Raw genomic sequence first — 113216 nt, 5'->3', positions numbered from 1 at the left:
CGAGTGGGGCAAGGACGGCCGCGACGGCAAGCTGTACATCCTGCAGGCGCGTCCGGAGACGGTCAAGTCGCAGCAGAAGTCGACCGACGCGCAGCAGCGCTTCAAACTGAAATCGAGCGGCACCGTGCTGACCTCGGGCCGCGCCATCGGCCAGAAAATCGGCGCCGGTCCGGTGCGCGTCATCACCGACCCGGCCGACATGGAACGCGTGCAGCCGGGCGACGTGCTGGTGGCCGACATGACCGACCCTAACTGGGAACCGGTCATGAAGCGCGCCGCCGCCATCGTCACCAACCGTGGCGGCCGTACCTGCCACGCGGCGATCATCGCGCGCGAGCTGGGCGTGCCGGCGGTTGTGGGTTGCGGCAACGCCACCGACATCCTGAAGGACGGCACCTTCGTCACCGTGTCCTGCGCCGAAGGCGACGAGGGCAAGATCTACGACGGCCTGCTGGAAACCGAGGTGTCCGAAGTGGCGCGCGGCGAACTGCCGCCGCTGCCGGTCAAAATCATGCTCAACGTCGGCAATCCGCAGCTGGCCTTCGACTTCCAGTCGGTGCCGAACGGCGGCGTCGGCCTGGCCCGTCTCGAGTTCATCATCAACAACAACATCGGCGTGCATCCGAAGGCGATTCTGGAATACCCGAACATCGACGCCGACCTGAAAAAAGCGGTCGAGTCGGTGGCCCGTGGCCACGCCTCGCCGAAGGCCTTCTACATCGACAAGCTGGCCGAGGGCATCGCCACCATCGCTGCGGCCTTCTGGCCCAAGCCGGTGATCGTGCGCTTGTCCGACTTCAAGTCGAACGAGTACAAGAAGCTGATCGGCGGTTCGCGCTACGAGCCGGACGAGGAAAACCCGATGTTGGGCTTCCGTGGCGCGGCGCGCTACCTGTCGCCGGACTTCGCCGAGTCTTTCGAGATGGAATGCCTGGCCATGAAGCGCGTGCGCAACGACATGGGCTTGACCAACGTCGAGATCATGGTGCCGTTCGTGCGTACCCTGGGCCAGGCTGAGAAAGTGGTCGACCTGCTGGCCAAGAACGGCCTGAGGCGCGGCGAAAACGGCCTGCGCCTGATCATGATGTGCGAAGTGCCATCGAACGCGATCCTGGCCGACCAGTTCCTGCAATACTTCGACGGCTTCTCGATCGGTTCCAACGACCTGACCCAGCTGACCCTGGGCCTGGACCGCGATTCCGGCATGGCGCTGTTGGCGGCCGACTTCGACGAGCGCGACCCTGCGGTCAAGGCGCTGCTGTCGATGGCGATCAAGGCCTGCCGCGCACAGGGCAAGTACATCGGCATCTGCGGCCAGGGCCCTTCGGACCACCCTGACTTCGCCGAATGGCTGATGGGTGAGGGCATCGAGTCGATGTCCTTGAACCCGGACTCGGTCATCGACACTTGGCAGAAACTGGCCTCGCTGCAACAGAAGTAAGGCTACGCAAAGATATTGTTAAGTAGGAAATGGTGAAGATCGAACAAGAAGAAGTTGACGCGGGCTGGATATGCGTTAGACTGCTTACATAGTGTCGACCAATACAAACACCATTAATACTTACCGAATCGCAGTAAAAACCCTCGTCGCCCGTTGCGGGCAGCGGGGGTTTTTGTTTTTCAAAAGCGCAAGTCCTTGCGCATCGAAGGAGGCATCATGGCGGACTGGATGACATGGCTGGTGGCGGCGGGCGTGATCGTGATTTTCGAGCTGTTCACCGGCACCTTTTATTTGCTGATGATTTCCATCGGTGTGGCCTGCGGCGGTGTGGCTGCTCTGGCCGGGCTGCAACCGCCGGGCCAGATGCTGGTAGCGGCGGTGGTCGGCGTTGCGGCCACCGGCCTGCTGTGGCGCAGCAAGTACGGCCGGCCCGAGCGCGGCGACCCGGCGCGCGACCCCAACGTCAACATGGACATCGGCCAGACCGTGCACGTGGCCCACTGGCACGAGGGCTCGGCGCGGGTGATGTACCGCGGCGCCATGTGGGACGTCGACCTGGCGCCCGGCGGCCAACCGGCGCCCGGCCAGTTCACCATCCGCGAGGTGCGCGGCAGCCGTTTGGTGGTGGCCGCCTGAGGGCACCGGCAGCAGCACCAGCATTAGCAGCAGTAGCAGCAGCACCGCCGCAGCCGTCGTCGCGCGACAGCGGCAAAACCGTTTTCAACCTGGAGAGTACGCAATGGAATTTAGCTTCGGTAACGTCACATTCATCCTGTTCATCCTCGCCCTGGTGTTCGTGTTCAAGACCATCAACGTGGTACCGCAGCAGCACGCCTGGGTGGTCGAGCGGCTGGGCAAGTACCACGCCACGCTGGGCCCCGGCCTGAACATCGTGGTGCCCTTCGTCGACCGCATCGCCTACAAGCACGTGCTCAAGGAGATCCCGCTCGACGTGCCGCCGCAGGTCTGCATCACGAAGGACAACACGCAACTGCAGGTCGACGGCATCCTGTATTTCCAGATCACCGACCCGATGCGCGCCTCCTACGGCTCGTCGAACTACATCGCCGCCATCACCCAGCTGGCGCAGACCACGCTGCGTTCGGTGATCGGCCGCATGGAGCTGGACAAGACCTTCGAGGAACGCGACCACATCAACACCGCCATCGTCAACGCGATCGACGAGTCGGCCGCCAACTGGGGCGTCAAGGTGTTGCGCTACGAGATCAAGGACCTGACGCCGCCGAAGGAGATCCTGCACGCGATGCAGGCGCAGATCACCGCCGAGCGCGAGAAGCGCGCGCTGATCGCCGCCTCGGAAGGCCGCAAGCAGGAGCAGATCAACATCGCCAGCGGCGAGCGCGAGGCCTCGATCGCCCGCTCCGAGGGCGAGAAGCAGGCCGCCATCAACCGCGCCGAGGGGCAGGCCGCCGCCATCGTCGCGCTGGCCGACGCCACCGCCGCCGCGCTGCGCGAGGTGGGGGCGGCGATCCAGTCGCCGGGCGGCGCCGACGCGGTCAACCTGAAGGTGGCCGAGCAGTACGTGGGCGCCTTCGCCAATTTGGCCAAGACCAACAACTCGATCATCATCCCGGCCAACCTGGGCGAGATGAGCGGCCTGATCGCCACGGCGATGCAGGTGGTCAAGGCGCAAAAATAGGCGGCCGGTCCGGCGCAAAAACAAAGGCGGCAAGGCCGCCTTCGACAAGGAGTGGAATATGGGAACTTGGGCAGTGGACGCCTTCGGCAACGACTACGCGCTGGACTGGGCGGAGGACCTGCAGGAGACGAGAAACCTGGAGGCGGTGGAGAACACCCTCGACAACGTGCTCGACAACGGTGGCGCCTATCTGGAGGCGCCGTTCGCCGCCGAGGCGCTGGTGGCGATCGAAGTGATCGCCCGCCTGCAGGGCCATTGGGGCCTGCGCAACGAGGAAAGCGAGGCGGTCGACGCCTGGGTCGAGCAGCGCCCGCAGAAGGCGCGGCCGGACTTGGCGGCCAAGGCGCACCAGGTGATCGAGCGCATCCTGGCCGAGCAGTCCGAGCTGCGCGAGTTGTGGGCCGACAGCGAACACTACGCCGACTGGACCGCCTCGGTGGCCGAGTTGAAGGGCCGAGTCAATGTCGGCTGAGTTCAGCTTCGCCGTCGCGACGGGCCGCTGAGGCAGCGCCGCCGCGCCGAGCGCAGCGAACGCCGCCTTCCCTTGGCCGGGAAGGCGGCGTTTTTGCTTTGGCCGGCGGTTTGGCTCAGCCCATGGCGGCCAGATAGCGCAGGCCGCTGATGCTGGGGAAGAAGCAGTAGACGCTGCCGCGCGTGACGATGGTGCGGCCGAAGCCGTTGATCACGGTGTTGCCCTCGTGCTTGGGACCCTTGCCGGCGAAGGTGAAGGAGCTGGTGGCCGGATCGTTGACGCCGCTGAAGACGTCCTGGCCGCTGATGTTGTAGACGGCGTTGCCGTCGGCCGAGCCGCCCGGCCCGGTGGCGGCCTTGACGAACTCCGACTGGTTGTTCCACTGGCTGGTGAGGAACTCGAACTGGTTGCCGACGTTGGCGTTGATGAAGTAGCCGATCAGGCCGCGCGGCGTGTGGTCGGGCTTGGCCGCGTCGTAGGCCGGGCCGTAGGGCATGGCGCGGCGCACGATGCGGTGGTGGGCGGCGTCGGTGCCGTTGACCTTGCCGTCGCGCGGGTTGTTGCGGCGGATGTGCGAGCCGATCGGGCACTTCAGGCCCAGCGTGTCGTCGGTGGCGATGTCGGGCGTGACATAGTGGAAGTTGTTGAGCTGCTCGTCGGGCAGCACCGGCCCCGCGACCTCGGGGGCCAGCTCCAGCGGGTTGCCGTTGCGCCAGCGGCCGCAGAACTTGGCGGCGACCATTTCGCTCGACAGGCCGGTCTCGCCGGCGTACTGCGCCAGCATGGCGTCGAAGGCGGCGACGTCCTGCTCGAGGATGCGGAAGGCGGCGTAGCTGCTGTTGGTCGACAACTGGGCCGGCGTGACGCTGTAGACGCCGCCGCTCTGGTTGGCATAGCCGAGCAGGAACTCGCCGGTGGCCACCTCCGGCTGGTCGTCCGGCGCCATGCGCTTGCTGTCCGGCGCGCCCTTGACGTTGGGCTGGGCGATGCTGTCGCGGTAGCCGAAGTGGACCTGGTTGTCGGGCAGGGCGGTGGCGTCCTGCGTGTACAGCTCGCGCAGGCAGCCGGCCCAGGCGGCGCGCAGCTTGGCACTGACCGAATCGAGCACCTCGCGCGATTCGGTGACCCAGACGCTGAGCAGCATGTGCACCTGGGCGCCGTCGCCCAGTCCGCCGAGCCAGAATTGCGGCGCGCTGCTGCCGGTGTCGCCGATGCTTTGGGCGGTGGCGGCGCTGGCCGCGCCGCGCTGGAAGGCGGGGTCGAAGGTGGCCAGCTCGGCCGGGGTCAGGCCCAGCGCGGCCAGGCCGGCGCAGCTGAAGCTGAGGTTGAGGAAGCAGGGCGGCTTGGGTTCGACGCGCAGCGCGGTGGTGACGGCGGGCAGGCCGCCGCTGCCGTCGACCAGCGTGGCGATCAGCGCGCGGGCGCCGGCCGGGTCGCTGATGGCGAGGACGAAGTGGCGCGCCAGGTCGACGCGGTAGCCGCGCAGGATGGTGCCCTGGACGTCGGCGAAGTCAATGTCGGGATCGGCCATGGTGGCTCTCCGGTGGCGATGGCTGGAAGGGGGCGGGCGCCAGGGGACATCGGCTGCGCCGGTGCGGCGCCCGCGGGACGAACGGCGCGCCTCAGACGGCGGCGAGGATCTGCTGCACCGTCTGCGGGTAGGCGGCGTACAGGCTGTTGTTGGGGATGTGCTGCGAGGCGTCGTTGACGGTGATGTAGGCCTGGAAGGCCGGCACGTTGTTGATCACCGGGGTCAGCGCGGCGCCGCCGACGACGAACTTGAGCAGCGCGTCGAAGACGTCGCCCAGCTGCGTGACGAAGTCCTGGATGTAGGCGTTGAAGTCGCCGTCGTATTCGGTGACGACGCCGATGATCAGGCTGTCCGAGGTGCCCGCGCTCTTCAGTTGCGGCTGCAGGTTGGCCTGCGAGCGGTCGAGCATCAGGAAGCGGGCGAAGTGGACGGTGCCGATGTCCTCCAGGGCGGCGTCGATCTGTTTCTGCGCCTCCACCAAAGTGGCGGCGACGGCTACCAGGCTGGTGCCGGGCAGGCAGGGCATCATCAGGCTGAGCGGGCTAGTCATGATTTTCCTCAAGGGTTGATCCATCGGATCACCGACGCTACGCCTGCCGGCCGGTCCTGTCAAAACGACATTTTCTATCGTTGTGGAAAAGACACTAATTCTATTGTGCAAGTGACCTTGGGGCGTAGCAAGGGGAAAGTCGCTGGCGCCAAGCCGGGCGGCACCGAGGCGCGGCGGGCGCCTTGGTGCCGGGCGTGGCCTTGTTTTGCCTTGTGCCGCCGCCGCCCGTGCGCCGCCGCCGTTTGCCGGCGGGCATGTGCCGTGGCTTGACGGCACGCCGTAGGCATGCAGGACGCTAGCCGCCGTGAGGCGAATTCTCATCGCTATTTCATGTCGATGCGGCCGTGCTGGCCGTGCGTCTCGTCGCCCGGGCCGGCGGTGAAGGGCGGGGTGTTGCTCGATCTGCCGCTGAACCGCCGTCCCGGCACCGGCCCGCCCGGCGCGACGTTCAACCGCCTCGCTTGGTGTTAGCATGAAGACCTATGAGCAACATCGACCGTATCGACCATCTGGCGCCGCTGGCCGCCTTCCTGCAAGCGCATTCCCGCGTGCTGGCGCTGACTGGCGCCGGCATGAGCACGGCCTCCGGCATCCCCGACTATCGCGACCAGGACGGCGTGCGGCGCGGCCGTTTGCCGGTGCAGGGGCCGGAGTTCCGCCGCTCCGAGGCGGTGCGCCGGCGCTACTGGGCGCGCAGCATGGTCGGCTGGGCGACGCTGGCGCGGGCGGCGCCGAACGCCGGCCACCTGGCGCTGGCGGCGCTGGAGCGGGGCGGGGCGCTGGGCGGCCTGATCACGCAGAACGTCGACGGCCTGCACCAGCGCGCCGGCAGCCGGCGGTTGATCGAGCTGCACGGCAACATCCACGGCGTGGTCTGCCTCGACTGCCGCGCCGAGCATCCGCGCGCGGCGATCCAGGCGGCGCTGGTCGGGGCCAACCCGGCCCTGGCGCAGGCGCTGGCGCAGCCCTTGCCGGACGGCGACGCGCAGATCGAGCCGGACGCGCTGGACGACTTCCAGCCGCCATACTGCCGCCACTGCGGCGGCACGCTGCAGCCGGACGTGGTCTTCTTCGGCGACAACGTGCCGCCGCCGCGCACCGCCGCCGCGCTGGCCATGCTGGAAGAAGCCGACGCGCTGTTGGTGGTGGGCTCCTCGCTGATGGTGTTCTCCGGTTTCCGCTTCTGCAAGCTGGCGGCCGAGTCAGGCAAGCCCATCGTCGCCATCAACGTCGGCAGGACGCGGGCCGACGAATTGCTGGCGTTGAAGGTGCAGCTGTCGGCCGAATCCGTTCTGCCGGGCCTGGTTCAACTGCTGGGGCTGGCGCCGGTCGCGGGCGAATAGCGCCGAAAAGCCGCGCCGCTTTGGCTTTTGTCTAAGTTCGCCGTCCCGTTTGCGCTATACCTGTGCTGACACGGGAGGCCCTATGGACATCAACAATTTGAACGAAGCGTTTGCCGGCGGGCAGTTCCACTTCGTCGTCAGCGACGGCGCGCGGCCCATCCACATCGAGGTCTACGTCGACGGCGCGCCGCTGATGCACGAGGACTGCGACGATCCTCCCTGCCACGAGATGGTGTTCATTCCGTCCGGCGCGCGCGGCGCCGAGCTGTGGGTGGTGGCGCGCGACGCCGACGGCGCCCTGGCGCAACGCACCTTCCGTGTCGGCACCCCCGACCCCAGCGCGGGCGGCGTGCTGGTGGGCGCCACCCGCTGACTGCGCCACCTCATGGAGCACAGCGCATGCAAAATTTTCTCGCCGAACTGGCCAAGCTGACGCCGGGCGTGCTGGCGGCGCTGGCCGCGCTGGCCGGCGCCAGCGGCGCGGTGCTCGCCGCGCTGATCGGCAAGCTGCTGGTCACGCCCATGCTGGGCGCGCGCGACCGCCAGGACCGCGAGGCGGAGTGGCGCAAGCACGCGCTGGAACTGACCAAGCTGGATCTGGAGCGCAAGCTCAAGTCGGGGCGCGACCTGCGGGCCCAGCCGCTACGGCCGAGCATCCTGGACTTTCTGGCCAACTATCGGGATTTGCAGGAACTGGGCAAGCGCTCGCCCAAGGATTTGTACAACACCATTCTGTCGAAACGGCTGGCGGGGCTGCCTGCGCCGCCGCCGCCGGTGGACTGCGACGAGGCCGACTAGCCGCACGGGTGCCGGCCGCGTCCGTCGGCGCTAATCAGTTGCGCAGCAGCATGGAGCGCACGATGCCCTCCTTGGCCAGCACGTAGTCGTGTCCGGCCAGCACGAAGTTGGTGTTGGGCTGGATCACCTTGATGTTGATGAACACCATGTCGCTGGTTTCGGCGTAGGAGCCGACCACGATGGCCTGGGCGTGGTGGGTCTGCGCCACGTCGCCGATTTCGCGGGTGAGCATCAGCTCGCCCTGGTTGCGCTTCATGTAGACGCTGTTGCGCAGCTTCATCTCCAACATGTTCAGGCCGCCCTGCGACAGCCGGGTGGAGATTTCCTCCGACACCAGGCGGCCCAGCGTGGTGGTCTGCTCGAGCGCGTCGATGTTGACCACGGTGGCCATGATCAGCGGCTTGTCGGCGGTCAGCTTGCCGCTCAGCTGCTGCAGCAGGGTGTCGGCCGCCTTGTAGTTCGAGGCGATAAATTGGTTCGACGAGATGGTCGAATAATTCGGTTCGTCCTTCGGCGTGGTCGAGCAGGCCGCCAGCAGCAGCGGCAGGGCCAGTACGGACAGGGAGGCCAGTTTTTTCGTCATTTAGCGTTCTCCGCGCAGCTGGTAGGTCTTGCTCAATTGGGGCAGCTCGGGTTCCTTGTCGATGATGCCGTACAGCACGCGGTCGCTGTCGGTCACATAGTAGGCCGAGGTGTTGCGCGCGAAGTAGCGGTACTGGTCCGACACGGACACTGTGATGATGAGCTCGGTGCGCGGCGTGGCGCCGGGCGCGAACTGGTCGTTGAACCAGGAATAGGCGTCTTGGGCGCCGACGCCGGCGGCTGCGGCCAGCAGCAGCGGCGGCTCGATCTCGCTCAGCACGAAGACGCCGGCGGCCAGCGCGCCGTGTTCGCCATGGTAGCGGTATTGCGGCCGGTCGGCGCTGAAGGTGACGGCCTGCACGTCGAGGTCGATCTTCAGCGAGCCGGCGGCCGATTTGGACACCGTGTAGCCGTCGTTGACCAGCGAGGTGATCAGCTGGGTGTTCAGCGCGCGCTGGAAGGGGCTGGGGTTGGGCGCCTCGTTGATGAACAGCGGACGCGGCGGATTCTTCTTCAGCTCGGCCAGCATGTTTTTCTCGATATGCCCGGCGATCGTGCCCCAGTGGCTGGCCGCCTGCAGCTTGACCTGCTGGCTGGCGGGGAAGTTGGTCGCCTGCGGCACAGGCGAGAAGCGCGCCGCACATCCGGCCAAGATCAGGCCGGCCACTATCGCTGCTCCGGTTTTCAGCACCATCATGCCCTCGTCAAAGTCTAAAGTGAACAGCCCATTCTACCCCCGGCTTGCCGGGGCGAAAAAGGGTAATTTCCTCCGGCCAGTGTAGCACGGATGTTTCTATTTGGAAATTCACAACAGAACAAAAGCTTGCGTTTTGTGCGCTCCGGACAGACTAAATACACCGCCCGGCCAGGCCGGCGGCGCGCCGCGGCGGCGCCGCCGCGCGCCGCGCCCGGCGCCGAGTGCCTTAGCGGCGGTTTTGTTTCATCGCCGCGGCGACTTCGCGGGCGCCGTCGCGGTCGCGCTCGGTGGCGCGCTTGTCGTGCATCTTCTTGCCCTTGGCCAGGCCGATCTCGCATTTGACGCGGCCGCCCTTGTAGTGCAGGTTGAGCGGCACCAGGGTGTAGCCGGAACGCTCGACCTTGCTGATCAGCTTGTCCATTTCGGTGCGGTGCAGCAGCAGCTTGCGGGTGCGCACGGCCTCCGGATGGATGTGGGTGGAGGCGGTCGGCAGGGCGCTGATGTGGGCGCCGAACAGGAACAGCTCGTCGCCACGGATGGTGACGTAAGCTTCCTTGATCTGCACGCGGGCGTCGCGGATGGCCTTGACTTCCCACCCCTCCAGCACGATGCCCGCTTCGTAGCGGTCCTCGATGAAGTAGTCGTGGAAGGCTTTTTTGTTATCAGCTATGGTCATGAGATGGTAAATAGTAGGCGCGGGTCGGTTAAACTACTGTTTCGCGCCAAAAGTCGCGAATAATTCAACATCATAGCAAACGGTTACACAATGGCAGTAGTACATAAATCGGTTTTCCTGGGATACAGCGCGGAACAAATGTTCGATCTGGTGGCCAAGGTCGAGGATTACCCCAAATTTCTGCCATGGTGCGGCGGTGTCGAGGTCAAGGAGCGGGGCGAGAACACGGTGGTGGCCAGCCTGGGCATCCATTACCACGGCATACGCCAGAGTTTTACCACATTCAACGTCAACACGCCCTCGACCAGCATCAAGATGCGGCTGGTGGACGGTCCTTTCAAGACCCTCGACGGCACCTGGACCTTCAAGGCGCTGCGCGAGGACGCCTGCAAGATCGAGCTGGACCTGCACTACGAGTTTTCCAGCATCATACTGGAGCAACTGATCGGCCCGGTGTTCGGCATGATCGCCAACAGCATGGTCGATTGCTTCTGCAAACGGGCGGAGACGGTGTATGGCTGAGCTAATCCAGGTGCAGGTGTGTTTCGCCGGCGCCACCGCGCAATGGCTGCGCGACTTGACGGTCGAGGCCGGCACCACGCTGGAGCAGGCCGTCGCCGCAAGCGGCCTGCTGCGCGAGGCGCCGGAGATCGACCTAGCGACCATGCCGGTCGGCATCTTCAGCAAGAAGAAGACGCTCGACACGGTGCTGCGCGAACACGACCGGGTGGAAATCTACCGCCCGCTGGTCGCCGACCCGAAACACGCCCGCCGCCGGCGCAAGGCCGGCGCGGCCTGAGTTCGCCGGCCGCAAGGAACAAATAGTAGGGCGCGCCACCGGTCGACGGTGGCGCGCCCTTCTGGTTTTCCACTAGCTGCGGTTTAGAAGCGGTGGCGCAGGCCGGCGGTGAACTGCTTGTTGCCGGTGCCCGGCTCCTCGCTGTTGCCCTCGGTGTAGGCGGCGCCGTTCTGGTTGCGGATCAGCGCGTAGGAGGTGTAGACGTCGGTGCGCTTCGACAGCGCGTACATATACGCCAGCGCGAACTGCTGGGCGTCCTGGTTCAGCGCGCCCTTGTCGTTCTTGCGCACATAACTTGCCACCACGGTGCTGGCGCCCAGCGGCACGGACAAGCCCAGCAGTAGGGAGTTGCTGTCGGTCGAGGCCGTTGGCGCCTTGCCGCCGAAGGTGGCCGCCGCGTTGTTCAAGGTCGAGCTGTTCAGGCCCTTGTCGACGCCGAAGCCGAAGTAGGCCTTGGCTGCGCCGAAGTCGTAGTTGGCGCCGAGCAGGGTGTTGCGCGCCGACTCGGTGTTGAGCAGGCTGGCCGTGTCGTTGTTGCGGTGGTGGTAGGCCAGGCGCACCGTCAGCGGGCCGTTGCTGTAGCCGACCGAGCCACCCATGGCGCGGCCGGCGGCGTTGTCGCCGGCCACCTCGCCGGCCACAAGCATGGCGTCGGCGCTGAAGCCGTTGACGGCGTTGCTGCGGTAGAGGATGGAGTTGCTGGCGCGGAAGGCGGTCGCCGCCATCAGGTTGTTCGAGCGGGCGATGCCGTTGCGCAAGGGGTCGACCACGGTGTTGAGGGTGGTGAACAGCGGCGTGTCCTGCAGGCCCAGCGAGACGGCGCCGAAGTTGCCGCGCAGGCCGACGGCGCTGTTGCGGCCGAACAGGGTGTTGTTCTGCGTCGAGCTGCCGTTGTCGGCGTGGATGCCGCCCTCGAGCACGAAGAAGGCCGCCATGCCGCCGCCCAGGTCCTCGCTGCCGCGCCAGCCCCAGCGGCTCTGCGTGGCCATGCCGCTGGTCAGCCGGGTGGCGCTGCCGGCGAGGCCGCCACGGTCTTGCGAGATGCCGACGTCCATCACGCCATAAAAGGCGACATTGCTTTGGGCTGCGGCCGGGCCGCAGAAAATCAGGGCGAGCGCTGCCGCCGCAGGGATGCGTGGTGTCATACGAATGTCTCTGAAAAGGAAGGGAAGGGCGGGCGCCGGCCCGGCCCATAGACGGCTGTGATCGCCGCTTGGTGCCGGGCTTTCGCCGTTGGGGAAAATCAGCGCGCCGGTACGGGCGCCGGTGCGGCCGGTGCGGGATCGGGGATCGGTTCGATCTTGCCGAGCACGAAGACGAAGGAGATGATGCCGATCACCAGGATCACGCCGGCCACCAGGAAGGCGTTGGTGAAGGAGTTGGTGGCGCCGACGATCACGCCGGTGACGATCGGCGCGGCCGCGCCCATCAGGTTGTTGGCGAAGTTCATGATGCCGCCGATGGTGCCGGCGCCGCCCTTGGGGGCGATCAGCGAGGGCAGCGACCAGCCGACCGGCGCGGCCGAGGCCAGGCCGCCCAGGGCGATCGAGATCCAGACGATGGCCCAGACCGGGTCGGTGGTCTGGGTGGCGCCGAACACGGCCAGGCCGAACAGCATGCCGATGATCAGTACGCTTTTACGCACGACGGACTCGTCCTTGCCCTTGGCGATCAGATGGTCGATCAGCCAGCCGCCAACGAACAGGTCGGTGGCGGTGGCCACGGCCCAGGGGATGGCGGCGAAGCCGGCCGATTTCAGTATGCTCATGTGCATGGTCTGCACCAGGTAGCCGGGCAGCCAGGTGAGGAACAGGTAGAAGGAGTAGCCGTAGGCGGCGAAGCCGATGGTCAGGCCCCAGACCTTGGACTTGGTCAACAGATAGCCGAGCATGTTGACGGCGCCCGCCTCGGACGGGCCTTCCGGCGAGGCGCCGCCGGACTGGATGTAGTGCAGCTCCTCCTTCGACAGCTTGGGGTCGGCGCTCGGGTCGCGGTACAGCACGAAGAAGGCGATGAAGTAGCTGAAGCTGAGCAGGGCGGTCAGACCGAAGCCCCAGCGCCAGCCGAAGGTGACGATGGTGACGGCGATCAGCGGCACGCCGATGACGTTGGAGAACTTGGCGGCGGCGTCGAAGATCGCCGTGGCCATGCCGCGCTCGCCGCGCGGGAACCAGTAGCCGGTGGCCTTGGCGCTGACCGGGAAGGCGGGCGCCTCGGCCACGCCGAGCAGGATGCGGGCGAAGAAGATGCCGGCGAAGCCGCTGGAGAAGGCGGTGATGACCGAGGCCACGCCCCACAGGAAGGCGCCCCAGCGGCCGACGCGGGTCGGGCCGAAGCGGTCGATCACCATGCCGACCGGAATTTGCAGCAGCGAGTAGGACCAGGCGAAGGCGCTGAACAGCAGGCCCAGCTCGACCGGCGTCAGGTCGAACATCTCCTTGATCTGCGGCGCGGCGACGGACAGGCCGATGCGGTCGATGTAGTTGATCAGCACACCCATGCCGAGCAGGGCGCCGATGCCCCAGCGGCGTTTGGGGATTTTTTTCTTCTGTGTGACGGTGTTCATGGTGTCTCCTTCTGGATTATAGGATGGCTGGCTGGGCGGCCGAGTGCAGGATGTCGGCGACCAGCTGTTGCGGCGTGCGGGTCAGGTCGAGCAACACGCCGGCCTCGTCGGCCTGCAATGGTTCGAGGTCGCGCAACTGGCTGTCGAGCAGCGACGGCGGCATGTAGTGGCCGACCCGGGCCTGCATGCGCTCGGCGATGACCGCGCGCGCTCCGCTCAGGTGGGCGAAGCGCAGGCCGGGATCGCCGGCCCGCAACAGGTCGCGGTAGCGCCGCTTCAGCGCCGAGCAGGACAGCACCAGGCCGCGTTGCTGCTGCGCCGCCTGGGCGATGCGTTGTTGCAGGGTCAGCAGCCAGTCGGCGCGGTCGCTGTCGGTCAGCGGCGTGCCGGCCGCCATCTTGGCGACGTTGGCGGCGCTGTGCAGGCTGTCGCCTTCGAGGAAGTCGACGCCCAGCGCGGTGGACAGGCCCTGTCCGATTTCGCTCTTGCCGCAGCCGCTGACGCCCATGACGACCCAGCGTGCTTGTCTCGTTGTTGTGCTCATGTCTCGTGGCTATCGTGGTGTGGTTGCTGTTGTGTTGCCGGATATTGCTGTTACGACGAAATGTTAGCGCTAACATCGAGATCGGAGTGTAGTCCCTGCCCTGGATTTGTAAAGAAGATTCGATGCTGCGGCGCAGCAAGCCGGCGCCCGGAAACACGCCTGCGGCGAGGCGCCGTTTTGCGCCCAGCCATGGAGGAATTGGCGCCTGTGGCGGTAGGTGGGAAGAACCGCCGGGGTGGCCGGCGGCTTGGGCGATATCAATCCTGCTGTTGTGCTTTCGCCACGAAGATCAGGCGCTCTCGCGCGCCATCAGCGTGAAGCCCAGGTCGATCTGCGTCGCCGCCGGCGTTTCGCCCTTGATGACGGCGCGCAGCAGCGTGGCCGCCTCGAAGCCGATCTGGTAGCGCGGCGTGGCCACCGTGGTCACCGATGGGTTGATCCAGGCGGAGGCGGGTAGATCGTTGAAGCCGCAGATGGCCAGTTGGCCCGGCACGGCGATGCCGAGGCGCTGGCATTGGTAGATGGCGCCGTGGGCCAAGTCGTCGTTGCAGCAGAACACGGCGTCGCAGTCGGGCGCCTGCGCCAGCATGCGCTCGACCAGCTCGGCGCCGAGCGCGATGGTGGACGGATCGGGCACCATCAGCTCCAGTCGCGGGTCGGCCAGGCCGGCCTCGCGCATCGCCTGGCGGTAGCCGTCGGCGCGCTTCAAGGTACGCTCGTCGAGCTGGGCGCCGATGAAGCCGATGCGGCGGTGGCCCTTGTCGATCAGGTAGCGGGTCATCGCCTGGCCGGCCTGCACCTGCGAAAAGCCGACCGACAACTGGGCCGGGTCGGTCGACATGTCCATCATCGAGACGATGGGCACGCGCGACGAGGTCAGCATCTGTTGCACGCGCGGGCTGTGGTTCAGGCCGGACAACAGGATGCCGTCCGGATTCGACTGCAGGTAGATGCCGAGCAGCTTCTCCTCCTCGGCGTCGGAGTAGCGCGTGTTGCCGATCAGGATCTGGTAGTTGTCGGCGTCGAGGGCGTCCTGGATGCCGGCCAGCACCTCGGTGAACACCGCGTTCGACAGCGACGGCACCAGCACGGCGATGACCTTGGACTCGGCGGAGGCGAGGGCGCGGGCGGCGCGGTTGGGCACATAGCCGAGCTCGGCCACGGCCTGTTCGACGCGGGTGCGCAGCGTTTCCGACACCAGGTCGGGCTGGGTGATGGCGCGCGAGGCCGTCATCGTCGCCACGCCGGCCAGCTGGGCCACGGCGGCGAGGGTCACGCGGCCGCTGGCGCGGCTCTTGGTTTGCTGAGTCTTGGTCATGCCTGGAATGAATTGTTGGTCGATTGCCATATCATAGAGGCAATCGGCGCGCGCCGCAGCAGTAAAGCGCGATACCGCGCCTGCTGCCTATTGGCACTGCGCCAGCACCTGCTTGTTTTTCTTCGCCGACTCGGCCCGTTCGGCCTCGCTCATGAAGCCGCGTACGCCGTTCTTGTCGTAGGTGCTCATGCGCACGCCTTGATCGAGGGCGCGCTGGTTGTTGCGGGCGTTCTCGCAGTTGGCGGCGATCTCGGCCTTGCGGGCGCTGTCCTCGCCGGCCTGTTGCGCCGCCAGCGCCGCCTCCGCCTTGCGCTTGTTGTAGGCGGCGTTGCGTTCGCCCAGCGTCGGCGCCGGTTTGGCGGCGGGCGCCTCGGCGGCGCCGGCCGGGTTGTCGCCGTCGGCGCCGTTCTCGCCGGCTGTGTCGGCGGCAGGATTGAGCTTGTCCTTGCCGGGCGCCTTCAGGATGCGCTTCTGCGGCACCGACGGCGGCGGCGGACGGTCCGACAGTTGCTTGACCCCCTTGTCGTCGATCCACACATACTGCGCCGCCGCTTGGCCGCAGGCCGCCAGCAGCAGGGCGCCGGCCAGCCACGCCGCCGCGCGCGGCCGGGCCAATGGCGTCGGCGTCGGCGTGGCCGTCGCGGCCGTCGCGGCCGTCGTTGCCGGCGTCGCCCGCGTCGCCCGCGCCGAAGCCGCCGCTGCGGGCGCCGCCTTTGCCGCTGCGCTCGCCGCCGCCGGGCCTGCTGCTCTGTCTGGTTTCATGCTGTGCTTTCCGTGAGGAAGGGGGCGTTGCCTGTCTGCGATTTCGCCATGATTCGCAGCGAGTGTCAATCGCCATGCGGCCTGCGGGGCAGATTTTTCCAAGATGCAAGGACGGCGCCCTAGATTTTCTGTATAATCTGCTTTTGCGCCAATAGGAAATGCTATGCGTCTACTTCAAAAAGCACTCACGTTCGATGACGTGCTCCTCGTCCCAGCGTACTCGAATGTTCTGCCTGTCGATACGTCCCTCAAAACTCGCCTGACCCGCAACATTTCGTTGAACATCCCCCTGCTGTCCGCAGCGATGGATACCGTCACCGAAGCCCGTCTGGCGATCGCCATGGCGCAAGAGGGTGGCATCGGCATCATCCACAAGAATCTGAACCCGAAAGACCAGGCCCGTGAAGTAGCGCGCGTCAAACGTTTCGAGGCCGGCGTGCTGCGCGACCCGATCACCATCCCGCCAGAGATGAAGATCCGCGACGTCATCAAGCTGACCGAACAGTACGGCATCTCCGGCTTCCCCGTGGTCGAAGGCAAGGTTGTGGTCGGCATCATCACCAACCGCGACCTGCGTTTCGAACAGGAACTCGACGCCGAGGCCCGCGCCAAGATGACCCCGCGCGAGAAGCTGGTCTACGTGATGGAGGGCGCCGACACGGTCGAAGCCAAGCGTTTGATGAACAAGCACCGCCTCGAGCGCGTGCTGGTGGTCAACGAGGCCTTCGAGCTGCGCGGCCTGATCACCGTCAAGGACATCCAGAAGTCGACCGAGCACCCGCTGGCGTCGAAGGATTCGCAGGGCAAGCTGCTGGTCGGCGCCGCCGTCGGCGTCGGTGTCAAGGATGAAGAGCGCATCGAGCTGCTGGTCGCCGCCGGCGTCGACGTGCTGGTGGTCGACACCGCCCACGGCCACTCGCAGGGCATCCTCGACCGCGTCAAATGGATCAAGACCAAGTTCCCCCACGTTGACGTCATCGGCGGCAACATCGCCACCGCCGCCGCCGCCTTGGCGCTGGTCGAGCACGGCGCCGACGCGGTCAAGGTCGGCATCGGCCCCGGCTCGATCTGCACCACCCGCATCGTCGCCGGTGTCGGCGTGCCGCAGATCACCGCCATCTCCAACGTCGCCGAGGCGCTGGCCGGCACCGGCGTGCCCTGCATCGCCGACGGCGGCATCCGCTTCTCGGGCGACATCTCCAAGGCCCTGGCCGCTGGCGCCTCGAGCGTGATGATGGGTTCGATGTTCGCCGGCACCGAAGAGGCGCCGGGCGAGGTCATCCTGTACCAGGGCCGCAGCTACAAGTCCTACCGCGGCATGGGCTCGCTGGGCGCGATGTCGGACGGCTCGGCCGACCGCTACTTCCAGGACGCCACCATGAAGGCCGACAAGTTCGTGCCCGAGGGTATCGAAGGCCGCGTCGCCTACAAGGGCAGCGTGCTGGCGATCATCTTCCAACTGGTCGGCGGCGTGCGCCAATCGATGGGCTACTGCGGTTGCGCCACCATCGACGAGCTGCGCGAAAAAGCCGAGTTCGTCGAGATCACCTCGGCCGGCATGCGCGAATCGCACGTCCACGACGTGCAAATCACCAAGGAAGCGCCGAACTACCGTTCCGGCGACTAAGCCTTGGCAGCACGCCGGCGGCGCCTTCGCGCCGCCGGCGTGGCCAGTTTTGCGGCGCGGACCGTTGCGGTCCCGCCAACAGCGCGGTCCGCGCCATGTCTGCGGCGGGCCGGCTATTCCGCAGCGATATCATCATTTTTAAAGCATCCAACCCATGCACTCTAAAATCCTCATCCTCGATTTCGGCTCCCAAGTCACCCAGCTGATTGCCCGCCGCGTGCGCGACTCCGGCGTGTTCTCCGAAGTGTTCCCCTACGACGTCAGCGACGAGTTCGTGCGCAACTACGGCGCCGCCGGCGTGATCCTGTCGGGCAGCCACAGCTCGACCTTGGAAGGCGACGCGCCGCGCGCGCCGCAGGCCGTGTTCGAGCTGGGTGTGCCGGTGCTGGGCATTTGCTACGGCATGCAGACCATGGCGGCCCAGCTGGGCGGCAAGACCGAAAACGGCCTGGTGCGCGAATTCGGCTACGCCGAGATGCGCGCCCGCAGCCACACCAAGCTGCTCGACGGCATCAACGACTTCGTCACCGACGAGGGCCACGGCATGCTCAAGGTATGGATGAGCCACGGCGACAAGGTCACCGAGCTGCCGCCCGGCTTCGTGCTGATGGGCGACACGCCGAGCTGCCCGATCGCCGCCATGGCCGACGAGGCGCGCCGCTTCTACGCCCTGCAGTTCCATCCGGAAGTGACCCACACCCAGCAGGGCAAGGCCATGCTGGGCCGCTTCGTGCACGAGATCTGCGGTTGCAAGTCGGACTGGAACATGCCCGACTACATCTCCGAGGCGGTCGAGAAGATCCGCGCCCAGGTCGGCAGCGACGACGTCATCCTCGGCCTGTCCGGCGGTGTCGACTCGTCGGTGGCCGCCGCGCTGATCCACCGCGCCATCGGCGACCAGCTGACCTGCGTCTTCGTCGACCACGGCCTGCTGCGCCTGGACGAGGGCAAGATGGTGATGGACATGTTCGCCAAAAACCTCGGCGTCAAGGTCATCCGCGTCGACGCGGAAGAGCAGTTCATGGGCCACCTGGCCGGCGTCAGCGATCCCGAGCAGAAGCGCAAGATCATCGGCCGCGAGTTCGTCGAAGTGTTCCAGGTCGAATCGGGCAAGCTGGTCAACGCCAAGTGGCTGGCCCAGGGCACCATCTACCCGGACGTGATCGAGTCGGCCGGCAAGGGCAAGAAGGGCCAGACCATCAAGAGCCACCACAACGTCGGCGGCCTGCCCGAGACGATGAAGCTGAAGCTGCTCGAGCCGCTGCGCGAGCTGTTCAAGGACGAGGTGCGCAAGCTGGGCGTGGCCCTGGGCCTGCCGCACGACATGGTCTACCGCCATCCGTTCCCCGGCCCGGGCCTGGGCGTGCGCATCCTCGGCGAGGTGAAGAAGGACTTCGCCGACCTGCTGCGCCGCGCCGACGCGATCTTCATCGAAGAGCTGCGCAACACCCCCTACGAGTTCGTCGCCGGCCAGGCCGTCGACCACGAGCAGATTCCGCTCAACTGGTACGAGGCGACCAGCCAAGCCTTCGCCGTGTTCCTGCCGGTCAAGTCGGTCGGCGTGATGGGCGACGGCCGCACCTACGAGTACGTGGTGGCGCTGCGCGCCGTGCAAACCCAGGACTTCATGACGGCGCACTGGGCGCACCTGCCGCACGCGCTGCTGGGCAAGGTGTCGAATCGCATCATCAACGAGGTGCGCGGCATCAACCGGGTGGTCTACGACATCAGCGGCAAGCCGCCGGCGACCATCGAGTGGGAGTGAGGTTGTTTACTCATTGATTCTATTGAATTAAATGAATGCCATTGATGACCTTAACCGCGTCGTCAATGGCATTTTTTATGGTGCTTGGAGCGCCTGGCCATGAAGGCGTAAACGATGCCATGTCATCGCCTGCCGGGGGGCGTGGTGTCTAGTCCTTCGCATTTCTTTTGCCTGGGCTAGACATGGGCAGCAATTCTTCTAGGCTCAGCACGTAATCCGGGTTGTTGACAAGGCGTTGAACCGCCAAATCAATAAATGCGCGTGCCCGTGCCGGCTGCGAGGTTTTGCTCCCAAAGTAGACGAAGTAGCTGGCGATGTCGGGCATGTGATCGACCAGGATCGGAACCAGTTGCCCTGCGCGGATAAATGGCGCTGCCGTCACTCCGGCAAGCTGCCCAAGTGCCTTGCCCGCGAGCACGGCGTGAAGTTCGAACAACTCGTCGTTGCTACAGATTGCAGGGACGACCGGTTGGTCTACTGTCTGATCGCCAAGCTTTATATGCCAAGGTACTACCTTTCCTGTCGCCGGATGCCGGAAAGCGCTGCAGCGATGCGTTGCGAGCGCTCCCAATGTTTCCGGCACACCATGCTGTTCGAAGTAGGCTGGCGACCCACAAATCACCATCTGCAGCGGGAACAGTCGACGTGCGATGACCCCTTCGTGAGGCGATGCCCCCAAGCGGAACCCAACGTCGACGCGATCTTCCACCCAGTTGCCAACCCGATCTTCCAGTAGCACGTCGGGCTGAATGCCGGGATGGATCTCACAGAACTCCTCGACCAGCCGCCAGAGGATCGGCTGGAATGTGGTTCGGGGCCCTGCAATTCGCAAGGGGCCGGCGAACTCATCCTTTGCCGCACGGGCGTTCAACAATGCGCGCTGCATGCCGAGGACGGCCGGCTGCACGTCTTCGAGCAGTCGCTGACCTGCATCAGTTAATGACATCACACGCGTCGTGCGGTGGAACAGCCGGGCGTCCAGGTGAGACTCCAGCTGGGCTAATGCTTTGCTCGCCGCTTGTGGGCTGATTCCCAGGTCCTGCGCCGCCTTGCGCAGGCTGCCCAGTTCCGCTGCCTTGATGAAGGTCGTGATGGACCGAAGTTCATTGATTGCCATAGGGACATCCTCCTTCGATGATTATCATCAATTTGATGCGTATAAATCAACCGGTTTATCACTATTCAGATGTCAGTCCTTTGTCTAAAGTGAATCCTAACAAATCATCGAAAGGATTGGCCCATGCAGCACGTCACCCTGAACAACAAAATTCAGATGCCCCTCGTCGGTTACGGCGTCTTCCAGATTGCGGACGCCAATGAATGCCTGCGCAGCGTCGTCGACGCCATCGAAACCGGCTACAGGCTCATCGATACCGCCGCGTCGTATATGAATGAGGAGGCCGTCGGTAAAGGCCTTCGTGCGAGTGGTGTCCCTCGTGGCGACCTTTTCGTGACCAGCAAGCTCTGGGTGCAGGAGACCGGCTACCAACGCACGCAGCAGGCCATCGAGAAGTCGCTACGTCGGCTGCAACTCGACTATCTGGACCTCTACCTGATCCATCAACCGTTTGGCGATGTCCATGGATCGTGGCGCGCAATGGAGGCGGCCCACCGTGCCGGCAAGGTTCGCGCCATCGGCGTCAGCAACTTCCAGTCCGACCGCTTGATGGACATCATGACGTTTAACGAGATCGCGCCCGCAGTCAACCAGGTCGAGGTCAATCCCTTCCAGCAGCAGTTGGAGAGCGCCACCTTCATGAAGGAGGTTGGGGTACAGGCCGAAGCCTGGGCGCCGTTCGCGGAAGGACGCAACGGCCTATTCCAGAACCAAGCGCTGTTGGCCATCGCCGGGCGCCATGGCAAAACGGTCGGCCAAGTGGTGCTGCGATGGCTGCTGCAGCGTGGCATCGTGTCGTTGGCAAAGTCGGTGCGCAAGCAGCGCATGGTCGAGAACATCTCGATCTTTGACTTTGAACTGGATGATGCCGACATGGTGGGCATCCAGGCACTGGACACCAACACGAGCAGCTTTTTCTCGCATCGCGATCCGGCTATCGTCAAGTGGATGTCCGAGCGCAAGCTTGACATCTGAGCGCCGGCCATGAGCGACGCCATGTCCCTTCCGCCGGCGCAAAACCCCAACACAGTGTTGGCTATCATCGTAGCCAGCTACCTGATGGTTGTGGTCGACATTTCCATTGTCATCACTGGCCTGCCGCGCATTCAGGCCAGTCTTGGTTTTAGTGCCGCACAGCTCTCGTGGGTAAGCAACGCCTATACGCTGACGTTTGGCGGGTTGCTGTTGCTGGGCGCGCGTGCTGGCGATATCCTGGGCCGGCGTCGCATGTTCATCGTGGGCCTCTCCTTGTTCACATTGGCCTCGATGGCGATTGGCGTAGCGCAGTCGGCTGCCTGGCTGCTCACCGCCCGTGCCATCCAGGGGGCTGGAGCGGCTGTGCTGGCCCCATCCACGCTGGCTTTGTTGTCTACCCACTTTGCTGAAGGACCTGAGCGCAATCGTGCATTGTCGATGTATGCCGCAGCGGCAGGCGTGGGGGCTACGCTGGGCCTGGTATTGGGCGGTCTGTTCGCCGATCTGCTCACGTGGCGTGCGGGGTTCTTCATCAACCTCCCCATTGGCGTGCTGCTGATTGTCGCTGCCAGACGGCACATCGTCGAGACGCCAATGCGTCCCGGCCGCTTCGACGCGGGCGGAGCTATTTGCTCAACCATCGGAATGACAGCACTGGTCTTTGGACTCGTGGGAGCCGCAGAGGCCGGCTGGCATGACACCTTCGCGCTGGCGGCACTTCTCAGTGGCGTCGTCTGGATAGCGGTATTCGTCTTGGTCGAGCGCCGCATTCGTCAGCCCATCCTGCCGTTGCGCTTGCTGGCCAGCCGCGAACGTGCGGGTGCCTATCTGGCGCGTATGCTTTTTCTCGGCGGCGCCGTGGGCTTCTGGTTCTTCTCCACGCAGTTCCTGCAAGGCGTACTGCATATGCGGCCATTACAGGCGGGCCTCGCCTTCCTGCCGGTAACACTACCCAACTTCGCCTCGGCACTGGCGGTACCCGGATTGGCGCGACGTTTCGGCAACGGTTCACTCATCCTCTCAGGCTTGTCATTGGACGTTGGCGGCCTGCTCTGGTTGGGACAGGCCGATGCCGGAGCGAGCTACTGGACGAGTGTCGCGCCACCGATGCTACTTGTCGGCCTGGGCCAAGGTTTGCTGCTAGGTCCGTTGACAGCCGCCGGAGTGGCCGGTGTTGCTCGCGACGATGCCGGCGCCGCAGCTGGCCTGGTTAACGTTGCCCATCAGCTTGGCGGGGCATTGGGACTAGGTTTGTTGGTACTCGTCTTTGCCAGTGCAGCACCTGCCGGCGCTCACGATAGCCAGGCGCTGGCTCTTCGGATTTCAGCGGTCATGGACGCCGCCGGCCTGTTGCTTGCCCTGGCGCTGATAGTGTCGTGGGCTCTTATCGTCCTACCGCGTCGCAAAGCGAAACCCAAGCACCTGGAGGCACTATCATGAAATCGTTGATCTGCATGGCGCTGGGTGGCGTGGTGGCCATCACAAGTGCGCAGGCCTCACAGCCACAAGCCGTTCCGCACACTGTGGCGGTACAAGCAGTCGCGGCCCTGCCAATGGCCACCGGATCGGCGGCAACCTTTACCGGCACTGTCCATATCAGCACGCCGTTCCAGGCGGCACCACCTGGGCGTGCTGGGGGCGCCACAGTGACCTTCGAGGCGCAGGCCCGGACGGCGTGGCACACTCATCCGCTTGGCCAGACCTTGATTGTCACGGCCGGCCTCGGCCTGGTTCAGCAGGAAGGACAGCCCGCTCAACTGATCCACCCCGGCGATGTTGTCACTATTCCCGCCAACGTGCGCCACTGGCATGGTGCTGGGCCCGCAGGTTCAATGACGCACATCGCTGTCGCGGAAAAGTTAGATGGCAATGCCGTGACATGGCGAAGCAAGGTCACCGACCAGGAGTATCAGGCCGTCCTGACCGGAACAGGTCTTGCTCTCGCGGTTCCAGGCGCGATGCCGGCCGGTGCCGTTGAGCGGACTGTCAAGGGGCCGCGAGCCGGGGCAAATGCGAGGTCCGTGTCCGATACCCTGTCGGCCAAGCAGTTGGCCATTCCACTGATTGCGTCCTTCATGGCCATCGGCGATATGGCCAGACTGAATGCCGCCTTGAACCAAGGGCTCGATAGCGGAATGAGCGTGAGCGAGGCGAAGGAAATTCTGGTGCAGCTCTATGCCTACACTGGTTTTCCAAAAAGCCTGAACGCACTGGGGGAACTCCTAAAAGTTGTCGAAGCACGCAAACAACGCGGCATTCATGACGCGCCGGGCCTCGAACCGAGTAGAGCCGTCGCGGTTGGAAGCGAGCTGCTCGCGATCGGGAAAGCGAATCAAACAGAGATTTCCGGTGGCCCGGTACAGGGGCCGGTGTTCGACTTTGCACCTGTCATCAACCAGTACCTCCAGAGCCATTTGTTCGGCGACATTTTCGGGCGCGACAACCTTGACTGGCAAAGCCGCGAACTGGCCACGCTGGGAGCACTCGCCGCCGTGCCCGGGGTCGAGGCACAGTTGCGCTCACACGTGCGAGCCGGCATGCGCGTGGGCTTGAGTGCGGCGCAGCTGCGGCAAATGGCACAAAGTTTTTCCAACTATGGCATTGACGAGGCTGCAAGCCGTGTGAACGACGCGCTCACGCAGGTTCTCGCCGCAACATCGAAAGGTTGAGCATGAAAATCAAACCATCCTTATGGTTATCCACCGCCATTGCCGTGACGATTCTGGCGACTGGCTGCGCGGCCACTTTCGACGGTCCCCGCCACACTTCCGGGCCATTGCTAATCCAGGCCCAGGGCAGCTTCGCAGCAGGCGGCACCGAACTGAGGAATAGCGGCAATTACGACAACAACAAGCCGGCGGCGGCGGGGCAGAGCTTCCATGGAGATCATCTCTACGCCTTTTATCAGATACCGCAAAACGCCAGGCCCTTGCCCATCGTTATGTTGCACGGAGCATTCCAGTCGGCGCGTAGCTGGGAGAGCACTTCGGATGGACGAGAAGGCTTCCAGACCTTGTTCTTGCGGCGGGGTTTTCCTGTCTACCTTGTGGACCAGCCGCGCCGTGGACGGGCTGGCAACAGCACCGTCGCAGTTTCGCTTGATTCGACGCCCAACGACCAGCTTTTCTTCGACCAGTTCCGCATCGGCAAGTGGCCAAACTACTTCGATAACGTGCAGTTTGACCGGAAGCCAGAGACGCTCGACCAGTTCTTCCGGTCGGTTACGCCCAACACGGGCCCCTATGACGCCGGCGTGATCTCGGATGCCATGTCGGCACTGTTGACGAAGGTCGGTCCCGCGACCTTGTTCACCCATTCGCAGGGCGGCGGCCCAGGTTGGCTGACGGCGATCAAGAACGCCAACGTCAAAGCGATTGTCGCCTTCGAGCCGGGCAGCGGCTTCATCTTCCCGCCGGGCGAATTGCCGCCGGTAGTGCCGAGCGCTGCCGGGACGTTGTCGCCTGAGGCGGTGTCGTCGACTGATTTTCAGAAGCTCACTCGCATACCGATCATCATCTACTATGGAGACAACTTTCCGGACCAGCCAACCACAGAGCGGGGTCAGGACAACTGGCGTGTACGGCTAGCCATGGCTCGGCTCTGGGTTGACGCCATCAACAGACATGGCGGTCATGCCCGCCTGGTACACCTTCCTGATATTGGAATTCACGGCAATACACATTTTCCAATGTCAGACCTGAACAACGTTGAAATAGCCGATCAGGTCTCGCGCTTCCTTGCAGAGAAAAGGCTGGATTGACCAAGTGCGGAGGCGCAAACCGTTGCGCGGGCGTTGCGATACGAATTCTCAAATGGAGCTCTGAATGAAGGACGTAAAAATTGACATCAATAGGCGGACGTTTCTCGGTACATCCGCCGTTTCCCTTTCTTTGGCAAGCATAGGAGTCTGTTCCGTGTCCACATCTCCCCCCGCCGTCGCAGCCAACCACAAGGAGAATCCCTACACACTCGTGTATGGCGGTGCGATCACAAAGAATGAGCCTGGCAAAGTCAATATCCACCCGGTGCACTACGATCTCAATGGGCTGAATATTGTCGCCAACGTCTACACGCCGGCAAACTATGATCCGAAAAAGCGGTATGCCGCAATCGTTGTGGCGCATCCGAATGGTGGCGTCAAAGAACAGGTCGCAGGTCTGTACGCCCAGCATTTGGCTGAGCAAGGCTACATCACGATTACGGCAGATGCTGCTTATCAGGGCGGCAGTGGCGGCCAGTCTCGTAGCGTAGACATGCCTGTTCACCGGATTGAGGATATACATGGTATGGCGGACTACATCACCCATTTCCCCGGCGCCGATGCGGCGCGCCTGGGCCTATTTGGCATTTGTGGGGGAGGCGGCTATGCATTGTCAGCAGCGAAGACCGACAAGCGTTTCAAATCCGTTGCGACGCTCAGCATGTTCAACTCCGGACGGGTTCGTCGCAATGGATTTGCCGATTCACAGCTCGCCACGGTCCAGCAGCGTTTGCAGCAGGCGTCAAACGCAAGGGCGCAAGAGCAAGCCGGCGGCGGGATTCTCTATGCCGGCGACGCGGACATGACGGATGCGCAGATTGCGGCGTTGCCTTTTGAAATGTATCGACAGGGCTACGAATACTACTGGCGAACGCACGCGCACCCTGGTTCAACCTTTAAATACACCATGAGCAGCTTGCTGGATTTGATGCGCTGGGATGCCACCGATCAGATCGAATTGATTGGGCAGCCGCTGCTGATGATCGCGGGCAGCAAGGCCGATAGCCTGTATATGACCGAGGAGGCGTTTGCCAAGGCAACCGGAACGAAAAATAAGGTGATGGTCAAGATCGAAGGTGCGACGCACATTGAGACCTACTGGGTTCCCCAATACGTGCAGGCCGCGCTTGGTAATTTGGTTCCGTTCTACGCAAGAACCTTGTAACCCCGGGGCGAGGGGATGACAAGTCGTAGCCGACGATTGCTGTTCATTCTCCGGAGAAAGAAGGATTGCGAATAGCATTTGCGCACGCCAATCCAGTCCTAACGGAGTGCATCATGTTCAACAACGGTGTGCGTCCAGTCCACTCCGGCGGGAACTGGCCGGCAAGAAAGCGGGCTATGGCGCAGACCGTCTTCAGCCAGGCCGCTGCCGGGCGTGCCAGGCAACCTTGGCTGCGCGACCCGGCGACCTTGCCTCGGGTCAGCGACGCGGTGACAAGCAGAAATGGGATCGCGGCCGGCGGTTGACATCGGCCGCTTAGTCCACTTAGAATCGCTGCAGTCAGAACGAGGGCAGGCTGGATGGTTAGCCCAGCCGCCTCCAAGCCAGGAGGCACTCTCAACCCACGCGGATCCAGACAGCTCGCATGCGCTCGCTTGCGGCTGTACGGGTTCGCGTTGTTGTTTTCGGCGGCCCCGTGCGGCGCAAGAAGTGCGTGCCCACACATCATGGGACCGATATGACATTGAATTACACCCTAGTTGCCGAACTCACCCTCGCGCGCGCGGCGATCGACAAGCTGCTCGACGGCAGGTCGCACCCCCTCAGGTTCGAGCGCTGCGTCTTCGATGGCGAGGACCTGTCCCGCCTGGACCTGCGCGGATGCGTCTTCGTGCGCTGCTCGCTGGCGACAAGCTGCCTGAGTCGCGCCCAGTTGGGCGACAGCGAATGGATTGCCTGCCGGGCTGGCGGCTGCGACTTCAGCTGGGCGGACTTGACTGACGCCCGTTTCAACGACTCGGACTTAAACAACTCGAACTGGACGGGCGCCCGGCTTGCTGCGGTCGTTTTTGACGGGACCAAGTTGACGGGGGCCACATTCGGCGACATACGGGGCCTTGGCCTGGCGTTCCAGGACAGCTTGCTGGTGGGGGCGGACCTGCGGGGCATGTCGTTCAGAAAGCAGCGCCTGATCGGCTTGGACTTTTCGGGAGCCGACCTGGGCGGCTGCGATTTCCGCGACGCGGTCTTCGACGGCGGTAGTCTACGCGACGCCAACCTAAGGCTGGCCCGCTTCGAGGGCAGCGATTTGCGCCAGGTCGTTCTCGGCGCCCTCACGATGGAGCAGGTGTCCAGTTTCAAGCGCGCGGTGATTTCAGCCGAGCAAGCGGCCATGCTCGCGGCCAGTATGGGATTGTTTGTGGCGTGATCCCGCCCGGATGGGACCGAAATGGCCGGTGCCGGATCGCAGCTCAATTCATTTCTTGGGACTAAGGATATCTTCGATGACAATTGAAATCTCGAAAGACGCAAAAAAAGCCAATTGCGTCGCTCCAGGGTTACTTTGACGAGAATCTGGCGGAGAAAATCGGTAACGTGACCGCTGGCGCCTTGCTGGGTTTCAGCATTGATGAGATCGGCCCCCTTGTCTACAATGCAGCAGTGACCGATGTTCAGGAAAACCTGGAACGGAAAGCCCTGGAACTGGATCTGGAAATCCACAAGGACGAGTTTCAATACTGGCGCGTCCGCGAGGGGCGCCGCTAACAAGGTATTGCTACGACGTCGTGCGCACCGCGCCAGCATGCCGCCGCGCACGGCGTGGTTGGAACGTCAGAACGGCGTCTGTGCTCTCGTTGTAAGAAAAACGTGTCGTCATAGCGTGTGCTCTCGCCCATCCCCAGGTCTGCGCGTCGCCCGCGCCGGTAGTGATATCGACGCCATCAGCAGTCCCTAGCCGCAGGAAAGGGGTGAACCGGCTGGGTCCCAGGACCATCAGCTCGCTTCAGGCCGCTTGGTCGAACCTTCCAGCGTACAGGAAACCTGCGCACCACTGCTGCGCGCCGAAAGCTTCGTTTTGCTCGAATGGAGGCGTGAAACCAGCTTTAGCCCTTATCGGAGCATGGATTGATACCATTTTCTGCTACCATTGTGCGATGAGACGCAAGCACCAACGTACGTTGGAGTTAATTTTCGCGCGGCCAACATCTGCGAACGTCCGCTGGGCCGATATCGAAGCTTTGTTCGTCGAACTGGGTGCGCGTGTCGAAGAGCGCGAGGGTTCGCGCGTTCTGGTGCGCTTGTTTGGCGAGCGGCGCGTGTTTCACCGGCCACACCCGGAACCGGTGACGGATAAGGGAGCGTTGGCGTCCATCCGAAAATGGTTCGAGGATCAAGGAGTTAAGCCATGAATATGCGAAACACGATGACCATTGGCGGCTACCATGCCTTGATTACATTCGATTCCGACATTCAGATGTTCCGGGGGGAATTTCTTGGGCTGAATGGCGGGGCGGATTTCTACGCCAAGGATGTCAAAGGATTGCAAAGGGAAGGCGGGATTTCACTGAAGATTTTTCTCGACGCGTGCGCCGAAGACGGCGTCGAACCGCGCAAACAATTTTCCGGCAAGTTCTCTCTGCGGGTCGATCCTTCCATACATGAGGCGGCGACAATCGCTGCCGCCGCCCACGGAAAGAGCCTAAATCAATGGGCCGAAGACGTGTTGCGTCAGGCGGCTTTGGCCTGAGCCGCGTGCGCATGGTGTTTTGCATGGCATCGTACTCCGGCAGCCTTGCTAAGTTTTTGATTTATTGGTGATTTTTTTGCTCGTTGATGATCGAGTGGGAATGATTTCCGGTCCGGCGGCATAACGCCGGACCCGGCGGTTCGAACGACCAAGCCCCTGATTTTCAGGGGCTTTTTTGTATTTTGGCCGGCGCTGCGGCAAACGATTCGCCGCACCTTGAGCTGAGTCCGGTCCCGCAAGCAGGGCCGATATCAATTAGGAAAAAGTAGCCACTTTGAAAGATTTATTGTAGGATAATATTTCCATGGCCATGGGGCCATTTCTACGTGGAGAAAAGATGAAAGTGAAACTCATCATTGCAGGTCTGCTGGCAGCGGCCTGCACCGCTAGCGCTTTCGCCGGTCCGGCGGCGTACCAGTGGTATCAAAGCCGGGTGACCGGCGAGCGCGTATGTGCCAATGCCTATATGGGCAGCGGCTGGGTGGTGCAACCGCAACTGGGCTCATTCAAAGATGCCCAATGCAGCATCCCTAAATAGCAGTTTTTGGTCGTCACGGCGCCGGGCATGTTTCCCTCATGCCTGGCGCGCAATCCCCCACGCGCTATTCAACGGAACCGGCGCCCCTTGCACAGGCGGTTTGATCCTCACAGAGTCTTTTTGTATCCCATGTTTAGAAAGCCGTCGCAAGAATGAACAACCTGCTCGAAGAAATGCTGTTCTGTGAATTCATGCTCGTTTGCGAGTCCCATGACTGCCGCGCGTTCTTTGAATTCGAAGAAGTCGCCAGTGATCCAATGGACGAATGGGCCAAGAGGGCGGCGCTGGCGGCGAAGGCCGGTGGTTGGACGATCGGCCACACGGGACTCGTGAAATGCGCAACATGCGCGGCATAACATAGACTGGCGTCATCCTTTCCCTGGCCTTGGCTTGCAGTGCTGCCGTCAACTGGAGCAGCGCCGGCGGCACCCGCCTGTCGACGCCGCAGTGGGCCTGCCTGATCGCCGTCGCCAACGCCGGCCGCGCCCTGGGCGGCAAGGCGGCGCTGGGCGCGCCGCACGCCGTGCCGTACGGTCAAATCGCTAGCGTGCCGGGCACCTAGGCCGGCGCCTTCGCCGACATCGTCAAGGGCAGCGACGGCAGCTGCGCCGCCTGCGCCGCCAAGACCGGCTACGACCAGCTGACCGGTTTGGGCACGCCCAAGGTCGGCAGTCTGCTGTCGACGCTGTCCGGCCTGAGCGTGGTCACGGCCACGGCGCCGCATCCGTGTCGGGCGCATCAAGTCATTGACGCTGCCGGCAGGGCGGCACCGGTGCCCGGTGCGCTCGGTTCGGCCCGTTGTGGCGGCCGCCGGCGCCGCTGTCGCTAGAATTGGCGACAATGAACGGTTTGCCGGCGCCGGCTTGTGCGGTAAGCTGCGTCCCGCCGCAGTGAACGCGGCAGCCGCCCGTCGCGGAAGCCACAATTCCGTGCGGAAATATCCTGCCACCGGTACACCCCTAGTGAAATCAACCATCGCGCCGCCGCGCCCACCTTGCCCGCCCACCCGCCTGCCGGGCCGGCGCGCGTCGGCCCGGTCGGCGCCGCGCTGGTGTCCGTGGCGCGCGCTGTGCTGCTTGTGCCTGCTGGCCTCGGCGCTGCTGGGCGGCGGCGCCGCCGCCCGGGACGGTGCGCCGGCCGACATGCTGCACGTGGTGGCGGCCGAGGTGCAGGACGTGGCCGGCGCCAGCTTCACGCCAGCGCCGGCCCGCGTCGACAGTGCCGGCCTGCCGGCCGCCTGGCGCGCCGTCGCGCTGCCCTATGCGCGCGCCTCGGACGTGCTCAAGCAGGCCGGCGCCGCGCCGGCCGAGGGCGGCCCCGGCGCCGCCGTCACCACCACCTGGTACCGCCTGACGCTGCCGGCCTTCCAGCCGGCGCCGGCGGCGCTGATGCTGTACGCGGCGCGGGTCAAGGCCTACGGCCCGATCGCCGTCTATGTCGACGGCCAGCTGCTGCACCAGCGCCAGCTCGACGGCGCCACCTGGTACTGGACCCCGCTGTGGCTGGCGCTCGACGCCGGCCAGCGCGCCGCGCCGCCACGCGAGATCCTGTTCCGCCTGCAGCACGGCCGCGCCAGCCACACGGCGCTGGCCTCGGTCTGGCTCGGCTCGACCGAGCAGATCGGCTGGCGCTACCAGGGCCGCCAATGGCTGCAGGTCTACCTGCCGGTCATGTGCATCGGCGCCTTCATCGCCGTCGGCCTGTTCTCCGCCGTGGTCTGGTTCCGCCGCGGCGTCGGCCGTGGCTACGGCCTGTTCGCGCTGCTGGCCGGTGCCCAGTTCGTGCGCGCGCTGGGCTTCTACTGCGAGACGCGGCTGGCCAACGACTGGTTCGCCTGGCTGATGCTCAACTCGCTGTTCTGGGTCATGACCCTGGTGCACGCCTTCCAGGTGTTGACGCACGGCCGGCGCCAGCGCTGGCTCAGCCGCAGCCTGCTCGGCGTCAACCTGTTGGTCGGCGTGTTCTCGCTGCCGCTGCTGGCGAGCTGGCCCAACACGCCGCTGATCACGCCGCTGATCTACCTGCTGGCCATCGCCACCGGCGCCACCATCGCCGTCGCCGGCGCGCGCGCCGCGTGGCGCCGCTCGCCGGAGGCCATGCTGATGTCGGCCGGGGTCGCCCTGTGCGTGCTGTACGGCCTCAACGACTGGGCGCTGCAAAGCAACTTCCTCGGCCCGGAGGACTGGTATCTGGGGCCGTACATGAACCTGCAAAACTTCGCCATGCTGTGCTACCTGATGTACCGCCGCTACATCGGCGCGCTGAGCCAGGTCGAGCAGAGCCACGCCCGGCTGGCGCTGCGCCTGGGCGAGCGCGAGGCCGAGCTGGCCGACAGCTACCGGCGCCTGCGCGAGATCGAGCACAAGCAGACCGTCGCCGAGGAGCGCCAGCGCCTGATGCAGGACATGCACGACGGCCTGGGCTCCTCGCTGCACAGCGCGCTGCGCGCCATCGAGCGCGGCCAGCTCGACGAGATCTCCGTCTCCAACATCCTGCGCGCCTGCATCGACGACCTGCACCTGACCATCGACTCGCTCGAGCCGGTCGAGGCCGACCTGTTGCTGTTGCTGGCGACCCTGCGCTACCGCCTGGGCGGGCGCCTGCGCACCGCCGGCATCAAGCTGCACTGGGCGGTGCTCGACGTGCCGCCGCTGGACTGGATCGACCCGCGCAGCGCGCTGCACATCCTGCGCATCCTGCAGGAGGCGCTGACCAACATCGTCAAGCACACCGAGGCCAGCCAGATCAGCGTGGCCACCTCCTGCGACGGCCTGGGCGTGCTGGTGACGATCGCCGACAACGGCGCCGGCTTCGAGCTGGCGGCGGCGCTGCGCGGCGGCGGCAAGGGCCTGGCCAACCAGCAGCGCCGCGCCGCCGCCATCGGCGGCACGATCCGCTGGGAGGCCACCGGCGCCGGCACCCGCGTGCTGCTGTGGCTGCCGCTGGCGGCGGCCGGCGCGGCGCCGGCCGTTTCCGCCGCCGCCGCCGCGCCGGCCCCATCCATCTTTTGAAGAAAGCCGCCACCATGACAGCCCCATCCGTTCCACCCATCCGCGTCGGCGTCGTCGAGGACGACATGGACTTCCTCAACGCCCTGGTCGGCGCCGTCGCCGACGCCGCCGACCTGGTGCTGGCCGGCAGCGCCAGCACGCGCCGCGCCGGCCTCGAGCTGCTCGAGCAGGCCGCCTGCGACGTGCTGGTGGTCGACCTGGGCCTGCCGGACGGCTCCGGCATCGACGTGATCCGCGCCGCCGGGCTGAAGTGGCCGGCCTGCGCGGTGATGGTCAGCACCAACTTCGGCGACGAGCTGCACGTGATGCGCTCGATCGAGGCGGGCGCCGCCGGCTACCTGCTCAAGCACGCCGAGCCGGCCGGCCTGGCCGAGGAGATCCGCAGCATCCACCAGGGCGGCAGCCCGATCAGCCCGCTCATCGCGCGACAGATGCTGACCCGCTTCCGCCACCTGTCGCCGGCGCCGGCGCCGGCCCAGGGCGTGGCCGACGGCGCCGAGCCGGCGCTGCGCGCCCAGCTGTCGCCGCGCGAGCAGGAGGTGCTCGAGCTGATCACCAAGGGCTTCACCACCGACGAGATCGCCGCCCTGATGGGCGTCTCCAGCCACACCGTGCTGACCTTCATCCGCCGCACCTACCGCAAGCTGAAGGTCAACTCGCGCGCCGAGGCGATCTACGAGGCGCGCGCCCAGGGCCTGCTCGGCTGAGCGGGCTTGCCGCCGGCCGGGCGTGGCGGCGGCGCCTCGTGTCTTGTCCAAAAGAACACTTGGATCTGTCGGACCCAGGGGGAAACGGTGTAGACTGCGGGTCCGTATCCTGCGCGCCGGTGCGGCGACGGCGCCAGCGAGTACACCACAACAATCCAAAAACATAGCAGGAGACAGTCACTTGAGCCTTTTCCGAACCAAGAATCTGGACCACATGATGGCGCAGGGCCGCGCCGAGGGCGGCCTGAAAAAAGTGTTGGGACCGCTGGACCTGGTCCTGATGGGGGTCGGCGCCATCGTCGGCACCGGCATTTTCGTGCTGACCGGCACCGGCGCGCTGACCGCCGGGCCGGCGCTGACCTTGTCCTTCGTCATCGCCGCGCTGGCCTGCGCCTTCGCCGCGCTGTGCTACGCCGAGTTCGCCTCGACCGTGCCGGTGGCCGGCTCCATCTACACCTACACCTACGCCACCATGGGCGAGCTGGTGGCCTGGATGATCGGCTGGGACCTGTTGCTCGAGTACGGCCTGGCCACCTCGGCCGTGTCGGTCGGCTGGTCCGGCTACTTCCAGTCGCTGCTGTCCGGCTTCGGCCTGCACCTGCCCACCGCGCTGACCGCCGCGCCCGGTTCGGTGCCCGGCGTCGACACCCTGTTCAACCTGCCGGCGCTGCTGATCATGCTGTTCCTGACGGCCATGCTGTCCTGGGGCGTGCGCGAGTCGGCCCGCATGAACGGCATCATGGTGGCCATCAAGGTCAGCGTGGTGATCCTGTTCATCGTGGTCGGCGCCGGCCACGTCGAGCCGGCCAACTGGAAACCGTTCATGCCCTTCGGCATGAACGGCGTGATGAGCGCCGCCGCCCTGGTGTTCTTCGCCTTCATCGGTTTCGACGCCGTGACCTCGGCGGCGGAGGAGGTCAAGCGGCCCGAGCGCGACCTGCCGATCGGCATCATCGGCTCGCTGGCCGTCTGCACCGTGCTGTACGTGCTGGTGTCGGCGATCATGACCGGCATCGTGCCGTTCCAGAAGTTCGCCGGCGTCGACCACCCGATCTCGCTGGCGCTGCAGTACGCCAACGAGGGCTGGTTCGCCGGCTTCGTCGACCTCGGCGCCATCCTCGGCATGACCACGGTGATCCTGGTGATGGCCTACGGCCAGACCCGGGTGATCTTCGCCATGTCGCGCGACGGCCTGCTGCCGGCCAAGCTGTCGACCGTGCATCCGAAGTTCGGCACGCCGTTCTTCGCCACTTGGGTGGTCGGCATCGTCTTCGGCCTGATCGCCGCCGTGGTGCCGCTGGGCGTGCTGGCCGAGCTGATCAACATCGGCACGCTGGCCGCCTTCTGCCTGGTGTCGGTCGCCGTGATCGTGCTGCGCAAGCGCCGGCCCGACCTGCACCGCGCCTTCCGCTGCCCCGGCGTGCCGGTGGTGCCGGCGCTGGCCGTGCTGTTCTGCCTGGCGCTGATGACCTTCCTCAGCCGCACCACCTGGATCGCCTTCGGCATCTGGCTGGTGATCGGCCTGGCCATCTACTTCGGCTACTCGCGCCGCAACTCGCGGCTGCACCCCAAGCTGTAGGCCACCCGGCCGTCCCGATCCGTCCGCCGGCAGCCCCGGCGGCCGCCGCAAGCCTCTGATTTTCAGGGGCTTTTTTATTGGTGCGCCGCCGACCGGCCGAAGCGCCGCGCAACTGGAGCGGGCCTGTCCCCATATGACCCGAAGATTGCCGATATTGATCTTGTTCGCCTGTTCGGTAGCAATTAAGCTAGATAGACATATTTCTAATTGGAAATAGATGTTTTCAAAATGCACACACCTTTGATTTATTGAGATTTTATGATTCGCAAATGTTGAAGAAGATTTCCGTGCGACAGGCGCGCAAGGGAATGTATGTGGAGAGGCTGTGCGGTTCCTGGTTCGACAATCCGTTTTGGAAGCGCACCTTCGCCGTCGATAGCGAGGCGCTGCTGCTGAGGGTACAGAACTGCGGCGCGGGCGAGATGTGGATAGACCTGGCCAAGGGCCTCGACGTCGCCGATCCCGCCGCGCCGCCAAGCTCGGCGCCGGCGCCGGCCGCTCGGAGCGACGGTGAGCCGGCGAGGGCGGCGCGGGCGCGCTTGGCGGCCGTCCCGGCCGGCCGCGCTGCGGCGGCCGGGGCGGCCACGCCGGCCGACGCGGCGCAGACGCAGGCGGCGCAGTTGATCGCCCGCTCCAAGGCCGCCGTCGCCGCCGTGTTCGACGAGGCGCGCAGCGGTAATATGTCGTCGTGCGCCGGCGTGCTGGCGCTGGTCGACGAGATCGCCGCCAGCGTGCTGCGCAACCAGGACGTCTTGTTGCAGCTGGTCCGCCTGAGAACCATTGATGACTACACTTATATCCATTCGATCGCCGTGTGCGCGATGATGGTGGCCTTGGCCAAACAGTTGGGCCTGGACGAGGCGCGGGTGCGCGACTGCGGCCTGGCCGGCCTGTTCCACGACCTGGGCAAGATGGACATCCCGCCCGAGATCCTGCACAAGCCGGCCCGGCTGACGCCGGCCGAGTTCGACATCGTCAAGCGCCATCCGGAATTTGGCCACCGGGTGTTGGCCGGCATCGGCGACCTGCCGCCGCTGGTGCTCGACGTCTGCCTGCACCACCACGAGAAGATCGACGGCAGCGGCTATCCGGAGCGCCTGCGCGGCGCGGAGATCAGCCTGTACGCGCGCATGGCGGCGGTGTGCGACGTGTACGACGCGGTCACCTCCTACCGACCGTACAAGGCGGCCTGGACGCCGCTCGAGGCGCTCGACAGCATGGCGCAATGGTGCCTGGACGGCCATCTCGACGCCGCCGTGTTCGCCGCCTTCGTGCAGTGCCTGGGCCTCCACCGGCCCGTGGCGCTGGCCGGCGCCGACGCCCAGCTTGGATGAGGAATGGATAGAAGAATCATTGTGTTAGCGCGCCCGGCGGCGCCCGCCGGCGCGGCCGGCGCGGACGCCGACGTCGTCCAGCCGGGCCAGCTGGCCCGGGTCTATCCCGGCCACGCCATCGCCTTTCTCACCGAGATCCTGCAACAGCACGGCCAGGCGCCGCAGCTGTCGCTGGCCGGCAGCGGCATCGACCCGGCGACGATCTACATGCCCTCGTCGCGCTTTTCCGTCGCGCAGATCCTCGCCGTCATCGGCAACGTGCCGCGCGGCTGGAGCGGCATCGCCTTCCAGGTCGGCCTGCGCTTCCACGTCAGCGCCTGCGGCGTGTACGGCTACGCGCTGTTGAGCAGCCCGGACCGCGACAGCCTGGTCGGCGTGGTGCAGCGCTACAACGGCCTGGTCGACCCGCTGGTCATGCTGCACTACGTCGGCACGGCGCGCCAGCCGATGTGGGGCTTGACGCCGGTGCTGGCCTGCGCGCCGACCGACGCGCTGTACCGGTTCGCCATGGAGATGAAGCTGGCCAGCATGCTGACGGTGATGCGCGATCTGTACGGCGAGGCCTTCCGCTTCCGCCGCATCCGCCTGCGCTATCCGGCGCCGGCCAACGCCGCCGACTACCGCCGCATCTTCGCTTGCGAGATCGAGTTCGACTGCGCCGCCAACGACGTCAGCTTCGGCCGTCTGGCGGCGACGGCGAAGCGGGCCTCCGACCCGATCACCCACGCCATGATGCTCGAGCTGTGCGAGCAGAGCTTCCAGCAGATCAACAGCGGCACCAGCGTGTCCGGCCTGGTGTTGACGATCCTGATGGAGCGCCAGGGCGCCTTTCCCAACATCGAGCAGACGGCGCGGGCGCTGCAACTGAGCTGCCGCACGCTGCGCCGCCGGCTCGACGCCGAGGGCACCTCGTTCAGCAAGATCCTGCTGCGGCACCGCATGCAGCTGGCGCTCAGCTACCTGCGCACCAGCGAACTGAGCAACGAGGAGATCGCCGGCCGCCTCGGCTACAGCGACGCGCACAACTTCCGCCGCGCCTTCCTGTCCTGGGCCGGCACGGCGCCGGCGCATTTCCGCCAGCTCGGCCGCGCCCGCCGCGGCGGCGGGCGGCCCGCGCCCGTGCCCGCGCCCGTGCCCGCACCCTTGCCCGGCCCGGCCGGGCTGGGCGCCGGCTAAGCCAGCGCCAAGCGCGGCGCCGCCGTCTGGCCATGCCGCGCCGCGCCGCTGGCGGCCGGCGCCGGCGCCGCGACGGCGTGCTCGCCGGCCAGTTGGAACACGCTGACCAGTCCGGCCAGATGGGCGGCCTCGTGGCGCAGCGCGTCGGCCGCCGCCGCCGCCTCCTCGACCTGGGCGGCGTTCTGCTGCGTCACCACGTCCATCTCGACGATGGCCCGGTTGATCTGTTCGATGCCGGCCTCCTGTTCGCCGCCGGCCGAGCTGATCTGCGCCATGATGGCGCTGACCCGCTTGACGCTGTCGACCAGGCCGGTCATGGTGGTGCCGGCCTGCTGCACCTGGGCGCTGCCGTTGCCGACCTTGAGCACCGAGTCCTCGATCAAGCTCTTGATGTCGCGCGCCGCGCTGGCCGAGCGCTGCGCCAGGTTGCGCACCTCGCTGGCGACGACGGCGAAGCCACGGCCCTGCTCGCCGGCTCGCGCCGCCTCGACGGCCGCGTTCAGGGCCAGGATGTTGGTTTGGAAGGCGATGCCGTCGATCACGCCGATGATGTCGGCGATTTTCTTGGACGAGGCGTCGATCGCCGCCATCGTGCCGATCACCTCGGCGACGATGCCGCCGCCGCGCACCGCCACCTCCTCGGCGGTGGCGGCCAGGCCGGCGGCCTGGCGCGCGTACTCGCCGTTCTGTTTGACGGTGGCGGTCAGTTGCTCCATCGACGAGGCGGTCTGCTCCAGCGCGCCGGCCTGCAGCTCGGTGCGCTGCGACAGGTCCAGGTTGCCACGGGCGATCTCGTCGGAGGCGCCGGCCACGCTGACCGTGCCGCCGCGCACCTCGCGGACGATGGCGGCCAGGCGGCCGCGCATGGTGTCGATGCTGAACAACAGGCTGCTGTTGTCGCGCGGGTGCAGGCGCACCTCGACCGCCAGGTCGCCGGCGGCGATGCGGTCGGTGATGTGGGCGGCGTAGCCGGGCTCGCCGCCGAGCTGGCGCAGCAGGGAGCGCACGATGTAGCCGTTGCACACCAGCGACAGGATGATCGAGCACAGCGTCAGCGCGGCGCCGCCCAGGATCGCCCGGTCGCTGCGCGCGCGGATGGCCGCGCCGCTCTCGTCGATCAGGGCTTGCTGGCGCTGCGCCAGCTGGTCCATGACGGCCAGATAGCTGGCCACCGCCGCCGCGAAGTCGCGGTCGAAGAGTTGCCGGGCCTGCTCGAGATTGCCGGCGGCCTTGGCGGCCAGGGCGATGTCGCGCGCCTTGCGGTAGGCCAGGCGTCGCTGCAGCGCTTCGGCGAACAGCGCCTTGGCCGACGGATCGACCAGGCCTGCCGCCAGCGCGGACTGGATGCGCGACGCCGCCACGGTACTGTTGGTAATGCCGTCCTCGAAGAACCGTTGCACGGCGGGGTCGTCGCTCTTGGCCGCCGCCAGCGTGCGCTGGACGTTGTTCTGGATAATCGCCTTCCAATCGGCGATCAGGCGCTCGTTGCGCAGCCGGTCGCCGAGCAAATGGGCGGTGTCGGCCTTGATGCGGTCCAGGCTGAACCAATTGACCAGGCCGATCAAGAGGAGGAAGACGAGGGTGCTGCCGAAGCCGATCAATAATCGGTTGCGGACTTTTAAGTCGGCGAAGCGCATGGCGATTCCTTCATGGTGAGAGGGTAATGGCATGCGGGGAGGGGGCATTCGTGCTTGTCGGGATCGAATGGCGGGGCCGTTGTGGGAGGCCGCCGCCCGCTGATGGACACCAACATGGTAGCAAGTGACTTTTCTTTAAGCAATATTCATGCCGTCAGGATACTAAAACTTTCCTTTTAATATCTATTGTCTGCACTCTGGGGCCGCCCCGGCGTAGTGCCCGCGCCATCCACCGCGCGCCTCGGAATGGTGCAACTGGGGCGGCTGCGCCAAATTGGTGTATATCAAGTGTGCCAAAATGGTGCGGAAGCGTAGCGGGCGCCGATGCCGACGGCTGCGGCAGGTGCCCGGAGGATTTCAATCATGCAAGTTTGTTTCTCTTCGTGGGCAAGCCAGGTATGGTTGCCTGTACTTTTCCGCGCCGTCCGCCCATTTGCAAAACAATGCTGCCAAGCTGGTCCCGGGCCGCATACAATGCCGCCGCGCCAACTGTACCCGCGCAACAAAAACACGATAACAATATTTGAGGGAGTACTGATGGGTAAGCATTTGATTGGCCATGGCGCCTTGGTGGTGTTGTCGCTCGGCGTGATCTGCGCGGCGCAGGCGCAAGTGTCGGCGCCAGCGCCGCAGGCCGGCGGCGGTGCCAACTCGGAAAAGATCGAGCGGGTCGAAGTGACCGCCACCCGCGCCGCCAACACCGTCGACGTGCAGAAGGTGCCGGCCGCCGTCACCGTGCTCAAGCCCGAGAGCCTGGCCAAGTTCGGCCTGGGCAACCTGAGCGACATCGCCAGCCTGGTGCCGGCCATGAGCGTGCAGGAGCAGGCCCCGGGCGTCAACAACATCACCATGCGCGGCCTGGTGGTGCGCGGCATCGTGCCGTCGGAGATCCAGGACGCGTCGCTGGTGGCGGTGTATGTCGACGACATGCCGGTGACGCTGAAGTCCGGCAATCCCGACCTGAAGGTGCTGGACCTGGAGCGCATCGAGGTGCTGCAGGGGCCGCAGGGCACGCTGTTCGGCGCCGGCGCGATGGCCGGCGCGGTGCGCCAGATCACCCAAAAGCCGGACACCAACGAGCTGTTCGGCTCGGTCGAGGCGGTCGGCTCGCGCACCTCCGGCTTCGGCGGCAACAACCACAATCTGCGCGGCATGCTCAACCTGCCGCTGAAGAGCGAAGTGCTGGGCCTGCGCCTGACCGGCTACACCGGCAACGATTCCGGCTACATCCGGAACGCGCTGACGGGCGCCACCACCAACGCCGTCTCGACCAACCAGGGCCGCGCCGCTATGCGCCTGCGCGCCTCGGCCGACTTGCTGGTGGACGCCAGCGTGACCGCTTCCAACGTCAAAGGCGGCGTCAACGACGCCTACGCCGGCCTGGCGCCGTTCACCACCATCGCCTTGCTGCCACAAACCAGCAACGACAATCTGCAACTGTACAACCTGGCGCTGAGCTACGACCTGGGCCGCGCCCAGCTGGTCTCGTCGACCTCCTACCTGCACCGCGACACCCTGTACCTGACCTCGGCGCAGTATCCGGCCACCGCCTTCATCTTCGGCGGCAAGGCGCCGCTGATGCCGGCCGCCTACACCATCGGCAACGCGGTGACCGACTTCGCCCAGGAGTTCCGCCTCAACTCGAAGGACGCCGGGCCCTTGAAGTGGACCGCCGGCGCCTTCTTCGAGAGCGGCAAGCGGGCCACGCGCCAGGACGAGCCGACCGCCGGCTTCGACGCGCGCTTTGCCGCCACGCACAACTTCCCCGGCTACAACTCGCAGAGCAACGACCTGGCCTTCGGCCCGGACGACTTCTTCTCCGGCCTGCAACACGCCAAGTCGCGCCAGGCGGCCCTGTTCGCCGAGGCCACCTATACCGTGTGGGACAAGCTCGACCTGACCGCCGGCCTGCGCCTGTTCCGTGGCACGCAGGACTTCGACCTGCGCTTCACCGGCCTGTTCGGCAACCTGGTCGGCGCCAGCCCGGCGGTGCCGGTCGGCACCCCCGAGGAGAGCCGCAGCAGCGCCACGGCGCAGGGCGCCAACCCGCGCTTCGCCGCCGCCTACCATGTTGACGCCGAGCATCTGCTGTACGCCGCCGCCGGCAAGGGCTTCCGCTACGGCGGCAACAACCAGCCGGTGCCGTTCAACTTCTGCGGCGTCAACGCGCCGTCCACCTTCGCCCCGGACAGCCTGTGGAACTACGAGCTCGGCTCGAAGAACACCCTGCTCGACCGGCGCATGACGCTCAACGTCAGCGCCTACCTGATCGAGTGGAGCGACGTGCAGGTGTTCAACAAGCTGCCCTGCACCTATTACTTCACGCAGAACGCCGGCAAGCTGCGCAGCCAGGGCGTGGAGCTGGAGACGGCGTTCAAGCTGACGCGCCGCGCCTCGCTCGGCCTGAGCGCCTCCTACAACGACGCCTACGCCAAGCACACGGTGTTGACCGGCATCGCCGCGCAGAACATCCCGGCCGGCAGCCGCACGCCGTACGCGCCGCATGTCGCAGCCAGCGCGACGTTCAGCTACGCCGTGCCGGTGCGGGACACGGACGAGATCGGCATTTCCGCCAGCTACGCCTACCGTGGCAAGGCCTACACCAATTTTGCCAAGGAGCAGGGCGGCTACTCGGAGATTCCGTCGTCGAACACCGTCAACGCCACCGTGACCTATAAAACGCGCGGCTACGAGCTGGGCCTGTTCGGCAGCAACCTGAGCAACGGCAACAAGGTCAACGACGTGACGACCAACGGCATCGCCATCCAACCGGGCGACACCTTGTTCATGGCGCGTCCGCGCACCATCGGCCTGCGGATGAAGGCGCGTTTCTGATTGTCTCGGAGGCAAGTTCGTCGTGGCCATGCTGGGCGACCCGGAACTGGCCTGACGAATCCACCGCGTCGGCGCGCAACTGTGCGCTCGCGCAAAGCCTGCGGGCGCCAGCTGCGTAGCATGGATCGGTCAGTTTGTTGACAACCGATTCCTTCCAGCACAGTGCGATTCCTACAGGAGAAGAAAATGAAATCCGATTTCATCGTTTTGCGCCGCGAACCCTCACCCACCCGCGACCAGTTGTGGGGCGGGCCGGTGGCCGGCGTGCTCGGCATGCCCATGGCGCAGGCCGGCGCGCCCGGCCTGAACGTCACCGCCGAGGTCAACAACGTCGAGCGCAAGGAGGTGCGCCTGATCGCGGCGCAGGCCGACACGGTGGCGGTGGCGCCGGTGATGCCGATGCGGCTGATCGCGCCGGTGTCGTCGGAGAGCGTGACCGGCGCCAGCGCCCAGGTCGCCTGGGGCCTGCCGGCGGTCGGCGCCGACACCTCGCCGTTCGACGGCGACGGCATCGTGGTGGCCATCCTCGACACCGGCATCGACGCCAACCACGCCGCCTTCGCCGGCGTCGAGCTGGTGCAGCGGGACTTCACCGGCGAGGGCGACGGCGACGGCCACGGCCACGGCACCCACTGCGCCGGCATCGCCTTCGGCCGCCCGGTCGGCGGCGTGCCGATCGGCGTGGCGCCGGGCGTCAAGAAGGCGCTGATCGGCAAGGTGCTCGACAGCCAGGGCAGCGGCTCGAGCGACAACATCGTCCAGGCGATCCTGTGGGCGGTCGACGAGGGTGCCAACATCATCTCCATGTCGCTGGGGATGGACTTCCCCGGCTACGTCAAGGCCCTGGTCGACTCCGGCATGCCGGCCGACCTGGCCACCTCGCGCGCGCTGGAGGGCTACCGCGCCAGCACGCGCCTGTTCGACAGCCTGTCGGCGCTGATCAGCGCGCACGAGTTGAGCGCCCAGGCGACCATCGTGGTGGCCGCCGGCGGCAACGAGAGCAAGCGCAAGATCGATCCGGACTACGAGGTGGCGGTGGCGCCGCCGGCGGTGGCGCAGGGCATCCTGTCGGTGGGCGCGCTGGGCCAGCACGGCGCCCGGTTCGAGGTGGCCAACTTCTCCAACACCGGCGTCAACGTCAGCGCGCCGGGCGTCAACATCGTGTCGGCGGCGGCCGGCGGCGGCCTGCGCGCGATGAGCGGCACCAGCATGGCCACGCCCTGCGTGGCCGGGGTGGCGGCGCTGTGGGCGCAGAAGCTGAACCAGGCGGGCCGGCTGAACGGCTTCCAGCTGATGTCCAAGCTGGCCGGCATGGCGAGCACGGCCGGCATGGTCGACGGCTCGGACCCGTTCGACTTCGGCGCCGGACTGGTGCGCTGCCCGCAGGAGTAAGCAACTGAGAGCCACCGAGAGCCACCGGGGGCGGCGGGGGGGCGGCCGGCCGGCGCCGCCCGCTTCGGTTGGAATTGTCTTGCCAGTCAAGGGTTTCGTGAATACAATCGCAACCTTGCAACATTGTTTCAGGTCCTGCCCGGATGATCGTCCGGGTGGTGAAATGGGAAGCCGGTAAGTTTTTCGACGAAAAACAATTCCGGCACTGCCCCCGCAACGGTATTTGAATCGAAAACCCGCATTACGCCACTGTGTTCAACCATGGGAAGGCGCGGGTTTTGATCTCCCCAGGGAGATCGCTTCAAGAGTCCGGAGACCAGCCTGAAACTGAACATAAACGTTTGTATCGCGGAGGGCGATCCAGGTGGTTTGCAGCGTTGCGCACCCACATTTGTTGGTCCTCCCGGTATAGATCCCTGTTCCAGTCCCGCTCGCCGCGCGCGTTTTTTCGTCGTGCCGTCCAGGCTGGTATTTGTGCTTTCTGGAAGGACATCATGTCAATTCACGCCTCCGCCGTCGTCGATCACACCTCCGCCCCAGCCACGTCCGTCGCCAAGGACAAAGTCCTGCCGGCCCTGTTCGCCAGCGCGCTGGCCGTCGCCCTGCTGTACGGCGCCGCCTTCTCGCCGATGGAGGCGCTGCACAACGCCGCCCACGACGGGCGCCACTCGGCGGGCTTCCCGTGCCATTGAAGCAAAGCGATCGCATGACGAAGACCAGTCCTTTCAACCGCATCGTGCGCACGGCGGTGGCCGCCGGGCTGCTGTCCGGCCTGGTGCTGACCGGCCTGCAAAGCCTGCAGGTGGCGCCGATCATCCTGCAGGCCGAGACCTACGAGGACGCGCAGGCGAAGGCCGAGCTCAAGCCTGCGGCGGACGCCGCCATCGCCGCGCCGCAGCAGCATGCCGACGGTGTGCAGGAACTCAAGGCGGAGGTCGCGCACGAGCACCCCGCCGCAGAGGCGCACGAGCATGTGGCCTCCGCTGTGCACGAACACGGCGCCGCAGCTGGGCACGCGCACGGTTCGGTGGGCGCGCAAGCGCACGCCGGGCCGGTCGAGCACGAGCACGGCCACGAGCACGGCGGCTGGAAGCCGGAGAACGGCGCCGAGCGCACCTTCTTCAGCGCGCTGGCCAACATCAGCATGGCGGTGGCCTTCGGCCTGTTGCTCAGCGCCGCGATGACGCTGCGCGGCGTTAGCCACGGTTGGCGCGGCGCGCTGTTGTGGGGCGCGGCCGGCTACGCCGTGTTCTTCCTGGCGCCGTCGCTGGGCCTGCCGCCGGAGGTGCCGGGCACCGCCGCCGCGCCGCTCGGCGCGCGTCAAGTGTGGTGGCTGCTGACCGTGGCCGCCACGGCCGGCGGCCTGGCGCTGCTGGCGCTGGCGCCGCGTTGGCCGCTCAAGCTGGCCGGTGTGGCCATGCTGCTGGTGCCGCATCTGGTCGGCGCGCCGCAACCGCTGGTGCACGCCAGCGCCGCGCCGGCCGAGCTGGCGCAGTCCTTCATCTACGCCACCGCCTTCGCCAACGCCGTGTTCTGGTTGGCGCTGGGCGCGCTGTCCGGCTTCTTCTTCAAGAAATTCAACTGAGCGCATGAGAACCCACACACGCCACGTGTTCATGTGCGTGGGGCCGCGCTGCACCGAAAACGGTGAGCGCGCCCAGGCCATGTTCGAATTGATGGGCGAGAAGATCGACGCCTTGCCGGAACTCCGCGTGAAGCGCACCCGCACCCATTGCATGGTCGCCTGCCGCGCGCAGGGGCCGGTGCTGGTGGTCTACCCGGAGGGCGTTTGGTACAACCGCGTCGACGAGGCGGCGGTCGAGCGCATCGTCACCGAGCACCTGCTCGGCGATGAAGAAGTCACCGATTTGATTTTCCATCGCCTAGGCGAAGGCGACACCTGTCCAGCGGAAGAATAAGATGTCCGAAACACCAGCAGGCCAGGCGCAGATTGTTCTGCTTACCCACGCCTCGAACGACCTGACCGTATTGCACCACGCGCTGGCCCAGCTGCCGCCGCAGTTCCCCTCCCTGAACGGCATCAATTTGCAGCCGCTGTCCAGCGACAGCGAGATGACGGCGCTGCTGGCCGGCGAGTTGTCGGCCGCCCGCGTCGTCATCCTGCGCGTGCTGGGGCGGCTCGGCAGCGTACCGGGCGTGGCCGAGCTGGTGGGCCAGGCGCGCCGCCGGGGCGTCCACCTGATCGCCATCAGCGGCACCGGCGAGGCCGACCCCGAGCTGGCGGCCGTGTCGACGGTGGCGCCGGACGTGCTGCGCCACTGCCTCGAATACTTCCAGGCCGGCGGCAGCGCCAACCTGGCCCAGTTGCTGCGCTACCTGTCCGACCATCTGTTGTTGACCGGCTTCGGCTTCGAGCCGGCCCACAAGCTGCCCGAGCACGGCATTTACCATCCCGACCTGGCGCCCGGCGCGGACACGGCCGACTGGCTGGCCATGCGCGCGGCCGACAAACCCAGCGTGGGCATCGTCTTCTACCGCGCCCACTGGATGAGCGGGAACACCCGCTTCGTCGACGCCATGCTCGACGCGCTGGAAAAGCGCGGCATGAACGTGCTGCCGGTGTTCACCTCGTCGCTGCGCGCCGGGGCGGACGAGGCGGGCGCGCTACCGAGCGCCTTGCGCTACTTCCGTGGCGCCGAGGGCACGCTGGTCGACGTGCTGATCAACACCACCTCCTTCGCCATGGGCGAAATCACCGCCGGCGGCTCGACCCCGGCCGGCTGGTCGGTCGGCGTGCTGGAGACGCTCAACGTGCCGGTGCTGCAAGCGATCACCAGCGGCATGACGCTGGCGCAGTGGCAGCAGTCGGCGCGCGGCATGAATCCGCTGGACGCGGCGATGAACGTGGTGCTGCCCGAGTTCGACGGCCGCATCATCACCGTGCCCATCTCGTTCAAGGCGCGCGCGGCGGGCATGCCGAGCGAGGTGATCGAGTACGAGCCGGTGTTCGAGCGGGTGGCGCGGGTGGCCGGCATCGCCGCGCGCTTCGCCCAGCTGCGCCGGACGCCGAACGCGAGCAAGCGGGTCGCCTTCATGTTCACCAATTCGAGCAGCAAGGCCTCGCAGATCGGCAACGCGGTCGGGCTGGACGCGCCGGCCTCGTTGATGCGCATACTGGAGGCGATGCGCCTGGCCGGCTACGACGTCGGCACGCTGCCGAAGGACGGCACGACGCTGATTCACGAGCTGGTGGCGCGCTGCTCCTACGACAATATCTATCTGAGCGCCGAGCAGCTGGCCAACGCGGCGGGAAGGGTGCCGACGGCGCAGTACGCCGGGTGGTTCGCCGATCTGCCGGAGGACATGCGCAAGCGGATGGTGGCGCAGTGGGGCGAGGCGCCGGGCGAGGCCTACTTCCACGACGGCCATCTGGCGCTGGCCGGCATCGAGCTGGGCAACACCTTCGTCGCGCTGCAACCGCCGCGCGGCTACGGCATGGACCCGGACGCGATCTACCATCAGCCGGACCTGCCGCCGACCCACCACTATTACGCGCTGTACCGCTGGCTGCGCGAGGAGTGGCGCGCCGACGCCATCGTCCACGTCGGCAAGCACGGCACCATGGAGTGGTTGCCGGGGAAGGGCGTCGGGCTGTCGGAGAACTGCTTCCCGGACGCGCTGTTGGGCGATCTGCCGTTGTTCTACCCGTTTATCATCAACGATCCGGGCGAAGGTTCGCAGGCCAAGCGGCGCGCCCACGCGGTGGTGGTCGACCATTTGACGCCGCCGATGACCACCGCCGACACCTACGGCGCGCTGGCCCAGCTGACGCAGCTGGTGGACGAGTATTATCAGGTCGAGGTGCTCGACCCGTCCAAGCTGCCCTTGTTGCAGCAGCAGATTTGGGAGCTGGTCAAGCAGACCAATTTGGACGCGGATTTGCAGGCGCGCTTGCTGCATCACGATCATGACCACGAGGGTGGGCACGATCATGGCCATGACCACGGCCACGCGCACGCGCACGCGCACGACCATGGACACGACCATGGCCATCACGGTCATGACCACGATCACGACCATGACCATGAACACGAAGGCGAATTGCCGGCGGCCTTGGCGGCGATGGGCGGCTCCGATGTCGCCCACTTGATCGAGGATTTGGACGGCTATCTGTGCGAACTGGGCTCGGCCCAGATCCGCGACGGCCTGCACATCCTGGGACGCGGCCCGGATCACGAACAGCTGCCGGACATGCTGGTCTCGCTGACCCGCCTGCCGAATCAGGACGTGCCCGGCTTGCAGGAGGAAGTCGCCCGCCTGTTCGGGTTTGACTTGACCATGCTGCTCGAACAGAAGGGCCGCCGCGTCAACGTGGTGCCTTCGCTGGCCCGCATCGCCGAGCGCGCAGTGGTCACGCGCGCCGACGCGCTCGAAGCGATCGACAGCCTGTGCCTGAAGCTGTTCGTCGAGCTGCGCGAATCCGAGTACGCCGCCGAACGCATCGACGCCGTCCTGGATCAAGTGTTCGGCCAGCTCGATGCCGACGACGCCATCGCCAAGCCTTTGCTTCAGCCGGCCATGCGAACCGGCGGCGGCACCTTGCTGGCACAAATGGGAAAACCGCGCGCCATACTGCCGGCACGTCCTGCGGCAGCGCTCAAGACGGTGCCCATCGCCGTGGTCCAGACCGCAGGCGACCGCGCCAGCCGCTTCAAGGCGCTGCGCAGCGTGCTCGGCTTCGCCTGCCGCGAGCTGGTGCCGAACCTGGCCCTGGCTACCGACGAAATCGACAACCTGCTCAACGGCCTGTCCGGCCAGTATGTGCCGGCCGGTCCGAACGGTTCGCCCAGCCGTGGCATGGCGCACATCCTGCCGACCGGGCGCAATTTCTACTCGGTCGATCCGCGCAGCGTGCCGTCGCAGTCGGCCTGGCGCGTCGGCCTACAACTGGCGCACGAGGTGCTGACGCGCCACGAGCGCGAGACCGGCGCCTATCCGGAGAGTGTGGCGATCAGCATCTGGGGCACCAGCGCGATGCGCACCCACGGCGACGACGTGGCGCAGATCCTGGCGCTGCTGGGCGTGCGCCCGGTCTGGCGCGCCGAGAACCGGCAGGTCAGCGGCGTCGAGGTGATCCCACTGGAGGAGTTGAAGCGTCCGCGCATCGACGTGACGACCCGCATCAGCGGCTTCTTCCGCGACGCCTTCCCGCAGCTGATCGACCTGATCGACGAGGCCGTCAACACGGTGATCCAACTGGACGAGCCGTTGACGCACAACTTCGTGCGCAAGCACTATCTGGCCGAGCTGGGCGACTGGATCGGCCAGGGACTGCCGCAGGAGGAAGCGGAACAGCGCGCCGCCTACCGGGTGTTCGGCGCCAAGCCGGGCAGCTATGGCGCCGGCATCCTGCCGCTGATCCAGCACAAGAACTGGGAGACCGACGCCGACTTCGCCGAGGCCTACGTCAACTGGGGCGGCTACGCCTACGCGCGCGGCGCGCAGGGCGTGGACCAGCGCGACGCCTTCAAGCTGCGCCTGTCCGGCGTGGAGGTGGCGCTGCACAACCAGGACAACCGCGAACACGACATCTTCGACAGTGACGACTACCTGCAATTCCACGGCGGGATGATCGCCACCATCCGCGCCCTGAGTGGACAGCAGCCGCGCCATTATTTCGGCGACAGCCACGATCCGGCGCGGGCGCAGGTGCGCGACTTGAAGGAAGAGACGCTGCGGGTGTTCCGCTCGCGCGTGGTCAACCCGAAATGGCTGAACAGCATACAGCGCCACGGTTACAAGGGCGGCCTGGAGCTGACCGCCACGGTCGACTATCTATTCGGTTACGACGCCACGGCGCAGGTGATGGACGATTGGATGTACGAGGACGTGGCGCAAGCCTACGGTTTCGACCCGCAGATGCAGCAGTTCCTACAGGAGGCCAATCCGTGGGCGCAGAACGCCATCGCCGAGCGCCTGCTGGAGGCGGCCGGCCGTGGCATGTGGAAGGCGCCGCGCCCGGAGACGCTGGAGCGGCTGCGCGAGCTGTACTTGAATAGTGAAACCCTGTTGGAGGCGCGCGGCGAGACGCCGCGCAATGGATAAGATGAGAAGCACGAATTTCCCGTTCGCGGCCGTGGTCGGCCAACCCAAGCTGCAAACGGCGCTGCTGTTGTGCGCGGTGGACCCCAGCATGGGCGGCGTGCTGATACGCGGCGACAAGGGCACGGCCAAGAGCACCGCCGCGCGCGCGCTGGCGGACATCCTGCCGCGCATCGACCGCGTCGCCGGCTGCGCCTTCAACTGCACCGGCGCGGCGCCGAGCGAGCATTGCGAGGTCTGCCGCGCCGACGGCGCCACGGCCGGCCTGACCGCCGTGCCCTTCGTCACGCTGCCGCTGGGCGCCACCGAGGACCGCGTGCTGGGCAGCCTGGATGTGGCCAGCGCCTTGCGGGGCGGCGGCAAGCTGTTCCAGGCCGGCCTGCTGGCCTCGGCGCATCGCGGCATTTTGTACATCGACGAGGTGAACCTGTTGGCCGACCATCTGGTCGACGTGCTGCTCGACGTGGCGGCGATGGGCGTCAACTCGGTGCAGCGCGAGGGCCTGTCGATACGCCACCCGGCCCGCTTCACCTTGATCGGCACGATGAATCTGGAGGAGGGCGACCTGCGCCCGCAATTGCTGGACCGCTTCGCCTTGATGGTGGAAGTGGCGGCGCCGCGCGACAAGGCGGTGCGCTCCGAGGTGGTGCGCCGCCGCATCGCCTACGAGGCCGATCCCTTGGCCTACGCTGCGGCGTGGCAGCGGCAGCAGGACGCGCTCAACGCTCAACTGGCGACGGCGCAAGCGCTGCTACCGCAGGTGGAGCTGGACGACGCCATGCTCGATCTGATCAGTCACCTGTGCTGCGAGTTCGAGGTGGCCAGCCTGCGCGCCGACATCGTCATGCACAAGGCGGCGCGCGCCTTGGCGGCGCTGGACGGCCGCTTGAAGGTGACGCCGGCCGATCTGCGCAGCGCCGCCGAGCTGGTGCTGCCGCACCGTCGCCGCCGCAAGCCGTTTGAACAACCGGGTCTGGACCAGGACAAGCTGGACGACTTGATGAACCAGGCGCAGAAGCAAGCTGAACAACAGGAACAACAGGAACAACAGGCACAAGGGCAGGGCGACGACTCCAGCGACGGCGAGGCCGAGGACGAGCACGACCACGACGACGAGGCGGCGCGGTCCCCGGCGAACGACGAGCAGGAACAGGCGGAACAGCTGTTCGCCAGCGGCGCCAGCGGCGCCGCGCCCCATCTGACGGTGGCGGCCAGCTCCAGCATCGGCCGCAACGCCATGGGCCGGCGCAGCGACGCCGCCAACGCCGTGCGCGGCCGCGTGGTGCGCGCCGTACCGGACGAGAATCCGAGCAGTCTGGCGGTCGGCGCGACGCTGCGCAGCGCGGCGCTGCGCGACCCGGGCAATTTCAACGTGACCAAGGCCGACCTGCACCAGCAGATCCGCGTCGGCAAGAGCGCCAACCTGATCCTGTTCGTGGTGGACGCCTCCGGCTCGATGGCGGCGCAGCGGCGCATGGAGGCAGTCAAGGGCACCGTGCTGGCGCTGCTGACGGACGCCTACCAGCGCCGCGACGAGGTGGCGGTGATCTCCTTCCGAGGCCAGTCGGCCCAACTGCTGCTGGCGCCGACACGCAGCGTGGAGCGCGCCGAGCAGGGCCTGAGCCAGCTGCCGACCGGCGGCCGCACGCCGCTGCCGCACGCCATGCAGCTGGCGTTGGAGACGCTGGGACGCGGCGCGAACCACGCGCCGCCGCTGCTGGTGCTGCTCACCGACGGCAAGGCCAACGTGGCGCTGGCCGAGGGCGGCGACCCTTGGCGCGAAACGCTGGCCATGGCCGAGCTGCTGGCCGAACGCGGCGTGCCGGCGCTGGTGCTCGACACCGAGACCGGCTACCTCAAGCTGGGCCGCGCGGCGCAGCTGGCGCAGACCTTGGGCGCGGAGTGCCTGACGCTGGAGCAGCTATCGGCCGACAATCTGGTGCTGACCATCCGCGCCCGACTGGGGGCAGTATGAAGCCGGGCAGAGTCTATTTGATCGGCGCCGGCCCCGGCGACCCGGAACTGATGACGCTGAAGGCCGTGCGCCTGCTCGGCGAGGCGCAGGTGGTGCTGCTCGACGCGCTGGTCAACCGCGAGGTGCTGCGCTTTGTCGCGCCCGGCGCGCAGGTGGTCGAGGTGGGCAAGCGTGGCGGCCGCCATTCGGCCACGCAGGAAGAAATCCAACAGCAGATGCTGGAGCACGCGCTGACCGGCAAGACGGTGGCGCGGCTGAAGGGCGGCGACCCCTTCATGTTCGGCCGTGGCGGCGAGGAGGTGCAGTGCCTGCAGGCGGCCGGCGTCGAGGTCGAGGTGGTCAGCGGCATCACCAGCGGCATGGCCGTGCCGGCGGCGCTGGGCATTCCGGTGACGCACCGCGACCACGCCCGCAGCGTGACCTTCCTGACCGGCCACGGCTGCAACGACACGCCGCCCAACTGGGCCGGCCTGGTGGCGGCCGGCGGCACGCTGGTGATCTATATGGGTGTGGCCAAGCTGCCCGGCATCACGGAACAACTACTGGCGGCCGGCATGCCGCCGACGCGGCCGGCCGCCGTCATCCAGAACGGCACGCTGCCGCAGCAACGCTGCGTGGCGGCGCCGCTGGGCCAGCTGGCCGAGCGGGTGCGCCTGTCCGGCATCGGCAGCCCGGCCATCGTCATCATCGGCGACGTGGTCGGCGTGGCAGCGCAACTGCAATCGCAGCTGACATCGCAGCTAAAACGGCAAGCGCCGCAGCAAGAACAATTCGAGGAGCAGTTTGTATGATTATTTGTATCGGTGCCGGTCCCGGCGATGTGGCTTACTTGACCCAACGCGGCGCGCAATTGATACGCGACGCCGACGTGGTGGCCGGCTTTGACGCCGTGTTGAACGTGGTGCGCAGCCTGATTCCGGCCGAGGCCCAGGTCATCACCATGGGCTACCGCGACCAGGTCGCCAAGCTCGACGAGGTGGCCGTCGAACACCACGCCGGTAAGAAATGCGTGGTGGTCTTCATGGGCGACATCCACTTCAGCGGTTTCCAATACTTGGAGCGGGTGGAGCGCGCCTGCGGCCATCCGGTCGAGTCGCTGCCGGGGATTTCGTCGGCGCAGATCCTGGCCTCGCGCACCAAGGTGTGCTTCGACGAGACCACCTTCGTCACCTTCCACCGGCGCGGCGACCTGACGCCGTTCAAGCGCCATCTGGTGCATGTGCTGGAGGACCAGCGCAACGCCATCGTGATTCCTTGTCCGTGGGACGAGGCGCGCTCCTTCATGCCCTGGCATATCGCCGCCTATTTGATCGAGCAGGGCATCCCGCCCGAGCACCGGGTCGAGGTGTGGGAAAACCTGACCCGGGGCGAGGCCGAATGGCACGGCAGCCTGGCCGAGTGCGCCGAGCACCGCTGCTCGGACATGAGCATCATGTTGATCCGCACGCTGGCGCCGATGGCCAGCCAGATCGAGGCGGCGCCGGGCCAAGCTGAAACGGCGCCGGCAAAATGAGCGGCGGTCAAATCAGTACCGCCGTGAACGCCAGCGCGGCGCCGGTCAAATCCGGCATCGTCGTCGCCGGCCACGGCAGCCGCGATCCGGACGCCGTGCGCGAATTCGAGGCGCTGGTGGAACTGGTGCGGGCGCGCGCGCCGCAGGACGTGGTCACCCATGGTTATCTGGAGTTCTCCAGCCCGACCATCGCCGAGGCGGTGACGGCCAACCTGGCCGCCGGCACGCGCCAGTTGGCCGTGGTGCCGGGCGTGCTGCTGGCGGCGCGCCATGCCAAGAACGACATGCCGGCCGAAATGCAGGCGATGGCGCGCGACTATCCCGAGATCGATTTCCACTTCGGCGCGCCGCTGAACCTGCATCCCAAGCTGCTGCAGCTAGCGCAGGAGCGCATCGTCGAGGCCGAGGGTACTTCCTCGGCCACGGTGCGCCGCGCCGACACCTGCCTGGTGCTGGTCGGCCGTGGCACCACCGACCCGGACGCCAACGGCGAGGTGTCCAAGCTGGCGCGCATGCTGGAGGAGGGCATGGGCTTCGGCGGCGTCTACGTCTGCTATTCCGGCACCGCCACGCCGTTGGTGGCGGACGGGCTGCGCGCCGCCGCCCGCATGGGTTTCGCCCGCCTGGTGGTGCTGCCGTTCTTCCTGTTCGACGGCGTGCTGGTCAAGCGCATCTACGCGGCGGCCGACGAGCTGGCCGAGCGCGAGCCGGCCGTCGAGGTGCTCAAGGCCGGCTACTTCGGCGTGCATCCGCTGCTGGCCGACGTGATGATCGAACGCGCCCGCGAGGCCGTCGCCGGCCGCGCCGCGATGAACTGCTCGCTGTGCAAGTACCGCGTGCAAATCGTCGGCTTCGAGCAGCAGGTGGGCGAGCCGCAGCGCGCCCACCACATGGCCGTGCGCGGCCTGCTGGCGCAGGATGGCGCCGCCAATGTGCCGGCCGCTTCGGAGCGCTTCGCCGCCTACGTGCCGCATCCGATCGAGGCGGAGAGCTTCGAGATCATCGCCGCCGGGCGCGACTGGGCGCCGTTCCCGGTCGAGCAGTTGACGGTGTTGCAACGGCTGGTGCACACCAGCGGCGACTTCAACGCCGTCGACGACATGTACTTCTCGCCGGGCGCGGTGGAGATCGGCATCCGCGCGCTGTTGCGCTGCAAGCGCGTGCTGACCGACGTGACGATGGTGCAGACCGGCCTGAAACGCGCGCTGCTCGAACAACTGGGCGTGGACACCTGGTGCGGCGTGCACGACCGCGAGACGCATCTGATGTCCGAAGCGCTGGGCATCACCCGCTCGGCGGCCGGCATCCGCCGTGGCTTTGAAAAGTACGGCAACGACGTGGTGGTGGCGATCGGCGACGCGCCGACCGCCATCGCCGAGGCGGTGCGGCTGATCCGCGACCATGGCTGGCGCCCGCAACTGGTGATCGGCCTGCCGGTCGGTTTTGTCGGCACGCGGGAAACCAAGGAACTGCTGCGGCGCTGTCTGCAAGTGCCGCGCATCACCAACAGCGGCACGCGCGGCGGTTCGCCGTGGGCCGCCAGCGTGGTCAACGGCATGATGATCGACGCCGTCAACCAGCTCGCCGGGTATGCGCCTGGCTGAACGCAGCGAATTCGACCTGAGCTTGCTGGCCCTGAACGGCCTGCGGCGCGGGCGCACCACGGGCAGCTGCGCGACGGCGGCGGTGAAGGCGGCGCTACACCTGCTGCTGTTGGACGAGCGGCAGGAGCGCGTCGCCGTCACGCTGCCCGACGGCGCGCACTATTTGATGGTGCCGATCCAGCGGGTGGACGCGATGGAAGGCGGCGCGCGCGCCGAGGTGCTGAAGGACGGCGGCGACGATCCGGACAACACGCACGGCTCGACGATCTTCGCCGAGGTGCGGCGCAACGACGTGAACGCGGTGCGCTTCTTCGCCGGACGCGGCGTGGGCACGGCGACTTTGCCGGGCCTGCGCGTGGCGGTCGGCGAGCCGGCGATCAACCCTGTGCCGCGCCAGATGATGCGGCGGGCGGTGGCCGAGGTGCTCGACGAGGCGCCGGCCGAGGCGCAGAACACGGGCTTCGACCTGACCATCGGCTGCGAGGAGGGCGAAGTCATCGCCCGCAAGACCTTCAATCCACGGCTGGGCATCCTGGGAGGGATCTCGATCCTCGGCACCTCGGGCATCGTCGAGCCGATGTCGCTGTCGACCTGGATCGCATCCATCGAAGTGTATGTGCGGGTGGCGCTGGCCGACCACGCGCCCAGCGTGGCCTACCTGCCGGGGAAGATCGGGCGCGAGTATGCCAAGGACGTGCTGTGCATGCCGGAACGGCGCACGGTGCAGATCGCCAACTTCCTCGGCGACGCGCTCGACTTCACCGAGACGGCGCTGCGGCAGGAAGGCCGCGAGCTGGAGGTGCTGTGGCTGGCCGGCCATCCGGGCAAGCTGGCCAAGGTGTTGGACGGCGTGTGGGACACGCATTCGAGCAAAAGCAGTATGGCGATGGCGGGCGTGGCCCGCGTCGCGGCGCAGTGTGGATATGCGCCCCATTTGGTGCAAGAGATAGAGCAGGCAAACACAGTGGAAGCAGCAATGGAAAGAATGAAGAATGAAGCGGGTGCGCGCGATCTGTGGGTCGAGATCGAGCGGCGCGTCGGCCAGTTGGCGCACGCCCGCGTGCCGTCGGTGCGGCGGCTGGAGGTGCGCCTGTTCGACCTGGCCGGTAACTCGCTGGGAGCGGACGCTTGAGCGCCGCGCCGAAGGAAGTGGCGATGCCCGGCATGTTCTGGGGCGTCGGCGTTGGTCCCGGCCCGGCGGGCTATGTGCCGCTGGCGGCGCTGGAGGCGCTGCGCGAGGCCGACTTGATCTACGCGCCACGGGCGCGCGGCATCGAGACCTCGGTCGCCTTGCAGTGTTTGGCCGGCGTCGAGATCGACGCGGCCAAGCTGCGCGACATCGAATTCAATATGGACCCGGACCGCTCGGTGCTCAGCGAGCACTACGCGCAGCTGGGCGAGCAGATCGCCGCCGAGCTGCGCGCCGGCCGCAACGTGGCCTACCTGACCATCGGCGATTCGCTGACCTATTCGACCTACGGCTATGTGCTGGCGGCCTTGCAGGCGCGCCTGCCGGAGCTGCGCCAGCGCACCTTCCCCGGCATCACCAGCTACGCCGCCGCCGCGTCGGCCTTGTCCTGGCCGCTGGGCGAGGGCAAGGAGCGCGTGCTGATCCTGCCGTGCCCGGAGACGGCCGAGGAGCTGCGCCGCGACATCGAGACGCACGACATTGTGGTGCTGATGAAGATCGGCCAGCGCCTGCCGTGGGTGCTGGCGCTGCTGCGCGAGATGGGCATCGCCCAACACTGCGCCTTCGCCCGCCGCATCGGCCTGCCTGGCGAGATGCTCGCTTCCGGTCTGGACGACCTGGTGGCGCAGGACGCCATGGGATATTTGGCCACCATGCTGGTGCGCCGCGCTTCACGAGAGGAACGATAAGCATATGAAGGTCTACTTTATTGGCGCCGGCCCCGGCGCCGCCGACTTGATCACCCTGCGCGGCGCGCGCCTGCTGGGCCGCGTCGACATGGTGCTGTACGCCGGCTCGCTGGTGCCGACCGACATGCTGCAGCACTGCCGCGCCGACGCCGAACTGATCGACACGGCCCAGCTGGACCTGGAGCAGCAGCAGGCCTGCTACCTGCGCGCCAAGGCGACGAACAGCGACGTGGTGCGGCTGCATTCGGGCGACCCGGCCATCTACGGCGCCACGGCGGAGCAGATGCGCCGGCTCGACGCGCTGGGCATCGACTACGAGATCGTGCCGGGCGTGTCCTCGTTCACGGCGGCGGCCGCCGCCATCAAGTCCGAGCTGACCAAGCCGGAGGTGTCGCAATCGGTGATTTTGACCCGGGTGTCCGGCCGCGCCTCTGCGGTGCCGGAGCTGGAGTCGATCGCCCGGCTGGCCGAGCACCGCGCGACGATGTGCATCTTCCTGTCCGGTCCGCACCTGAAGAAGATCGTCGCCGATTTGTCGCTGCACTATCCGCAGGAGACGCCGGTGTCGCTGGTCTACCGCGCCAGTTGGCCGGAGCAGAAGATCTATCAGGGCACGTTGGGCACGGTGCTGCAGGATACCAAGCGCGGCGCCTGGAACTTGACGACGATGATGCTGGTCGGCGCGGCGCTGGGCAAGGAGGCCGCCGCCGAATCGAGCCTGTACTCGAAGGACTTCACCCACCTGTTCCGGGTGGTGAAAAAGACCAAGGCGGCGGCGTGAGCGAGCCGGAGCAGGGGTCTGCGACGGCAGCGCCGCTCGGCGTCTGGCTGGTGCGGCCCGAGGGCGAGGACCTGGCCGCCTGTCTGCACGAGCGGCTGGGCGGGCAGGTGTACCGGCCCTGGCTGCAAGCGGATGTGGCGCAGAAGGCGCAGTTCGCCGCCGCCTACCGCCAGCACGCGCAGTGGGTGATGGTGGCGGCCAGCGGCATCGCCGTGCGCTTCCTCGACGGTCTGCCGCAGGATAAGCACAGCGACCCGGCCGTGGTGGTGTTGGACGAGGCGGGCCGCTTCGCCGTGTCGCTGCTGGCCGGCCACGAGGGCGGCGCCAACGCGCTGGCCTACCGCGTCGCCGCCGTTGTCGGCGCGGTGCCGGTGGTGACCACGGCGACCGAGGCGCTCAAGTCGCTGGTGGTGGGCATCGGCTGCCGCAAGGGCGTGCCGGCCGAACGCATCGAGGCGGCCGTGCGGCTGGCCCTTGGCGACTACGCCATCGGCGACGTGCGCGAGGTGGCGACGGTGGACCTGAAGGCCAACGAGCCTGGTCTGCTGGACTTTTGCGCGCAGCACAATCTGCCGCTGCGGGTGTTCGCCCGCGAGACCTTGGCGGCGCGGCCCTGGGTCAGCCAGCCGTCGGCCTGGGTCAAACAGAATGTGGGACTCGACGGAGTTTGCGAGCCCTGCGCCCTGGTGGCCAGTCCGCGCGGGCGCCTGCTGGTTCCAAAAACAAGCCTGGACGGCGTCGCCGTCGCAGTGGTTCAAGATCAATGGATGGAAATATGAGTGGTGTACTGAATTTGGTGTCGGTCGGGCCGGGATATGAGGACTTGATCGCGCCGCGCGCCGTCGCGGCGCTGGAGAGCAGCGACGTGATCGTCGCCTACGAGTTGTATCTGCGCTGGATCGGCCCACATATCGAGGGCAAGGAGATCCATTCGCCGCCGCTGACGCAGGAGCGCGAGCGCGCCTTGCTGGCGATCGAGAAGGCGCGCGGCGGCGCCACCGTGTCGCTGATCTCCAGTGGCGACATCGGCATCTACGCGATGGCCGCGCTGGCCTTCGAGGAAATGAGCGAGGACGACACCTACCAGGTCAACGTGATCCCGGGGATCACCTCGGCCAACGCCTGCGCCTCGCTGCTTGGCTCGCCGCTGTCGCACGATTTCGCCACGCTCAGCTTGTCCGACCTGCTGTGCCCGTGGGAGTGGATCGAGCACCGCGCCCGCCACATCGCCCAGGCCGACCTGGCCTGCGTGATGTACAACGTGCAAAGCGCCGGCCGCCAGCAGGGCGTCTACCGCGTGCTGCAGCTGATGCTCGAATCGAAGGCGCCGCATACCCTTTGCGGCGTGGTGAAGAACGCCTATCGGCCGGGCCAGCAGGTCAGCATCCACCGTTTGGACGAGCTGCCGTCGCTGCAGTTCGACATGCTGACCACCATCGTGGTCGGCAACCGCTTCACCAAGCGCAAGCGCGGCAGCATCTACACGCCGCGCGGCTACAACGACTGGTCGCTGCCGGAAGGCGCGCCGCTGGTGCCGACCGCGCCGCGTGATGCGATGCCGGACGACGCGGCCTGGGTCTTCTCCGGCACCAGTGACGGCAACGCGCTGGCGGCCGAACTGGCGGCCGAGTTGGGCGCCACCGTCGGTCGCAAGGTGGTGGTGTCGGCGGCGACGGAGCACGGCGGCGCGCTGGCCTTGAAGGACTGCCCGGGCGTGACCGTGTGGGCCGGCCGGCAGGGTGTGGAGGCGCGCCGGCAGGCGCTGGGCGCCAGCCGCGCGCGGGTGCTGGTCGACGCCACGCATCCTTTCGCCAGCAGCATGTCCGAGCAGTTGATGGGACTGTCGCGCGAGCTGGGCATTCCATATGTGCGCTTCGAGCGCGCCAGCGAGTTCGACGCCGCCGACGGCGCCCTGTGCGCCACGCCGCAGTTGGCCGCCGAACGGGCCATCGCCAGCGGCCAGCGCATCTTCCTGGCCACCGGGTCGAAGGATCTGGCCACCTTCCTGCAGGCCCCGGGCGCGGCCGACAAGCAGTGGTTCGTGCGCTTGACGGCAGAGCCGGAATTCATCCAGCGCGCCATCGCGCTGGGCGTGCCGCGCGAGCGCATCTGCGCCATGCAGGGGCCGTTCTCGGCCGAGTTCAACACGGCGCTATGGCGCGACTGGGGCATCGACTGCGTGGTGAGCAAGGACTCCGGCGGCGCCGGCGGCTACCGCGCCAAGGCCGACGCCGCGCGCGCGCTGGGCATTGCGCTGGTGGTGGTGGCGCGGCCGCAGTTGGCGTATCCCTCGCTGGCCGGCAGCAGCGCCGAGGTGCTGGCGCAGTTGAAGGCGGTGGGCGCAGCATGAACATGAAGAAGCTGATCCCGGTGACCATCGTCACCGGTTTCCTCGGCTCGGGCAAGACCACCTTGTTGCGCGGGCTGATCGAGCGGCGCCAAACGCGACGCCTGGCGATCCTCATCAACGAGTTCGGCGAGATCTCCATCGACAGCACCTTGGTGCGCGACGGCGCGGTGGGCGACGACGAGGTGCGCATCCACGACTTCGCCGACGGTCTGATCGCCTACGGTGAGGACGAGCAGTTCGTGCCGACCATGCTGGCCATCGCGGCGCGGCGCGCCAACGTCGACCACGTGCTGATCGAAACCTCCGGCCTGGCGCTGCCGTCGGCGGTGATGGAGCAGCTGCAAGGCGCGGCGCTGGCCGACGACTTCATCCTCGACGCCACCATCGCCGTGGTCGACACGCCGCTGCTGCTGTCCGACCAGTTCGAGCACGCCGCCGGCGTCAACCCGGTGGCCGCGATGTTCGAGCGCCAGCTGGAGTCGGCCGACGTGGTGGTGCTCAACAAGGTCGACGAGCTGGACGACGAGCAGCTGCTGCTGGCCGAGACGCGGGTGCGCCTGCGCGCGCCGAACGTGCGCTTCCTCGAGCTGGCGCGGCGGGCGCAGCTGGATATTCGTCTGGCGCTGGGCCTGCGGCTGCATCAGCCGACCCGCACCGAGCACGAGCACGCCTACACCTTGCTGCCGGCGATGCCGGGGCCGCAGACCGGCGTGCTGGCCAGCCAGAGCCGCTTGAACGGCCACGCCCACTCGGGCCTGGGCGCGCACAGCCACGGTCTGGCCACGCACAAGCATTTCCACGAGCAGGACCCGGGCTGGCAGTCGTTTGTGCTGCGCAGCGATGCGCCGCAGAGCAGCGCGACGCTGGCGGCGGCGCTGCGCGAGGCGGCGATGGCCGAGCCCATCCTGCGCAGCAAGGGTTTCGCGCAGACCGGCGAGGGGCAGGGCGCCTTGCTGGTGCAGGGCGTGCGCGCGCGCATCGACATCAAGGCCGACGCCGCGCGGCCGGCCGGCAAGCGCTCGGAGCTGGTGTTCATCGGCTACCACGTGAGCCGCAGCAAGGTTGCCGCGCTGTTGACGGAGTTGACCGGCAGCAGCTGGCGCTAGAGTTTAGTTATTTCGCACCTATTCATTTTTCTTTAAGGAGTACCTTTATGTATGCAAAAACGTATCGTTGGCTGGGCTTGGCGGCGCTGGCCGTGGCCGGTGTCGCGCAGGCCCATCCGGGCCATGCCGAGGGCGCGCTGGCCGGCCTGATGCACCCGTTCATGGGTTGGGACCACCTGCTGGCGATGTTCGCCGTCGGCGTCTGGGCGGCGCAACTGGGCGGCCGGGCACAGTGGTTGCTACCGGTGAGCTTTGTCGCCTGCCTGACCGTGGGCGCCGGCATGGCGACCAGCGGCCTGGTCATGCCGATGGTGGAGGGCGGTATCGCCGCCTCCGTGCTGTTGCTGGGCGTGCTGATCGCCATGGCGGTGGCCGTGCCGAGTGCGCTGGGCGCGGCCATGGTCGGCCTGTTCGCCTTGTTCCACGGCTACGCCCACGGCATGGAAATGCCGGCGATGAGCACGCCGTGGCAGTACGCCGCCGGCTTCGTCGCCGCCAGCATGTTGTTGCACGGTATGGGTGTCGGCTTCGGCGCCGCGCTGCGCCGCCGCGACCTGTGGCTGCGCGCCGCCGGCGCCGTGGTGTTGATGGCGGGCGGTTGGATGAGCGCCGGCGTGGTGTAAGCCATGGCCTGCCGCCACATCGTTGCTGTTTGATGGTTTTTCCGGCCCGCTGGCGGCAAGCCAGGCCAGCGGGCCACGCCGAACACTTTTGACGCTCGTCAAAGCCTGTCCCCTCCAGCCTATTAACTTGAAAGCTCATTTGCCGCTCCGCGTTCGCGCCGGACGGCTGGGGTGTGCTTCAATTCAAGGGCGGGCATATGAAGCGGAACGGTCGTCGATCGCTGAAGCCGTGGCGCATGGCGTTGGTGGCCACATTGCTGGCGCCGCTGGCGCCTGGCGCCGCGTTCGCGCAGCAATCCGGCGATGTGGCGCGCGTGCCGCGGCCGCAGCAGGCACAGCCGGCGCAGCAAGTGCAGCAAGTGCAGCAAGTGCAGCAAGTGCAGCAGGCGCCGGCGCCTGCGCCGCCGCCGTCTTCGCGCGCCGAGCCGCAGCGGCCGGCGCCACCGCCATCCAGGCAACAAAGTGAGCACCTGCGCCAACGCGGCTCCAGCTCGGTTGCAAACGCCGCCATCCTGGTCGGCGTCGGCGCTGTCCTCGCCAACGTCTTTCCCGGTCCGCCCGAACAGCGGCAGGCGCCGGCCAACGACGACTATCTCGCGCTCAACGGGCCGCGCTTCGCCGTCACGCAGAAGGTCGGCAGCTTCGTCGTCGAGGGATACATCCGGGGCGGCTGGCCCTTCGTCGTCGACTTTCTACCGCAACCCGACAGCTGTACCAAGCTGGACGTCTACCTGGGCGGCAAGCAGGTGTTTTCACGGCTGCTCGACGCCGACGGCAGCGCCGGCCGGCGCCTGCTGAAGATCGAGCTGCCCGGCAACATCGCGCCGGCGGCGCGCCCGGCGCTGTACGTGCTGCGCTCCGCCCGCCCCGCCTGCGCCGAGCGCGGCGGCGGGGCGGACGAGGGTGGCGTCTCGGTCGAGGTGTACGGCATCGGCGCCGGGCCGCGCGCGGTCGGCTCGGTGGCGGTGGACCGGCTGGTGTTCGGCCCGCCGCAGCCCAAGCTGCCGCGCGAGCTGGTGCAGGTCGGCTACCGCATGCAATGGCCGTTCAACCACGTCGCCGTCGAGGTGCTGCGCTTCCGCCGCAGCGGCGCGGACGGCATCGAGGTCGAGCGGGTCGCCACGCTGGACGCGGAACACGGCCGGGGCTTGCCGGCCGGCGAGGTGGCCGGCCAGACCTGGGACGGCCGCAATGGCGCGGCGGCGCTGTCGCCGGGGCTGCACCGGTTGCAGGTACGGGCTTGGCTGGCCGGCGACGACCGCAGCTGGGTCGGCGCGATCTCCCCCGGCATTGTGCGGATCGCCGACCATGGCCAATAGGCGCAGGCGTCCGCCGCAGCCGAGCGGGCCGGAGGCGCCGGCGCCTCCGGCGGCCCCGCCCGCGCCGGCTTCGCTGAAGGAGAAGGTGGCCGCCTTGTCGGTGTTCCTGGCGGCGACGGGGGCCATCTATTACATCGTGCAGCTGCCGGTGGCCGACTTCGTCGATCCGGCCGACGCGGCGTTGCGGCTGAAGGCGGAGGGCGGCGAGACGCTGTTGTTGCGGCCGCCGCCGGCGTCCGGCGGCGCCGCCTCGACCTTGTTGACGGTGCTGGGCGAGGCCAACGAGGGCGTCGACGTGCACGTCGAGGACGGTGCGCTGGACGCGGCCACGGCGGCCGAGCTGGAGCAGACCTGGATGCTGGCGCTACCCGCCAAGCGCGGGCCGATCAATTGGACGACGGCGGCCAGGGGCAACGGCCGCAGCCGCATCGAGCTGGCGCTGCGGGCGCCGCCGCAGGGGACGGGCGCAACGGGCGGGCCGGAGGTCGAGTTCGAGCAGGCCGGCAGCGGCGGCGCCGCCGCGCTGCGCGTGCGGGTGCGCAACGCCGTCGCGGTGGCGCGGCTGAGCGTGCTGCTCGGCGACGCGGCTGAGGCCGGCGGCAAGCCGGCGGTGGCCGAGCGCAACGTCTTGCGGATCGGCAAGGCCGGCGCGCTGACGCTGCCGGGCGCCCTGCCGGTCGGGCTGGAGGTGGGCGAGGGGCGCGCCATCGTGCTGGTGTTCCCGGTCGGCGCGCCGGTCAGCCGCCTCTATCTGGGCGAGGGCGCCGAGGGGCCGGGCGCCGGCGCCGACACCGGCGTGGCCGTGCGCGACGTCGGACTGCGCCGGCGCGACGGCAGCTACAAGTGGTACGCCTGTTCGGCGAGCAAGGGCCGGCTGTTCCCGTGGCCGCGGGCGCCCGGCCCGGACGACTGCGCGGCCAGCCCGACGCTGCGCGCCCACCACCTGGCGCTGGCGCCGGAGCAGGTGGCGCTGCGCGTCGACGGCGCCGGTTTCGTAGTCAGCGACGGCGTCGCGCGCGGCGGCGACTGGCTGGCCCGGCTGGACCGCTACAAGCTGCCGGCGGCGCTGCTGGGCCTGTGCTATTCGGCACTGGCCAACTGGGTGTGGCAGGTGTGTTGGGTGCGCCGCCGGCGGCGCGCCTGAGCGGCCGGCGCGGGCGGCTCCACCGTCGCGGCCGGCATATTCTTGGAGGAAGTCATGCAACTACATTTGTTGTCACTGCGCTGTACGGCGCAGCGGCCCGACTGGGCGGCGCCGGCCGTGGCCGGCTTCGGCGCCGGCGGCGTGTTGATGTTGCTCGAGCTGTTCTGGTCGTCCGTGGTGTTGGGCGGCAACCCTTGGCCGGCCACCCGCATGGTGGCGGCCATCGCGATGGGCGAGGCGGTGTTGCGCGAGAGCGGCTTCAGCCTGGTCATCGCCCTGCTATTGCTCACGGTTGGCGCCGTAGCCCTCCACCTGCTCAGTCCCTGGTGGCTGACGCCGCTCGCCTCGAACTGGCGCCGCCTCACCAGGCGCTGCGGTTAGGAGTCTGTGTGGCAGAAGAAAATGAAACTGACGCGAAAAATCTCGACCTCTCGGATCGCGTCAGGATCAACGATCTCGTCCCTAGGAAGGGGGAAGGCACCCTTGAAGATACCGGAAATTCGTGTGAAATCGTTCTGCCGCGCACACTCCTAGCCTGCGGCCTGCGGCGCTACAGCGCCAGGCGGCGGAACGGCGTGTCGATCCAGTTGGTGTGCTGGCGCATGCGGCACAGGCTCCAGGTCAGCAGTAGGGTGCACAGCAGCAGGGTGGCCATGCGCATCTCCGGCGGCAGATACGGCAACCGGGCCAGCACCAGTCCCTCGGCCAGCGCGTGCAGGAAGAAGCGGTGCATGACGAAGGAGCCGAGGGCGAACTTGCCGATCAGCTCGACCGGGTCGGCCAGCCAGCGCAGGCGCGACAGTTTCAGGATGTGCGCCAGGAAGTACATCCAGGCGAACTTGCCGGCCGCGCCGAAGGTCGCCACGACCATCTCCGAGGCGAAGGAGGTCGGGTAGTAGGAGGTCAGGTAGATGCCGACCTGCAAGCCCATCAGCAGCAGGATCACCCTTTGCCACTGCCATTCGCTGTGGTTGCGCAGCATGCCCAGGGCGATGCCGATGCAGCCGTTGAGCACGAACGGCAGCACGGGAAAGCCGCCGAAGCCTTCGAGCAGGAAGAAGCGGGCGGCCCAGCTGGCCGCCAGCGGCGACTCGGCGACCTCGATGCTGAGCACGGCGACCAGGGCGCGCGCGCCGATCATGTAGAAAAGCAATTGCCAGCACGAGAAGCGGAAGCGGCGCTGCAGCTCGGGCGCGCACAGCAGCAGCAGGGCGGTGGGCAGCAACACGCCGGAGATGGTCCACGGCGTTTGCAGCGTCAGGAAGCCGAGCCACCAGGGCGCCGTGTGGACGGCGTCCATCCGTCCGGCGACGGCCTCGCGCAGGATGGCGAAGATGGCGTTGGAGACCAGCATGACGGCGAGGATCTGCTTGGCGCGGCGGTACAGCGCGCGGTCCCAGGCCGCGTTGGGGCTGCGCCGCGAAGTGATGAAGCCGACGCTGTAGCCCGACAGCACGACGAAGGTGACCGTGGCCCAGCCGGTCGGCAGCCACAGGTCGGACAGCAGCCAGCTGTCGGCGGGCAGATGGGACACCGAGGAGGCGTGGGTGTTGGCCATCAGGACGAACAGCATTCCCCGGCACAGGTCGATATTGGTCGATTTGTCCATTAGATAATCGTGTCGTCGCGCGCAATGTCCTGGTCGAAGCCGTTTGTCGCGTACGCGGTCGGGTTGAGTTTGCTGCCGTCCGCCATTCTGCCAGCGGACATCATTATCATAACTTTAATATTGTGTCTGAAGCGTATTATTTTCACAACACCACACCGTCCGGTCTGAGCATATTTACAACACGACGAGCCGCCATCGCTTCCTCAATGGGAGTTTGTGTTGTGACAATTCGTGTATTTTTTGACCACGAATAGGCGTTATATTTATAACATCCTGTCGCTTTGTAGGATCTGTCCGACAGCATGGTTCAGCCAAAGGATGATACGTTGAAGGCGATTGCCGATCTATCCATATTGTCTTGCGCGCTCCCGGTGTGTGCCGCCGCCTTGCCGTGCTCGGCAACAGCTTTTGCCTTGAGGTACGAGGCTGGGCGCGCGCCGGCGGCCGGTTCCGAGGTCGACTGGCGGCGCCGGCGGCGCCGGTCGGCGCTGCGTCGATGCGCTGAGGCGCGCCCCCCGGGCTGAGCCCGCACCCGGCAACTCCCCCATTTTTTAGGCGCGCGCGGTGCGCCGATGCCGCCTTTCCAGTCCGCGCCGCCGCGCGCCCGCCTGGCGCCGCGCGGGCGCGCCGGAGAGCCCCCTCGGCGGCGTCGCCAAGGCGTGCTCAGCGGCAAGAAGCTTGCCGACGTTTGTGTCTAAAACGTTGTTCTTAAGATATTTATATTGCCATATAACTTAAAAAATTTATAACTATCAGGCCGATATCGTGGTATAACTATAATTGTTTTTATGATAATTTAAATTTACTTCTTGGACATACGATGAAAAACACTGAAAGCGTTGCAGTCGTCGGCTTGGGCTATGTGGGCCTGCCATTGGCCGTCGAGTTTGGCAAGAAGCGGCCGACGGTCGGATTTGATTTGTCGCCCGCCAAGATCGCGCACTACCGCAATTTCATCGACCCCACCGGCGAGGTTTCCAGCGCCGATCTGCGCGCCGCCAGCCAGTTGACGGTGGGCACCGACCCGGCCGCGCTGGGCCAGGCCGACTACATCATCGTCGCCGTGCCGACCCCGGTCGACAGCGCCCACACGCCCGATTTCCACCCGCTGGTCTCGGCCAGCGAGGCGGTCGGCAAGCACATGAAGCGCGGCGCCATCGTCGTCTACGAGTCGACCGTCTACCCCGGCGTGACCGAGGACCTGTGCGTGCCGATCCTGGAGCGCTGTTCCGGCCTGACCTGGCGCCGCGACTTCCACGTCGGCTTCTCGCCCGAGCGCATCAACCCGGGCGACAAGACGCACACCCTGACCACCATCCTGAAGGTGGTGTCGGGCGACGACGCGGCCACGCTGGAGGCGGTCGCCGCGCTGTACGAGTCGGTGGTGACGGCCGGCGTCTACCGCGCCAAGAGCATCAAGGTGGCCGAGGCGGCCAAGGTGATCGAGAACACCCAGCGCGACCTGAACATCGCCCTGATGAACGAGCTGGCGCTGATCTTCGACCGGGTCGGCATCGACACCCTCGACGTGCTGCAGACCGCCGGCACCAAGTGGAACTTCCTGCCGTTCCGCCCGGGCCTGGTGGGCGGCCACTGCATCGGCGTCGACCCCTACTACCTGACCTACAAGGCCGACATGCTGGGCTACCACCCGCAGGTGATCCTGGCCGGGCGCCGCATCAACGACGGCATGGCCAAGTTCGTCGCCGAGAAGACCGTCAAGTCGATGATCGCGGCCGGCTTCAACGTCAAGGGCGCGCGCGTCAACGTGATCGGCCTGACCTTCAAGGAGGACTGCCCGGACCTGCGCAACTCCAAGGTGGCCGACGTGGTCAGCGAGCTGCGCTCCTACGGCGTGCAGGTGCACGTGCACGACCCGGTGGCCGACCCGGTGGCGGCGGCCAAGGAGTACGACATCGACCTGGAGAGCTGGGCCGGCCTGCCGCGCGCCGACGCCATCGTCGCCGCCGTGTCGCACCGCGCGCTGCTCGAACTGAGCACCGACGACTTCCTGTCCAAGCTGAACAAGGGCGGCTGCTTCATCGACGTCAAGTCGCAGTTCGACCTGGAGCCGCTGCGCGCGGCCGGCTGCACCGTCTGGCGCCTGTGAGCCGGCCGCCACTCCACCACGATTTCAAGGAACCGCCTCGATGAGCCAATTCGAATCCGTCCAGCAGCAACTGCGCGGCCACAAGTACCACTGGTTGGTGACCGGCGCGGCCGGCTTCATCGGCTCCAACCTGCTCGAGCAGCTGCTGCTGTTGGGGCAGCGCGTCACCGGGTTGGACAACTTCGCCACCGGCTTCGCCGACAACCTCGAGCTGGTGCGCGAGCGGGTCGGCGCGCAGGCCTGGGCCAACTTCCGCTTCATCGAGGGCGACATCCGCCTGGCGGCCGACTGCGCCCGCGCCTGCCAGGGCGTCGACTACGTGCTGCACGAGGCGGCGCTGGGCTCGGTGTCGCGCTCGATCGAGGACCCGATCGCCACCCACGAGACCAACGTCACCGGCTTCCTGCACATGTTGGTGGCGGCGCGCGACGCCAAGGTCAAGCGCTTCGTCTACGCCGCCTCCAGCTCGACCTACGGCGACCATCCGGCCCTGCCCAAGGTCGAGCCGCAGATCGGCCATCCGCTGTCGCCCTACGCCGTGACCAAGTACGCCGACGAGCTGTACGCCGAGGTGTTCGCCCGCTGCTACGGCGTCGAGAGCATCGGCCTGCGCTACTTCAACGTGTTCGGCCCGCGGCAGGACCCGAAGGGCGCCTACGCGGCGGTGATCCCGCAGTGGGTCGCCGCGCTGATCAACGACGACACCGTGCACATCAACGGCGACGGCGAGAGCAGCCGCGACTTCTGCTACATCGACAACGTGGTGCAGGCCAACCTGCTGGCCGCGCTGAGCGGCAACGCCGAGGCGGTCAACCAGGTCTACAACGTCGCCCTCAACGAGCGCACCACGCTCAACGAGCTGCACCAGATGATGTGCCGGCTGCTGGCCGAGCGCTTCCCGCATGTGCACGAGCACCGGCCGCAGCACCGCGCGTTCCGCGCCGGCGACGTGCGCCACTCGCAGGCCGACATCTCGAAGGCGCGCACGCTGCTCGGCTACGCGCCGACGCACCGCCTGTCCGAGGGGCTGCGCGAGGCGATGGATTGGTATGTGCGGCGGCTGGCGCCGGCGCACTCAAGGTGACGCCGGGCATGCCACGGCGTCGTACAAGCGCAGTTTGACTGCCGCCCACCAGGCGGGGAGAAGAAGATGTACCGAATATTCAACCATTACGTATCGAAGGCGGTCTCCGGTCTGCTGGTGCTGGAGCTGCTGATCCTGGTCGGGTCCTTCTACGCCGGCGCCGGGCTGCGCTTCTTCCACGACAGCCCGCTGGTCCTGCCCAAGCTGGAGCACGCCTTCCTGTCGGCCTGCGTGTTCGCCGTCGCCATGGTGTTCAGCATGGGCACGCTGGGCATGTACCACCTGGACTTCCGCGCCGGCCTGCTCAAACCGCTGCTGCTGCAACTGGCGCCGGCCTTCGTCATGGGCTTTTGCATCCTCACGCTGGTGCTCGACACCGTGCCCGGCCTGTACATCGACCGCGGCACGTTGATGATGGTGCTGCTGGTGGCGGCCGGCGGCATCGCCCTGGTGCGCGTGGTGTTCCTCAAGACGTCCGACTCGGCCTTCCTCAAGTCGCGCATCCTGATCCTCGGCAGCGGCCAGCTGGCCAACGAGATCGGCGAGCTGGCGCTGCGCCAAAGCTACCGCAAATACCACATCATCGGCTTCATCCCGGTGCCGGCCGAGCCGTCCTGCGTGGCGCCGCAGCAGCTGCTCCAGCTCGACGCGGCGACCTCGCTGCTGTCGTTGGCGCGCCAGCACGGCGCCGACGAGATCGTCGTCTCGGTGAAGAACCGGCGCGGCGGCCCGTTCCCCACCGACGAGCTGCTCAACTGCAAGATGTCGGGCATCCGCATCATCGACGCCGACTCCTTCTTCGAGCGCGAGACCTGCCAGATCCGCGTCGAGTCGATGCAGCCGAGCTGGCTGGTGTACGGCGGCGGCTTCGACCAGACCACCCTGCGCACCTTCATGAAGCGCAGCTTCGACGTGGCCGTCAGCCTGTGCCTGCTGCTGCTGACCCTGCCGGTGATGCTGCTGACGGCGCTGTGCATCTACGCCGAGGACCGCCAGCCGGTGTTCTACCGGCAGGAGCGCATCGGCAAGGACTGCAAGGCCTTCCACGTCTGGAAGTTCCGCAGCATGGGCTTCAACGCCGAACGCGACGGCAAGCCGCAGTGGGCCGCCAAGAACGACCCAAGGGTGACCCGGGTCGGCCAGTTCATCCGCCGCGCGCGGATCGACGAGCTGCCGCAGATCTGGAACGTGTTCAAGGGCGAGATGAGCTTCGTCGGGCCGCGTCCGGAGCGCCAGCACTTCGTCCGCCTGCTGGCCGAGGGGGTGCCCTACTACAACGTGCGGCACTGCCTCAAGCCCGGCATCACCGGCTGGGCCCAGGTCCACTACGGCTACGGCGACTCGGTCGAGGACGCGGTGCAGAAGCTGCGCTACGACCTGTACTACGTGAAGAACAACAGCCTGCTGCTCGACATCCTGATCCTGATCGACACGGTCAAGGTGGTGCTGCTGGGCGCCGGGCGCTAGGCATGGCGGCCGAGGTCGCGCAGTTCAGCTACGCCATCGCCGGCGCCGCCTTCCTGCTGCTGGGGCTGGCGCTGGCGCTGCTGTGGCGCGGCCACCCGCACGGCCGGCCGCTGTCGGCGGCCAGCGCGCTGATGCTGGCCTGGAGCGCGGCGCTGGCCTGGCAGGAGCGCGCCGGCGGCGTGCCGGCGGCCCTGCTCGAGGCGCTCGAGCTGGCCCGCAACGCCGGCTGGAGCCTGCTGTTGCTGGCGCTGGCCGGCCAGCTGGCGCGCCGCCCCGGCCAGCCGTGGTGGCGCGGCGGCGGCGCCGCGCTGGCGCTGGCCTACGCGGCGGCGGCGGCGCTGACCCTGCTGCCGCTGTGCTGGGGCGCCGCGCTGGCCTTCCTGCCCGCCGTGATGCTGCGCCTGGCCATGGCCATGTTGGGCATGCTGCTGGTCGAGCAGCTCTACCGCAGCACACCGGCGCAACAACGCTGGGCCATCAAGTACGCCTGCCTGGGCATAGGCGCGATGTTCGTCTACGACTTCTACCTGTACAGCGACACCTTGCTGTTCCGCGCCGTCAACCCGGAGCTGTGGAGCGCGCGCGGCGTGGTCTACGCGCTCAGCGCGCCGCTGCTGGCGGTGGCGGTGGCGCGCAGCGCCGCCTCGGCGCCGCAGCTGGCGCTGTCGCGGCTGGCGCTGCTGCACTCGGCCACCTTGCTCGGCTCGGCCTGCTATCTGCTGGCGATGGGCGCGGCCGCCTATTACCTGCGCTACGTCGGCGGCAGCTGGGGCGCGATGATGCAGCTGGCCTTCCTGTTCGGCGCCGTGCTGCTGTTGGCCGGCATCCTGTTCTCGGGGCGCTTCCGCGCCGGCCTGAAGGTGCTGATCAACAAACACTTCTACCGCTACCACTACGACTACCGCGAGGAATGGCTGGCGCTGACGCGCGCGCTGTCCGAGCCGGGGCCGGACCTGGGCAGCCGCAGCATCGAGGCGGTGGCGGCGCTGGTGGGCAGCCCGGCCGGTGCGCTGTGGCTGCGCCGCGACAACGGCCGCTGCGAACCGGCGGCGCACTGGCACATGCCGCTGCCGGCCGACGACGAGGCGGCCGACTCGCCGTTCTGCCGCCTGCTGGGCGACAAGCAGTGGCTGGTCGAGGTGGCCGGCCACGCCGCCGGCGCCGAGGGCGCGGTGGCGCTGCCGGCCTGGCTGCCGGCCGTGCCGCGCGCCTGGCTGGTGCTGCCGCTGATCCTGCACGGCCAGTTGTCCGGCTTCGTGCTGCTGCTGCAGCCGCCGCAGCCGGTCAAGCTGAACTGGGAAACCATCGACCTGCTGAGGATCGCCGGCAGCCAGGTGGCCAGCTACCTGGCGCAGCGCGAGGCGGCCACCGCGCTGAGCATGGCGCGCCAGTTCGACTCCTTCAACCGGCTGTCGACCTTCGTCGTGCACGACCTGAAGAACCTGGTGTCGCAGCTGTCGCTGCTGATGCAGAACGCCGAGCGCCACCGCGACAATCCGGAGTTCCAGCAGGACATGCGCGAGACCGTCGACTTCGCCGTGCAGAAGATGAAGCGGCTGCTGCAAAAGCTCAGCCGGGGCGACACGCCCGAGCGCGCCGTGCCGCTGGCGCTGGCCAAGCTGCTGCGCCAGGCGGTCGAGCTGAAGGCCGCCTTCGAGCCGCGCCCGACGCTGCTGATCGCCGACGCCGACGCCGCCACGCAGGTGCTGGCCGACCCGGAGCGGCTGGCGCGCGTGCTCGGCCACCTGATCCAGAACGCCATCGAGGCGACGCCGCGCGGCGGCGCCGTCAGCGTGCGTCTGGCCCGCGTCGACGGCGTGGCGCGCATCGAGGTCAGCGACACCGGCAGCGGCATGAGCGCCGACTTCATCCGCGAGCGCCTGTTCAAGCCCTTCGACTCGACCAAGTCGGCCGGCATGGGCATCGGCGCCTTCGAGAGCAAGGAATACATCGCGCAGCTGGGCGGCCGCATGGAGGTCGCCAGCGTGCCCGGCCAGGGCAGCAGCTTCGTGCTGCGCCTGCCGCTATACCGCAGCCAGCGGTCCGCCGTCGAGCAGGCCGCGTAGAACAGATAGGGAACAGGGTGAAGACGAACAAACCGATATTGCTGGTGGTCGAGGACGACCCCGGCCTGCAAAAACAGCTGCGCTGGAGCTTCGACGCCTACCAGGTGGTGGTGGCGGGCGACCGCGAGGGCGCCATCGCCCAGCTGCGCCGCCACGAGCCGGCGGTGGTGCTGATGGACCTGGGCCTGCCGCCCGACCCGGAGGGCGCCACCGAGGGCCTGGCCACCTTGGGCGAGATCCTGGCGCTGGCGCCGGCCAGCAAGGTCATCGTCCTGACCGGCAACCAGGACCCGGCCCACGCCCTCAAGGCGGTGGCGCAGGGCGCCTACGACTTCCACCAGAAGCCGGCCGACGCGCAGATGCTCGGCCTGGTGCTGCAGCGCGCCTTCTACCTGCACGAGCTGCAGGCCGAGAACCTGCGGCTGAGCCAGAGCCGGGCGGCCGAGCAGCCGCTGGCCGGTGTCATCAGCCGCGACCCCGGCATGCTCAAGCTGTGCCGCAGCATCGAGAAGGTGGCGCCCAGCTCGGCCTCGGTGATGCTGCTCGGCGAGAGCGGCACCGGCAAGGAGGTGCTGGCGCGCGCGCTGCACCAGATGAGCGCGCGCCAGCAGGGCCGCTTCGTCGCCATCAACTGCGCGGCGATCCCGGAGAACCTGCTCGAGAGCGAGTTGTTCGGCTACGAGCGCGGCGCCTTCACCGGCGCCGTCAAGCAGACCAAGGGCAAGGTCGAGCTGGCGCACGGCGGCACCTTCTTCCTCGACGAGGTGGGCGACCTGCCGATGGCGCTGCAGGCCAAGTTGCTGCGCTTCCTGCAGGAGCGGGTGATCGAGCGGGTCGGCGGGCGCGAGGAGATCGCCGTCGACGTGCGGGTGGTCTGCGCCACCCACCAGAATCTGCAGGAGCTCAGCGCCGCCGGGCGCTTCCGCGAGGACTTGTACTACCGCCTGTCGGAAATCGTCATCGCCATTCCGCCGCTGCGCCAGCGCGTCGGCGACGCGGTGCTGCTGGCACAGCACTTCAAGACCCTGTTCTGCGCCCGCGAGCAGCGCCCCGGCCTGGCCTTCGGCGACGACGCGCTCAGCGCCATCGCCGCGCACCGCTGGCCGGGCAACGTGCGCGAGATGGAGAACTGCATCCGCCGCGCCGTCATCATGGCCGACGGCGCGATGATCGCCGCCGCCGACCTGGGCCTGGCCGGCGTGCTGCCGCCGGCCGAGCCGCTCAACCTGCGCCAGGTGCGCGACCAGGCCGAGTACGGCGCCGTGCTGAACGCCTTGAACCGCTCGGAGAGCAACATCATGAAGGCCTCCGAGCTGCTCGGCGTCACCCGTCCGACCTTGTACGACCTGATGGCGCGGCTGTCGATCCGGAGCGGCGCCGACTGAGGCGCGGCGTTCCCTGGCGCGGCGGGCGCAGCGTGGCGGCCAGCAGGATCAGGCCGAGCAGCAGGGTCAGGCGCGGCACGTCGACGATGCTGTCGAACAGGCCGACCGCCATGGCGCCGGCCAGCGCCGCCAGATAGACGCCGGCCGAGGCTGCATCGGCCTTATCGTCGCCGGCCAGGCCGCGCCTGAGCAGGTCGGCGGCCACGGCCAGCAGCAGCAGGGCCATCGCGGCCAGGCCGCACCATCCCGTTTCGAACACCTGGTTGACGACGAAATTTTTGACGTGCCAGGGGAAGTGGTTGTGGTCGCTGCTGAAGAACCAGCGGTCGTTGCCATGGGCGAAGGCGCCGTTGGCCAGCGCCTCGGCGCCGTCGTCGGCCGCCGCCAGGCTCAGGTTGGCGACGTCGAGCACGGCGTTGCCGCCGTCGATGGACAGCTCGAACTGGGTCGGCGCGCGCAGCGGCCAGCGCCGCTCGGGCGGATCGAAGTTCAGGCCGACCTGGTAGTGCTGCCACTTGCCGTCGGCCGGGCGCAGGCGCAGCGGCGCCACCGCGCAGTTGACCGGATACAGCAGCCAGCGCTGGCACACCGCCAGCGTCATGCCGGTGGCGTTGTCGCGCCGGCGCACGTCGAGCGACAGCAGGTAGGGCTGGCCGTGGCGCAGCGCGACGTGCTGCAGCATGCGCAACTCCTCGCCGTGGCCACCCTGGTAGCGCGACACCGACAGCTGCAGGAAGGCGCGGCCGGCCTCCTCGGCGAAGCGGAAGGTGGGCGGCCGCTCGCCGTGCTTGGTGTTCCACAGGTAGGTGGCCGGGTAGCGCCCCAGGCCCATGCCCAGCGCCTGCGTGAGCGGGTCGGGCTCCATCATTTGCAGCGCCTCGTCCCAGTGGCCCAGGCGCACCGCCAGGTCGCCGGAGGCGGTCGAGAAGCGGCTGCCCAGGTAGTAGCTGCCGGCCAGCGGGATGGCGATGGCCATGGCGATGGCGCAGCACAGGCCGGCGGCGATGCTGCGCCGGTTCAGCGTCCACAGGGCGGCGCCACGGCGCCAGCGCAGCGCCGCCAGCGCGGCGGCCAGCGCGACCACGGCCAGCGCGGCGGGGCGCGCCGCCGCGCCGCCCCAGTGCTCGGCCACCAGCACGGTGCTCAGCGCCAGGCCGGGCAGGGCCAGCGCGGCCAGCGACAGGTCGCCGCCGCCACGGCGCAGCGACAGAGGCAGGGCCAGCGCGAACACGCCGGCCGACAATGCATAGGCCAGGTAGGCGCCCTTGTCGGTGCCGGGCGGGGCGTCACGCCGCAGGTAGAGGTAGCAGGCCAGGTCGAGCAGCAGCAGCGCCAGCGCGCCGGCCGCCAGCCAGGCGCGCGGCCAGCGGCCCCGGCCGCCGGCCGCCAGCAGCGCGGCGGCGCCCAGCAGGCCGAGGGCGGCGCCCAGGCCACGGTAGCCGCTGCTGCCGAACACCGCCTGCAACAGCAGCGCGGCCAGCGCCACCAGGGCCAGCGTCCAGCCGGTCTGGCGGGCGTCGAGCTCGCCCTGGCGGCGCCAGCGCTGCAGGGCCAGCAGGCCGATGATGGCGGCCGAGCAGGCGTAGGCCAGGTAGACGTCGCGCGAGAAGGTGGCCAGGCCGGCGTACACGCCAAGGCCGAGCAGCAGCAGGGCGGCGGCCAGGCGGCGGCGGGCGTGGCGGTCGAGCAGCCAGCAGGCGACGAAGGGCAGGGCCATGGCCAGATAGGCGTCGAGCGCGGCGCCGCCGGTGTGCATGGCGGAGAACGGCGCGGTGGGGCGGTAGTCGCTGGAGAAGTTGAGCAGGCCGGGGAAGACGGCGCGCTCCCAGGCCACCGCCAGGCTGGCGCCGGCCAGGCCGAGCAGCATGCCCGGCACGAAGTAGCGCGCCAGGTTGTCGCGGCCGGCGTCGCGCCGCAGCAGCGGGTACAGCAGCAGCAGCCAGGCGAAGCCCTTGGCCACGCGCAGGCTGTTGTAGGGGCTCAGGTAGTTGGCGAAGGAGTTGGCGTCGAGCGGCGGCAGCGGCTGCACGCCGGTCCAGGCGGCGACGGCGACGCTGGCGCCGACCAGCAGTACGCCCAGGCGCACCGCGCCGGGCAGGCGCAGCGGCAGCGCCGGCGCGGACACGGGCGCGCGCGCGGGCTGGCCCGGGGCGCCGGCAAGCGCCGGCCTGGCCGGGGCGCCGGCCGGCGCGCGCCAGTAGCCGACCACCACGGTGGTCAGCAGCAGCAGGTCGAGCTCCTCGAGGAAGTACCAGCCGGTGTAGGGCGCCAGGTCGAACACCGGCAGCAGGGCCGGCACCACCAGCAGCCACGAGGCCGGCCGCCAGCACAGCAGGGCGGCGTAGGCGGCCAGGCCGGCGGCCAGCGCCGGCACGTAGGCCGGATACACCGAAAGCGACCACAGCAGTGCCGCCAGCAGCGCCAACGCCAGCGCGCGGCGCGCGGCCAGGCCCATCATTGCTGCGGGTCGGACCATTGGCCGGCGGCTTTCAGCTTGTTGCGCAGATCGGCGGCGGCGGCGCCCAGCTCATAGGCGCGGCGGGCGTACAGCAAGGCGTTCGGGTAGTCCTTGCGGCGCAGGTAGGCCAGGCCCATGTTGTACTGGATGGCGCTGTTGTCCGGCGCCAGCGCGACGGCCTGGACCAGCATGGCGAAGGCGTCGTCGCCGCGGCCGCGGCGGTGGTAGAAGTTGGCGTAGGCGGCGCGCACGCTGCCGTCGTCAGGCGCGAAGCGGATGGCGCGGTCGAAGTAGCACTCGGTCGGATATTTGGCGCCCGGCAGTTGCACCGTCTTCTGCCGCCAGCTGATCGCGTCGATCGCCTCCAGCGCGAGGATGTGGTTGGGGAAGACGTGCAGGGCGTAGCTGATGTCGGCGCCGATGGTGCTGGTGTTGCCGCGCACGCCCTGTGCCACCTCTTCGGTGAAGTGGGCCTGGTCGACCATCGCCAGGGTGTTGGCGAACTCCGCCTTGCGGTAGTCGAAGGGGCCGAGCGAGGCCGTCAGCTCGCCGCAGAATTTTTTGGCGGCGAACACCGGCGCGGCCGGCAGCAGCAGGCTGGCGGCCAGCAGCAGGCCGCCGGCCAGGCGTCCGGCCGGGCGGCGCCGGCTGCCGCGTGTGCCGTGGGTGCGCGGCGGCAGGGCGGCGGTCATGGCGCGCCCTCCTTGCTGCCGGCGCGCGGCAGCGCGCGGCCGGCCGCCTGCGCGCGCAGCGCCACGCGGTCGAGCAGCTCGCCCAGCTGGGCGCTGCGCGCCGCGCGCGAACTGGCGGCGACGGCGGCGGCGCTGGCCAGCGGCGCCTGGCCGGCTTCGGCCAGGGTGAGGAAGCGGAGTAGCTGGTGCATGATGTCTTCGCGGGAGTCGAGTTGGGCGACGGTGTCGATGCCGGCCTTGCGCAGGGCGGCGGCGGTGTCGCCGGCGGCGTCGGTCAGCGCCAGGATGGGGCGGCCGGCGCGGAAGTATTCGTACAGCTTGGCCGGGATCTGGTGGTTGCAGTTGGCCGCCTGCAGCACCAGCAGGCCGCCGGCGCCCAACATCTCGCCGAGCGCGGCGCGGTAGGCGATGTGCGGCGCCAGGCTGACCATCTGCTCGATGCCGTATTCGCGCAGCAGCGGGCGCAGGTAGTCGTCGTGGCCGGTGGCGCGCAGCACCACCCGCAGGCGCTGCGGCGAGATGTGGCCGGCGCGCTGCAGCTCGGCCAGCGCGGCGAACAGTGGCCGGGGATCGCGTTCCGACGGGTAGATCACGCCGCTGTGCACCAGCGTCAGCGGCGCCGGGGGCGGCGTCGGCGCCGGCGCGGCGCTGGTGTCGGCGTAGTCGGCGGCGTTGGCCGCCGCGCCCGTGCGGCCGGCCGGCGCGGCGTCGCCGGCCTGGGCGAAGTTGGCTTCGTCGTAGCCGTTCTCGATCAGCGCGTAGCGCTCGGCCGGGATGTCGGGGAAGCGCGCGCGGTAGGTCTGGATCGCGCCCGGCGTGGTGCACACGGCGACGCTGCAGCGGGCGATGGTCTGCCGCTCGATCCAGCGGTAGACGCGCCGCGTCAGCGGATGCGCCGGGTAGTCGTGGTCGGTCATCGGGTCGCGCAGGTCGGCCACCCAGGGCAGCCCGGTCAGGCGGTGCAGCGCCAGGCCGATCAGGTGGGCGGTGGCGATCGGATAGGTCGACCAGATCAGCGCCGGGCGGTGGCGGCGGACCAGGCCGAGGCCGGCCGGCACGGCGCCGAGCAGCCAGGTGACCCAGCGGTCGGGCAGGGCCAGCAGCAACGGGTAGCGGCCGCCGAGGGCCAGGTGGCGCGAGGTGTCGAGGGCGAAGGCGCGCCGCACCACCATGCCGGCCGGGATCTCGGCGAGCTGGTCGGCGCCGCTGTTGGCATAGGCGCGCGGCTGGGCCGACAGCAGCAGCGGCTGCCAGCCGTGCTGCGGCAGGTGCTGGCTGAAGGTCAGCGTGCGCTGGATGCCGCTGCTGCCGCGCATCGGCGGATAGTGGAAGGCGATCATCAGCACGCTCCTCACCATGAGCGTACCCAGTCGGCGGTCAGGCGCGCCACCTCGTCGCGCCAGGCGGCGCGCGAGAAGGTGTGGTCGGCATCGGCCAGCAGATGGCGGCTGATGCGCGGTGCCGCCAGCAGGCGCCGCCAGTGTTTCGATGAATCGACCATGTCGAGGAATTCCTTTGCCGTCAAATCGTTGCCGCTGAAGATGAACATCACCTTGCCGGGGAAGTAGCGCAGGCCGGCCAGCATGCGTTGCGGCAGGGCGGCGGCGCCGGCCGGGGCGCTGATGTCGGCCGGCGCCGCCGCGCGCGGCGCCGGTGCCTGCTGTTGGCCGGCGCCGGCAGCGGCACCGGCGCCGCTGTCGGAGCCCCTGCCGCCGCCGGCGTTGCTGTCGGCGCCCGCGCCGGCGCGCAGGCGGGCGCCGCCGATCAGCGCCTCGTTGCTGGACATGGCCAGGCCGGCGCCGCCCGCCGTGGCCGGCGTGCCGGCGCGGCTGGCCTGCAGCAGCTGGCGCAGCGAGGCGGCGGCGGCGCGCACGTCGAAGCGGCCGCCCAGCAGCTTGCGCCAGAACTCGCCCTGGCGCAGCCGCGCCAGATAGTAGTGGCGCAGCGTGGTGCGGGCGTAGCCGGCGGCGCTGCGCACCCAGGGGTTGAGCAGCGCCAGGCCGGCCACGCGCGGGTCGCCGGCGGCGTAGAACAGGGCGGCGCTGGCGCCGTCGCACAGGCCCCAGAGAACCACGTCGCGCAGCGTCGGCACCTGGCGGAAGAATTCGTCGATGGCGGCGCGCAGGTCGGCGCTGACCGCCTCGAAGTCGCGCGCCGCGCCCTCGCTGTCGCCCATGCCGCGATAGTCGAAGCGCAGCACCGGGACGCCCTGCGCGGCCAGCGCGCGCGCCAGCAGGGTGAATTGGCGGTGGCTGCCGGCGCGGTACTGCGGCCCGCCGACCACCACCAGCACGCCGCGCGTGGCGGCCTGGCGCGGCCGGCTGAGGATGCCGATCAGGGCGGCGTCGTCGCAGGAGAATTGCAGGGCGTGTTCGTCGAAGGGCATGGTGGTCCTAGGCCAGTATGGCGCAGCTGGTGTCGAGCAGGGCCGGGTTTTCGCTGATTTCCTGGGTCGCCCAGAACTGCGCGCCGCCCAGCGGGTGGCAGTGCAGGTCGACGCCGTGTTCGCGCCAGGCCTGGGCGACCCGCTCCGAGGCCGGCATCAGGGTCTCGCCGCCGCGCGGCGTCACCTCGAGCCAGTGCACCGGGCAGCCGGTCACGGCCAGCGCGGCGGCGTCGAGCGCGTCGAGGCTGGCGGCCAGCTGCGGCGCCAGCGCGTAGCCGGCGATCTCCAGCGTGGCGCCGCCGGCCAGCTGGCGGCGCAGCGTGGCGCTGCTGTTGTCCTCGGCGGCGCCCTCGGCCAGCAGCTGGCCGGCCATCTTCAGGCGCAGGAACTGGGTCAGCAGGGCGGCGCCGTTGGCCGGGGGTTGCCACAGCAGCAGGCGCTGCGCCACGCCGGGCGCGGCGCGTGCGTAGGCCAGCGCCAGTAGGGCGCCCAGGCGCAGGCCCCACAGGGTCAGCGGCTGGTCCAGCCGCTGGCGCAGCCAGGCGGCGCCGGCGGCCACGTCGGCCAGCCAGATCTCCCAGCGGGCGTCGCCGGCGTCGCCGGCGCTGTCGCCGCAGCCGTACAGGTCGAGCTGCAGCACGCCGAAGCCCAACTGGGCCAGCGCGCGCGACTGCAGCGCGGCCATGCGGCGCGATTTGTTCATCTCCTCGCCCCAGGGGTGCAGGTAGAGCACCGCGCCACGGCAGGTGCCGGCGGGGGCGTGGTACAGGCAGAAGCGTTCGCCCGCCTCGGCCGGAAAGAAGAAGGGCAGGGCGCCGGGCGCGGCGGCGGACCGCGTCATGCCAGCTTGGCCTCGACGAAGCGGGCCAGGCTGCCGACGGTGGCGAAGGTGGCCGCGCCGATCTCGTCGTCGTGCACCTCGATGCCGAACTGCTCCTCGAGCGCGGTGATCAGCACCACCACCGCCTGGGAATCGAGTTCGGGCACTTCGCCCAGCAGCGGCGTGTCGGCGTCGAATTCGGCGCTGCGCTGGCCCAGGCCGAGCACGGCGCCGAGAATGTGTTTGACTTCACCAAGATACATGTCTACTCCAAAGGACTGCTGACGGGGCCGGCCGGCGCCGCGCGCGGTGCCAGGCGGGCGCGCAGTTGGCCGAGCAGGGAGGGGGAGCGGCGCGAGAAGCGGTGCAGGCGCACCAGTCCCGGCCAGCGGTAGTGGTTCAGGTGGTACAGCGTGCGGATCTCCTCGGTCCAGCGGGTGTGCCATTCGAGCACCTTGCCGTAGAATTCGACGCGGCCGAAGCGGGCCTGCTCGAAGAACAGGCGGCAGCACTCCTCGCGCATCAGCAGGCTGGGCGACAGGCCCGAGGGCACGCTTTCGTCGTAGCTGGTCTTGAGCACGACGATCATGCCGTTGCCCTCGACGCACAGGTCCATCGCCACCAGCTGGTCGTTGAACCAGTAGCGGTAGACGCTGGCGCAACCACGCCGGCAGAAGGCCTCCAGCATGGCGCGGTAGAAGCGGCCCTGGTCGTTGTCGCCGTGCAGGGCGGTGCCCAGGCCGGCCTTCCAGCCGGCGCTTTCGAGCCGGCCGAAGTCGCGCACCGCCTCGGCCATCTCCTCGGGCGCGCGGCTGATCTGCAGGCGTGCGACGATGCCCTCCTTGTGCAGCTTGGCGCGCTGCTTCTTCATGTTGGCGCGCAGGTTCTTGCCGCGCGCCGCCCAGTAGTCGTCGAAGCTGCCCTCGACCGTGATGTGGGCGGTGTCGATGTAGTCGATGCTGTTCTGCGTCGCGCTGTCGGCCGGGCGCGGGCCGTGCCGGGGGTCGCACTGGGTCAGGCCGAAGATCAGCGGCGTGCCGGGCAGCTGGCGCATCAGGCTGTCGAGCAGCGGCGCGGCGTCGACGCCGGGGCGCTGCAACCAGATGCCGAGCGGCGCCTGCGAGGGTTGGAAGGTCTCCCACACGCCGCGCCGGCGCGGCACCACGATGCCCATCAACAGGGTGACGCGCTCGCGCACGTAACAGACCAGCAGCTCCTGGCCGTTGGCGAATTCGGCCAGCAGCGGGGTGACGAAGTCGGGCTCGAGCAGCGGCGACGCGGCGCTGGCGGCGTTCAATTCGCGCCATTGCTGTTTGTAGCCCTCGAAGGCGCTGGCGGGCAGGATGATCCAGCTCATGTTGGCTTCCTTGGTTGACGTAACACCGATGTGATTTGGGCTATCATCCAGGCCAGCTCCGTCTCGCGCAGCTCCTGGTGGCAGGGGAATTGCAGCACCCGGCGCGACAGGTCGACGCTGACCGGGCAGACCGTCGCGTCGACGCCGGGCCACAGGTATTCGCCGAAGCGGATCACCGGCACGGCGGCGCGCTTGAGGGCGTCGAACACCGGTTCGGGCGCGTCGACCAGCAGCGGGAAGACCCAGGGGCAGACGCCGTCGGGCAGGGCGGCGAACAGCGGGCGGCAGCCGGGCAGGCCGGCGACGGCGTCGGCGATGCGCTGGTAGTGGCGCCGCCGCAGCGCGGCCATGCGCTCGCGCGAAACCAGCTTGAGCAGCAGGCGCGCGCAATACGACGAGCGCATGTGGAGCCAGGCCGGATCGAAGCCGAAGCCGCCGTCCGAGGAGTCCGGCGCCAGCGCCGCGCCGGTGCCGGCGTGGCGCGCCTTGATGCGGTTCCACAGCAGGTTCTTGGCGCGCAGCGGCAGGCTGCACAGGGCCTTCAGCAGCGGCAGGCGGCGGTAGGCGAAGGCCTCCTCCAGGGTGCTGAGCAGGACCTTCGCCTCGAAGCCGCTGCCGGCCGAGGCCAGCTTGACGCCGGCCAAATCGTGGCGCGCCGAGACCAGGCAGCCGCCCTCGTACATGGGGAAGAACTTCATGCTGCTGGCGATGGCGTAGTCGCCGAAGCTGCCCAGCGGGCGGCCCTGGTGCTCGCCGAGGAAGGAGTGGGCGCAGTCCTCCAGCAGGCGCAGGCCGTGGCCGTCGCAGAAGGCGCGGATGCTGTGCAACTGCTGTGGAAAGCCGAAGTAGTTGGTGACCATCAGCAGGCGCGCGTCGGCGTCGAGCTTGGCGGCGACGTCGTCCAGGTCGACCGAGGCGTCCGGCCGGATGCGGTAGAACACCGGCTCGGCGCCGCACCAGATCACCGGCTCGACCATCGAGGCGCAGTGGTAGGCCGGCAGCAGCACGCGGGCGCCGGGGCCGATGCCCATTTCGCGCAGCGCCAGGGCGATGGCGATGCGGCCGCTGGTGACCAGGCGCAACTGGCCGGCGTCGAGGATGGACGGCACGCGGCGCGCGCCGCCGCGGCGCAGCGAGGCCAGCGACAGCACCGGCGTGACCGGCAGCGCCGGCCGCGGGTAGTCGGCGGCGGCGTGCTGCGAGGGGACGGCGGCCCTGGGCTGGCGCGGTGTGACGGCGGCGTCCAGCGACAGGGGCGCGTCGACATCAAAGCTGTTCATGGAACCCCATCTGTCTGGTGCTGCCTGGATCGGAATCAAAGGGCGCACGGTCGCACCGTGCGCCAGATCATGATGTTGCGCTGCCATGAGTATAGCCTCAGGACGGGGCATTTGCGTAGTAAAATTGAAACTGTCGTTTTTGCAACTAAGTTTCTTTACAGGCCAACGCGGGCCGCGTACCATACGCGATTATCATTGTGTTTTTGATATTGAAGGCGACGGCCCCGCGCCGCCGCCCCGTCGCAGTTCCGGACTTGATAAGGTGTCGAATGAGTCAACTGGTGCACGATCTATTGTTTGAGGCGGCGCGCCGGGCGCCCGCCGCCGAGGCGCTGGTGCATGGCGCCCGCCGGCTCGACTACGCCGCGCTGGCCGAGGCCGTGCGCGGCGCCGCCGGCGCGCTGCTGCGCCAGGGCCTGGGACGGCAGGAACGCCTGGCGGTGTACCTGGAAAAGAACCCGGAGAACGTCACCGCCATGTTCGGCGCGGCGGCGGCCGGCGCCAGCTTCGTGCCGGTCAACCCGCTGCTCAAGCCCGAGCAGGTCGCCTACATCCTGGCCGACTGCGACGTCGCCGTGCTGGTCACCTCGGTCGAGCGCCTGCGCCTGCTCAAGCCGGCGTTGGCCGGCTGCCCAGCGCTGCGCCTGGTGCTGCTCACCGGCCTGGCCGCCGGCGCCGCGCCGCCGGAGTGGCCCGAGCTGCCCGGCCTGCGCCTGCGCGGCTGGGACGAGCTGATGGCCGCCAGCGCGCTGCCGGACGGCGCCGGCGCCGTGGCGCCGCACCGCTGCGTCGACGCCGACATGGCCGCCATCATGTACACCTCCGGCAGCACCGGCAAGCCGAAGGGCGTGGTGCTGTCGCACCGCAACCTGGTGGCCGGCGCCCACAGCGTCGCCGAGTACCTGGAGAACTCGCCGGCCGACCGCATCCTGGCGGTGCTGCCGCTCAGCTTCGACTACGGCCTGAGCCAGCTGACCACCGGCTTCCGCGCCGGCGCCTGCGTGGTGCTGCTCAACCACCTGCTGCCGCAGGACGTGCTGCGCGCCGTGCGCGACGAGGCCATCACCGGCCTGGCCGGCGTGCCGCCGCTGTGGCGCCAGCTGGCCGGCTTGAACTGGCCGGCCGACTGCACGCTGCGCTATTTGACCAACTCGGGCGGCGCCATGCCCCGGCCGACGCTGGACGCGCTGCGCCGCGCCCTGCCGGCGGCGCGGCCCTTCCTGATGTACGGCCTGACCGAGGCCTTCCGCTCGACCTACCTGCCGCCCGAGGAGCTGGCGCGGCGCCCCGATTCGATGGGCCGCGCCATCCCCAACGCCGAGATCATGGTGCTGCGGCCGGACGGCAGCGAGTGCGACGCCGACGAGCCGGGCGAGCTGGTGCACCGTGGCGCGCTGGTCGGCATGGGCTACTGGAACGACCCGGTCAACACGGCGCTGCGCTACCGCGTGCTGGCGCCGCGCGTCGCCGGCCTGACCCTGCCGGAGATCGCCGTCTGGTCGGGCGACACCGTGCGCAAGGACGCCGAGGGCTTCCTCTACTTCATCGGCCGCAACGACGAGATGATCAAGACCTCGGGCTACCGGGTCAGCCCGGCCGAGATCGAGGAGGTGGTGTACGCGCGCCAGCAGGTGGCCGAGGCGGCCGCCTTCGGCGTGCCGCATCCGGCGCTGGGCCAGGCCATCGTGGTGGTGGCCAGCGTGCGCGACGGCGTCGCGCTGAGCCCGGAGGAGCTGCTGGCGGCCTGCCGCCCGGAGCTGCCCGGCTACATGCTACCGGCGAAGATCGTCATCTGGCCGGAGAGCCTGCCGCGCAACCCGAACGGCAAGATCGACCGCAAGCAGCTCAGCCTGCAGTTCCTCGCCGTCTTCGCGGAGCTGGAGCCGTGAGCGGGCCGCATGCGAATATGGCCCCGGCCCCGGCCCCGGCCCCGGCCCCGGCCCCGGCCCCGGCGGCGGGCGCCGCGCCGGCGCGCCTGCCGCCGCGGCACGCCCCGCTGACCCAGTTCGCGGTGCGCGACGACAGCCTGCAACTGGGCGGCATGGCGCTGCCACGGCTGGCCGAGCGGGTCGGCCAGACGCCGTTCTACGCCTACGACCGCGCCCAGCTGAGCGAGCGCGTGGCGCAGCTGCGCCGCGCCCTGCCGGCCGAGGTGCACCTGCACTACGCGATGAAGGCCAACCCGATGCCGGCGGTGGTGCAGCACATGGCGCGCCTGGTCGACGGCCTCGACGTCGCCTCCGGCGGCGAGCTGCGCGTCGCCCTCGACACGCCGATGGCGCCGCTCGACATCAGCTTCGCCGGCCCCGGCAAGCGCGACCAGGAACTCGGCTGCGCCATCGCCGCCGGCTGCGTGCTCAACATGGAGTCGGAGCAGGAGATGCGGCGCATCGCCGCCATCGGCGCCAGGCTCGGCATCCGCCCGCTGGTGGCGGTGCGCGTCAACCCCGACTTCGAGCTGCAGCGCTCCGGCATGAGCATGGGCGGCGGCGCCAAGCAGTTCGGCGTCGACGCCGAGCGCGTGCCGGCCATGCTGGCCGAGGCGGCCCAGCTGGCGTTGGAGGTGCGCGGCCTGCATATTTATAGCGGCTCGCAGAACCTGAGCGCCGCCGCGCTGGCCGAGGCGCAGGACCAGACCCTGGCGCTGGCGGTGCGCCTGGCGGCGCACTGGCCGGGCCAGCTGCGCACGCTGAACCTGGGCGGCGGCTTCGGCGTGCCTTACTTCCCCGGCGAGCAGCGGCTCGACCTGGACGCCGTCGGCCGCCACCTGCACGGCGTGGTCGCGGCGGCGCGCCAGCAACTGCCGGGCACCCGCATCGATATCGAGCTGGGCCGCTACCTGGTGGCCGAGGCCGGCGTCTACGTCTGCCGGGTGATCGAGCGCAAGGAGTCGCGCGGCAAGGTCTTCCTGGTCACCGACGGCGGCCTGCACCACCACCTGGCCGCCTCGGGCAATTTCGGCCAGGTGATCCGCAAGAATTACCCCGTGGTGGTCGGCAACCGCGTCGCCGGCGGGCCGCGCGAGCGCGTCTCCGTGGTCGGTCCGCTGTGCACCCCGCTCGACCTGCTGGCCGAGCAGATGGAGCTGGCCGTGGCCGGCCCCGGCGACCTGGTCGCCGTGCTGCAGTCGGGCGCCTACGGCTGGAGCGCCAGTCCGCAGGCCTTCCTCGGCCATCCGGCGGCGCTGGAAGTGCTGGTCTGAATTCCCCCGCCGGCCGCTGGCCGGCGGCATCGCTTGAAGGAGTGCTGATGTTTCACCCGAAGCCACACCGGCAGTTGAACCCCGCCTTGAATAAGGGAGCGCGGCGATGAGCGGCATCTGCGGCTGGATCGGCCACGGCGGCCAGGAGGACGGCCAGCGCGGCCTGCTCAACGCCATGGCCGTGCCGATGCGGCGCTTCGACGACGCCGCGCTGCACTGCCACGTCGGCAAACTCAGCGCCGTCGCCGTGGCGGCCACGCCGGGCGCCGCGCGGCTGCTGCGGGTCGGCCAGGTGCAACTGGCGATCTGGGGCCGGCCGCGCCTGCGCGACGCCACGCTGGCGCAGCAGGCCCAGGGCGAGGGCCTGGGCCGCGTGTTGGCCGGCCTGTGGCGCCAGGGGCCGGAGCTGCTTTGCCAGCAGCTGGCCGGCTCCTTCGCCCTGTGCCTGATCGACGAGGCGGCCGGCGAGGCGCTGCTGGCGCTGGACCGCATGGGCACCTTGCCGCTGAGCTGGCAACTGAGCGGCGAAACGCTGGTGTTCGCCTCCACCGCCGACGCGCTGCGCCGCCATCCGGCCGCGCCGGCGCGCATCGACCCGCAGAGCATCTACAACTACGTCTACTTCCACATGGTGCCCGGCCCGGACAGCATCTACCGCGGGCAGCAGCGCATGGCGGCCGGCCACTACCTGCACTACCGCCAGGGAAGCGTCGAGCAGCGCTGCTACTGGCGCATCGCCTTCGAGGAGCAGGGCGGGGCGCCGTTCGGCGAGCTGCGCGAACAGTTCCGCCAGGTCCTGCGCAGCAGCGTCAAGGAGGCCGCCGACGGCGCCCGCACCGGCGCCTTCCTCAGTGGCGGCACCGACAGCTCGACCATCGCCGGCGTGCTCGGCGAGGTCGGCGGCGCGCCGGCGCGCACCTATTCGATCGGCTTCGACGCCCCCGAGTACGACGAGTCGGCCTACGCCCGCATCGCCGCCGACCATTTCCACACCGAGCACCACGCCTACTACGTGACGCCGCAGGACGTGGTCGACGCCATCCCGCGCATCGGCGCCGTGTTCGACCAGCCCTTCGGCAACGCCTCGGCGGTGCCGGCCTACTACTGCGCCAGGCTGGCCAAGGCCGACGGCATCGAGCGTTTGCTGGGCGGCGACGGCGGCGACGAGCTGTTCGGCGGCAACGAGCGCTACGCCAAGCAGAGCGTGTTCGCCCGCTACGAGCGGCTGCCGCGCCTGCTGCGGCGGGCCTTGGAACCGGCCGTCCACCACTTCCCCGGGCGCGACCGCCTGTACCTGACGCGCAAGGCGCACAGCTACATCGCGCAGGCCACGGTGGCCATGCCGGCGCGGCTGGAGACCTACAACCTGCTGGGCCGCTACGGCCCGAGCCAGGTGTTCAGCGACGACTTCCTGGCGCAGACCGACGCCGGCGCGCCGCTGGCCAGCCTGAGCGCCACCTACGGCCGCAGCGAGGCGCGCAGCCTGATCAACCGCATGATGGCGCTGGACCTGAAGATCACCCTGGCCGACAACGACCTGCCGAAGGTGGTCAAGGCCTGCGAGCTGGCCGGCATGCAGGTCGCCTTTCCCTTCCTCGACGACGCCATGGTGGCCTTCTCGACCCGCCTGACGCCGGCGCAAAAGCTCAATGGCACGCAGCTGCGCTACTTCTTCAAGGAGGCGTTGCGCGGCTTCCTGCCCGAGGCCATCCTGCGCAAGCAGAAGCACGGCTTCGGCCTGCCGTTCGGCGTCTGGCTGCAGGACCACGCCGGCCTGCGCGAGCTGGCCGGCGCCAGCCTGCACTCGCTGGCCAAGCGCGGCGTGGTGCGGCCGGCCTTCATCGAACAGCTGCTCAGCCAGCACCTGCGCGAGCACGCCGGCTACCACGGCACCATGGTCTGGGTGCTGATGATGCTGGAGCAGTGGTATCAACAGCACGAGGACCGCCGTGTCTGAGCGCGCCGCTGACAGCGTGGCGACGCGCCTGGCGGTGGTGATCCCGTACTACCAGACCCGCCCCGGCATCCTGCTCAAGGCGGTGCGCTCGATCCTGGCGCAGGGCGGCGCCGGCGCCGACCACATCATCGTCGTCGACGACGCCTCGCCGGTGCCGGCGCGCGCCGAGCTGGCCGCGCTGCCGGCCGCGCACGGCGCGCGCATCCGCATCGTCGAGCAGGCCAACGCCGGCCCGGCGGCGGCGCGCAACCGCGGCCTGGCCGAGGTGCCCGAGGGGACCGAGTACGTCGCCTTCCTCGACTCCGACGACGAATGGACCGACGACCACATCGAGCGCGCCCGCGCGGCGCTGGGGCAGGGCCACGACTTCTATTTCGCCGACCACTTCCAGCTCAACCAAAGCGTCAGCGCCTTCCAGCGCGCCGGCCGCATCACGCCGGCGCAGCATCCGGCGCTGGCCGGCGCCGGGCAGCTGCACGCCTACGCCGGCGACATGTTCGACCAGATTTTGATGGGCAACATCATCGGCACCTCGACCGTGGTGTACCGCTACGCCCGTTTCCCGGCGCTGCGCTTCCGCGAGCAGTTCGTCTACGCCGGCGAGGACTACCTGTTCTGGCTGGAGCTGTGCACGCTGACCCGGCGCATCGCCTTTTCCGCGCGGTGCGAGTGCCGCTACGGCGCCGGCGTCAACATCTTCTCCGGCTCCGGCTGGGGCACCGAGAAGTCGCTGCTGCGGCTGCACCACGAGATCAAGTACCAGAAGGCCCTGCCGCGCCTGTTCAAGCTCAGCGCGCCGCACCGCGCCGCCAACCGGCGCACCGTCAGCGGGCTGCGGCGCAGCTTCGTCGCCGACCTGCTGCACCGGCTGCGCCACCGCAAGGCGATCGCGCCGGCGCTGCTGGGCCAACAGTGGCGGGTCGATCCGCAAACCTTCCTCTACTCGATCCCGCTGGCGCTGGGCATCGTGCTGAAGCGGTGACGGCGATGACTGCGATGCCCGCGCACGGCACGGCGGCGCCCGAGCGGTGCAACAACTTCAACCTGATCCGGCTGGCGCTGGCGCTGCTGGTGATCGTTTCGCACTCGCCGGAGATGCTCGACGGCGACCGCAGCCGCGAGCCGCTGACGCGCCTGTTCCACACCCTGTCCTTCGGCGTGCTGGCGGTCGACGGCTTCTTCATCCTCAGCGGCTACCTGATCCTGCAAAGCTGGCTGGGCCGGCCGCGGCCGCTGGCCTTCCTGCAAAAACGCCTGCTGCGCATCGTGCCCGGCTACCTGGTGGCGGCGCTGTTGTCGGCCCTGGTGGTCGGCGCGCTGGGCGCCGGCGCCGGCTACTACGGCCAGTTCTGGTGGGGCGGCCTGGCGCGCAGCCTGCTGCTGCTCGACACGCCGGTCACGCCGGCCACCTTCGCCGGCAGCCACTACCCCAGCGTCAACGGCGCCATGTGGACCATCCACTACGAATTCCTCTGCTACCTGACGGTGCTGGCGCTCGGCCTGGCCGGTCTGCTGCGCTGGCGCCACGCGCCGCTGGCCGTGCTGGCCGCCTGTCTGTCGCTGTGGGCCGCGCTGGCGCTGGGCGTCTGGCCGGCGCTGGCCGGCGCGGCGCGCGAGGAGACGCTGCTGGTGCTGCGCTTTTCCAGCTGCTTCTTCACCGGCGCCAGCTACTACAGCTACCGCGCCGGCGTGGTCTACAGCGGGCGCAACGCGGTGCTGGCGCTGGCCGTGCTGCTGCTCTGCCTGAGCCAGCCGGCCAGCGCCGAGGCCGGCCTGCTGCTGGGCGGCGCCTACCTGCTGTTTTACTGCGCCTTCGCCGCCGGCGGCCCGCTGCTGCGCCGCGCCCAGGCCATGCCCGACGCCTCCTACGGCGTCTACCTGTACGGCTGGCCGGTCGGCAAGCTGCTGGCCTGGTATCTGCCGGCGATTTCGCCGCTGGCGCTGGCCCTGGCCAGCATCGCGCTGGCCTACCTGTGCGGGCGCCTGAGCTGGCGCTGGGTCGAACAACCGGCGCTGCGACTGAAGTCGCGCGCCTGGCGCTGGCGCGCGCCGACACTGGCCGCCGCGCCGAGGAAGAACGATGCGAACGCTGATTGTTGACCCGGTCGCGCCGGCGCCCTACAACCTCGACAGCCTGCGCGGCGGCGCGCTGGGCGGCACCGAGGCGACGGTGATCCGCATCGCCGAGGGGCTCGACGCCCGCGTGCTGCAACACAACCGCGCGCAGGACCAGGGCCGCTACCTGGCCGGCGCCGCCATCGCCGCCGACGGCGGCGGCGGCGGGCGCGCCGCGCCCGAGGCCAGCCACGTGGTGGTGCTGCGCGAGCCGGCCGCCGCGCTGGCGCAGCGCCAGCGCTATCCGCAGGCGCGCATCTGGCTGTGGCTGCACGACCTGTGCGGCCCCGGCAGCGGCCGCGGCGACAAGCTGCTGGCCCACGCCGCGCGGCTGGCGGCGGCCGGCGTGGCGCTGGTCTGCGTGTCCGACTTCCACGCCGGCCAGGTGCGCCAACTGCTCGCCGCGCTGCCCTTGGCCGAACGGCCGCGCGTGCTGCGCATCTACAACCCGGTCGACGTCGACGGCGCCGGCGCGGCCGGGGGGGGCGGCGCGGCGGCCGACTACGACCCCAACAAGCTGGCCTTCTTCTCCTCGCCGCACAAGGGGCTGGACTACACGCTGCACCTGTTCCGCCACCTGCACAAGCGCAATCCGGCGCTGCGCCTGTACCTGGCCAACCCGGGCTACCGCAGCGCCACCTTGGACGCCCAGCCCGGCGTGGTCAACCTGGGCGCCATCCCGCACCACGAGCTGATGCAGCACCTGCGCGGCGCGCTGTGCGCCTTCTACCCGAACTACGTCTACCCGGAGACCTTCGGCCTGGTGCTGGCCGAGAGCAACGCGGTGGGCACGCCGGTGCTGGCGCACGGCATCGGCGCGGCGGCCGAGGTGCTCAACGGCGCCGGCCAGCTGATCGCCGTGCCGCGCGTGCGCGCGCTGGCCGACCGCGTGTTCTGGCGCTGGCCGGCGCTGCGCCCGGCCGGCGAGCGCGGCCTGAACCTGCTCGGCGCCGCCGACGGCTACGCCGCCACGCTGCGCCGCTGGCAGCAGGGCGGGCGGCCGCGCGTCGGCGGCCAGGCCCGCTTCGCGCTCGAGCGCGTGCTGGCCGACTGGCGCGCCGAGCTGGCGGGGGCGGCGCCATGATGGCCCGCGCGCCGCTGTTGATCAGCATCCTCAACTGGAACGGCCTGGCCGACACCCTGGCCTGCCTGGCGGCGCTCGAGGCGCAACGGCTGGACGAGGCCGACGAGCTGCCCTGGCAGGTGCTGGTGATCGACAACGGCTCGCGCGACGACCCGCGCGCCGAACTGGCGGCGCGCTTCCCCGCCGTCGAGCTGCTGCGCCTGGCGCGCAACGCCGGCTTCGCCGCCGGCCAGAACCACGGCCTGCGGCTGGCGCTGGCGCGCGGCCACGAGGCGGTGCTGATGCTCAACAACGACTGCGAGATCGACGGCGCGGCGATCGCCGCCATGCTGCGCCAGCTGCGCGCCGAGCCGGGGCTGGCCGCGCTGTCGCCGCTGATCTACTGCCTCGAGGCGCGCGAGAAGCCGCAGATGGTGGCGGCCTGGTTGGACTGGGGCCGGCACTGCTCGGTGCGGCCCTCGGCGCCGACGGCGCCGCGCCCGCCCGGCCTGCCGGCCATGTTGCCGGGCACCGCGTTGATGCTGCGCTGCGAGGCGCTGGCCGGCATCGGCCTGCTCGACGAGCGCTACTTCGCCTACTACGAGGACAACGAGCTGAGCGCCCGCATCGCCGCCCACGGCATGGCCGCCGCCTACTGCCAGCAGGCGCGCGCCTGGCACGCCAGCCGGCCGGTGCGCCAGTACAGCGAGCTGGCGCTGTACCTGAGCGCGCGCAACGCCTGGCTGTTCTGGCGCGAGCACACCCCGGCGGCGCGCCGGCGCGGCCTGTTCCGCCACCTGCTGGCGCAGTCGCTGGCGGAGATCGCCAGCCTGCGCGCGGCCGGCGAGGCGGCCAAGTGCGAGGCCGTGGTGGCCGGCTTCTGGGACGCGCAGTGGCGCCGCTTCGGCGCGCCGCCGGCGCGCCTGCGCAGCCCCTGGTGGCTGCGCCAACTGATGTGCCGCGCGCCCTTCCTGCTCAGCCAATTGTTGGCCGACCCCCGCGCCGCGCTGCGCGCGCGGCTGGCGCGCTGGCGGCGGCCGGCCTGAGCGGCATGCCGGCCGCCGCCGCCGCCGCCGCCGCCGGCAGCTCAGGCCGGCGCGCCGGGCGCCGCCACCACCGCGTACTGGATGAAGCGGGTGTCGGCCAGGTAGCCGGGGAACAGGCGGAAGGCCAGGCGGCGCCACAGCTGCGGCGTCCACCAGCTCTCGTTGATGCCGGCCAGCTGCTCGACGGTGTAGCCGTTCTGCTCGAACAGGCGGGGAATGCTCTTGCGGGTGAAGAAGCGCAGGTGGGTCAGGTCGCGCACGCCGTTGGCCTCGTAGCGGAAGTCCTTGTCGAGCAAGATGTGCTCGAGGTTGTCGATGTGGCGCAGGTTGGGGATCGAGGCGACCACCTTGCCGCCCGGCTTGAGCTTGGCCATGGCGGCGCGCAGCGCCGCGCCCGGATCGCTCATGTGTTCGAGCACGTCGTTGAAGAAGATGGCGTCGAAGTGGCCGTCCGGCACCAGCTCGGCCGAAAAGGCGCCGACCAGCACGCGGTCGAGGTGGGCGGCGGCGCTGGCGGCGGCCTCGGCGTTCATCTCGACGCCCCACACCTCGGCCACGCCGAGCCGCTTGAGCGAGCGGCCGAAGGCGCCGGTGTGGCAGCCGACGTCGAGCACGCGGCGCGCGCCGGCCGGCAGGTAGGGGTGCATCTCGTTGCGCGGATAGTCGCCGTAGATCGGCGCGCTGGCGGATTGGTTCATGGTGGCTCGGCGGGGGCGATGGATGATGTCTTTATTGTAATGTCATTAATTGCCGGAAGCCTAGACATTTTTCCGCCGGCGGCCCGCCAGGCCTTGCCCAGCCACGTTCCGCGCACGCTCGAGCCCGTATCGTGCGGGGCTGTTGCCGCCTATTCCGCTAGTATTCCGCTGGCGCGGCCGCTGCGCTGGCGCACGGCGGCTCGCGCCCCGAACCACCGCACGCCACGAGGAACCGTTGGATGGAAAACCGCATCAACTCACCCCACGCGCCGGACTGCGGCGCGGAGCAGTACGGCTCGGCCATCGTGCAGGACATCAAATGGCTGCCCGGCGGCGAACCGGTGGCGGGCGCCGCCGCCTCGTTCGGCATCCACCTGGCCGACCTGGAGGCGGCGCGCCACGCCTCGAGCCAGTTGATCAACAAGCGCTACCTGTGGCGCGGCTACGGCGAGCAGCGCCAGCTCGAGGCCCAGCCGCAGCGCGTCACCCTGGCCGCCTCCGGCCAGGGCCGCCTGTTCGGCACCGTCAGCCTGACCACCGACTCGGCCGCCGGCATCCAGGCCGACGCCGTGTTCAAGGCCGAGATCGACGCCTACCGGCGCGGCGGCGCCCGCGTCTGCGAGGTGACCAAGCTGGCCATCGACCCGGTGCCCCATCCCAAGCTGGCGCTGGCCTCGCTGTTCCACATCCTGTTCCTCTACGCCCGCAAGATCCACCACTGCAGCGACGCCTTCGTCGAGGTCAATCCGCGCCACCGCCGCTACTACCGGGACATGCTCGGCTTCGAGCAGGTCGCCGGCAGCCGCTACAACCCGCGCGTCGACGCCACCGCCTACCTGTTGCGCGTCAGCCTGGACTACATGGAGCAGCAGATCGCCGCGCTCGGCGGCAGCGGCGCCGACGGCGCCGACGGCGCCGACGGCGCCGCGCGCTCGCTCTACCCGTATTTTTTCGGCCGCGCCGAGGAGGCCGACATCACCCGGCGCCTGTTGGCGTTGCGCTGAGGCGACGCGGCCTCCGGGGTGCGCTGAAAAATTCAAAATTGCTAATATTCTGGGTAAAAGGCGTGTATATTATGACAACGTGCAACATGCTACGCGCGCGCGCGCGGCCACCCCGGGAGGAGCAGATGAATCACAAGTCCGATGCAAACGATACCGTTGAGCAGCGCCGCGCCGAGGCCGCTCCGGCCGACGCGGCGGCCGCCGGCGAGGCCGGCGAGGCCGGCGAGGCCGGCGTGGTCGACCTGGTCACCAACAACCGCGCCTTCGGCCTGCGCATGGCCGACACCGTCGAGGGCCGCAACAAGGCCAGCCTGCTGATCAACCGCATGTACGCCTGGCGCGGCTATGCCGGCAGCCACACCCTGGCCGAGGACCCGAACCGCATCACCCTGACCGCCACCGACAAGGGCGACGCGGTCGGCACGCTGACACTGGGCATCGACTCGCCGCTCGGCCTGCTGGCCGACGAGATCTTCCGCGACGAGATCGCGCCCTACCGCCAGCCCGGCCGCAAGCTGTGCGAGATCACCAAGTTCGCCTTCGACCCGCGGGTGCGCTCGAAGGAGCCGATGGCCGCGCTGTTCCACCTGTCGACGCTGATGGCGCGCGACATCCACGGCTGCACCGACCTGTTCATCGAGGTCAACCCGCGCCACCGCGCCTTCTACGAGAACAAGCTCGGCTTCACCAGCCTGGGCGAGCCGAAGACCAATCCGCGCGTCAACGCGCCGGCCTACCTGCTGTGGCTCAGCTACGCCTACGTCACCGAGCAGATCAACCGCTACGGCGGCAACCCGCACGCGGCGGCCGGCAACCGTTCGTTCTATCCGCTGTTCTACTCGCCGCGCGAGGAGAAGGGCCTGATCGCCCGCCTGCGCGAAAACCGCTGAGATGGCGGCCGCCTTCGACTACCAGCAGGCGTTCTCGCGCAACATCGGCTGGCTCACGGCCGACGAGCAGGCCAGGCTGCGCGGCAAGCGCGTCGCCATCGGCGGCATGGGCGGGGTCGGCAGCGTGCACGCGGTGACCCTGGCGCGGCTCGGCGTGGGCGCCTTCCACATCGCCGACTTCGACACCTTCGACCTGCCCAACTTCAACCGCCAGGTGGGCGCCACCATGTCCAGCCTGGGCCAGCCCAAGGTCGAGGTGGTGGCGCGCATGATCCGCGACATCAACCCCGAGGCCGACATCGAGGTCTTCGCCCACGGCGTCAACGAGGCCAACCTGGAGCGCTTCCTGGCCGGCGTCGACTACTACCTCGACAGCTACGACTTCTTCGCCTTCGACGTGCGGCAGAAGACCTTCGCCCGCTGCGCCGAGCTGGCCATCCCGGCCAGCACGGCGGCGCCGCTGGGCATCGGCACGGCGCTGCTCAATTTCCTGCCCGGCCACACCACCTTCGAGCAGTACTTCCAATGGGGCGACCTGGGCGAGGACGACAAGGCGATCCGCTTCCTGGTCGGCCTGGCGCCGGCCGGCCTGCACCGGCCCTACCTGGTGGTGCCGGCGGCGGTCAACCTGGCCGAGCGGCGCGGCCCGTCGACCATCATGGCCTGCCAGCTGTGCGCCGGCCTGGCGGCGGCCGAGGCGATGAAGATCCTGCTGGGCCGCGGCAAGGTGCGGGCGGCGCCGCACGGCATGCAGTTCGACGCCTACCGCGGCAAGCTGGTGCACACCTGGCGCCCCGGCGGCAGCAGCAATCCGCTGCAGCGCCTGGCCATCGCCATCGGCAAGCGCATGTACCTGAAGGCGCTCGGCAAGGCCTGAGCCGGGCCGGCGCCAGTCCGGCGCCGGCGCCGGCCGCTACAGCTTGGCCAGCATGGCCTTGACCTCGGCGTGCTGGGCGAAGGCCTTGTCGAGGCCGATCAGGCGCGCGATCTCCTGCTTGGCGCCGAGCTTGTCGCCGGCGCGGAACAAGCCCACCGCCAGATGGTAGCGCAGGTCGGCCGACTGGCTGGCCAGCGTGGTGGCCTGGCGCAACAGCGGCAGGCCGCGCGCGGCGTCGCCCTGTTCCAGTAGGATCCAGCCCAGCGTGTCGAGCACGGCCGGGTTGTCGGCGGCCAGGCGGTAGGCCCGCTCGGCGTAGGGCAGGCCGCGGGCGTCCTTCTGCCGGGCGTAGGCCCAGGCCAGGTTGTTGAGCGCGTCGATGTTGTTCGGCTCGATCTGCAGCACCGCCTGGTAGGCGGCGATGGCGGCGCCCTGCTGCGGCGTCTGGTCCAGCGTGGCGGCGTACAGGCGCGCGCTGACGTTGCGCGGCCGCTCGGCCAGCCACTGCGCCAGCAGCTGGTCGGCCTTGCCGCGTTGGCCGGCCTGGTCCATCGCCTGGTGCAGCTTGATGACGGCGATCGGCGCGTCGCGGCCGCGCGCGTAGGCCCGCTCGAAGGCGGCCGCGGCCGCCGCCGGCTTGGCCTGGCCGAGCAGCACGTCGCCCTCCAGCAGGTGGCCGACCGGTAGCTTGGGCAGGCTGGTTTGCAACTGGCGGGCGATCTGCAGCGCCGCCTCCGGCTTGCCCCGGCGCACCTCCAGCGCCGCCAGCGCCATCTGCGCCTCGACGAAGTCGGGCTTCAACGCCAGCGTGCTCTTGAGGGCGGCGGCGGCGGCCGGCAGCTGGTTCATCGTCATGTACAACTGGGCGATGCGGAACTGCGTGCCGTACGAGGCCGGCAGCAGCTTGGCCAACTGGCTGAAGGCCTCCAGCGCGCCGGCCTGGTCGCCGGTGGCCGTCAGCGTCTGCGCCAGCAGGTCGATCACCTCGGGCTTGCCCGGGTTGCTCGTTTGCAGGTTCTTGGCGATGGTCAGCGCCTTCTGCGGCTTGCCCCTGGCGTTGTAGAACTGCGCCAGGCGGACCGCCGGGTCGGCCTCGGCCGGGTCGACGTTGTAGGCGCGCTCGAGCCAGTTGGCGGTGTCGGCCTCGTCGTTGCGCGCCGCCGCCAGGCTGGCCAGCGCCGTCATCGCCTGCGTGCTCTTGGGCTCCTGCGCCAGCAGCGCGCGCAGGCGCTTGACGGCCTCGTCCGGGTGCCGCTCCAGCATGTCCAGCTTGGCCAGGCTGGCCGTGGCGGGGAAGAAGAAGGCCTGCTTGGCCAGCGCCCGCTCGAAGTCGGCGCGGGCGCCGCGCAGGTCCTTCTGCGCCAGGCGGATCTCGCCCTTCAGGTTCGGCAGCACCGGGTTGTCCGGCGCGTTCTTCTCCAACTCTTCGGCGACGGCCAGCGCCTTGGCGAACTCGCCCAAACGCAGCTGGGTCATGGCCAGCAGCACGCCGGCCTGGGAGGATTTCTTGTCGAGGCCGTTGGCCACCTCGAGCTCGCGCACGGCGCGGCCGTTGTCGCCCTGGGCCAGCCGGCTCAGGCCCAGCGCGGTGTGGATGGGCGCCTCCCGCGGCGCCAGCGTGCTGGCCTTGGCCAGGTAGTCGCCGGCCTTGGCGTACTGCTTGAGCTTCATGGCGGCCTCGCCGGCCAGCGCGTACAACTGGGCGTCCTGGCCGCCGTCCTTGAGCAGCGGCGCCAGCAGGGTCGCCGCCTCGGCGCCGCGCTCGAGCTTGAGCAGCGTCGAGGCCAGCAGCTTGCGGGCGTACAGGCTCTTCGGTTCGATCTCCAGGTACTTGCGCAGGTACTGCTCGGCCTGGGTCATCGAGCCCAGGTTGAACTGCACGGCGCCGGCCAGCAGGATGGTCGGCGCGTGTTCGGTGGCGGTGCTGAGGATCTGTTGCAGCGACTCCATCGCCGCCTGGTTGCGGCCCTGGGCGTAGTCCAGCCTGGCCTGGGCGTAGAACATCTGCAGGCCGTGCGGCGTGCTCTTGCGCGCGGCGGCGATCTCGGCCCCGGCCCGCGGGTAGTCGCCCTGGCCGATCAGCAGATGGGCCTTCATCAGGCGGGCGGCGGCGTTGTCCGGACTGAGCTTGAGGATCTGGTCGTAGGCGGCCAGCGCCGCCGCCGTCTGCTCCTGGGCGCGCAGCATCTCGCCCTTGAAGAACCACGCGTCCAGGTTGCCCGGGTTGGCGGCGATGGCGCGCTCGACGTGGCGCGCGGCGCCGTCCAGGTCCTGCTCGCCCAGCGCGTGGCGGGCCAGCCCGATCAGCGCGTCGGCGTCGTCGGCGCGCAGGCGCAGCGCCGCCTCGAACGCCGCCCGCGCCGGGGCCGCCTGGCCCAGGCCCAGGTGGGCCTTGCCGCGCAGGTTGAGCAGCGCCGGCTGGTTTTGCGCGTCGGCGCCGGCGCTCTCGTCGAGCACCTTCTGGAACTGGCCCTGGCTGAGCAGGGCCTCGCCCAGCGCCCGCCCGGCGGCCAGCGGCTCGGCCTTCAGCGCCAGCGCGCGGCGCGCCTCCTTCTCGGCCGAGGCGGCGTCGCCGATGTCGTTGTACAGCTTGGCCAGCAGCAGGCGCGCCTCGGCGTTGTCCGGACTCTGCGCCACGGCGTTCTTGAGCTGGATCAGCGCCGCCTTGTTGTCGCCCTGCTGCAGGTATTGCTTGGCCTCGACGAGCAAGGCGGCGGCCGATTGCGTCCCTTCGCAGGCGGCGAGGGAGATGGCCAGCGCCAGAACGGCGGCGCTGAGTCTGGCGATTCGAAGCGTGCTACGCGGCATATGTTTCCCTGTCAAATAGGCCTGGCGGCAAGGGCCGCCGCGTGGCGCGGCGGATTCCCGCCGACGAAGCAGTGTAGCAAACAATCATAGCAAAATGCTATTGCCTTTATGGAAATCCGCCGCCGTCCGGCCGCCTGTTGCGCCGCCGCCTCAGGCCGCGCCGGCGTCCTCGAACACCGCCTCGAGCGGCAGGCGGCGCGAGCGCAGCGGCGGGTCGGCCGGATAGCCGACCCGCAGGACCATGTGCAACATGCTGCCCCGGTCCAGTCCCAGCAGCTCGGCCAGCTCCCGCTCGACGGCCGCCATCTTGCCGTCGAAGCCGGCGGCCAGGGTGCCGTCGCGGCGCCGGTTGAGCTGGTCGGTGACGACGTAGTAGGGTTGCGCGGCGATGCCCTGCAGGTTCAAGGCGGTCCAGGCCCGCGTCATGCGCCGGCCGGCGTCGATGATGCTGGCGCGGTCGCCGCCGCCGCTGACGCACAGCAGGCCGGGCGCGGCGGCGATCAGCTTGACCTCCGACAGGGCCAGCAGCTTGTAGGCGCCGACGCGGTTCAGCATGGCCATTCGCGGCCAATGGGAGATGAAGCGCAGCATCTGCCGGCCGCCAGGCGGCAGGCCCAGGCTGTCGACGTCCAGGCCGTCGCCGCGGGCCACCTGCTGCGGCGTGTGGCGCAGGCTGTCGAACAGCCAGTCGTGCAGCGCGTGGTTGCAAAAGCGCGCCTCCGAGCACAGCCGCACCAGCCGCACCAGGCGTTTGCGCTGGCCGCGCTCGACCAGCAGGCGCAACGCGCCGTCGTCGCCCAGGCCGAGCTGGGAGACCAGGTCGGCCGGCAGCGGCGTGGCGCGGAAGGCGAGCCGGTTGGTGTGGCGCAGCAGCGGGCCGTCCGGCGCGCTGAAGCGCGCCGGCAGCCGCGGCAGGGCCAGCGTGGCGTAGGGCTGGCCGCCGTCCTGGCCCATGCGCCAGTCGGCCGCCACGCCGTTGGCGGCCAGCGCCATGTCGAGGTTTTCCAGCACCGCGCCGACCGCCATCAGGGTGGCGTGGCTGTCGGCGTCGAACACGCCGCCGCCGGCGTGCCGCTCGGCGTAGTGCAGCGACAGCTCTTGGCCGTTCCAGCGCAGTCGCACCGGCTGGCTGTTGTCGGCCGACGGCGCCAGCGCGCCGATGCGCGCCAGTTGGGGGATGAAGTTCGCGTTCATAGGCAGGTCCAAATGGCAAAAAAACAGCCCGCCGAACACGACGGGCTGTCGACGGCGGGCGAACCCGGCGCTAGTGCGGCACCACACTAGGTTTAGGCGCTGCGGCGGCGGCCGGCGGCGACCATGCCCAGCAGGCCCAGGCCGACCAGGGCCAGGGAGCCCGGCTCGGGGATCTTGTTGAAGTCGACGTTGCCGACCGCCTGGTTGATGGCCAGCAGGCCGCCATTGGTGGCCGGACCCTGGGTGGTGTTGTTGAAGGCGTCGAAGGCGACGCCGTAGAACGGTTTCGGCGAGGAGAAGAAGTTGCTGCCGATGTCGTTGGCGCAGGCCGCCGCGGCGATCGTCGTGCCAGCCAGGTTGGCGATGCCGGCGCCGCTGCAGGTGGCGAAGGTCTGGATCGAGTTGAGGAAGGCGCCGCCCAGGGCGTTGATGCCCGACACGCCCTGCACCAGGTTGCCGACGGCCAGCAGGATGTCGTCGCCGCCGACGTCGGCGACGGTCGCCTCGGTGCCCAGGCCGGCCGCGCTGGACGGAACGTAGGTGTTTTGGTTGTGCGGATCGGCCCAGAACTGGAAGTCCAGCTGGGTCACTTTTTGCGCGCTGCCGGGGGTGTTGATGGTGCCCGAGACCAGCACGTCCTTGAGCTGGAAGCGCACGAACAGGCCGTAGTTGATGTCCAGGCCGGTGCTCAGTGGAGCGAGGCCGACGCTGTTCAGAGCGAAGCCGCTCAGGTCGATCCAGCCGCTGCCGGTGTGGGTGTTGCCCACGGTGTGCAGCAGCTCCGACGAGGTGCCGCCGATCTGGTTGGCCTGGAACGGCGTGTTGGGGCCGATGATGGGGCCGCCCAGGCCCAGCGCGCTCGGGTCGATGGTGAAGATTGGCGCGGTCGGTGCCGCCAGCGCTTGTGAAGTGGTGCCCAGCAGTATCATCGCGCCGGCAAGGGCGGACAGCGCGTATTTTCGGGCCAGTGGCATGTGCATGAGAGATCTCCTCGATCGGGTGGAATGTTGAATCGCTTTTTTGAACCGCTGAAGCCGGTACACCAGTCTTTAAGCAGAAATCGGGCCAGGGCATCACTATTGAGGTAAATCAATGACTTGCATCGTCGTCCTTGCTGGTGGATGCCGGCCGTGTAAAGAAATCCGACACCGTCCGCCCGCCGCCACGCCGCCACGCCGCCGGCCTAGGCCGGGTCGGCCGCCGCCTCGGCCCGCGGCGACAGCAGGGCCTTGTGCAGCAGGTGGCGCGCCAGCAGCAGCGGCGGCATGCGCAGCCAGTTGCCGCGCACGTACAGCAGGAAGCGGGCGGCGCCGCCGAGACGGTCGTCGCAGCTGGCATGGCGCGGCAGCAGGGCGCGGTGGAACAGCGCGTCCATCAGCGCCAGCCGCCAGCGGCCCGGCGCGGCGGCGGCGCCGGCCTCGCGCAGATAGGCCGGCACCGGCGTGTGCAGCAGCCGCGCGCTGTAGCGCAGGGCGTAGAACAGCGGCCGCTGCAGTTGCAGGCGGGCGGCCCGTTCGGCCAGGCGCGGGTAGAAGCCGGCCTCGGCACCGTATTGCAGCAGCAGGCGGTGGATGTCGACCAGGTCGCGCAGGCCGTGGCTCAATTCACTGTCGTAGAACAGGTGGGTGGCGCTGTGCAGCACCAGGTCGAGCGGCGCCAGCGTGCGCAGCCCGGGCCGGCCCGGCAGCGGGGGCGCCGCCGCGCGCAGCAGCGCCGGATCGGGCCGCGCGGCGGCGGTCGGCGGCAGGATGGCGTGGTGCACGTCGATGAAGCTCTGCCGCCGCGCGTGCTGCATCGGCGGCAGCTCGTGCATCCACTCGCGGTAGTAGCGCTGGTCGTAGGCGTCGTGGTGCTGGGCCACCCAGCCGTGCAGCATCAGCGCCGCCTCGACCTCGTCCAGGTTTTCCTTCGGCACCAGGATGTCGATGTCGGAGAACAGCCGGCCGCGCCCGTTGGGCAGGCCGGCCAGGGCGTAGGCGGCGCCCTTCAGCAGGATCAGCGGCAGGCCCAGGCCGTCGAGGGCGCGGGCGATCTCGCGCACCTCCCACTGCACCGCCTGGGCGTGGCGCTCGGCCAGCGCCTGCGCCCACAGCAGGTGGGCGCGCGGCCGCCGCGGCACCTGCTCGAGCAGCTGGCGCTCGGCCAGCATGGCGGCCAGGCCGGCCAGCAGGTGGGCGGCGCCGGCCTGGCGCAGCAGCAGGTCCCAGTCGCCGCCGTCCAGGCCGACGCAGCGCTCCGGCTGGCGCATGGCGCGCAGGATCAGCGGCGTCGGCTTCATGCGGCGCGCTCGGCCAACTGCTGGCCGGCCAGGCGCTCGAACAGCGCCAGGGCGTCGTCGAGCCGGCCGTATTCCAGGGCGTAGCCGGCGCTGGCCTCGACCACGCGGCCGAGCGCGTCGAAGCCGCGCCGGCCCAGCAGGCTGTAGTTGAAGCTGTTGCCGGCCACGCGCATGAAGGTCTGCGCCCGGCTCAGCGGGTCCAGGCGCACGGCGGCGCCGGCGCGGTACTGCGGGAACACCAGCCAGGCCGCGCGGGCCGTCTCGGCGGCGCGCGCCACGCTGTCGGCCGGCGCCTTCAGGTGCGCCACCGTGCCCTTGACGGTGTCGCGCACCGCCGGGCTCAACACGGCGTCGCCGAGGTAGTCGCGGATCACCGCGATCGAGCCGTTCTTCAGGCTCACCGGGCGCGGCAGCGGCACCAGCGCGCCGTCGGCCAGGCGGATCAGGGTCAGCTCGTCGGACAGCAGACGCCAGCCGCCGCGGCCGACCAGGGCGGCGCACAGCGTGCTCTTGCCCGAGCCGGGCGGCGCCGGCAGGATCGCCGCGCGGCCGTGCTTTTCCACCACGGCGGCGTGGACGATGAGGTACTCGTGGGCGCGGCTCGAGACGCACCAGTTCAAGCCCCATTCGAACATCGGGAAGGCCTGCGCCAGCGGCAGCGGCTGGAACAGCGAGGCGCCGTCGTACAGCAGGCGCACCTGCGGCTTGAACCAGCGGCGCAGGCCGGCCGGCCGTTCCAGGCTGAGGCGGAAGTCGGCGAAGTCGTCGGCCGCCAGCAGCGGGTAGTCGGGGTACAGCAGGCCGATGCCGCGCGCCACGCTGCCGATGCGGCTGCGCAGGCAGACGCTGAAGCCGGCGGTGCGCAGGTGCAGGCCGTCACCGGCCAGGCGTCCGGCCAGCTCGGCCTGACTGAGCGCGGCCACCGTCAGCATGGCGCCGTGTCGATCAGCGCCAGGCGGCGCAGGTCGTCGAGCATGGCCTCGAGCTCGGCGGCCGGCGCGGCGCGCGTCGCCGCCGCCGGCGCCTCGGCGCCCTCGTGCAGCGCGGCCAGCAGGGCGGCCGTGTCGGCCTCGCCCTGTTGCAGCCGGCGCAGCACCAGCATGGCGTCGGCGCCGAGCAGGTGGGTGTCGCCCGACAGGTTGTTGTAGACCACGAACTCGCCGTCCCAGTGGCGGCTGGCCGCCAGCTGGCCGGCGCTCATGCGCCACACGGGACCGCTGCGGCCGGCGGCGCCGGCCTCAAGACATGGTTCCCGACAGGTAGAAGGCGATGTCATAGGCGTACCAACGTTTGCCGGCCACCGGCGCGTAGTAGCCCCTGGCCTGGAATTCCTTCCAGATGTTTTGCAGCATCGGCAGGTTCTGGAAGCTGCTCAGCTTGGCCAGCACGTTCAGGTGGGCGGCCACCAGGTACTGGCCGATCTTTTGGTTGTCGAAGGACTGGCCGGACAACATCTGCTGCAAGGTCGCGTTCTTGTAGCTGCCGAACGCGCTGTTGCAGGGGAAGAGGGCGCTGAACTTGGTGGTCTTGGCGAGGTGGTTGGGCCAGTTCGCGCTGCGCTTCCAGTAGCTCGGCGAGCGGCCCGAGCAGACCGTCTTCGGCACCTGCTGGCTCTGCAGCGCGCCGGACAGGAAGCCCGACGGCGAGCGGCAGATGTCGCAGGCCATGCCGGGCTGGCTGGCGACGGTGAGCAGCACGCCGGAGGCGGCCACGCCGGCCGTGGCCAGGCGCCGGCGCGCCTGGCCGGCCGGGCTCAGCGCGGGAGTGCCGGCCGGCGCGGGCGCTTGCTGCTGGTCGGACGATTCATGCATAACCATTTCACTCCTGAAAATATGACGGCGCGCGAACGGCCGCGGCCGTCGCTTGGTGTTGTGTTGCAAAGCAATATGTGCGCCATGCAAGTCACGCCGCCGCGCCGCCTGTGTGAAATCAAGGGCTTAGCGGCGGCGGCGCCGGGCGTTGCGTGTGCATCGTGCAAGCCGCCGGGTAGAAGTGTAAAGTTTTCCGACACTTCCCCAAGGCAACCCGCATCAGAAGAAGCTCTCCGGTATCACCAGCACGTCGCCCGGGCGCATCGGCAGGTTGGCCGAGATGTCGCCTTCGCGGATCAGATCGCTCAAACGCACCGCCAGCTTGTGCTGCTTGCCGTCGATGGTGCGGATGATGCTGGCGCGGTTGCCGGCGGCGAACTCGGTGACGCCGCCGACGGCGATCAGCACGTCCATCAGCGACATGTCGCGCCGGTACGGCAGCGCCTGCGGCCGCGCCGCCTGGCCGATGACGCGGATCTGCTCCGAATAGATGCCGACGAAGCCGGTGACGATCACCGTCACCATCGGCTCCTGCAGGAACTTGGCCAGCTTCTTCTCGATGTCGCGCGCCAGCTGGGTCGAGGTCTTGCCGCTGGCCTCGAGGTCCTCGACCAGCGGCGTGGTGATCATGCCGTCGGGCCGCACCGGCACCGTCATCGACACCTCGGGGTTGTGCCAGACCATGATGTTGATGTTGTCGCCGGGACCGATGCGGTACTCGCTGGCGACCACGGCGGCGTCGGGCGGCGCGGCCGGGCCCTGGCGCAGGCTCGAGCAGGCGCTCAGCGCCAGCAGCAGCAGCGGGGCGGCGCGGCGCGCCCAGGACGTTCTCGATTGCACAAACCTCATGGCGTTTTCCTCTCAGGTAGAAGCAAAGCATGCATAGGAAGCATGCAGTGTTTTCTTTTTTACATGTTTATTTTATACCACAATGGCTGCTTTCGGCCGTTGTTGAAAATGAATTTTTTTCGCCTCCGGCGGCGCCGCGCGGACCAGCCGGACAGGTCGGCGGCAGGCCGGCGGCGAGTCGGCGGACCCTGCCCACGCCCGGGCAGGGTGGCTATTAGATGTTAGTTTTGAAATAAATTTATAACAACATATCTTGCCTGGTTCAGGTATTATAGGCATCTTGAAATGCTATTTAAACAACGTTCGCGGGCCTCGCTCGGGATGTCGCAACCCTACTTTGGTGACTTGAACCGATGGCTGAATTGATAGCGATGTTGCTGGCCTTTTTGAAGGCGATCGCCAAGTACCGCTGGTACGCGGTGGCGATCAGTTGGCTCGTCGGCATTGCCGGCGGCGTCTATGTGTACCGCCTGCCGGCCGACTACCAGGCCTCGGCGCGGGTGTACGTCGACACGCAGAGCATCCTCAAGCCGCTGATGGCCGGCATGACCACCCTGCCCAACGTCGAGCAGCAGGTGATGTTCATGCGCCGCACCCTGATCAGCCGGCCCAACGTCGAGCGCGTCATGCGCATGGTCGACCTCGACGTGCAGGCCAAGAGCTCCAACGAGCACGAGCGCCTGGCCGACGAGCTGATGGCGCAGATCAAGGTCGGCGGCACCGAGCGCGACGACATCTACACGATCTCCTACAACAATCCCAAGCCCAAGCTGGGCAAGGACGTGGTGCAGTCGCTGCTGACCATCTTCGTCGAGGGCAGCTTCGGCGGCAAGAAGCAGGACTCGGAGAAGGCGGTGCAGTTCATCGACGAGCAGATCAAGAACTACGAGGAGAAGCTGGCCGCCGGCGAGAACACGCTGAAGGACTTCAAGATCCGCAACATGGGCCTGCTGCCGCGCCAAGGCAGCGACTATTCGAGCAAGCTGGCCGAGCTGACCGACCACCTGAGCCAGGCCAAGCTGGAGTACACCGAGGCGGAGATGTCGCGCAACGCCATCAAGCGCCAGATCGCCGGCGAGGACCCGGTCCCGGTCGGCGGCGCCGCCGCCGAGCCCGTGCTGGTCAATCCCGAGCTCGACGCGCGCATCTCGGCCATCAACAAGAACCTCGACGGCTTGCGCCTGCAGTACACCGAGAACCATCCGGACATCGTCTCGGCCAAGCGCCTGATCGGCCAGCTCGAGGCGAACAAGCGCGAGGAGGCCAAGAAGACCCGCGTCACCGACCCCGGCGCCAGCTACAGCCCGATGCTGCAGCAGATGAACGTCGCCCTGTCGGTGGAGGAGGCGCGCATGGCCGGCCTGAAGGCGCGCGTGGCCGAGTACGCCACGCGGCTGGCGCGGCTGCAGTCGCAGAGCACGGCGGCGCCCGAGGTCGAGGCCCAGCTGGCCCAGCTCAACCGCGACTACCAGGTCAACAAGGAGAACTACGAGAAGCTGGTCAACCGGCGCGAGGCGGCCAAGCTGTCGGGCGACCTGAGCTCGGCCACCGACATGATGAGCTTCCGCGTCATCGACCCGCCCAGCGTGCCGCTGGTGCCGGCCGGGCCGAACCGGCCGCGCCTGTACGCGATGGTGCTGGCGGCGGCGCTGGCGGCCGGCGTCGGCGGCGCGCTGTTGATGAGCCAGATCCGGCCGACCTTCCTCAGCCAGCACAGCCTGCGCGAGGTGAGCGGCCTGCCGGTGCTGGGCAGCGTGAACATGAACTGGACCCAGGCCGAGACGGTCAAGCGGCGCCGCCGCCTGTACGCCTTCGGGCTGGCGGTGCTCTCGCTGGTGAGCACCTATTGCGGAGTGATCGGCCTGGCCATCCTCCGCCCATCCTTGTAGCCGGACCAACGCAGCAGTGTGAGGACAGCATGAGCATTATCGAGAAAGCGGCGGGGCGGATCGAGCACGGCCGACAGGAACGGGCGCCGGCCCAGGCGCGCGCCGCCGACAGTTCGGCCGGCGCCGGCCCGGCGCGCGGCGCGCAGCACGGCCACGGCGCCGCCACGGCCACCGCCATGCCGGCGCCGGCGCCGTCCGCTGCGCCGGCGCCAAGCGCGCCGGGCGCGCCGCCACGGCGCACCCGCGAGGTCGAGCTGGACCTGGCGCGCATGCAGGAGCGCGGCCTGATCACCGTGGCCGGCGGGCGCACCCTGCTGGTCGAGGACTTCCGCGTCATCAAGCGGCCGATCCTGAAGAAGGCCTTCCCCGGCGGTACCGCCGTGCTGCCCAGCAACCTGGTGATGATCACCAGCGCGCTGGCCGGCGAGGGCAAGACCTACTGTTCGATCAACCTGGCGATGAGCATCGCCATGGAGCTCGACCACACCGTGCTGCTGATCGACGCCGACGTGGCCCGGCCCTCGGTGCTGAAGGCGCTCGGCCTGTCGCCGCAACCGGGCCTGATGGACCTGCTGCTCGACGACAGCCTGGACCTGGCCGACGTGATGTTGCGCACCAATGTCAACACCCTCAGCATCCTGCCGGCCGGCACCGCCAACCTGCGCGCCACCGAGCTGCTGGCCAGCCAGAGCATGAAGGCGCTGGTGCAGGAGATCGCCCAGCGCTACCCCGACCGCATCGTCATCTTCGATTCGCCGCCGCTGCTGTTGACCAGCGAGGCGCGCGTGCTGGCCGGCCACATGGGCCAGATCGTGGTGGTGGTCGAGTCGCAGCAGACCACCCAGCACGCCGTGCTGGAGGGCCTGCGCCGCCTCGAGGGCTGCGACAACGTCAGCCTGATCTACAACAAGAGCCGCGACTTCGCCGGCACCGAAACCTATGACTACCACTATGGGTAGAGCGCCGGCGCGCGGCGCGCCGCGGCGGCGCCTGCTGGCGGCCGTGCTGGCGCTGCTGTTCGCGCCGGCCAGCCGGGCCGAACTGGTGTTCAGCCCGGCCGTCGAGCTGCGCGCCAGCGCCACCGACAACGCCAACATGGCGCCGCCCGAGCGCGCCCACGGCCGCGTGGTGGCGGAGGTGGCGCCGGGCTTCAGCCTGAGCGAGCAGACCGCGCGGCTGAACCTGAAGCTGGCCTACCAGCTGCGCTTCTACACCGGCGGCGGCGACGACGCCAACAGCCAGCGCCACCAGAGCCAGTTGCAGGCCAGCGCCAAGGCGCGCCTGCTGGAGGACTGGCTGTTCCTCGACGGCGCCGCCTCGATCAGCCAGCAGAGCACCTCGGCCTTCGGCCCCCAGCAGGGCGACAACGGCTACAGCACGCTCAACCGCAACGAGGTGCGCACCCTCAGCATCAGCCCCTATCTGCGCCGCCGCCTGGGCGCCGGCGCCGACCTGGAGCTGCGCTACACGCGCGACCAGGTCGACTCCAACAACGCCGCCTTCGGCCGCAGCCAGTCGGACCAGCTGTTCGCCAGCCTGGCCAGCGGGCCGGCCTTCCGCAGCCTGGGCTGGGGCCTGCAGCTGAGCAAACTGCGCCAGCACGACAGCGTGGCGCCCGACTCGAGCAGCAGCGGCGCCAACGGCTCGCTCAGCTACGGCGTCAGCCCGAGCCTGAACCTGAGCCTCGGCGCCGGCTACGACAAGATGGACTTCGGCCTGGGCGGCGTCAGCCAGGGCCGCTCCTGGACCACCGGCCTGCGCTGGGCGCCGACCCTGCGCAGCAGCCTGCAGCTGAGCCACGGCCGGCGCTACTACGGCGCCAGCAACGGCCTGTCGCTGCAGCACCGCAGCCGCAACACCGTGTGGAGCGCCCACTACGACGACTCGGTCACCACCAGCCGCTCGCAGTTCCTGCTGCCGGCCGCCGTCAGCACGGCCGAGCTGTTGAACCGGCTGATGTCGGCCACCATCAGCGACCCGCTGCTGCGCGCCCAGGCCGTCGAGGCCTACATCCGCGCCAACAGCCTGCCGCGCTCGTTGGCCACCAGCGTCAACTACTTCAGCAACCGCTACAGCCTGCAAAAGCAGTTGCAGGCCTCGGTCGGCCTGAACACGGCGCGCACCATCACCATGCTCAGCGTGTACGACACGCGGCGCAGCGCCCTGTCGGCGCGGCAGAGCGACAGCGCGCTGCTCGGCAGCAGCAGCGAGACCCTCAACGACGACACCCGCCAGCGCGGCGCCAGCGTGGCGCTCAACTGGCACCCCTCGTCGCGCTTCGGCGCCACCCTCAGCGCCGACCTGAGCAACACCCGTTCGCTCTCGACCGGCCTGGGCAGCCGCCAGCGCAGCCTGCGCCTGCAGCTCAACCGCCAGTTCCAGCCCCGCCTGAGCGGCAACCTCGAGCTGCGCCGCGTGCACGGCGACGGCCTGTCGGGCGCGGGCGCCTACACCGAGAACGCCGTGGCGCTCTCGATCTCACTGAAGTTATAAGCGGAGCGCACCAGCGATGTACGAGACATACTACGGACTCAGCGGAAGGCCCTTCAGCCTGCGTCCCGACCCCCACTTCTTCTTCGGCAGCAAGGGCCACACGCGCGCCATGGCCTACCTCGAGTACGGCCTGTCGCAGGGCGAGGGCTTCATCGTCGTCACCGGCGAGATCGGCGCCGGCAAGACCACGCTGGTGCGCACCCTGTTCCAGCAGATCGAGTCGGACGGCTTCGTCGTCGCCCACATCGTCAACACCCAGCTCAACTGCGACGACACCCTGAAGATGGTGGCCAGCTGCTTCGGCCTGCCCTGCGAGGACGGCGCCAGCAAGCCGGTGATCCTGGCCCGGCTGGAGACCTTCCTGCGCGGCTGCGGCGCCCAGGGCAAGCGCGCCCTGCTGGTCATCGACGAGGCGCAGAACCTGACGCCGCGGGTGGTCGAGGAGCTGCGCATGCTGTCGAACTTCCAGACCGACAGCGAGTCGCTGCTGCAGACCTTCCTGCTCGGCCAGCCCGAGTTCCGCGTCACCCTGCATCGGCAGGACATGCAGCAGCTGCGCCAGCGCGTCATCGCCAGCTACCACCTGGGGCCGATGGACCAGGCCGACACCCAGTCCTACGTCGAGCACCGCCTGTGCACCGTCGGCTGGCAGGACGACAAGCTGTCCTTCACCGCCGACGCCCAGGCCGCCATCTACGCCTATAGCGGCGGCATCCCGCGCAAGACCAACCACCTGTGCGACCGCCTGCTGCTGATGGGCTTCCTCGAGGAGATCCGCCACTTCACGGCGGCCGAGGTGCAGATCGTGGTGCAGGACATCGAGCAGGAGTTCGGCCAGCCTGTCCAGCCCGAGGGCATCGCCGCCGTCGCCCTCGACGAGGGCGAGACGGCGATCTTCTCCAACCAGTACCCGGCGCTGCTCGACGAGCGCATCCTGCGGGTCGAGAAGACGCTCGGCTCGGTGCTCAGCGTACTGAAAAAGATCGTCCGCGGCCAGGCCGTGGCCAATCTATCCGTCGACAATCTGGAGTGACACCATGACCGCAACCCAGCACCCGCCGCTGCGCATCCTCTGCGTGGTCGGCGCCCGGCCCAACTTCATGAAGATCGCGCCCATCCTGACGGCGCTCAAGGCGCACGCGCCGGCCGTCGAGGCGCGCCTGCTGCACACCGGCCAGCACTACGACGTGGCGATGAACAGCCAGTACTTCGAGGCGCTCGGCATCCCGGCGCCGGACGACAACCTCGAGGTCGGCTCCGGCAGCCACGCCGCGCAGACCGCCGAGGTGATGCTGCGCGTCGAGAAGGTGATCGACCAGTACGCGCCCGACGCCCTGCTGGTGGTGGGCGACGTCAACTCGACCCTGGCTTGCGCCCTGGTGGCGGCCAAGAAGGGCATCGCCGTGGTCCACGTCGAGGCCGGCCTGCGCAGCGGCGACCGCGCCATGCCCGAGGAGATCAACCGGGTGCTGACCGACCAGCTGTCCGACCTGCTGTTCACCACCGAGGAGGGCGCCTTTGACAACCTGCGCGCCGAGGGCGTCGCCGCCGAGCGCATCCACTTCGTCGGCAACGTGATGATCGACACGCTGCTGCACAACCTGCCGCGCGCCGTGCCGGCCACCAGCCTGGCCGCGCAGCACGGCCGGCCCGGCTTCGGCGCCGGCCCGGGCGGCTACGGCGTGCTGACGCTGCACCGCCCCAGCAACGTCGACCAGCCCGAAACGCTGGCCGCGCTGCTCGACACGGCGCTGCGGATCGGCGCCACCACGCCGCTGATGTTCCCCGTGCACCCGCGCACCCGCGCCGCCATCGAGCGCTTCGGCCTGGGCGGCCGGCTCGACGCCGCCGCCATCCTGCCGATGCCGCCGCTGGGCTACCTGGAGATGCTCGGCCTGATGAAGGACGCCCGCGTCGTGCTGACCGACTCCGGCGGCATCCAGGAGGAGACCACCGCGCTCGGCGTGCCTTGCATCACGCTGCGCGAGAACACCGAGCGGCCGATCACCGTCGAGCAGGGCACCAACACCATCGCCGGCACCGACCCGGCGCGCATCCTGGCGCTGCACGCCGCCCTGCTGGCCGACGGCGGCAAGCGCGACCGCCAGCCGCGCCACTGGGACGGCCAGGCCGCCGTGCGCATCGCCGCCATCCTGCTCGACTGGCTGGAGCGGCGCCGTGGAGGCGGTCATGGCGCCTGAGTCGAGCGCTTCCGGCGCCGGCCTGGCCGGCTTGCGGCTGGCCGGCGCGCCGGCCAGCATCCGCAACGCCATGACCATCGACGTCGAGGACTACTTCCAGGTGTCGGCCTTCGCCCCCTTCATCACGCCGGACAGCTGGCCGCAGCGCGAATGCCGGGTCGAGGCCAACATCGAGCGCATCCTGGCCATCCTGGAGCAGGGCGGCGCCAGCGCCACCTTCTTCACCCTGGGCTGGATCGCCGAGCGCTACCCGGCCATGGTGCGCCGCATCGTGGCGGCCGGCCACGAGCTGGCCAGCCACGGCTACGCCCACCTGCGCGCCAGCGACCAGGAGCGCGCCGCCTTCGGCGACGACGTCCGCCGCAGCAAGACCATCCTGGAGGACCTGGCCGGCCGGGCTGTGCTCGGCTACCGCGCCCCCAGCTTCTCGATCGGCGCCGCCAATCTGTGGGCGCTCGACGAGCTGCAGGCGGCCGGCTACCGGTACAGCTCGAGCATCTACCCGATCAGCCACGACCACTACGGCATGCCGCAGGCGCCCCGTTTCGCCTTCCGGCCGAACGGCCCGGACGGCCTGCTGGAGGTGCCGATCACCACCGTTAGGTTGCTCAACCGCAACCTTCCGGTCGGCGGCGGCGGCTATTTCCGCCTGCTGCCCTACGCGCTGTCGCGCCGGCTGATGCGCCGCGTCAACCGGCACGACGGCCAGGCGGCGATCTTCTATTTCCACCCCTGGGAGCTGGACACCGGCCAACCGCGCCAACATCTCGCCGGCGTCAAAACGCGCTTTCGCCACTACGTCAACATTGCACGCATGGAGGGCCGGATCCGGGCGCTGACGCGCGATTTCGCCTGGGACCGGATGGACCGCATTTTCTTGGAGAAGGCATGAACATGATGATAGACGCGCCGGCCGGCCGCCTCGACGCCGCGCCGAGCGCCGGCGCCGGCCGCCCGCACCAGCAGTTGCACCTACAACTGATGCGGCCGGGCGACCAGGCCCGCTGGGACGCCTTCGTGCAGCGCTGCCCGGAGGCGACCTTTTTCCACCGCGCCGGCTGGCAGCAGGTGATCGAACAGGCCTTTGGCCACCGCACCTGGTTCTACTACGTCGAGCAGGACGGCCAGATCCAGGGCGTGCTGCCGCTGGCGCAGATGAAGAGCCGGCTGTTCGGCCACGCGCTGGTGGCGCTGCCGTTCTGCGTCTACGGCGGCGTGGCCGCGCTGTCCGAGCCGGCCCGCGCCATGCTCGACCAGGCCGCCCAGCGGCTGGCCAAGGAATTGGGCGCCGGCCACCTCGAATACCGCCATCTGAACCCGGCGCCGCGCGCCGGCGCCGACTGGCACGGTAGCGATTTGTACGTCACCTTCCGCAAGGCCATCGTCGCCGACGACGAGGCGAACCTGAACGCCATCCCGCGCAAGCAGCGCGCCATGGTGCGCAAGGGCATCAAGTGCGGCCTGCAGGGCGTGGTCGAGCAGGACGTCGAGCGCTTCTTCACCGCCTACGCCAACAGCGTGCACCGGCTCGGCACGCCGGTCTTCCCCAAGCGCTATTTCGCCCTGCTCAAACAGGTCTTCGGCGACGACTGCGAGGTGCGCAACATCCTGCGCGGCGACGAGCTGGTCGGCGGCGTGCTCAGCTTCTTCTTCCGCGACGAGGTGCTGCCGTACTACGGCGGCGGCATGCCGTTGGCGCGCGAGGTGGCCGGCAACGACTTCATGTACTGGAATTTGATGCAGGCCGCCGCCGCGCGCGGCTGCCGCGTATTCGACTTCGGCCGCAGCAAGCGCGGCACCGGCGCCTACGACTTCAAGCACAACTGGGGCTTCGAGGCGACGCCGCTGGCCTACGCCTACCAGCTGCACGCCGCGCGCGCGCTGCCGGACGTCAATCCACTGAATCCGAAGTACCAGTTGATGATCAAGGTCTGGCGCCGCCTGCCGCTGGCGGTGGCGAACTTTATCGGCCCGTTTATCGTCAAGGGCCTGGGATGACGCAGATGGACGAGTTGCTGTTGTTGGTGCACCGCATGCCATACCCCCCGAACAAGGGCGACAAGATCCGCTCCTACCACCTGCTGCGCCAGTTGACGCAGCACTACCGCGTCCACCTCGGCACCTTCATCGACGACGCCGACGACTGGCGGCACGTGCCGCAGGTGCGCGCGCTGTGCGCCTCGGCCTACTTCCTGCCGCTGTCGCCGCTGCGCGGGCGCCTGCGCAGCCTGCGCGCGCTGCTGGCCAACCGCGCCCTGTCGCTCGACTTCTATAGCGACAGCCGGATGCGCGCCTGGGTCGCCGCCACCATGGCCGAGCGCCGCATCGCCCGCGTGGTGGTGTTTTCGGCGGCGATGGCGCAGTACGTGCCGCAGGGGCCCGGCCTGCGCAGCGTGGTCGACTTCTGCGACGTCGACTCCGACAAGTGGCGCCAGTACGCCGAGAAGAAGCGCTGGCCGGCCAGCCAGTTGTACCGCTACGAGGCCAGCCGCCTGCTGCGCTACGAGCGCGCCGTGGCGGCGCGCAGCGACGCCGCCCTGTTCGTCTCGCGCGAGGAGGCCGCGCTGTTCGCCCAGCTGGCGCCGGAGAGCGCCGGCCACATCGGCCACTTCAACAACGGCGTCGACACGGTCTACTTCGCGCCCCAGCTCGACAGCGTCAACCCGTATCCGCCCGGCCAGCGCGCCGTGGTGTTCACCGGCGCCATGGACTACTGGCCCAACGTCGACGCCGTCGAATGGTTCGCCCGCGAGATCCTGCCGCTGGTGCGGCGCGAACAGCCGGCGGTGCGCTTCCACATCGTTGGCGCGCGGCCGACGCCGGCCGTGCTGGCGCTGGCCAGGCTGGACGGCGTCAGCGTCAGCGGCACCGTGCCCGACGTGCGGCC

Annotated in this window: 100 protein-coding genes, 1 pseudogene and 1 riboswitch (2 of these 102 cut by a window edge); of the genes and pseudogenes, 71 read left to right on the top strand and 30 right to left on the bottom strand. The window is 68.7% G+C overall.

Annotation, left to right across the window (positions count from 1 at the left end; translation table 11 throughout):
• The 4 genes from ppsA to BM252_RS03280 form a co-directional block, all read left to right on the top strand.
• On the top strand, positions 1 to 1441 hold the 3' portion of the coding sequence (gene ppsA / locus BM252_RS03295) for a phosphoenolpyruvate synthase (protein ID WP_093383627.1). 1010 nt of this gene lie to the left of the window's left edge; only the last 1441 of its 2451 coding nucleotides appear in the window; its start codon lies beyond the left edge, outside the window; it ends in the stop codon at positions 1439 to 1441.
• Between the two features lie 216 nt (positions 1442 to 1657).
• The gene (locus BM252_RS03290; RefSeq protein WP_093384204.1) at positions 1658 to 2077 is read left to right on the top strand and encodes an NfeD family protein; all 420 of its coding nucleotides are present in this window, start codon (positions 1658 to 1660) and stop codon (positions 2075 to 2077) included.
• Positions 2078 to 2180: 103 nt separating this feature from the next.
• Positions 2181 to 3101, top strand: a complete 921-nt coding sequence (locus BM252_RS03285; RefSeq protein ID WP_093383625.1) for an SPFH domain-containing protein — start codon at positions 2181 to 2183, stop codon at positions 3099 to 3101.
• A 58-nt stretch (positions 3102 to 3159) separates the two neighbouring features.
• Positions 3160 to 3573 carry a DUF4259 domain-containing protein gene (locus tag BM252_RS03280; RefSeq protein ID WP_093383622.1) on the top strand — a complete coding sequence of 138 codons (414 nt, stop codon included), beginning with the start codon at positions 3160 to 3162 and terminating at the stop codon, positions 3571 to 3573.
• A 115-nt stretch (positions 3574 to 3688) separates the two neighbouring features.
• Here BM252_RS03280 and BM252_RS03275 read toward each other — a convergent pair whose 3' ends face one another.
• The gene (locus BM252_RS03275; RefSeq protein ID WP_093383620.1) at positions 3689 to 5104 is read right to left on the bottom strand and encodes a Dyp-type peroxidase; all 1416 of its coding nucleotides are present in this window, start codon (positions 5102 to 5104) and stop codon (positions 3689 to 3691) included.
• A 91-nt stretch (positions 5105 to 5195) separates the two neighbouring features.
• Positions 5196 to 5654, bottom strand: coding sequence for a hypothetical protein (locus BM252_RS03270; protein ID WP_139236270.1), 459 nt, complete (start codon positions 5652 to 5654; stop codon positions 5196 to 5198).
• A gap of 482 nt (positions 5655 to 6136) precedes the next feature.
• Between BM252_RS03270 and BM252_RS03265 the strand changes: the two genes are divergently transcribed.
• From BM252_RS03265 to BM252_RS03255, 3 genes are all read left to right on the top strand, one after another.
• Complete coding sequence (locus BM252_RS03265; RefSeq protein WP_093383615.1) at positions 6137 to 6997, top strand: NAD-dependent protein deacetylase; 861 nt, start codon at positions 6137 to 6139, stop codon at positions 6995 to 6997.
• Positions 6998 to 7079: 82 nt separating this feature from the next.
• A complete protein-coding gene (locus tag BM252_RS03260; RefSeq protein ID WP_093383612.1) occupies positions 7080 to 7370 on the top strand; it encodes a hypothetical protein in 291 nt (96 codons plus the stop codon).
• A 26-nt stretch (positions 7371 to 7396) separates the two neighbouring features.
• Complete coding sequence (locus BM252_RS03255) at positions 7397 to 7795, top strand: hypothetical protein (protein ID WP_093383610.1); 399 nt, start codon at positions 7397 to 7399, stop codon at positions 7793 to 7795.
• A gap of 34 nt (positions 7796 to 7829) precedes the next feature.
• On the opposite strand, the gene BM252_RS03250 is transcribed toward BM252_RS03255, so the two are convergent.
• The 3 genes from BM252_RS03250 to smpB all read right to left on the bottom strand — a co-directional run bounded on the left by BM252_RS03250 (position 7830) and on the right by smpB (position 9750).
• Positions 7830 to 8378, bottom strand: a complete 549-nt coding sequence (locus BM252_RS03250; RefSeq protein WP_093383607.1) for a FlgO family outer membrane protein — start codon at positions 8376 to 8378, stop codon at positions 7830 to 7832.
• On the bottom strand, positions 8379 to 9074 hold the full coding sequence (locus tag BM252_RS03245; RefSeq protein ID WP_245774065.1) for a hypothetical protein: 696 nt from the start codon (positions 9072 to 9074) through the stop codon (positions 8379 to 8381). It abuts the gene before it with no gap.
• A 226-nt stretch (positions 9075 to 9300) separates the two neighbouring features.
• Complete coding sequence (gene smpB / locus BM252_RS03240; protein ID WP_093383605.1) at positions 9301 to 9750, bottom strand: SsrA-binding protein SmpB; 450 nt, start codon at positions 9748 to 9750, stop codon at positions 9301 to 9303.
• Between the two features lie 90 nt (positions 9751 to 9840).
• Here smpB and BM252_RS03235 point away from each other — a divergent pair, with 90 nt between their 5' ends.
• A complete protein-coding gene (locus BM252_RS03235) occupies positions 9841 to 10272 on the top strand; it encodes a type II toxin-antitoxin system RatA family toxin (protein WP_093383602.1) in 432 nt (143 codons plus the stop codon).
• The gene (locus BM252_RS03230; protein WP_093383600.1) at positions 10265 to 10549 is read left to right on the top strand and encodes an RnfH family protein; all 285 of its coding nucleotides are present in this window, start codon (positions 10265 to 10267) and stop codon (positions 10547 to 10549) included. Before BM252_RS03235 ends, BM252_RS03230 begins: the two co-directional genes overlap by 8 nt.
• Before the next feature lie 83 nt (positions 10550 to 10632).
• Here the strand turns inward: BM252_RS03230 and BM252_RS03225 are convergent, their stop codons facing one another.
• The 5 genes from BM252_RS03225 to BM252_RS03205 form a co-directional block, all read right to left on the bottom strand.
• Positions 10633 to 11694 (bottom strand): porin, encoded by a 1062-nt coding sequence (locus BM252_RS03225; protein WP_093383597.1) that lies wholly within the window; start codon positions 11692 to 11694, stop codon positions 10633 to 10635.
• Positions 11695 to 11792: 98 nt separating this feature from the next.
• Positions 11793 to 13115: an MFS transporter gene (locus tag BM252_RS03220; protein ID WP_093383595.1), complete on the bottom strand. Its 1323-nt coding sequence runs from the start codon at positions 13113 to 13115 to the stop codon at positions 11793 to 11795.
• Between the two features lie 16 nt (positions 13116 to 13131).
• Positions 13132 to 13659 (bottom strand): gluconokinase, encoded by a 528-nt coding sequence (locus tag BM252_RS03215; RefSeq protein ID WP_245774064.1) that lies wholly within the window; start codon positions 13657 to 13659, stop codon positions 13132 to 13134.
• A gap of 289 nt (positions 13660 to 13948) precedes the next feature.
• Positions 13949 to 14977 carry an HTH-type transcriptional regulator GntR gene (gene gntR / locus BM252_RS03210; RefSeq protein WP_093383590.1) on the bottom strand — a complete coding sequence of 343 codons (1029 nt, stop codon included), beginning with the start codon at positions 14975 to 14977 and terminating at the stop codon, positions 13949 to 13951.
• An 87-nt stretch (positions 14978 to 15064) separates the two neighbouring features.
• Entirely contained in the window at positions 15065 to 15739 is a 675-nt protein-coding gene (locus tag BM252_RS03205) for a DUF4124 domain-containing protein (protein WP_093383588.1), read from the bottom strand.
• A 163-nt stretch (positions 15740 to 15902) separates the two neighbouring features.
• Between BM252_RS03205 and guaB the strand changes: the two genes are divergently transcribed.
• Together guaB and guaA are read left to right on the top strand one after the other, a co-directional pair.
• Positions 15903 to 17366, top strand: coding sequence for an IMP dehydrogenase (gene guaB / locus BM252_RS03200; RefSeq protein ID WP_093383585.1), 1464 nt, complete (start codon positions 15903 to 15905; stop codon positions 17364 to 17366).
• Positions 17367 to 17520: 154 nt separating this feature from the next.
• Positions 17521 to 19131: a glutamine-hydrolyzing GMP synthase gene (guaA, locus tag BM252_RS03195; RefSeq protein ID WP_093383583.1), complete on the top strand. Its 1611-nt coding sequence runs from the start codon at positions 17521 to 17523 to the stop codon at positions 19129 to 19131.
• A 148-nt stretch (positions 19132 to 19279) separates the two neighbouring features.
• Here the strand turns inward: guaA and BM252_RS03190 are convergent, their stop codons facing one another.
• Complete coding sequence (locus tag BM252_RS03190; protein ID WP_093383580.1) at positions 19280 to 20248, bottom strand: LysR family transcriptional regulator; 969 nt, start codon at positions 20246 to 20248, stop codon at positions 19280 to 19282.
• Positions 20249 to 20371: 123 nt separating this feature from the next.
• Between BM252_RS03190 and BM252_RS03185 the strand changes: the two genes are divergently transcribed.
• From BM252_RS03185 to BM252_RS03110, 17 genes and pseudogenes are all read left to right on the top strand, one after another.
• Positions 20372 to 21223, top strand: a complete 852-nt coding sequence (locus BM252_RS03185; RefSeq protein WP_093383578.1) for an aldo/keto reductase — start codon at positions 20372 to 20374, stop codon at positions 21221 to 21223.
• A 9-nt stretch (positions 21224 to 21232) separates the two neighbouring features.
• Positions 21233 to 22663: an MFS transporter gene (locus BM252_RS03180; RefSeq protein ID WP_093383575.1), complete on the top strand. Its 1431-nt coding sequence runs from the start codon at positions 21233 to 21235 to the stop codon at positions 22661 to 22663.
• A complete protein-coding gene (locus BM252_RS03175; protein ID WP_093383573.1) occupies positions 22660 to 23892 on the top strand; it encodes a (R)-mandelonitrile lyase in 1233 nt (410 codons plus the stop codon). The genes BM252_RS03180 and BM252_RS03175 overlap by 4 nt, the downstream gene beginning before the upstream one ends.
• A 2-nt stretch (positions 23893 to 23894) precedes the next feature.
• Positions 23895 to 24983: an alpha/beta hydrolase gene (locus BM252_RS03170; RefSeq protein WP_093383570.1), complete on the top strand. Its 1089-nt coding sequence runs from the start codon at positions 23895 to 23897 to the stop codon at positions 24981 to 24983.
• A 64-nt stretch (positions 24984 to 25047) separates the two neighbouring features.
• The gene (locus BM252_RS03165) at positions 25048 to 26148 is read left to right on the top strand and encodes an alpha/beta hydrolase (RefSeq protein ID WP_093383568.1); all 1101 of its coding nucleotides are present in this window, start codon (positions 25048 to 25050) and stop codon (positions 26146 to 26148) included.
• Positions 26149 to 26665: 517 nt separating this feature from the next.
• Complete coding sequence (locus BM252_RS03160) at positions 26666 to 27355, top strand: pentapeptide repeat-containing protein (RefSeq protein WP_093383565.1); 690 nt, start codon at positions 26666 to 26668, stop codon at positions 27353 to 27355.
• A 76-nt stretch (positions 27356 to 27431) separates the two neighbouring features.
• Positions 27432 to 27693 (top strand): annotated as a pseudogene (locus BM252_RS03155) (DUF2164 domain-containing protein).
• A gap of 326 nt (positions 27694 to 28019) precedes the next feature.
• A complete protein-coding gene (locus BM252_RS03150; RefSeq protein WP_245774063.1) occupies positions 28020 to 28337 on the top strand; it encodes a type II toxin-antitoxin system HicA family toxin in 318 nt (105 codons plus the stop codon).
• Complete coding sequence (locus BM252_RS03145) at positions 28334 to 28675, top strand: type II toxin-antitoxin system HicB family antitoxin (RefSeq protein WP_245774062.1); 342 nt, start codon at positions 28334 to 28336, stop codon at positions 28673 to 28675. Before BM252_RS03150 ends, BM252_RS03145 begins: the two co-directional genes overlap by 4 nt.
• 337 nt (positions 28676 to 29012) lie before the next feature.
• A complete protein-coding gene (locus tag BM252_RS29875) occupies positions 29013 to 29213 on the top strand; it encodes a hypothetical protein (RefSeq protein ID WP_139236266.1) in 201 nt (66 codons plus the stop codon).
• A gap of 152 nt (positions 29214 to 29365) precedes the next feature.
• Positions 29366 to 29569 carry a hypothetical protein gene (locus BM252_RS03140; RefSeq protein WP_093383557.1) on the top strand — a complete coding sequence of 68 codons (204 nt, stop codon included), beginning with the start codon at positions 29366 to 29368 and terminating at the stop codon, positions 29567 to 29569.
• A gap of 29 nt (positions 29570 to 29598) precedes the next feature.
• Complete coding sequence (locus BM252_RS31575) at positions 29599 to 29775, top strand: hypothetical protein (RefSeq protein ID WP_245774061.1); 177 nt, start codon at positions 29599 to 29601, stop codon at positions 29773 to 29775.
• A 400-nt stretch (positions 29776 to 30175) separates the two neighbouring features.
• The gene (locus tag BM252_RS03130; RefSeq protein WP_139236264.1) at positions 30176 to 32224 is read left to right on the top strand and encodes a sensor histidine kinase; all 2049 of its coding nucleotides are present in this window, start codon (positions 30176 to 30178) and stop codon (positions 32222 to 32224) included.
• Between the two features lie 14 nt (positions 32225 to 32238).
• A complete protein-coding gene (locus tag BM252_RS03125; RefSeq protein ID WP_093384198.1) occupies positions 32239 to 32931 on the top strand; it encodes a LuxR C-terminal-related transcriptional regulator in 693 nt (230 codons plus the stop codon).
• 181 nt (positions 32932 to 33112) lie between these two features.
• Complete coding sequence (bcaP, locus tag BM252_RS03120) at positions 33113 to 34510, top strand: branched-chain amino acid transporter BcaP (protein WP_093383552.1); 1398 nt, start codon at positions 33113 to 33115, stop codon at positions 34508 to 34510.
• Positions 34511 to 34779: 269 nt separating this feature from the next.
• The gene (locus BM252_RS03115) at positions 34780 to 35844 is read left to right on the top strand and encodes an HD-GYP domain-containing protein (RefSeq protein ID WP_093383550.1); all 1065 of its coding nucleotides are present in this window, start codon (positions 34780 to 34782) and stop codon (positions 35842 to 35844) included.
• Between the two features lie 21 nt (positions 35845 to 35865).
• On the top strand, positions 35866 to 37020 hold the full coding sequence (locus BM252_RS03110) for an AraC family transcriptional regulator (RefSeq protein WP_174900401.1): 1155 nt from the start codon (positions 35866 to 35868) through the stop codon (positions 37018 to 37020).
• On the opposite strand, the gene BM252_RS31955 is transcribed toward BM252_RS03110, so the two are convergent.
• On the bottom strand, positions 37017 to 38657 hold the full coding sequence (locus tag BM252_RS31955; RefSeq protein ID WP_093383545.1) for a methyl-accepting chemotaxis protein: 1641 nt from the start codon (positions 38655 to 38657) through the stop codon (positions 37017 to 37019). The two genes, BM252_RS03110 and BM252_RS31955, sit on opposite strands and share 4 nt — an antisense overlap.
• A gap of 537 nt (positions 38658 to 39194) precedes the next feature.
• Here BM252_RS31955 and BM252_RS03100 point away from each other — a divergent pair.
• From BM252_RS03100 to BM252_RS03000, 20 genes are all read left to right on the top strand, one after another.
• A complete protein-coding gene (locus BM252_RS03100; RefSeq protein ID WP_174900400.1) occupies positions 39195 to 41492 on the top strand; it encodes a TonB-dependent receptor in 2298 nt (765 codons plus the stop codon).
• Between the two features lie 186 nt (positions 41493 to 41678).
• Entirely contained in the window at positions 41679 to 42884 is a 1206-nt protein-coding gene (locus tag BM252_RS03095) for a S8 family peptidase (protein WP_093383540.1), read from the top strand.
• 113 nt (positions 42885 to 42997) lie between these two features.
• Positions 42998 to 43223, top strand: a riboswitch (cobalamin riboswitch).
• Positions 43224 to 43378: 155 nt separating this feature from the next.
• The gene (locus tag BM252_RS03090; RefSeq protein ID WP_093383538.1) at positions 43379 to 43576 is read left to right on the top strand and encodes a CbtB domain-containing protein; all 198 of its coding nucleotides are present in this window, start codon (positions 43379 to 43381) and stop codon (positions 43574 to 43576) included.
• Between the two features lie 14 nt (positions 43577 to 43590).
• A complete protein-coding gene (locus BM252_RS03085; RefSeq protein WP_093383536.1) occupies positions 43591 to 44469 on the top strand; it encodes a CbtA family protein in 879 nt (292 codons plus the stop codon).
• Positions 44470 to 44473: 4 nt separating this feature from the next.
• Entirely contained in the window at positions 44474 to 44803 is a 330-nt protein-coding gene (locus tag BM252_RS03080; RefSeq protein ID WP_093383534.1) for a (2Fe-2S) ferredoxin domain-containing protein, read from the top strand.
• Between the two features lies 1 nt (position 44804).
• Complete coding sequence (locus BM252_RS03075; protein ID WP_093383531.1) at positions 44805 to 48950, top strand: cobaltochelatase subunit CobN; 4146 nt, start codon at positions 44805 to 44807, stop codon at positions 48948 to 48950.
• A gap of 1 nt (position 48951) precedes the next feature.
• The gene (locus tag BM252_RS03070) at positions 48952 to 50922 is read left to right on the top strand and encodes a putative cobaltochelatase (RefSeq protein ID WP_093383528.1); all 1971 of its coding nucleotides are present in this window, start codon (positions 48952 to 48954) and stop codon (positions 50920 to 50922) included.
• Entirely contained in the window at positions 50919 to 51713 is a 795-nt protein-coding gene (gene cobA, locus BM252_RS03065) for a uroporphyrinogen-III C-methyltransferase (protein WP_093383526.1), read from the top strand. Before BM252_RS03070 ends, cobA begins: the two co-directional genes overlap by 4 nt.
• Positions 51710 to 52435 (top strand): cobalt-precorrin-7 (C(5))-methyltransferase, encoded by a 726-nt coding sequence (locus tag BM252_RS03060; protein ID WP_093383523.1) that lies wholly within the window; start codon positions 51710 to 51712, stop codon positions 52433 to 52435. Before cobA ends, BM252_RS03060 begins: the two co-directional genes overlap by 4 nt.
• Positions 52432 to 54039: a precorrin-8X methylmutase gene (locus tag BM252_RS03055; RefSeq protein WP_093383520.1), complete on the top strand. Its 1608-nt coding sequence runs from the start codon at positions 52432 to 52434 to the stop codon at positions 54037 to 54039. The genes BM252_RS03060 and BM252_RS03055 overlap by 4 nt, the downstream gene beginning before the upstream one ends.
• Positions 54026 to 55171 carry a cobalt-precorrin-5B (C(1))-methyltransferase CbiD gene (gene cbiD, locus BM252_RS03050; RefSeq protein WP_093383517.1) on the top strand — a complete coding sequence of 382 codons (1146 nt, stop codon included), beginning with the start codon at positions 54026 to 54028 and terminating at the stop codon, positions 55169 to 55171. The genes BM252_RS03055 and cbiD overlap by 14 nt, the downstream gene beginning before the upstream one ends.
• A 23-nt stretch (positions 55172 to 55194) precedes the next feature.
• Positions 55195 to 55917 (top strand): precorrin-2 C(20)-methyltransferase, encoded by a 723-nt coding sequence (gene cobI / locus BM252_RS03045; protein ID WP_425442257.1) that lies wholly within the window; start codon positions 55195 to 55197, stop codon positions 55915 to 55917.
• A gap of 4 nt (positions 55918 to 55921) precedes the next feature.
• Positions 55922 to 56698: a precorrin-4 C(11)-methyltransferase gene (gene cobM, locus BM252_RS03040; RefSeq protein WP_093383514.1), complete on the top strand. Its 777-nt coding sequence runs from the start codon at positions 55922 to 55924 to the stop codon at positions 56696 to 56698.
• Positions 56695 to 57477 carry a cobalamin biosynthesis protein gene (locus BM252_RS03035; protein ID WP_093383512.1) on the top strand — a complete coding sequence of 261 codons (783 nt, stop codon included), beginning with the start codon at positions 56695 to 56697 and terminating at the stop codon, positions 57475 to 57477. Before cobM ends, BM252_RS03035 begins: the two co-directional genes overlap by 4 nt.
• Entirely contained in the window at positions 57474 to 59048 is a 1575-nt protein-coding gene (cobJ, locus tag BM252_RS03030) for a precorrin-3B C(17)-methyltransferase (RefSeq protein ID WP_093383510.1), read from the top strand. Before BM252_RS03035 ends, cobJ begins: the two co-directional genes overlap by 4 nt.
• A 2-nt stretch (positions 59049 to 59050) precedes the next feature.
• Positions 59051 to 60154 carry a CobW family GTP-binding protein gene (locus BM252_RS03025; protein ID WP_093384193.1) on the top strand — a complete coding sequence of 368 codons (1104 nt, stop codon included), beginning with the start codon at positions 59051 to 59053 and terminating at the stop codon, positions 60152 to 60154.
• Between the two features lie 47 nt (positions 60155 to 60201).
• Entirely contained in the window at positions 60202 to 60777 is a 576-nt protein-coding gene (locus tag BM252_RS03020; RefSeq protein ID WP_093383507.1) for a HupE/UreJ family protein, read from the top strand.
• A gap of 197 nt (positions 60778 to 60974) precedes the next feature.
• The gene (locus tag BM252_RS03010; RefSeq protein WP_174900399.1) at positions 60975 to 62096 is read left to right on the top strand and encodes a hypothetical protein; all 1122 of its coding nucleotides are present in this window, start codon (positions 60975 to 60977) and stop codon (positions 62094 to 62096) included.
• A complete protein-coding gene (locus tag BM252_RS03005; RefSeq protein WP_139236262.1) occupies positions 62086 to 63240 on the top strand; it encodes a hypothetical protein in 1155 nt (384 codons plus the stop codon). Before BM252_RS03010 ends, BM252_RS03005 begins: the two co-directional genes overlap by 11 nt.
• Positions 63241 to 63294: 54 nt before the next feature.
• A complete protein-coding gene (locus BM252_RS03000) occupies positions 63295 to 63621 on the top strand; it encodes a hypothetical protein (protein WP_139236260.1) in 327 nt (108 codons plus the stop codon).
• 169 nt (positions 63622 to 63790) lie between these two features.
• Here BM252_RS03000 and BM252_RS02995 read toward each other — a convergent pair whose 3' ends face one another.
• Positions 63791 to 64849, bottom strand: coding sequence for an acyltransferase family protein (locus BM252_RS02995; RefSeq protein ID WP_093383496.1), 1059 nt, complete (start codon positions 64847 to 64849; stop codon positions 63791 to 63793).
• 820 nt (positions 64850 to 65669) lie between these two features.
• On the opposite strand from BM252_RS02995, the gene BM252_RS02990 reads away from it, so the two are divergent.
• The 5 genes from BM252_RS02990 (at position 65670) to prsR (ending at position 72961) form a co-directional block, all read left to right on the top strand.
• Entirely contained in the window at positions 65670 to 66959 is a 1290-nt protein-coding gene (locus BM252_RS02990) for a nucleotide sugar dehydrogenase (protein WP_093383492.1), read from the top strand.
• A 40-nt stretch (positions 66960 to 66999) separates the two neighbouring features.
• On the top strand, positions 67000 to 68043 hold the full coding sequence (locus tag BM252_RS02985; RefSeq protein WP_093383490.1) for an SDR family oxidoreductase: 1044 nt from the start codon (positions 67000 to 67002) through the stop codon (positions 68041 to 68043).
• A gap of 66 nt (positions 68044 to 68109) precedes the next feature.
• Positions 68110 to 69510: a TIGR03013 family XrtA/PEP-CTERM system glycosyltransferase gene (locus BM252_RS02980; RefSeq protein WP_093383487.1), complete on the top strand. Its 1401-nt coding sequence runs from the start codon at positions 68110 to 68112 to the stop codon at positions 69508 to 69510.
• 2 nt (positions 69511 to 69512) lie between these two features.
• Positions 69513 to 71576, top strand: a complete 2064-nt coding sequence (gene prsK, locus BM252_RS02975) for an XrtA/PEP-CTERM system histidine kinase PrsK (protein WP_093383485.1) — start codon at positions 69513 to 69515, stop codon at positions 71574 to 71576.
• A 17-nt stretch (positions 71577 to 71593) separates the two neighbouring features.
• Entirely contained in the window at positions 71594 to 72961 is a 1368-nt protein-coding gene (gene prsR / locus BM252_RS02970; protein ID WP_093383482.1) for a PEP-CTERM-box response regulator transcription factor, read from the top strand.
• Here prsR and BM252_RS02965 read toward each other — a convergent pair.
• The 8 genes from BM252_RS02965 to BM252_RS02930 are packed head-to-tail and all read right to left on the bottom strand — an operon-like array spanning position 72900 to position 81954.
• A complete protein-coding gene (locus BM252_RS02965) occupies positions 72900 to 75437 on the bottom strand; it encodes a hypothetical protein (protein ID WP_139236258.1) in 2538 nt (845 codons plus the stop codon). The two genes, prsR and BM252_RS02965, sit on opposite strands and share 62 nt — an antisense overlap.
• Positions 75416 to 76111, bottom strand: coding sequence for a tetratricopeptide repeat protein (locus tag BM252_RS02960; protein WP_093383477.1), 696 nt, complete (start codon positions 76109 to 76111; stop codon positions 75416 to 75418). Before BM252_RS02960 ends, BM252_RS02965 begins: the two co-directional genes overlap by 22 nt.
• On the bottom strand, positions 76108 to 77451 hold the full coding sequence (locus BM252_RS02955) for a glycosyltransferase (protein ID WP_217429867.1): 1344 nt from the start codon (positions 77449 to 77451) through the stop codon (positions 76108 to 76110). The genes BM252_RS02960 and BM252_RS02955 overlap by 4 nt, the downstream gene beginning before the upstream one ends.
• An 11-nt stretch (positions 77452 to 77462) precedes the next feature.
• Positions 77463 to 78497 carry a hydrolase 1, exosortase A system-associated gene (locus tag BM252_RS02950; protein ID WP_093383472.1) on the bottom strand — a complete coding sequence of 345 codons (1035 nt, stop codon included), beginning with the start codon at positions 78495 to 78497 and terminating at the stop codon, positions 77463 to 77465.
• Between the two features lie 7 nt (positions 78498 to 78504).
• Positions 78505 to 79338 (bottom strand): hydrolase 2, exosortase A system-associated, encoded by an 834-nt coding sequence (locus tag BM252_RS02945; RefSeq protein WP_093383469.1) that lies wholly within the window; start codon positions 79336 to 79338, stop codon positions 78505 to 78507.
• The gene (locus BM252_RS02940; RefSeq protein WP_093383467.1) at positions 79335 to 79580 is read right to left on the bottom strand and encodes an acyl carrier protein; all 246 of its coding nucleotides are present in this window, start codon (positions 79578 to 79580) and stop codon (positions 79335 to 79337) included. The genes BM252_RS02945 and BM252_RS02940 overlap by 4 nt, the downstream gene beginning before the upstream one ends.
• A gap of 2 nt (positions 79581 to 79582) precedes the next feature.
• The gene (locus tag BM252_RS02935; protein WP_093383464.1) at positions 79583 to 80674 is read right to left on the bottom strand and encodes a GNAT family N-acetyltransferase; all 1092 of its coding nucleotides are present in this window, start codon (positions 80672 to 80674) and stop codon (positions 79583 to 79585) included.
• Positions 80671 to 81954, bottom strand: coding sequence for an aminotransferase class I/II-fold pyridoxal phosphate-dependent enzyme (locus BM252_RS02930; protein ID WP_093383462.1), 1284 nt, complete (start codon positions 81952 to 81954; stop codon positions 80671 to 80673). Before BM252_RS02930 ends, BM252_RS02935 begins: the two co-directional genes overlap by 4 nt.
• 269 nt (positions 81955 to 82223) lie before the next feature.
• Between BM252_RS02930 and BM252_RS02925 the strand changes: the two genes are divergently transcribed.
• From BM252_RS02925 to BM252_RS02895, 7 genes are all read left to right on the top strand, one after another.
• On the top strand, positions 82224 to 83843 hold the full coding sequence (locus BM252_RS02925; RefSeq protein WP_093383459.1) for an acyl-CoA ligase (AMP-forming), exosortase A system-associated: 1620 nt from the start codon (positions 82224 to 82226) through the stop codon (positions 83841 to 83843).
• 17 nt (positions 83844 to 83860) lie between these two features.
• Entirely contained in the window at positions 83861 to 85156 is a 1296-nt protein-coding gene (locus BM252_RS02920) for a pyridoxal-dependent decarboxylase, exosortase A system-associated (RefSeq protein WP_093383456.1), read from the top strand.
• Between the two features lie 106 nt (positions 85157 to 85262).
• Positions 85263 to 87113 carry an asparagine synthetase B family protein gene (locus BM252_RS02915; RefSeq protein ID WP_093383453.1) on the top strand — a complete coding sequence of 617 codons (1851 nt, stop codon included), beginning with the start codon at positions 85263 to 85265 and terminating at the stop codon, positions 87111 to 87113.
• The gene (locus BM252_RS02910) at positions 87106 to 88095 is read left to right on the top strand and encodes a glycosyltransferase family 2 protein (protein WP_281249339.1); all 990 of its coding nucleotides are present in this window, start codon (positions 87106 to 87108) and stop codon (positions 88093 to 88095) included. Before BM252_RS02915 ends, BM252_RS02910 begins: the two co-directional genes overlap by 8 nt.
• A gap of 5 nt (positions 88096 to 88100) precedes the next feature.
• The gene (locus BM252_RS02905) at positions 88101 to 89213 is read left to right on the top strand and encodes an acyltransferase family protein (RefSeq protein ID WP_093383448.1); all 1113 of its coding nucleotides are present in this window, start codon (positions 88101 to 88103) and stop codon (positions 89211 to 89213) included.
• A complete protein-coding gene (locus BM252_RS02900) occupies positions 89194 to 90312 on the top strand; it encodes a glycosyltransferase family 4 protein (RefSeq protein ID WP_093383446.1) in 1119 nt (372 codons plus the stop codon). Before BM252_RS02905 ends, BM252_RS02900 begins: the two co-directional genes overlap by 20 nt.
• On the top strand, positions 90309 to 91337 hold the full coding sequence (locus BM252_RS02895) for a glycosyltransferase family 2 protein (RefSeq protein WP_093383443.1): 1029 nt from the start codon (positions 90309 to 90311) through the stop codon (positions 91335 to 91337). Before BM252_RS02900 ends, BM252_RS02895 begins: the two co-directional genes overlap by 4 nt.
• Positions 91338 to 91378: 41 nt before the next feature.
• Here BM252_RS02895 and BM252_RS02890 read toward each other — a convergent pair whose 3' ends face one another.
• On the bottom strand, positions 91379 to 92035 hold the full coding sequence (locus tag BM252_RS02890) for a class I SAM-dependent methyltransferase (RefSeq protein ID WP_093383441.1): 657 nt from the start codon (positions 92033 to 92035) through the stop codon (positions 91379 to 91381).
• A 239-nt stretch (positions 92036 to 92274) separates the two neighbouring features.
• Between BM252_RS02890 and BM252_RS02885 the strand changes: the two genes are divergently transcribed.
• The 3 genes from BM252_RS02885 (at position 92275) to BM252_RS02875 (ending at position 94806) form a co-directional block, all read left to right on the top strand.
• Positions 92275 to 93039, top strand: coding sequence for an N-acyl amino acid synthase FeeM domain-containing protein (locus BM252_RS02885; RefSeq protein ID WP_245774060.1), 765 nt, complete (start codon positions 92275 to 92277; stop codon positions 93037 to 93039).
• A gap of 125 nt (positions 93040 to 93164) precedes the next feature.
• Positions 93165 to 93929, top strand: coding sequence for an N-acyl amino acid synthase FeeM domain-containing protein (locus BM252_RS02880; protein WP_245774059.1), 765 nt, complete (start codon positions 93165 to 93167; stop codon positions 93927 to 93929).
• A 1-nt stretch (position 93930) separates the two neighbouring features.
• A complete protein-coding gene (locus BM252_RS02875; protein WP_093383438.1) occupies positions 93931 to 94806 on the top strand; it encodes a ThiF family adenylyltransferase in 876 nt (291 codons plus the stop codon).
• 36 nt (positions 94807 to 94842) lie between these two features.
• On the opposite strand, the gene prsT is transcribed toward BM252_RS02875, so the two are convergent.
• The 8 genes from prsT to BM252_RS02835 form a co-directional block, all read right to left on the bottom strand.
• Entirely contained in the window at positions 94843 to 97614 is a 2772-nt protein-coding gene (gene prsT, locus BM252_RS02870; RefSeq protein ID WP_093383436.1) for an XrtA/PEP-CTERM system TPR-repeat protein PrsT, read from the bottom strand.
• Positions 97615 to 97764: 150 nt separating this feature from the next.
• On the bottom strand, positions 97765 to 98808 hold the full coding sequence (locus BM252_RS02865) for a nitroreductase family protein (RefSeq protein ID WP_093383433.1): 1044 nt from the start codon (positions 98806 to 98808) through the stop codon (positions 97765 to 97767).
• 92 nt (positions 98809 to 98900) lie between these two features.
• On the bottom strand, positions 98901 to 99788 hold the full coding sequence (gene pepA, locus BM252_RS02860) for a flocculation-associated PEP-CTERM protein PepA (RefSeq protein WP_093383431.1): 888 nt from the start codon (positions 99786 to 99788) through the stop codon (positions 98901 to 98903).
• A gap of 203 nt (positions 99789 to 99991) precedes the next feature.
• The gene (locus tag BM252_RS02855) at positions 99992 to 101086 is read right to left on the bottom strand and encodes a nucleotidyltransferase domain-containing protein (RefSeq protein WP_093383427.1); all 1095 of its coding nucleotides are present in this window, start codon (positions 101084 to 101086) and stop codon (positions 99992 to 99994) included.
• Entirely contained in the window at positions 101083 to 102018 is a 936-nt protein-coding gene (locus BM252_RS02850; protein ID WP_217429866.1) for an HprK-related kinase A, read from the bottom strand. Before BM252_RS02850 ends, BM252_RS02855 begins: the two co-directional genes overlap by 4 nt.
• Entirely contained in the window at positions 102012 to 102287 is a 276-nt protein-coding gene (locus tag BM252_RS02845) for an HPr-rel-A system PqqD family peptide chaperone (protein ID WP_245774083.1), read from the bottom strand. The genes BM252_RS02850 and BM252_RS02845 overlap by 7 nt, the downstream gene beginning before the upstream one ends.
• A gap of 37 nt (positions 102288 to 102324) precedes the next feature.
• Entirely contained in the window at positions 102325 to 102903 is a 579-nt protein-coding gene (locus BM252_RS02840) for a hypothetical protein (protein WP_139236256.1), read from the bottom strand.
• Between the two features lie 213 nt (positions 102904 to 103116).
• A complete protein-coding gene (locus tag BM252_RS02835) occupies positions 103117 to 103746 on the bottom strand; it encodes an XrtA/PEP-CTERM system exopolysaccharide export protein (RefSeq protein ID WP_093383419.1) in 630 nt (209 codons plus the stop codon).
• Positions 103747 to 104099: 353 nt separating this feature from the next.
• Between BM252_RS02835 and BM252_RS02830 the strand changes: the two genes are divergently transcribed.
• The 8 genes from BM252_RS02830 to BM252_RS02795 all read left to right on the top strand — a co-directional run.
• Positions 104100 to 105635, top strand: coding sequence for an XrtA system polysaccharide chain length determinant (locus BM252_RS02830; RefSeq protein WP_093383417.1), 1536 nt, complete (start codon positions 104100 to 104102; stop codon positions 105633 to 105635).
• Between the two features lie 29 nt (positions 105636 to 105664).
• Positions 105665 to 106594 (top strand): XrtA-associated tyrosine autokinase, encoded by a 930-nt coding sequence (locus BM252_RS02825; RefSeq protein WP_093383414.1) that lies wholly within the window; start codon positions 105665 to 105667, stop codon positions 106592 to 106594.
• Positions 106575 to 108128: a TIGR03016 family PEP-CTERM system-associated outer membrane protein gene (locus BM252_RS02820; RefSeq protein WP_093383412.1), complete on the top strand. Its 1554-nt coding sequence runs from the start codon at positions 106575 to 106577 to the stop codon at positions 108126 to 108128. Before BM252_RS02825 ends, BM252_RS02820 begins: the two co-directional genes overlap by 20 nt.
• A 16-nt stretch (positions 108129 to 108144) precedes the next feature.
• Entirely contained in the window at positions 108145 to 109161 is a 1017-nt protein-coding gene (locus tag BM252_RS02815; protein WP_093383409.1) for an XrtA/PEP-CTERM system-associated ATPase, read from the top strand.
• A gap of 4 nt (positions 109162 to 109165) precedes the next feature.
• A complete protein-coding gene (wecB, locus tag BM252_RS02810; protein WP_093383407.1) occupies positions 109166 to 110329 on the top strand; it encodes a non-hydrolyzing UDP-N-acetylglucosamine 2-epimerase in 1164 nt (387 codons plus the stop codon).
• Positions 110330 to 110399: 70 nt separating this feature from the next.
• Positions 110400 to 111221: an XrtA system polysaccharide deacetylase gene (locus BM252_RS02805; protein ID WP_093384182.1), complete on the top strand. Its 822-nt coding sequence runs from the start codon at positions 110400 to 110402 to the stop codon at positions 111219 to 111221.
• Entirely contained in the window at positions 111218 to 112327 is a 1110-nt protein-coding gene (locus BM252_RS02800; protein ID WP_093383405.1) for a FemAB family XrtA/PEP-CTERM system-associated protein, read from the top strand. Before BM252_RS02805 ends, BM252_RS02800 begins: the two co-directional genes overlap by 4 nt.
• Positions 112324 to 113216, top strand: the 5' portion of a protein-coding gene (locus BM252_RS02795; protein WP_342742454.1) for a TIGR03087 family PEP-CTERM/XrtA system glycosyltransferase. 397 nt of this gene lie beyond the right edge of the window; the window shows 893 of its 1290 coding nt (coding positions 1-893); its start codon is at positions 112324 to 112326; its stop codon lies off the right edge, out of view. The genes BM252_RS02800 and BM252_RS02795 overlap by 4 nt, the downstream gene beginning before the upstream one ends.

The organism is Rugamonas rubra (assembly GCF_900114705.1).
In the GTDB taxonomy this organism is placed as follows: Bacteria; Pseudomonadota; Gammaproteobacteria; order Burkholderiales; family Burkholderiaceae_D; genus Rugamonas; species Rugamonas rubra.
Note: the sequence above shows the minus strand (reverse complement) of the source record. Positions and strands in the feature narration are given on the sequence as shown.

What these genes read in the sequence shown, in the direction of transcription:
- BM252_RS03175 (WP_093383573.1), top strand. Translation starts at nt 22,660, where the DNA reads ATGAAATCGTTGATCTGCATGGCGCTGGGTGGCGTGGTGGCCATCACA.
- BM252_RS02805 (WP_093384182.1), top strand. Translation starts at nt 110,400, where the DNA reads ATGACCATCGACGTCGAGGACTACTTCCAGGTGTCGGCCTTCGCCCCC.
- BM252_RS02905 (WP_093383448.1), top strand. Translation starts at nt 88,101, where the DNA reads ATGACTGCGATGCCCGCGCACGGCACGGCGGCGCCCGAGCGGTGCAAC.
- BM252_RS03090 (WP_093383538.1), top strand. Translation starts at nt 43,379, where the DNA reads ATGTCAATTCACGCCTCCGCCGTCGTCGATCACACCTCCGCCCCAGCC.
- cobJ (WP_093383510.1), top strand. Translation starts at nt 57,474, where the DNA reads ATGAGTGGTGTACTGAATTTGGTGTCGGTCGGGCCGGGATATGAGGAC.
- BM252_RS03100 (WP_174900400.1), top strand. Translation starts at nt 39,195, where the DNA reads ATGGGTAAGCATTTGATTGGCCATGGCGCCTTGGTGGTGTTGTCGCTC.
- BM252_RS03270 (WP_139236270.1), bottom strand. Translation starts at nt 5,654, where the DNA reads ATGACTAGCCCGCTCAGCCTGATGATGCCCTGCCTGCCCGGCACCAGC.
- cobI (WP_425442257.1), top strand. Translation starts at nt 55,195, where the DNA reads ATGCCCGGCATGTTCTGGGGCGTCGGCGTTGGTCCCGGCCCGGCGGGC.
- BM252_RS03220 (WP_093383595.1), bottom strand. Translation starts at nt 13,115, where the DNA reads ATGAACACCGTCACACAGAAGAAAAAAATCCCCAAACGCCGCTGGGGC.
- BM252_RS03205 (WP_093383588.1), bottom strand. Translation starts at nt 15,739, where the DNA reads ATGAAACCAGACAGAGCAGCAGGCCCGGCGGCGGCGAGCGCAGCGGCA.
- BM252_RS03185 (WP_093383578.1), top strand. Translation starts at nt 20,372, where the DNA reads ATGCAGCACGTCACCCTGAACAACAAAATTCAGATGCCCCTCGTCGGT.
- BM252_RS03060 (WP_093383523.1), top strand. Translation starts at nt 51,710, where the DNA reads ATGATTATTTGTATCGGTGCCGGTCCCGGCGATGTGGCTTACTTGACC.
- BM252_RS03190 (WP_093383580.1), bottom strand. Translation starts at nt 20,248, where the DNA reads ATGGCAATCAATGAACTTCGGTCCATCACGACCTTCATCAAGGCAGCG.
- BM252_RS02855 (WP_093383427.1), bottom strand. Translation starts at nt 101,086, where the DNA reads ATGAAGCCGACGCCGCTGATCCTGCGCGCCATGCGCCAGCCGGAGCGC.
- BM252_RS03255 (WP_093383610.1), top strand. Translation starts at nt 7,397, where the DNA reads ATGCAAAATTTTCTCGCCGAACTGGCCAAGCTGACGCCGGGCGTGCTG.
- BM252_RS03085 (WP_093383536.1), top strand. Translation starts at nt 43,591, where the DNA reads ATGACGAAGACCAGTCCTTTCAACCGCATCGTGCGCACGGCGGTGGCC.
- BM252_RS03250 (WP_093383607.1), bottom strand. Translation starts at nt 8,378, where the DNA reads ATGACGAAAAAACTGGCCTCCCTGTCCGTACTGGCCCTGCCGCTGCTG.
- BM252_RS03010 (WP_174900399.1), top strand. Translation starts at nt 60,975, where the DNA reads ATGAAGCGGAACGGTCGTCGATCGCTGAAGCCGTGGCGCATGGCGTTG.
- prsT (WP_093383436.1), bottom strand. Translation starts at nt 97,614, where the DNA reads ATGCCGCGTAGCACGCTTCGAATCGCCAGACTCAGCGCCGCCGTTCTG.
- BM252_RS02990 (WP_093383492.1), top strand. Translation starts at nt 65,670, where the DNA reads ATGAAAAACACTGAAAGCGTTGCAGTCGTCGGCTTGGGCTATGTGGGC.
- BM252_RS02960 (WP_093383477.1), bottom strand. Translation starts at nt 76,111, where the DNA reads ATGACCGCCGCCCTGCCGCCGCGCACCCACGGCACACGCGGCAGCCGG.
- BM252_RS03145 (WP_245774062.1), top strand. Translation starts at nt 28,334, where the DNA reads ATGAATATGCGAAACACGATGACCATTGGCGGCTACCATGCCTTGATT.
- cobA (WP_093383526.1), top strand. Translation starts at nt 50,919, where the DNA reads ATGAAGCCGGGCAGAGTCTATTTGATCGGCGCCGGCCCCGGCGACCCG.
- guaB (WP_093383585.1), top strand. Translation starts at nt 15,903, where the DNA reads ATGCGTCTACTTCAAAAAGCACTCACGTTCGATGACGTGCTCCTCGTC.
- guaA (WP_093383583.1), top strand. Translation starts at nt 17,521, where the DNA reads ATGCACTCTAAAATCCTCATCCTCGATTTCGGCTCCCAAGTCACCCAG.
- BM252_RS03075 (WP_093383531.1), top strand. Translation starts at nt 44,805, where the DNA reads ATGTCCGAAACACCAGCAGGCCAGGCGCAGATTGTTCTGCTTACCCAC.
- BM252_RS03260 (WP_093383612.1), top strand. Translation starts at nt 7,080, where the DNA reads ATGGACATCAACAATTTGAACGAAGCGTTTGCCGGCGGGCAGTTCCAC.
- BM252_RS02825 (WP_093383414.1), top strand. Translation starts at nt 105,665, where the DNA reads ATGAGCATTATCGAGAAAGCGGCGGGGCGGATCGAGCACGGCCGACAG.
- cbiD (WP_093383517.1), top strand. Translation starts at nt 54,026, where the DNA reads ATGCGCCTGGCTGAACGCAGCGAATTCGACCTGAGCTTGCTGGCCCTG.
- BM252_RS02980 (WP_093383487.1), top strand. Translation starts at nt 68,110, where the DNA reads ATGTACCGAATATTCAACCATTACGTATCGAAGGCGGTCTCCGGTCTG.
- BM252_RS02820 (WP_093383412.1), top strand. Translation starts at nt 106,575, where the DNA reads ATGACTACCACTATGGGTAGAGCGCCGGCGCGCGGCGCGCCGCGGCGG.
- BM252_RS03170 (WP_093383570.1), top strand. Translation starts at nt 23,895, where the DNA reads ATGAAAATCAAACCATCCTTATGGTTATCCACCGCCATTGCCGTGACG.
- BM252_RS02935 (WP_093383464.1), bottom strand. Translation starts at nt 80,674, where the DNA reads ATGAGCTGGATCATCCTGCCCGCCAGCGCCTTCGAGGGCTACAAACAG.
- BM252_RS03180 (WP_093383575.1), top strand. Translation starts at nt 21,233, where the DNA reads ATGAGCGACGCCATGTCCCTTCCGCCGGCGCAAAACCCCAACACAGTG.
- BM252_RS03020 (WP_093383507.1), top strand. Translation starts at nt 60,202, where the DNA reads ATGTATGCAAAAACGTATCGTTGGCTGGGCTTGGCGGCGCTGGCCGTG.
- BM252_RS03005 (WP_139236262.1), top strand. Translation starts at nt 62,086, where the DNA reads ATGGCCAATAGGCGCAGGCGTCCGCCGCAGCCGAGCGGGCCGGAGGCG.
- BM252_RS02995 (WP_093383496.1), bottom strand. Translation starts at nt 64,849, where the DNA reads ATGGACAAATCGACCAATATCGACCTGTGCCGGGGAATGCTGTTCGTC.
- BM252_RS03275 (WP_093383620.1), bottom strand. Translation starts at nt 5,104, where the DNA reads ATGGCCGATCCCGACATTGACTTCGCCGACGTCCAGGGCACCATCCTG.
- BM252_RS03160 (WP_093383565.1), top strand. Translation starts at nt 26,666, where the DNA reads ATGACATTGAATTACACCCTAGTTGCCGAACTCACCCTCGCGCGCGCG.
- BM252_RS03095 (WP_093383540.1), top strand. Translation starts at nt 41,679, where the DNA reads ATGAAATCCGATTTCATCGTTTTGCGCCGCGAACCCTCACCCACCCGC.
- BM252_RS03290 (WP_093384204.1), top strand. Translation starts at nt 1,658, where the DNA reads ATGGCGGACTGGATGACATGGCTGGTGGCGGCGGGCGTGATCGTGATT.
- prsK (WP_093383485.1), top strand. Translation starts at nt 69,513, where the DNA reads ATGGCGGCCGAGGTCGCGCAGTTCAGCTACGCCATCGCCGGCGCCGCC.
- BM252_RS02920 (WP_093383456.1), top strand. Translation starts at nt 83,861, where the DNA reads ATGGCCCCGGCCCCGGCCCCGGCCCCGGCCCCGGCCCCGGCCCCGGCG.
- BM252_RS03235 (WP_093383602.1), top strand. Translation starts at nt 9,841, where the DNA reads ATGGCAGTAGTACATAAATCGGTTTTCCTGGGATACAGCGCGGAACAA.
- BM252_RS02800 (WP_093383405.1), top strand. Translation starts at nt 111,218, where the DNA reads ATGAACATGATGATAGACGCGCCGGCCGGCCGCCTCGACGCCGCGCCG.
- BM252_RS02895 (WP_093383443.1), top strand. Translation starts at nt 90,309, where the DNA reads ATGATGGCCCGCGCGCCGCTGTTGATCAGCATCCTCAACTGGAACGGC.
- BM252_RS03140 (WP_093383557.1), top strand. Translation starts at nt 29,366, where the DNA reads ATGAACAACCTGCTCGAAGAAATGCTGTTCTGTGAATTCATGCTCGTT.
- BM252_RS02965 (WP_139236258.1), bottom strand. Translation starts at nt 75,437, where the DNA reads ATGGTCCGACCCGCAGCAATGATGGGCCTGGCCGCGCGCCGCGCGCTG.
- BM252_RS02945 (WP_093383469.1), bottom strand. Translation starts at nt 79,338, where the DNA reads ATGACGCGGTCCGCCGCCGCGCCCGGCGCCCTGCCCTTCTTCTTTCCG.
- BM252_RS03245 (WP_245774065.1), bottom strand. Translation starts at nt 9,074, where the DNA reads ATGATGGTGCTGAAAACCGGAGCAGCGATAGTGGCCGGCCTGATCTTG.
- BM252_RS02840 (WP_139236256.1), bottom strand. Translation starts at nt 102,903, where the DNA reads ATGGTTATGCATGAATCGTCCGACCAGCAGCAAGCGCCCGCGCCGGCC.
- BM252_RS03000 (WP_139236260.1), top strand. Translation starts at nt 63,295, where the DNA reads ATGCAACTACATTTGTTGTCACTGCGCTGTACGGCGCAGCGGCCCGAC.
- BM252_RS03115 (WP_093383550.1), top strand. Translation starts at nt 34,780, where the DNA reads ATGTTGAAGAAGATTTCCGTGCGACAGGCGCGCAAGGGAATGTATGTG.
- BM252_RS02845 (WP_245774083.1), bottom strand. Translation starts at nt 102,287, where the DNA reads ATGAGCGCCGGCCAGCTGGCGGCCAGCCGCCACTGGGACGGCGAGTTC.
- BM252_RS31955 (WP_093383545.1), bottom strand. Translation starts at nt 38,657, where the DNA reads ATGCGCTTCGCCGACTTAAAAGTCCGCAACCGATTATTGATCGGCTTC.
- BM252_RS02830 (WP_093383417.1), top strand. Translation starts at nt 104,100, where the DNA reads ATGGCTGAATTGATAGCGATGTTGCTGGCCTTTTTGAAGGCGATCGCC.
- BM252_RS02865 (WP_093383433.1), bottom strand. Translation starts at nt 98,808, where the DNA reads ATGAACGCGAACTTCATCCCCCAACTGGCGCGCATCGGCGCGCTGGCG.
- BM252_RS02930 (WP_093383462.1), bottom strand. Translation starts at nt 81,954, where the DNA reads ATGAACAGCTTTGATGTCGACGCGCCCCTGTCGCTGGACGCCGCCGTC.
- BM252_RS03230 (WP_093383600.1), top strand. Translation starts at nt 10,265, where the DNA reads ATGGCTGAGCTAATCCAGGTGCAGGTGTGTTTCGCCGGCGCCACCGCG.
- BM252_RS03125 (WP_093384198.1), top strand. Translation starts at nt 32,239, where the DNA reads ATGACAGCCCCATCCGTTCCACCCATCCGCGTCGGCGTCGTCGAGGAC.
- BM252_RS03285 (WP_093383625.1), top strand. Translation starts at nt 2,181, where the DNA reads ATGGAATTTAGCTTCGGTAACGTCACATTCATCCTGTTCATCCTCGCC.
- BM252_RS02955 (WP_217429867.1), bottom strand. Translation starts at nt 77,451, where the DNA reads ATGATCGCCTTCCACTATCCGCCGATGCGCGGCAGCAGCGGCATCCAG.
- BM252_RS03055 (WP_093383520.1), top strand. Translation starts at nt 52,432, where the DNA reads ATGAGCGGCGGTCAAATCAGTACCGCCGTGAACGCCAGCGCGGCGCCG.
- BM252_RS03165 (WP_093383568.1), top strand. Translation starts at nt 25,048, where the DNA reads ATGAAGGACGTAAAAATTGACATCAATAGGCGGACGTTTCTCGGTACA.
- BM252_RS02815 (WP_093383409.1), top strand. Translation starts at nt 108,145, where the DNA reads ATGTACGAGACATACTACGGACTCAGCGGAAGGCCCTTCAGCCTGCGT.
- BM252_RS02925 (WP_093383459.1), top strand. Translation starts at nt 82,224, where the DNA reads ATGAGTCAACTGGTGCACGATCTATTGTTTGAGGCGGCGCGCCGGGCG.
- BM252_RS03080 (WP_093383534.1), top strand. Translation starts at nt 44,474, where the DNA reads ATGAGAACCCACACACGCCACGTGTTCATGTGCGTGGGGCCGCGCTGC.
- BM252_RS03025 (WP_093384193.1), top strand. Translation starts at nt 59,051, where the DNA reads ATGAAGAAGCTGATCCCGGTGACCATCGTCACCGGTTTCCTCGGCTCG.
- smpB (WP_093383605.1), bottom strand. Translation starts at nt 9,750, where the DNA reads ATGACCATAGCTGATAACAAAAAAGCCTTCCACGACTACTTCATCGAG.
- BM252_RS29875 (WP_139236266.1), top strand. Translation starts at nt 29,013, where the DNA reads ATGAAAGTGAAACTCATCATTGCAGGTCTGCTGGCAGCGGCCTGCACC.
- BM252_RS02875 (WP_093383438.1), top strand. Translation starts at nt 93,931, where the DNA reads ATGGCGGCCGCCTTCGACTACCAGCAGGCGTTCTCGCGCAACATCGGC.
- BM252_RS02890 (WP_093383441.1), bottom strand. Translation starts at nt 92,035, where the DNA reads ATGAACCAATCCGCCAGCGCGCCGATCTACGGCGACTATCCGCGCAAC.
- BM252_RS02950 (WP_093383472.1), bottom strand. Translation starts at nt 78,497, where the DNA reads ATGCCCTTCGACGAACACGCCCTGCAATTCTCCTGCGACGACGCCGCC.
- BM252_RS02835 (WP_093383419.1), bottom strand. Translation starts at nt 103,746, where the DNA reads ATGAGGTTTGTGCAATCGAGAACGTCCTGGGCGCGCCGCGCCGCCCCG.
- BM252_RS02900 (WP_093383446.1), top strand. Translation starts at nt 89,194, where the DNA reads ATGCGAACGCTGATTGTTGACCCGGTCGCGCCGGCGCCCTACAACCTC.
- wecB (WP_093383407.1), top strand. Translation starts at nt 109,166, where the DNA reads ATGACCGCAACCCAGCACCCGCCGCTGCGCATCCTCTGCGTGGTCGGC.
- BM252_RS02985 (WP_093383490.1), top strand. Translation starts at nt 67,000, where the DNA reads ATGAGCCAATTCGAATCCGTCCAGCAGCAACTGCGCGGCCACAAGTAC.
- BM252_RS03215 (WP_245774064.1), bottom strand. Translation starts at nt 13,659, where the DNA reads ATGAGCACAACAACGAGACAAGCACGCTGGGTCGTCATGGGCGTCAGC.
- gntR (WP_093383590.1), bottom strand. Translation starts at nt 14,977, where the DNA reads ATGACCAAGACTCAGCAAACCAAGAGCCGCGCCAGCGGCCGCGTGACC.
- BM252_RS02940 (WP_093383467.1), bottom strand. Translation starts at nt 79,580, where the DNA reads ATGTATCTTGGTGAAGTCAAACACATTCTCGGCGCCGTGCTCGGCCTG.
- pepA (WP_093383431.1), bottom strand. Translation starts at nt 99,788, where the DNA reads ATGCACATGCCACTGGCCCGAAAATACGCGCTGTCCGCCCTTGCCGGC.
- BM252_RS03265 (WP_093383615.1), top strand. Translation starts at nt 6,137, where the DNA reads ATGAGCAACATCGACCGTATCGACCATCTGGCGCCGCTGGCCGCCTTC.
- BM252_RS02915 (WP_093383453.1), top strand. Translation starts at nt 85,263, where the DNA reads ATGAGCGGCATCTGCGGCTGGATCGGCCACGGCGGCCAGGAGGACGGC.
- BM252_RS02880 (WP_245774059.1), top strand. Translation starts at nt 93,165, where the DNA reads ATGAATCACAAGTCCGATGCAAACGATACCGTTGAGCAGCGCCGCGCC.
- BM252_RS03225 (WP_093383597.1), bottom strand. Translation starts at nt 11,694, where the DNA reads ATGACACCACGCATCCCTGCGGCGGCAGCGCTCGCCCTGATTTTCTGC.
- cobM (WP_093383514.1), top strand. Translation starts at nt 55,922, where the DNA reads ATGAAGGTCTACTTTATTGGCGCCGGCCCCGGCGCCGCCGACTTGATC.
- BM252_RS03280 (WP_093383622.1), top strand. Translation starts at nt 3,160, where the DNA reads ATGGGAACTTGGGCAGTGGACGCCTTCGGCAACGACTACGCGCTGGAC.
- BM252_RS02885 (WP_245774060.1), top strand. Translation starts at nt 92,275, where the DNA reads ATGGAAAACCGCATCAACTCACCCCACGCGCCGGACTGCGGCGCGGAG.
- BM252_RS02850 (WP_217429866.1), bottom strand. Translation starts at nt 102,018, where the DNA reads ATGCTGACGGTGGCCGCGCTCAGTCAGGCCGAGCTGGCCGGACGCCTG.
- BM252_RS03070 (WP_093383528.1), top strand. Translation starts at nt 48,952, where the DNA reads ATGAGAAGCACGAATTTCCCGTTCGCGGCCGTGGTCGGCCAACCCAAG.